The organism is Phyllobacterium sp. 01N428, assembly GCF_056399405.1.
Window position 1 is genome coordinate 53,979 of record NZ_JBFTRH010000011.1, and the last position, 114,004, is coordinate 167,982.

At 58.7% G+C, this 114,004-nt stretch carries 104 protein-coding genes, 2 tRNA genes and 1 pseudogene (2 of these 107 only partly in view); 45 read left to right on the forward strand and 62 right to left on the reverse strand.

Annotated elements, in window-relative coordinates:
• Positions 1-288: the 3' portion of a sensor histidine kinase gene (locus AC1DNI_RS21870; protein ID WP_477693406.1), read on the forward strand. The gene continues 1,122 nt to the left of window position 1, outside the view; only the last 288 of its 1,410 coding nucleotides appear in the window; the start codon falls outside the window, past its left edge; it ends in the stop codon at positions 286-288.
• Positions 289-306: 18 nt separating this feature from the next.
• Here AC1DNI_RS21870 and AC1DNI_RS21875 read toward each other — a convergent pair whose 3' ends face one another.
• The 4 genes from AC1DNI_RS21875 to AC1DNI_RS21890 all read right to left on the reverse strand — a co-directional run bounded on the left by AC1DNI_RS21875 (position 307) and on the right by AC1DNI_RS21890 (position 2,766).
• Entirely contained in the window at positions 307-567 is a 261-nt protein-coding gene (locus AC1DNI_RS21875) for a hypothetical protein (protein WP_477693407.1), read from the reverse strand.
• Between the two features lie 157 nt (positions 568-724).
• Positions 725-2,254, reverse strand: a complete 1,530-nt coding sequence (locus AC1DNI_RS21880) for a S10 family peptidase (RefSeq protein WP_477693408.1) — start codon at positions 2,252-2,254, stop codon at positions 725-727.
• A gap of 145 nt (positions 2,255-2,399) precedes the next feature.
• On the reverse strand, positions 2,400-2,639 hold the full coding sequence (locus AC1DNI_RS21885) for a hypothetical protein (RefSeq protein ID WP_477693409.1): 240 nt from the start codon (positions 2,637-2,639) through the stop codon (positions 2,400-2,402).
• 51 nt (positions 2,640-2,690) lie between these two features.
• Positions 2,691-2,766 (reverse strand) — tRNA-Lys (locus tag AC1DNI_RS21890).
• Between the two features lie 272 nt (positions 2,767-3,038).
• Here AC1DNI_RS21890 and AC1DNI_RS21895 point away from each other — a divergent pair.
• The 3 genes from AC1DNI_RS21895 to glmS all read left to right on the forward strand — a co-directional run bounded on the left by AC1DNI_RS21895 (position 3,039) and on the right by glmS (position 7,170).
• Entirely contained in the window at positions 3,039-3,785 is a 747-nt protein-coding gene (locus tag AC1DNI_RS21895; protein WP_477693410.1) for a cytochrome c biogenesis CcdA family protein, read from the forward strand.
• Positions 3,786-3,875: 90 nt separating this feature from the next.
• Positions 3,876-5,237, forward strand: a complete 1,362-nt coding sequence (gene glmU / locus AC1DNI_RS21900; RefSeq protein ID WP_477693411.1) for a bifunctional UDP-N-acetylglucosamine diphosphorylase/glucosamine-1-phosphate N-acetyltransferase GlmU — start codon at positions 3,876-3,878, stop codon at positions 5,235-5,237.
• A 109-nt stretch (positions 5,238-5,346) separates the two neighbouring features.
• A complete protein-coding gene (gene glmS / locus AC1DNI_RS21905; RefSeq protein ID WP_477693412.1) occupies positions 5,347-7,170 on the forward strand; it encodes a glutamine--fructose-6-phosphate transaminase (isomerizing) in 1,824 nt (607 codons plus the stop codon).
• On the opposite strand, the gene recG is transcribed toward glmS, so the two are convergent.
• Positions 7,171-9,270 carry an ATP-dependent DNA helicase RecG gene (gene recG, locus AC1DNI_RS21910; protein WP_477693413.1) on the reverse strand — a complete coding sequence of 700 codons (2,100 nt, stop codon included), beginning with the start codon at positions 9,268-9,270 and terminating at the stop codon, positions 7,171-7,173.
• A gap of 209 nt (positions 9,271-9,479) precedes the next feature.
• On the opposite strand from recG, the gene AC1DNI_RS21915 reads away from it, so the two are divergent.
• Together AC1DNI_RS21915 and mfd are read left to right on the forward strand one after the other, a co-directional pair.
• On the forward strand, positions 9,480-9,767 hold the full coding sequence (locus AC1DNI_RS21915) for an FAD assembly factor SdhE (protein WP_027233243.1): 288 nt from the start codon (positions 9,480-9,482) through the stop codon (positions 9,765-9,767).
• A 7-nt stretch (positions 9,768-9,774) separates the two neighbouring features.
• Entirely contained in the window at positions 9,775-13,275 is a 3,501-nt protein-coding gene (gene mfd, locus AC1DNI_RS21920) for a transcription-repair coupling factor (protein WP_477693414.1), read from the forward strand.
• Here mfd and AC1DNI_RS21925 read toward each other — a convergent pair.
• Complete coding sequence (locus AC1DNI_RS21925; RefSeq protein ID WP_477693415.1) at positions 13,272-13,943, reverse strand: DsbA family oxidoreductase; 672 nt, start codon at positions 13,941-13,943, stop codon at positions 13,272-13,274. The genes mfd and AC1DNI_RS21925 overlap by 4 nt on opposite strands.
• A gap of 9 nt (positions 13,944-13,952) precedes the next feature.
• The gene (locus tag AC1DNI_RS21930) at positions 13,953-15,677 is read right to left on the reverse strand and encodes an extracellular solute-binding protein (protein ID WP_477693416.1); all 1,725 of its coding nucleotides are present in this window, start codon (positions 15,675-15,677) and stop codon (positions 13,953-13,955) included.
• 369 nt (positions 15,678-16,046) lie between these two features.
• On the opposite strand from AC1DNI_RS21930, the gene AC1DNI_RS21935 reads away from it, so the two are divergent.
• Positions 16,047-16,667, forward strand: a complete 621-nt coding sequence (locus AC1DNI_RS21935) for an invasion associated locus B family protein (RefSeq protein WP_027233247.1) — start codon at positions 16,047-16,049, stop codon at positions 16,665-16,667.
• A gap of 72 nt (positions 16,668-16,739) precedes the next feature.
• On the opposite strand, the gene hspQ is transcribed toward AC1DNI_RS21935, so the two are convergent.
• Complete coding sequence (gene hspQ / locus AC1DNI_RS21940; RefSeq protein ID WP_027233248.1) at positions 16,740-17,075, reverse strand: heat shock protein HspQ; 336 nt, start codon at positions 17,073-17,075, stop codon at positions 16,740-16,742.
• A 94-nt stretch (positions 17,076-17,169) separates the two neighbouring features.
• Here hspQ and AC1DNI_RS21945 point away from each other — a divergent pair, with 94 nt between their 5' ends.
• Positions 17,170-18,114: an AEC family transporter gene (locus AC1DNI_RS21945; RefSeq protein WP_477693417.1), complete on the forward strand. Its 945-nt coding sequence runs from the start codon at positions 17,170-17,172 to the stop codon at positions 18,112-18,114.
• Positions 18,115-18,276: 162 nt separating this feature from the next.
• On the forward strand, positions 18,277-19,623 hold the full coding sequence (locus AC1DNI_RS21950) for an Nramp family divalent metal transporter (protein WP_091922869.1): 1,347 nt from the start codon (positions 18,277-18,279) through the stop codon (positions 19,621-19,623).
• Here the strand turns inward: AC1DNI_RS21950 and AC1DNI_RS21955 are convergent.
• A complete protein-coding gene (locus AC1DNI_RS21955) occupies positions 19,620-20,822 on the reverse strand; it encodes a UbiH/UbiF family hydroxylase (RefSeq protein WP_477693418.1) in 1,203 nt (400 codons plus the stop codon). The genes AC1DNI_RS21950 and AC1DNI_RS21955 overlap by 4 nt on opposite strands.
• A 179-nt stretch (positions 20,823-21,001) precedes the next feature.
• Between AC1DNI_RS21955 and pcsA the strand changes: the two genes are divergently transcribed.
• The 6 genes from pcsA (at position 21,002) to AC1DNI_RS21985 (ending at position 27,548) form a co-directional block, all read left to right on the forward strand.
• On the forward strand, positions 21,002-21,739 hold the full coding sequence (gene pcsA / locus AC1DNI_RS21960) for a phosphatidylcholine synthase (protein ID WP_036815269.1): 738 nt from the start codon (positions 21,002-21,004) through the stop codon (positions 21,737-21,739).
• Complete coding sequence (locus AC1DNI_RS21965; protein ID WP_477693419.1) at positions 21,739-22,716, forward strand: quinone oxidoreductase family protein; 978 nt, start codon at positions 21,739-21,741, stop codon at positions 22,714-22,716. Before pcsA ends, AC1DNI_RS21965 begins: the two co-directional genes overlap by 1 nt.
• Positions 22,717-22,832: 116 nt before the next feature.
• The gene (locus tag AC1DNI_RS21970) at positions 22,833-24,416 is read left to right on the forward strand and encodes an ABC transporter ATP-binding protein (protein ID WP_477693420.1); all 1,584 of its coding nucleotides are present in this window, start codon (positions 22,833-22,835) and stop codon (positions 24,414-24,416) included.
• Positions 24,416-25,507: an ABC transporter permease gene (locus AC1DNI_RS21975; RefSeq protein ID WP_477693482.1), complete on the forward strand. Its 1,092-nt coding sequence runs from the start codon at positions 24,416-24,418 to the stop codon at positions 25,505-25,507. Before AC1DNI_RS21970 ends, AC1DNI_RS21975 begins: the two co-directional genes overlap by 1 nt.
• Before the next feature lies 1 nt (position 25,508).
• Positions 25,509-26,429 carry an ABC transporter permease gene (locus AC1DNI_RS21980; RefSeq protein ID WP_175499025.1) on the forward strand — a complete coding sequence of 307 codons (921 nt, stop codon included), beginning with the start codon at positions 25,509-25,511 and terminating at the stop codon, positions 26,427-26,429.
• 51 nt (positions 26,430-26,480) lie between these two features.
• Positions 26,481-27,548 carry a BMP family ABC transporter substrate-binding protein gene (locus AC1DNI_RS21985; RefSeq protein WP_477693421.1) on the forward strand — a complete coding sequence of 356 codons (1,068 nt, stop codon included), beginning with the start codon at positions 26,481-26,483 and terminating at the stop codon, positions 27,546-27,548.
• Between the two features lie 63 nt (positions 27,549-27,611).
• On the opposite strand, the gene bfr is transcribed toward AC1DNI_RS21985, so the two are convergent.
• The 7 genes from bfr to AC1DNI_RS22020 all read right to left on the reverse strand — a co-directional run bounded on the left by bfr (position 27,612) and on the right by AC1DNI_RS22020 (position 31,115).
• Positions 27,612-28,097 carry a bacterioferritin gene (gene bfr / locus AC1DNI_RS21990; protein ID WP_027233257.1) on the reverse strand — a complete coding sequence of 162 codons (486 nt, stop codon included), beginning with the start codon at positions 28,095-28,097 and terminating at the stop codon, positions 27,612-27,614.
• On the reverse strand, positions 28,063-28,374 hold the full coding sequence (locus AC1DNI_RS21995) for a (2Fe-2S)-binding protein (protein WP_477693422.1): 312 nt from the start codon (positions 28,372-28,374) through the stop codon (positions 28,063-28,065). The genes bfr and AC1DNI_RS21995 overlap by 35 nt, the downstream gene beginning before the upstream one ends.
• Before the next feature lie 559 nt (positions 28,375-28,933).
• Positions 28,934-29,395 carry an iron-responsive transcriptional regulator RirA gene (rirA, locus tag AC1DNI_RS22000; RefSeq protein ID WP_027233259.1) on the reverse strand — a complete coding sequence of 154 codons (462 nt, stop codon included), beginning with the start codon at positions 29,393-29,395 and terminating at the stop codon, positions 28,934-28,936.
• Positions 29,396-29,583: 188 nt separating this feature from the next.
• Positions 29,584-29,829, reverse strand: coding sequence for a hypothetical protein (locus AC1DNI_RS22005; RefSeq protein ID WP_027233260.1), 246 nt, complete (start codon positions 29,827-29,829; stop codon positions 29,584-29,586).
• Between the two features lie 298 nt (positions 29,830-30,127).
• Positions 30,128-30,358: a hypothetical protein gene (locus tag AC1DNI_RS22010; RefSeq protein ID WP_036815271.1), complete on the reverse strand. Its 231-nt coding sequence runs from the start codon at positions 30,356-30,358 to the stop codon at positions 30,128-30,130.
• Between the two features lie 114 nt (positions 30,359-30,472).
• The gene (locus tag AC1DNI_RS22015) at positions 30,473-30,835 is read right to left on the reverse strand and encodes a putative quinol monooxygenase (RefSeq protein WP_477693423.1); all 363 of its coding nucleotides are present in this window, start codon (positions 30,833-30,835) and stop codon (positions 30,473-30,475) included.
• 100 nt (positions 30,836-30,935) lie between these two features.
• A complete protein-coding gene (locus tag AC1DNI_RS22020; RefSeq protein ID WP_477693424.1) occupies positions 30,936-31,115 on the reverse strand; it encodes a hypothetical protein in 180 nt (59 codons plus the stop codon).
• A 193-nt stretch (positions 31,116-31,308) separates the two neighbouring features.
• Here AC1DNI_RS22020 and AC1DNI_RS22025 point away from each other — a divergent pair, with 193 nt between their 5' ends.
• Positions 31,309-31,785: a host attachment family protein gene (locus tag AC1DNI_RS22025; protein ID WP_477693425.1), complete on the forward strand. Its 477-nt coding sequence runs from the start codon at positions 31,309-31,311 to the stop codon at positions 31,783-31,785.
• 261 nt (positions 31,786-32,046) lie between these two features.
• Here the strand turns inward: AC1DNI_RS22025 and AC1DNI_RS22030 are convergent, their stop codons facing one another.
• The 3 genes from AC1DNI_RS22030 to AC1DNI_RS22040 all read right to left on the reverse strand — a co-directional run bounded on the left by AC1DNI_RS22030 (position 32,047) and on the right by AC1DNI_RS22040 (position 33,657).
• Positions 32,047-32,205, reverse strand: coding sequence for a hypothetical protein (locus tag AC1DNI_RS22030; RefSeq protein ID WP_153667455.1), 159 nt, complete (start codon positions 32,203-32,205; stop codon positions 32,047-32,049).
• 169 nt (positions 32,206-32,374) lie between these two features.
• Positions 32,375-33,463, reverse strand: coding sequence for an alkene reductase (locus AC1DNI_RS22035; RefSeq protein ID WP_477693426.1), 1,089 nt, complete (start codon positions 33,461-33,463; stop codon positions 32,375-32,377).
• A 50-nt stretch (positions 33,464-33,513) separates the two neighbouring features.
• The gene (locus AC1DNI_RS22040) at positions 33,514-33,657 is read right to left on the reverse strand and encodes a hypothetical protein (RefSeq protein ID WP_477693427.1); all 144 of its coding nucleotides are present in this window, start codon (positions 33,655-33,657) and stop codon (positions 33,514-33,516) included.
• Positions 33,658-34,013: 356 nt separating this feature from the next.
• On the opposite strand from AC1DNI_RS22040, the gene AC1DNI_RS22045 reads away from it, so the two are divergent.
• Positions 34,014-34,556 carry a flavin reductase family protein gene (locus AC1DNI_RS22045; RefSeq protein WP_477693428.1) on the forward strand — a complete coding sequence of 181 codons (543 nt, stop codon included), beginning with the start codon at positions 34,014-34,016 and terminating at the stop codon, positions 34,554-34,556.
• Positions 34,557-34,562: 6 nt separating this feature from the next.
• Here the strand turns inward: AC1DNI_RS22045 and AC1DNI_RS22050 are convergent, their stop codons facing one another.
• Entirely contained in the window at positions 34,563-34,808 is a 246-nt protein-coding gene (locus tag AC1DNI_RS22050) for a hypothetical protein (RefSeq protein WP_027233266.1), read from the reverse strand.
• Positions 34,809-35,075: 267 nt separating this feature from the next.
• On the opposite strand from AC1DNI_RS22050, the gene AC1DNI_RS22055 reads away from it, so the two are divergent.
• From AC1DNI_RS22055 to AC1DNI_RS22070, 4 genes and pseudogenes are all read left to right on the forward strand, one after another.
• The gene (locus tag AC1DNI_RS22055) at positions 35,076-36,476 is read left to right on the forward strand and encodes a hypothetical protein (protein ID WP_477693429.1); all 1,401 of its coding nucleotides are present in this window, start codon (positions 35,076-35,078) and stop codon (positions 36,474-36,476) included.
• A gap of 42 nt (positions 36,477-36,518) precedes the next feature.
• Positions 36,519-37,646, forward strand: a pseudogene (locus AC1DNI_RS22060) (autotransporter family protein); the annotation flags it as partial.
• Between the two features lie 259 nt (positions 37,647-37,905).
• Complete coding sequence (locus AC1DNI_RS22065; protein WP_027233268.1) at positions 37,906-38,277, forward strand: COG4315 family predicted lipoprotein; 372 nt, start codon at positions 37,906-37,908, stop codon at positions 38,275-38,277.
• A gap of 133 nt (positions 38,278-38,410) precedes the next feature.
• Positions 38,411-39,256: an alpha/beta fold hydrolase gene (locus AC1DNI_RS22070; protein WP_477693430.1), complete on the forward strand. Its 846-nt coding sequence runs from the start codon at positions 38,411-38,413 to the stop codon at positions 39,254-39,256.
• Here the strand turns inward: AC1DNI_RS22070 and AC1DNI_RS22075 are convergent, their stop codons facing one another.
• The 4 genes from AC1DNI_RS22075 to AC1DNI_RS22090 all read right to left on the reverse strand — a co-directional run bounded on the left by AC1DNI_RS22075 (position 39,257) and on the right by AC1DNI_RS22090 (position 43,100).
• Entirely contained in the window at positions 39,257-40,969 is a 1,713-nt protein-coding gene (locus tag AC1DNI_RS22075; protein WP_477693431.1) for an AMP-binding protein, read from the reverse strand.
• Positions 40,970-41,045: 76 nt separating this feature from the next.
• The gene (locus tag AC1DNI_RS22080; protein ID WP_477693432.1) at positions 41,046-41,846 is read right to left on the reverse strand and encodes an anti-sigma factor family protein; all 801 of its coding nucleotides are present in this window, start codon (positions 41,844-41,846) and stop codon (positions 41,046-41,048) included.
• Positions 41,846-42,499 (reverse strand): RNA polymerase sigma factor, encoded by a 654-nt coding sequence (locus AC1DNI_RS22085; protein ID WP_477693483.1) that lies wholly within the window; start codon positions 42,497-42,499, stop codon positions 41,846-41,848. The genes AC1DNI_RS22080 and AC1DNI_RS22085 overlap by 1 nt, the downstream gene beginning before the upstream one ends.
• A gap of 40 nt (positions 42,500-42,539) precedes the next feature.
• Positions 42,540-43,100 (reverse strand): tetratricopeptide repeat protein, encoded by a 561-nt coding sequence (locus AC1DNI_RS22090; RefSeq protein ID WP_370645484.1) that lies wholly within the window; start codon positions 43,098-43,100, stop codon positions 42,540-42,542.
• Between the two features lie 322 nt (positions 43,101-43,422).
• Here AC1DNI_RS22090 and AC1DNI_RS22095 point away from each other — a divergent pair, with 322 nt between their 5' ends.
• Positions 43,423-43,692, forward strand: coding sequence for a hypothetical protein (locus AC1DNI_RS22095; protein WP_477693433.1), 270 nt, complete (start codon positions 43,423-43,425; stop codon positions 43,690-43,692).
• Between the two features lie 178 nt (positions 43,693-43,870).
• On the forward strand, positions 43,871-45,331 hold the full coding sequence (locus AC1DNI_RS22100; protein WP_477693434.1) for a DHA2 family efflux MFS transporter permease subunit: 1,461 nt from the start codon (positions 43,871-43,873) through the stop codon (positions 45,329-45,331).
• Here AC1DNI_RS22100 and AC1DNI_RS22105 read toward each other — a convergent pair whose 3' ends face one another.
• The 3 genes from AC1DNI_RS22105 to AC1DNI_RS22115 all read right to left on the reverse strand — a co-directional run bounded on the left by AC1DNI_RS22105 (position 45,332) and on the right by AC1DNI_RS22115 (position 47,492).
• Positions 45,332-45,601: a hypothetical protein gene (locus tag AC1DNI_RS22105; RefSeq protein WP_477693435.1), complete on the reverse strand. Its 270-nt coding sequence runs from the start codon at positions 45,599-45,601 to the stop codon at positions 45,332-45,334.
• Positions 45,602-45,728: 127 nt separating this feature from the next.
• Positions 45,729-45,959 (reverse strand): hypothetical protein, encoded by a 231-nt coding sequence (locus AC1DNI_RS22110; RefSeq protein WP_477693436.1) that lies wholly within the window; start codon positions 45,957-45,959, stop codon positions 45,729-45,731.
• A 399-nt stretch (positions 45,960-46,358) separates the two neighbouring features.
• A complete protein-coding gene (locus tag AC1DNI_RS22115) occupies positions 46,359-47,492 on the reverse strand; it encodes a glycosyltransferase (RefSeq protein WP_477693437.1) in 1,134 nt (377 codons plus the stop codon).
• 234 nt (positions 47,493-47,726) lie between these two features.
• Here AC1DNI_RS22115 and AC1DNI_RS22120 point away from each other — a divergent pair, with 234 nt between their 5' ends.
• On the forward strand, positions 47,727-48,401 hold the full coding sequence (locus AC1DNI_RS22120; protein WP_091946220.1) for a response regulator: 675 nt from the start codon (positions 47,727-47,729) through the stop codon (positions 48,399-48,401).
• A gap of 18 nt (positions 48,402-48,419) precedes the next feature.
• On the opposite strand, the gene AC1DNI_RS22125 is transcribed toward AC1DNI_RS22120, so the two are convergent.
• A complete protein-coding gene (locus AC1DNI_RS22125; RefSeq protein ID WP_477693438.1) occupies positions 48,420-49,838 on the reverse strand; it encodes a sensor histidine kinase in 1,419 nt (472 codons plus the stop codon).
• Positions 49,839-50,093: 255 nt separating this feature from the next.
• Here AC1DNI_RS22125 and AC1DNI_RS22130 point away from each other — a divergent pair, with 255 nt between their 5' ends.
• The 4 genes from AC1DNI_RS22130 (at position 50,094) to AC1DNI_RS22145 (ending at position 63,185) form a co-directional block, all read left to right on the forward strand.
• Positions 50,094-57,377, forward strand: coding sequence for a peroxidase family protein (locus AC1DNI_RS22130; protein WP_477693439.1), 7,284 nt, complete (start codon positions 50,094-50,096; stop codon positions 57,375-57,377).
• 72 nt (positions 57,378-57,449) lie between these two features.
• Positions 57,450-59,216, forward strand: coding sequence for a type I secretion system permease/ATPase (locus tag AC1DNI_RS22135; protein WP_477693440.1), 1,767 nt, complete (start codon positions 57,450-57,452; stop codon positions 59,214-59,216).
• On the forward strand, positions 59,213-61,804 hold the full coding sequence (locus AC1DNI_RS22140; protein ID WP_477693441.1) for a cadherin-like domain-containing protein: 2,592 nt from the start codon (positions 59,213-59,215) through the stop codon (positions 61,802-61,804). The genes AC1DNI_RS22135 and AC1DNI_RS22140 overlap by 4 nt, the downstream gene beginning before the upstream one ends.
• A 37-nt stretch (positions 61,805-61,841) precedes the next feature.
• The gene (locus AC1DNI_RS22145) at positions 61,842-63,185 is read left to right on the forward strand and encodes an HlyD family type I secretion periplasmic adaptor subunit (protein ID WP_477693442.1); all 1,344 of its coding nucleotides are present in this window, start codon (positions 61,842-61,844) and stop codon (positions 63,183-63,185) included.
• A gap of 405 nt (positions 63,186-63,590) precedes the next feature.
• Here AC1DNI_RS22145 and AC1DNI_RS22150 read toward each other — a convergent pair.
• A tRNA-Ser gene (locus AC1DNI_RS22150) sits at positions 63,591-63,680 on the reverse strand.
• Between the two features lie 175 nt (positions 63,681-63,855).
• Here AC1DNI_RS22150 and AC1DNI_RS22155 point away from each other — a divergent pair.
• On the forward strand, positions 63,856-64,281 hold the full coding sequence (locus tag AC1DNI_RS22155) for an OsmC family protein (protein ID WP_477693443.1): 426 nt from the start codon (positions 63,856-63,858) through the stop codon (positions 64,279-64,281).
• 3 nt (positions 64,282-64,284) lie between these two features.
• Here the strand turns inward: AC1DNI_RS22155 and AC1DNI_RS22160 are convergent, their stop codons facing one another.
• Entirely contained in the window at positions 64,285-64,827 is a 543-nt protein-coding gene (locus AC1DNI_RS22160) for a carboxymuconolactone decarboxylase family protein (RefSeq protein WP_477693444.1), read from the reverse strand.
• Between the two features lie 236 nt (positions 64,828-65,063).
• On the opposite strand from AC1DNI_RS22160, the gene AC1DNI_RS22165 reads away from it, so the two are divergent.
• The 10 genes from AC1DNI_RS22165 (at position 65,064) to mazG (ending at position 74,878) form a co-directional block, all read left to right on the forward strand.
• The gene (locus tag AC1DNI_RS22165) at positions 65,064-66,305 is read left to right on the forward strand and encodes a septal ring lytic transglycosylase RlpA family protein (protein ID WP_477693445.1); all 1,242 of its coding nucleotides are present in this window, start codon (positions 65,064-65,066) and stop codon (positions 66,303-66,305) included.
• A 67-nt stretch (positions 66,306-66,372) separates the two neighbouring features.
• Positions 66,373-67,503, forward strand: coding sequence for a D-alanyl-D-alanine carboxypeptidase family protein (locus AC1DNI_RS22170; protein WP_477693484.1), 1,131 nt, complete (start codon positions 66,373-66,375; stop codon positions 67,501-67,503).
• Between the two features lie 75 nt (positions 67,504-67,578).
• Positions 67,579-68,250 carry a dTMP kinase gene (gene tmk, locus AC1DNI_RS22175; RefSeq protein ID WP_477693446.1) on the forward strand — a complete coding sequence of 224 codons (672 nt, stop codon included), beginning with the start codon at positions 67,579-67,581 and terminating at the stop codon, positions 68,248-68,250.
• The gene (locus tag AC1DNI_RS22180) at positions 68,247-69,308 is read left to right on the forward strand and encodes a DNA polymerase III subunit delta' (RefSeq protein ID WP_477693447.1); all 1,062 of its coding nucleotides are present in this window, start codon (positions 68,247-68,249) and stop codon (positions 69,306-69,308) included. Before tmk ends, AC1DNI_RS22180 begins: the two co-directional genes overlap by 4 nt.
• A gap of 87 nt (positions 69,309-69,395) precedes the next feature.
• Positions 69,396-70,943 carry a methionine--tRNA ligase gene (gene metG / locus AC1DNI_RS22185; protein WP_477693448.1) on the forward strand — a complete coding sequence of 516 codons (1,548 nt, stop codon included), beginning with the start codon at positions 69,396-69,398 and terminating at the stop codon, positions 70,941-70,943.
• Positions 70,944-70,960: 17 nt separating this feature from the next.
• Positions 70,961-71,749, forward strand: coding sequence for a TatD family hydrolase (locus AC1DNI_RS22190; RefSeq protein ID WP_477693485.1), 789 nt, complete (start codon positions 70,961-70,963; stop codon positions 71,747-71,749).
• Complete coding sequence (locus AC1DNI_RS22195; RefSeq protein ID WP_477693449.1) at positions 71,742-72,551, forward strand: MBL fold metallo-hydrolase; 810 nt, start codon at positions 71,742-71,744, stop codon at positions 72,549-72,551. The genes AC1DNI_RS22190 and AC1DNI_RS22195 overlap by 8 nt, the downstream gene beginning before the upstream one ends.
• A complete protein-coding gene (locus AC1DNI_RS22200; protein WP_477693450.1) occupies positions 72,548-73,018 on the forward strand; it encodes a YbaK/EbsC family protein in 471 nt (156 codons plus the stop codon). Before AC1DNI_RS22195 ends, AC1DNI_RS22200 begins: the two co-directional genes overlap by 4 nt.
• A 48-nt stretch (positions 73,019-73,066) precedes the next feature.
• The gene (locus AC1DNI_RS22205; RefSeq protein ID WP_477693451.1) at positions 73,067-73,906 is read left to right on the forward strand and encodes a class I SAM-dependent methyltransferase; all 840 of its coding nucleotides are present in this window, start codon (positions 73,067-73,069) and stop codon (positions 73,904-73,906) included.
• 150 nt (positions 73,907-74,056) lie between these two features.
• Positions 74,057-74,878 carry a nucleoside triphosphate pyrophosphohydrolase gene (mazG, locus tag AC1DNI_RS22210; protein WP_027233291.1) on the forward strand — a complete coding sequence of 274 codons (822 nt, stop codon included), beginning with the start codon at positions 74,057-74,059 and terminating at the stop codon, positions 74,876-74,878.
• Positions 74,879-74,883: 5 nt separating this feature from the next.
• Here the strand turns inward: mazG and hflX are convergent, their stop codons facing one another.
• From hflX to AC1DNI_RS22260, 10 genes are all read right to left on the reverse strand, one after another.
• The gene (hflX, locus tag AC1DNI_RS22215; RefSeq protein ID WP_477693486.1) at positions 74,884-76,248 is read right to left on the reverse strand and encodes a GTPase HflX; all 1,365 of its coding nucleotides are present in this window, start codon (positions 76,246-76,248) and stop codon (positions 74,884-74,886) included.
• Positions 76,249-76,297: 49 nt separating this feature from the next.
• Positions 76,298-76,537, reverse strand: coding sequence for an RNA chaperone Hfq (hfq, locus tag AC1DNI_RS22220; protein ID WP_008129219.1), 240 nt, complete (start codon positions 76,535-76,537; stop codon positions 76,298-76,300).
• A gap of 121 nt (positions 76,538-76,658) precedes the next feature.
• On the reverse strand, positions 76,659-77,525 hold the full coding sequence (locus AC1DNI_RS22225) for a D-amino-acid transaminase (RefSeq protein ID WP_477693452.1): 867 nt from the start codon (positions 77,523-77,525) through the stop codon (positions 76,659-76,661).
• Between the two features lie 12 nt (positions 77,526-77,537).
• Positions 77,538-78,632 carry a lactonase family protein gene (locus AC1DNI_RS22230; RefSeq protein ID WP_477693453.1) on the reverse strand — a complete coding sequence of 365 codons (1,095 nt, stop codon included), beginning with the start codon at positions 78,630-78,632 and terminating at the stop codon, positions 77,538-77,540.
• Between the two features lie 8 nt (positions 78,633-78,640).
• Positions 78,641-79,405, reverse strand: coding sequence for an MBL fold metallo-hydrolase (locus AC1DNI_RS22235; RefSeq protein ID WP_477693454.1), 765 nt, complete (start codon positions 79,403-79,405; stop codon positions 78,641-78,643).
• A 20-nt stretch (positions 79,406-79,425) separates the two neighbouring features.
• Positions 79,426-80,802, reverse strand: a complete 1,377-nt coding sequence (gene trkA / locus AC1DNI_RS22240; protein ID WP_477693455.1) for a Trk system potassium transporter TrkA — start codon at positions 80,800-80,802, stop codon at positions 79,426-79,428.
• A gap of 7 nt (positions 80,803-80,809) precedes the next feature.
• Positions 80,810-82,171 carry a nitrogen assimilation response regulator NtrX gene (gene ntrX, locus AC1DNI_RS22245; RefSeq protein ID WP_027233296.1) on the reverse strand — a complete coding sequence of 454 codons (1,362 nt, stop codon included), beginning with the start codon at positions 82,169-82,171 and terminating at the stop codon, positions 80,810-80,812.
• Position 82,172: 1 nt separating this feature from the next.
• Positions 82,173-84,425, reverse strand: coding sequence for a sensor histidine kinase NtrY-like (locus AC1DNI_RS22250; RefSeq protein WP_477693456.1), 2,253 nt, complete (start codon positions 84,423-84,425; stop codon positions 82,173-82,175).
• A gap of 94 nt (positions 84,426-84,519) precedes the next feature.
• Complete coding sequence (gene treY / locus AC1DNI_RS22255; RefSeq protein ID WP_477693457.1) at positions 84,520-87,207, reverse strand: malto-oligosyltrehalose synthase; 2,688 nt, start codon at positions 87,205-87,207, stop codon at positions 84,520-84,522.
• Positions 87,208-87,232: 25 nt separating this feature from the next.
• Positions 87,233-88,690 (reverse strand): alpha,alpha-trehalose-phosphate synthase (UDP-forming), encoded by a 1,458-nt coding sequence (locus AC1DNI_RS22260; protein WP_477693458.1) that lies wholly within the window; start codon positions 88,688-88,690, stop codon positions 87,233-87,235.
• Positions 88,691-88,839: 149 nt separating this feature from the next.
• On the opposite strand from AC1DNI_RS22260, the gene otsB reads away from it, so the two are divergent.
• On the forward strand, positions 88,840-89,589 hold the full coding sequence (otsB, locus tag AC1DNI_RS22265) for a trehalose-phosphatase (RefSeq protein ID WP_477693459.1): 750 nt from the start codon (positions 88,840-88,842) through the stop codon (positions 89,587-89,589).
• Between the two features lie 101 nt (positions 89,590-89,690).
• Here the strand turns inward: otsB and AC1DNI_RS22270 are convergent, their stop codons facing one another.
• Positions 89,691-90,617: a Gfo/Idh/MocA family protein gene (locus tag AC1DNI_RS22270; RefSeq protein WP_477693460.1), complete on the reverse strand. Its 927-nt coding sequence runs from the start codon at positions 90,615-90,617 to the stop codon at positions 89,691-89,693.
• 231 nt (positions 90,618-90,848) lie between these two features.
• Between AC1DNI_RS22270 and AC1DNI_RS22275 the strand changes: the two genes are divergently transcribed.
• The 3 genes from AC1DNI_RS22275 (at position 90,849) to AC1DNI_RS22285 (ending at position 92,753) form a co-directional block, all read left to right on the forward strand.
• Positions 90,849-91,202 (forward strand): DUF1428 domain-containing protein, encoded by a 354-nt coding sequence (locus tag AC1DNI_RS22275; RefSeq protein ID WP_091946287.1) that lies wholly within the window; start codon positions 90,849-90,851, stop codon positions 91,200-91,202.
• A 151-nt stretch (positions 91,203-91,353) separates the two neighbouring features.
• Positions 91,354-92,142, forward strand: coding sequence for a GGDEF domain-containing protein (locus AC1DNI_RS22280; RefSeq protein WP_477693461.1), 789 nt, complete (start codon positions 91,354-91,356; stop codon positions 92,140-92,142).
• Between the two features lie 101 nt (positions 92,143-92,243).
• Positions 92,244-92,753, forward strand: coding sequence for a DUF1993 domain-containing protein (locus tag AC1DNI_RS22285; protein ID WP_091922747.1), 510 nt, complete (start codon positions 92,244-92,246; stop codon positions 92,751-92,753).
• 9 nt (positions 92,754-92,762) lie between these two features.
• Here AC1DNI_RS22285 and AC1DNI_RS22290 read toward each other — a convergent pair whose 3' ends face one another.
• From AC1DNI_RS22290 to dusB, 4 genes are all read right to left on the reverse strand, one after another.
• Entirely contained in the window at positions 92,763-93,236 is a 474-nt protein-coding gene (locus AC1DNI_RS22290) for a YfbU family protein (RefSeq protein ID WP_027233302.1), read from the reverse strand.
• A 139-nt stretch (positions 93,237-93,375) separates the two neighbouring features.
• Complete coding sequence (ntrC, locus tag AC1DNI_RS22295; RefSeq protein WP_027233303.1) at positions 93,376-94,836, reverse strand: nitrogen regulation protein NR(I); 1,461 nt, start codon at positions 94,834-94,836, stop codon at positions 93,376-93,378.
• Between the two features lie 2 nt (positions 94,837-94,838).
• Complete coding sequence (locus AC1DNI_RS22300) at positions 94,839-95,993, reverse strand: two-component system sensor histidine kinase NtrB (protein ID WP_228018403.1); 1,155 nt, start codon at positions 95,991-95,993, stop codon at positions 94,839-94,841.
• On the reverse strand, positions 95,993-97,015 hold the full coding sequence (gene dusB, locus AC1DNI_RS22305; RefSeq protein ID WP_477693462.1) for a tRNA dihydrouridine synthase DusB: 1,023 nt from the start codon (positions 97,013-97,015) through the stop codon (positions 95,993-95,995). Before dusB ends, AC1DNI_RS22300 begins: the two co-directional genes overlap by 1 nt.
• 144 nt (positions 97,016-97,159) lie before the next feature.
• Between dusB and AC1DNI_RS22310 the strand changes: the two genes are divergently transcribed.
• Entirely contained in the window at positions 97,160-98,380 is a 1,221-nt protein-coding gene (locus tag AC1DNI_RS22310) for a bifunctional 2-C-methyl-D-erythritol 4-phosphate cytidylyltransferase/2-C-methyl-D-erythritol 2,4-cyclodiphosphate synthase (protein ID WP_477693463.1), read from the forward strand.
• Complete coding sequence (locus tag AC1DNI_RS22315; protein WP_477693464.1) at positions 98,377-98,871, forward strand: CinA family protein; 495 nt, start codon at positions 98,377-98,379, stop codon at positions 98,869-98,871. The genes AC1DNI_RS22310 and AC1DNI_RS22315 overlap by 4 nt, the downstream gene beginning before the upstream one ends.
• Positions 98,872-98,897: 26 nt before the next feature.
• Here the strand turns inward: AC1DNI_RS22315 and AC1DNI_RS22320 are convergent, their stop codons facing one another.
• From AC1DNI_RS22320 to AC1DNI_RS22400, 17 genes are all read right to left on the reverse strand, one after another.
• The gene (locus AC1DNI_RS22320; protein WP_027233308.1) at positions 98,898-99,341 is read right to left on the reverse strand and encodes a GNAT family N-acetyltransferase; all 444 of its coding nucleotides are present in this window, start codon (positions 99,339-99,341) and stop codon (positions 98,898-98,900) included.
• A gap of 28 nt (positions 99,342-99,369) precedes the next feature.
• On the reverse strand, positions 99,370-99,828 hold the full coding sequence (locus tag AC1DNI_RS22325; RefSeq protein WP_027233309.1) for a type II toxin-antitoxin system RatA family toxin: 459 nt from the start codon (positions 99,826-99,828) through the stop codon (positions 99,370-99,372).
• On the reverse strand, positions 99,828-100,793 hold the full coding sequence (gene lipA / locus AC1DNI_RS22330; RefSeq protein WP_174208524.1) for a lipoyl synthase: 966 nt from the start codon (positions 100,791-100,793) through the stop codon (positions 99,828-99,830). Before lipA ends, AC1DNI_RS22325 begins: the two co-directional genes overlap by 1 nt.
• Positions 100,794-100,802: 9 nt before the next feature.
• Entirely contained in the window at positions 100,803-101,081 is a 279-nt protein-coding gene (locus tag AC1DNI_RS22335) for a GlsB/YeaQ/YmgE family stress response membrane protein (RefSeq protein ID WP_027233311.1), read from the reverse strand.
• 12 nt (positions 101,082-101,093) lie between these two features.
• Positions 101,094-101,354 (reverse strand): hypothetical protein, encoded by a 261-nt coding sequence (locus tag AC1DNI_RS22340; RefSeq protein WP_477693465.1) that lies wholly within the window; start codon positions 101,352-101,354, stop codon positions 101,094-101,096.
• 15 nt (positions 101,355-101,369) lie between these two features.
• The gene (gene lpdA, locus AC1DNI_RS22345; protein ID WP_477693466.1) at positions 101,370-102,815 is read right to left on the reverse strand and encodes a dihydrolipoyl dehydrogenase; all 1,446 of its coding nucleotides are present in this window, start codon (positions 102,813-102,815) and stop codon (positions 101,370-101,372) included.
• A gap of 18 nt (positions 102,816-102,833) precedes the next feature.
• On the reverse strand, positions 102,834-103,472 hold the full coding sequence (locus tag AC1DNI_RS22350; protein ID WP_477693467.1) for an SGNH/GDSL hydrolase family protein: 639 nt from the start codon (positions 103,470-103,472) through the stop codon (positions 102,834-102,836).
• 8 nt (positions 103,473-103,480) lie between these two features.
• Entirely contained in the window at positions 103,481-104,848 is a 1,368-nt protein-coding gene (locus AC1DNI_RS22355; RefSeq protein WP_477693468.1) for a pyruvate dehydrogenase complex dihydrolipoamide acetyltransferase, read from the reverse strand.
• A gap of 15 nt (positions 104,849-104,863) precedes the next feature.
• Positions 104,864-106,252 (reverse strand): pyruvate dehydrogenase complex E1 component subunit beta, encoded by a 1,389-nt coding sequence (locus tag AC1DNI_RS22360; protein ID WP_477693469.1) that lies wholly within the window; start codon positions 106,250-106,252, stop codon positions 104,864-104,866.
• Between the two features lie 15 nt (positions 106,253-106,267).
• Positions 106,268-107,299 carry a pyruvate dehydrogenase (acetyl-transferring) E1 component subunit alpha gene (gene pdhA / locus AC1DNI_RS22365; protein WP_477693470.1) on the reverse strand — a complete coding sequence of 344 codons (1,032 nt, stop codon included), beginning with the start codon at positions 107,297-107,299 and terminating at the stop codon, positions 106,268-106,270.
• Positions 107,300-107,427: 128 nt separating this feature from the next.
• A complete protein-coding gene (locus AC1DNI_RS22370; protein WP_027233318.1) occupies positions 107,428-107,760 on the reverse strand; it encodes an FtsB family cell division protein in 333 nt (110 codons plus the stop codon).
• 155 nt (positions 107,761-107,915) lie between these two features.
• The gene (gene eno / locus AC1DNI_RS22375; protein ID WP_027233319.1) at positions 107,916-109,193 is read right to left on the reverse strand and encodes a phosphopyruvate hydratase; all 1,278 of its coding nucleotides are present in this window, start codon (positions 109,191-109,193) and stop codon (positions 107,916-107,918) included.
• 152 nt (positions 109,194-109,345) lie between these two features.
• Complete coding sequence (locus tag AC1DNI_RS22380; protein WP_027233320.1) at positions 109,346-109,708, reverse strand: PRC-barrel domain-containing protein; 363 nt, start codon at positions 109,706-109,708, stop codon at positions 109,346-109,348.
• A gap of 103 nt (positions 109,709-109,811) precedes the next feature.
• Positions 109,812-110,645: a 3-deoxy-8-phosphooctulonate synthase gene (gene kdsA / locus AC1DNI_RS22385; protein WP_091922731.1), complete on the reverse strand. Its 834-nt coding sequence runs from the start codon at positions 110,643-110,645 to the stop codon at positions 109,812-109,814.
• Positions 110,642-111,538, reverse strand: a complete 897-nt coding sequence (locus AC1DNI_RS22390) for a VOC family protein (RefSeq protein WP_477693471.1) — start codon at positions 111,536-111,538, stop codon at positions 110,642-110,644. Before AC1DNI_RS22390 ends, kdsA begins: the two co-directional genes overlap by 4 nt.
• A gap of 48 nt (positions 111,539-111,586) precedes the next feature.
• Positions 111,587-113,215, reverse strand: coding sequence for a CTP synthase (locus AC1DNI_RS22395; protein WP_113280546.1), 1,629 nt, complete (start codon positions 113,213-113,215; stop codon positions 111,587-111,589).
• Between the two features lie 145 nt (positions 113,216-113,360).
• Positions 113,361-114,004: the 3' portion of a L,D-transpeptidase gene (locus AC1DNI_RS22400; protein ID WP_027233324.1), read on the reverse strand. It continues 52 nt past the right edge of the window; only the last 644 of its 696 coding nucleotides appear in the window; its start codon lies beyond the right edge, outside the window; the stop codon is at positions 113,361-113,363.

Genomic DNA, 114,004 nt, shown 5'->3' on the forward strand with positions numbered 1-114,004 from the left:
AATGCGGTGACCTACGGCAGCAAGGCGCACCTTGATCTAGCGCAGCGGGATGGCGACATCGTCCTCACGATCCGGGATGAGGGCCCTGGGATTCCCGCGGAGAAGCTCGACGAGGTGTTCCAGCCGTTTCGCAGGGTCGAGACGTCCCGCAACCGTCAGACAGGCGGTTTTGGCCTCGGGCTGACCATAGCGCGCAATATCGCGCGACGCAGCAGCGGTGACATTACGCTTGCAAATGATCCTGCCGGGGGTCTGCGCGCGGAATTGCGTATTCCTCGCTCTGCCTGAAGCGACGGGGCAAATCCGTCAATGCGATGTCATGATGGCCTTGCGGATCTCGAACAGCGCCTTGGCGATGGCGATGTCGGCTTCCGAGCCTGCATTCTCCGCCGTCGTCTCGACGAGTTGTTCTCCAAGTTCGGAGAGCGCGAGGGCGACGTCATACTGGTCCCAGCCGGCGCTCAGGGCCTGGCTTACAAGATCCTCGAATCCGGCACGGAGGGCCGCCTTGCATTCGGCAGCCTGGCTCAACGGATCGTCGGTTCTTTTGGGCGGCGAAATAGTCATGGCGCTGATAGTAAAGGCGAATCGGCGACAGGCAATCCGCCAGAAAGTGGTAGGTCTTGTTCGATTGGATTAAGTAGTGCCCGGCAACGCGTAGTGTGCGGCAATAAATACACCGCGTAGGAAAGCGGCCCTGGGAGGCGCGCGATTTAGATCGTCACTACTCCCCGTGCACCTTTTCGAGGCTTGATGAATAGAATGCCCGCGCATCGGCGCTCAGCGCCTGCCTTGAACCGGTGCGTGTATAGAACATATGGCCGCCGCGGTAGAGCTTGAGCTCCACCCTTCCTGCGCTCAGCGTCGCCGGCAGGTGATCTATGACGTATTTGTTGATCCCGTAAGGCGTGAGCGCATCGCTGTAGCCGTGGGCCACGAGCAGGCGAAACGAAGGGATGACCGACAGAAGCTCGCGTATGTCGCCTGCCGCGCTTGCCCGTGTGCGGCCGCCGCTGTTTTCGTTCTGGCTCCATTTCCACTTTTCGTTGACGTTGTTGGCGAGCAGATTGTAGGTGAGCTCGGTCTTGAAGCCGAGTTCGTTGCGGGCGTAGCTTGCGAAGGCTGCGCCATAGGCGCGGGTAAAACCATCGAGAACCGGGTCGCCGCCCTCTTCGGAGTCAGATTCAGGATAAGGGTCCGGCGCTGCGAGCGAGGCATCATAGCGGCTGACGACTTCGGACGAGGCGCTTTTCGAGTTCTTGACATAGACGTCGGTGAGAAAGCCGCGGGCGCGCGTTACCACAGCTTCAGGTATGCCGGTCATCTGCGCGATCCGGGCATAGAGGTTTTTTGCGGCATCGCCCGCGGGTTCCGGTCCGGAAAGGGCGACGAGATAGTCTGTCATCGCAAATTTTTCGGCCTCTGCGACAGCGGCCGGATCGAAGGCGTTCTTGCGCTCAAGCTCGCCGGCGGCAAGGGAGGGCAGTTGCAGCGCTGCCCATAGCGGATAGCGACGATCGCCGAAGAGAAGATTTCCCTCGATGAGCGGCGACAGCATGACAATGCCCGATACGAGTATGCCTTGACTGTCCTTCAGCCGCGTTGCGACCTTAGCGGCGCGAAAACCGCCATAGCTTTCGCCAAGCAGGAATTTCGGCGCGGTCATGCGATCGTTCTGCGCAACGTAAAGCGCGATCGCCTTGGCGATACTGTCAGCGTCTTCGCCGATCCCGTAGAAGTCCGCAGAGACTTTGTCGTTGCTGGCGCGGCTCCATCCCGTTCCCACCGGATCGATCAGGACGAGATCGGTGAAGGCGAGCCAACTGTCCGGATTGTCGGTAAGAGCCGGACTGGTGCCGCCTTCGCCATGCGGCCCGAACTCCAGAATGCGCGGTCCCACCAATCCAAGGTGAAGGTAGGCGGACGCTGCGCCCGGTCCGCCATTGAAGGCAAAGGTGATTGGCCGGCCGGGCGTGCGCTCGCGCGCGGCATAGGCGGTGTAGAACATCTTCGCCATCGGCTTGCCATCCTGCCCGTATAGGACGAGCGTACCGGCGGTCGCCGTATAGGGCAGGTCGCCGGCATCGGTTTTCAGCACGTGCTCGGTTACCGAATTTGCCGGAAGCAGGCCGAGGATGCCTGAACCGGCCGCGGCAGCGCCTGCCTCGGGGGAAGTATAGGCGGCGCTGGGATTATCAGCTTGGCTACCATGCGGCGCATGGTCCTGCGGGGTGGCGGGCGTTGCCAGAAACATCGACGCAAGTGCTAGGCACAAAAGAAAACGTTGGAGATACAACGGCTTCGTCCTTTGAAAACAGAAACACAGGGCGAGTGTATTGCTGTTGATCGGCAGGAGGAAACTCAAACTAAATTGATCCCGGCCAGATGGCGCCAGTTCGCTATAGCGAACTTTCGCTGCCGAACTCGCGGCTATATTGCTCCTGGGTGATCTCCTGCACGGTGCAGGCCTTGTATTCCGGCGTATCGAGCCCGAAGCCCCGGGCGAGGCATTTGCGCTCCACCGCGCCGGCAAGCTGCCCCAACTGCCCATAGGATATTTGCTCCAGCGGCGGCCGGCTCGCGCAACCCGTTAAGGCAGAGACGCCGAGCAGCGCAAGCATGATAGCGTTGGCTTTCATGCGGCGAGGGTGGCGAAAAGGGGTAAATGAAGGGTTAAGTTAATTCGATGTTGGTGAGCGCGCAGGGATTCGAACCCTGGACCTACTGATTAAAAGTCAGTTGCTCTACCGGCTGAGCTACGCGCTCCCAAAACGAGGCGCGTTCAATCGCCTCGGGAAGTGCGGCGGAACATAGGGGCGAGACGGCGATCGGTCAACAACTAACATGCAGATAATTTGGGGAAAAAAGCCTTGTTTTTGCGGGATTCGCTGCTTTTGCGGCGCCTTGTGATCTTTGAACCCGCGAGCGAAACCGCAAGGGTTTGCCAATCATGGCAAAACTGGCGAAAAGGTGATTGGCCTTCGCAGGGGATTCGGCATAATCCGCGCCCAACGAGATGCCATTTTCAAGGAGCGCGCATGGCGCTTGATGTTTCCTACCTGACGGCCGTTGGCGCCGGCGCCCTGTCATTCCTGTCGCCTTGCGTGCTGCCACTCGTCCCGCCCTATCTTTGCTACATGGCGGGCGTGACGGTTGAAGATTTCCGTTCGGGTTCGCCGCAGGCGCGCATTTCGCCGGTGCGGCAGGCGCTGCTTATGTCGTCGCTGGCCTTCGTCCTTGGCTTTACCACCGTGTTCGTTCTGCTCGGAGCCGGCGCTTCGACGATCGGCGGCTTTTTGCGCATGTGGCAGCAGGAGATCGCCATCGCCGCCGGCATCGTCATCATCCTGATGGGCCTGAATTTTCTCGGTGTCTTCAAGCTTGCTTTCCTTTCGCGCGAGGCGCGCTTCCAGACGCAGGGCAAGCCCGCCAACCCGCTTTCGGCCTATGTGATGGGCCTCGCTTTTGCCTTCGGCTGGACACCTTGCATCGGTCCGGTGCTGGGGCCGATCCTCGCCCTTGCCGGCGCGCGCGATACGGTCGCCGACGGCGCAATTCTGCTTGCCGTCTACTCGCTCGGCCTCGGCATTCCATTTATCGTCGCCGCGCTGTTTTCGGGCCTGTTCATGCGGTTTCTCGCCCGCTTTCGCATGCATCTCGGCAAGGTCGAAAAGGTGATGGGCGGGCTTCTCGTCGTCACGGGCATTCTGTTCCTGACCGGAGGACTGCAGACTTTCTCATTCTGGCTGCTTGAAACATTTCCCATCCTCGGCCAACTCGGCTAAAGGTGCTTCAAATGTTCATTCAAATGGCGATAGGGCCCGTGCCAGAGCAGGCATGAGAATGCCCGGCCAAAACTGATCTGGAAGTCCGACATGACATCACGCTCCTGCCTCACCGTCATTCTCGCTGCCGGCGAGGGCACCCGCATGAAATCAGAGCTGCCGAAGGTCCTGCACATGATAGCGGGGCTGCCGATCGTGGCACATGTGGCCAAGGCGGTTACGGGGGCCGGCGGCAGCGACATTGCGCTCGTCGTCGGCAAGGGCGCCGAAAAGGTGGAAGCTGCGGTGCGCGCGATAGCGCCGAATGTCACCGTGCACGAGCAGACCGAGCGGCTCGGCACCGCCCATGCTGTTCTGGCGGCGCGCGACGCGATCGCACGCGGCTACGATGATGTGCTGGTCGTCTTCGGCGATACGCCGCTCATCGAAACTGCGGCTTTGGCGCAGGCGCGGGCCAAGCTTGCCGACGGCCCCGATGTCGTCGTCATGGGCTTCCGCCCGGCTGTACCGAACGGCTATGGCCGGCTCATCGAGAAGGACGGCCGTCTCGTGGCGATTCGCGAGGAGAAGGACGCGAGCGCCGAGGAAAAGCAGATCGGCCTGTGCAATGGCGGGCTGATGGCGCTGCGCGGCAAGAGCGCGCTCAGCCTGCTTGACCGGATCACCAACAACAATGCCAATGGCGAATATTATCTGACCGATGTGGTCGAGATCGCCAATGCCGGCGGCCAGAGCGTCGTTGCCATCGAGATTTCGCCGGACAATGTCATCGGCATCAATACGCGTGCCGAACTCGCGGAGGCCGAAGCCATCTGGCAGAACCGCAAGCGCCGCGACATGATGATGGCCGGCGTGACGATGCATGCGCCGGAAACAGTGTTCTTCTCGCACGACACGCTGGTCGAGTCCGACGCCATCCTTGAACCCAACATCGTTTTCGGGCCTGGGGTAACGGTTGCGCGGGGCGCGGTTATCCATGCGTTCTGCTATTTCGAGGGCGCGAAAATCGGCGCGAATGCCAATGTCGGTCCATTCGCACGGCTGCGCCCCGGTGCCGATCTTGCGGAAAAATCCAAGGTCGGCAATTTCGTCGAGGTGAAGAATGCCATGGTCGGTATCGGCGCCAAGGTCAATCATCTGACTTACATCGGCGATGCGACGATCGGCGCAGCGGCCAATATCGGCGCGGGGGCGATTACCTGCAACTATGACGGCTACAATAAACATTTGACGGAGATAGGGGCCAACGTCTTCGTCGGGTCCAATACCTCATTGGTGGCACCGGTGAAGATCGGCGATAATGCTTATGTCGCATCAGGCAGCGTGATTACGGCAAATGTGCCGGCAGATGCCCTGGCTTTCGGGCGCGCGCGCCAGGAAATCAAGGAAGGACGCGCGATCGAACTGCGCGCCCGCTATGCCGCCGCGAAATTAGCCAAGAAGGCTGACTAGATCGCATTCCATTGTTCGTGCAAGATTGCGCAACGGAAATTGACTTCCGGCCAGGGCGATTCCGCCCTAAGGCAGGAACATAAAAAAGCTTGGGGCATCGGAGTTTTGCATGTGCGGGATCGTTGGAATTATCGGCCGGGAGCAGGTTGCGCCGCTGCTCGTGGACGCGCTGAAGCGGCTTGAATATCGCGGATATGATTCTGCCGGTGTCGCGACCCTCAATAATGGCGTCCTCGATCGCCGCCGCGCCGAGGGCAAGCTCGCCAATCTCGACAAGCTCCTGAAAGAGCAACCGCTCGCCGGCACGATCGGCCTCGGACACACCCGCTGGGCGACCCATGGTGCGCCGACCGTGCGCAATGCGCACCCGCATACGACGCCCCGCCTTGCAGTCATCCACAACGGCATCATCGAGAACTTTGCCGAATTGCGGACCATGCTCGAATCCGACGGCTATAAATTCGAGACCGAGACCGATACGGAAACCGTCGCGCATCTGGTGACGCGCGCGCTCGACCGCGGGCTTTCGCCCATCGACGCAGTACGCCAGACCTTGCCGCAGCTGCGCGGCGCCTTTGCCATTGCCATCATGTTCAAGGGCGAGGAGGATCTTCTGGTTGCCGCCCGCAATGGCCCACCGCTTGCGGTCGGGTATGGCGACGGCGAAATGTATCTGGGCTCGGACGCGATTGCGCTTGCCCCGTTTACCGACAATCTCTCCTACCTTGAGGACGGCGATTGGGCCGTCCTGACGCGCGAAGGCGTCGTGATCTACGATGAGACGGGCATGGAGGTCGAACGTCCGATTCAAAAGTCGGCGGGGACCGCCTTCCTCGTCAGCAAGGGCAATCACCGCCATTTCATGGAAAAGGAAATTCATGAGCAGCCGGAGGTGATTTCGCATACCCTTGCCAATTATCTCGATTTCGCCAAGGGAACCGTTCGCACCGATGCAACGCCCCTCGATTTCAGCAAGGTGGACCGCATCGCGGCATCTGCCTGCGGTACCGCATTTTATGCCGGCCTCATCGGCAAATACTGGTTCGAACGCATTGCGCGGCTCCCGGTCGACATCGATGTCGCTTCCGAGTTTCGCTATCGCGAGATGCCGTTGTCGAAGGACAGCCTTGCGCTCTTCGTCTCGCAATCGGGCGAAACCGCCGATACGCTCGCCTCGCTGCGCTACTGCAAGCAGCAGGGGCTGAAGATCGGCACGATCGTCAATGTGCGCGAATCGACGATGGCGCGCGAATCGAACACCGTGTTCCCGACGCTCGCCGGTCCTGAGGTCGGCGTCGCATCGACCAAGGCTTTCACCTGCCAATTGGCGGTTCTGGCATCGCTCGCAGTCGCCGCCGCCAAGATGCGAGGCACGATCGACGAGCAGGAAGAACGCCAGCTCGTGCGCGAGCTTTCGGAAATTCCGCGCTATGCCAATCACGCGCTGCGCCTCGAAGAACAGATGGAGACGATCAGCCGTGACCTCAGCCAGGTCAAGCACGTGCTTTACCTTGGCCGTGGCACCAGCTACCCGCTTGCGCTCGAAGGCGCGCTGAAGCTCAAGGAAATTTCCTACATCCATGCAGAAGGCTATGCGGCGGGTGAATTGAAGCACGGGCCTATCGCACTGATCGACGAATCGATGCCGGTCATCGTCATTGCGCCGTTTGACCATTGGTTCGAGAAGACGGTTTCGAACATGCAGGAGGTAGCGGCGCGCGGCGGCAAGATCATCCTGATCACCGACGAGAAGGGCGCGGCGGCGAGCACATTGAATACGATGCACACGATCGTGCTGCCGGACATGCCGGAAATCATCGCCCCGATCATCTATGCGCTGCCGATCCAGATGCTGGCATATCATACGGCGGTGTTCATGGGGACCGACGTCGACCAGCCGCGCAACCTTGCAAAATCCGTGACGGTCGAATAGTTAGCCGGCGCGCAAAAGCCTGACAGCCTCGTCGCGCTCGAAGAGATAAAGCAGTATGCGCAGCGCCTTGCCCCGCTCACTTTGCAATTCGGGATCGCGCGCAAGAATATAGCGCGCATCCTTGCGGGCAATCTCCAGGAACTCCTGATGGGCCTCGATGCTGGCGAGGCGGAAGCCGGGCGTACCGGATTGGCGCGTGCCGAGAAGCTCGCCTTCACCACGCAGCTTCAGATCTTCCTCGGCAATGCGAAATCCGTCTTCCGTTTCGCGCATGATCTTGAGCCGCGCCTGCGCCACTTCGCCGAGCGGCCCCTTGTAGAGCAGGAGGCAGGTCGAGGGCTTGTCGCCACGGCCGACCCGGCCGCGCAACTGGTGCAGCTGGGCAAGGCCGAAGCGTTCGGCATGCTCGATGACAATGATGGTGGCGTCCGGCACATCAACGCCAACCTCGATCACCGTTGTGGCGACGAGAAGCCGGGTATCGCCATTCTTGAACGCCAGCATGGCAGCGTCTTTTTCCGGACCGCTCATCCGGCCGTGCACCAGGCCGATCGTGCTGCCAAGCAGGGGCTTCAGCGATTCGAACCGCTCTTCGGCCGAGACAAGGTCGACGACCTCCGATTCTTCGACAAGCGGACAGATCCAATAGATCTTCTGGCCGTCGGCAATGGCGCTCCGCATGCGCTCGACAAGGTCGCTCAACCGGTCCATCGGCAGGATCGCAGTGGTGATCGGCCGCCGTCCCGCCGGCTTTTCCGTGAGTTTCGATACGTCCATATCGCCGAACGCGGTGAGGACGAGGGTGCGGGGTATGGGGGTTGCAGTCATCACCAGCATGTCCGGCGCGTCACCCTTGGAGGTGAGGAGCAGGCGTTGATGAACGCCAAACCGGTGCTGCTCGTCGACAATGACGAGGACAAGGTCGCGGTATGAGACTTTTTCCTGGAAGAGGGCATGCGTGCCGACGACGATATTGATCGCCCCGGAACGCAGTCCTTCGAGAACGTCCTCGCGTTCACGGCCCTTTTCGCGCCCCGTGAGAAGAGCAACGCGCAGCCCGGCCTTCTCGGCGAGGGGCGCTATCGTGGCGTAATGCTGGCGCGCCAGGACTTCGGTCGGCACCATCAGGGCCGACTGGCCTCCGGCTTCCGCCGCATGCGCCATCGCCAGCAAGCCTACGACCGTCTTGCCGGAACCGACATCGCCTTGCAACAGGCGCAACATGCGATCGGGCTGGCGCAGGTCCGCGATGATTTCCTTGATAGCGTCAGATTGGCTGTTGGTCAGCGAATAGGGCAATGCGGCAATGATCCGCGCCTTGATCTCGCCATTGCCCTCGAGCTTGCGGCCGGAAAGGCGCTTTGCTCTTAGCCGCACAAGTGCGAGCGCGAGCTGGCCCGCGAGAAACTCATCATAGGCGAGACGCTGGCGGGCAGGGCTGTCGAGCGCGATGTCTGCCGGATCGGCCGGCCCGTGCATGATCCGCAGCGCTTCGCGATGTAACGGAAGCTGGTGGGCGGCAAGAACGGGCGCGTCGATCCATTCCGGCAGCTCCGGCACTTTGGTCAAGGCATCCTCTACGCCGCGCGCCAGAACTTTGGGCGAGAGCCCGGCGGTCAAGGGATAGACAGGTTCAACGAGCGGCAGCGACACTGCGTCGTCGAGGCGGGCGATATGGTCGGGATGGACCATGGTCGGCCGTCCGTTAAACCACTCCATCTTGCCCGACACAATCACCGTTTCCCCAACAGGCATCGCTTTTTCGAGCCAGGCCTGCTTGGCGTGAAAGAATGTCAGCCCGATCTCCGCCGTATCGTCATGCGCATAAACCCGGTAAGGCGCGTTGCTGCGCCCGCCAGGCAGGTGGCGGTCGATACGCACTTCAAGAGTAACGATGGCCCCCTCGGGCGCATGGGCTATGCCAGGCCGATGGCGCCGGTCGATGACGCTGTGCGGAGGAAGATAGACAAGATTGGCGACGCGCGGGTCCTGACCCGGCGGCGTGCCGAGCAGGGTTGCGAGCAAGCCGGTTACCTTCGGGCCGATGCCGGAAAGTGTGCGAACCGAAGCAAAGAGGGGATCGAGCAGGGATGGGCGCATGGCAAAGGTCTAGAATGTTTCGGGTTTGGAGACCAGTCTCGTTGCTGCGTCTCCGTTGTCATGGGGGGCCTTATCCCGAGTATCCATTCGCGGAACGGGCGACCGTACCGGATTATTGGCAGCACATTGCACGAGCAAGGCTGACACGGCCGCCGGATGCGGCTATACCCTCGCCAAAACGCGCGCATTGTCTGAACACGGAGCCGATCATGACAGGAAGCAGTCGCACCACCGCCGACCTGCCGCCGCGACAGCGCAAGCTGTTGTTCCGGTCGTGGCACAGGGGCATGCGCGAAATGGACCTGATCCTCGGGCAATTCGCCGACGTCCATATCGAGACCTTGTCAGAACGCGAACTTGACCAATATGAAGCACTCATGGAAGCTTTGGACCGCGATCTTCTAAAATGGGTCACGGGCGAAGCCGATGTTCCTGCCGAATTCGATACGCACATCTTCCACAAGATCGTCGCGTCCCGCAAAGAGATGAAATTCTGAAAATTCAATGACTGCGTTTTCCAAGCTTGGATTGAAGCCCGGTACAGCGGGCCATGTCGTTGTCGACGGTGTCGTCGACGGCTATGAGGCATTTGCGCTGGCCAAGGTCGTTGCCGAGGCCGGGGCAGGCGGCCCGGTGCTCTTTATCGCCCGTGATGGCCAGCGCGTTGCCGATCTTGAACAGGTCCTGAGTTTTGTCGCGCCTGAGCTTCCGGTGCTGCAATTGCCGGCCTGGGACTGCTTGCCCTATGACCGCGTCTCTCCGGGCGCCGATACATCGGCACGCCGCCTTGCGGCCCTTGCAGGTCTTGCCGCCTTGCGCGAACACAAGCATCCCGGCGTCATCCTCGCCACAGCCAATGCGATGCTGCAAAAGCTTCCGCCGCGCAATGTGCTGGCCCAGCAGCTCTTCATGGCCAGGCCCGGCAATAGAATCGACATGAACGCGCTCGTGCAGCGCCTTGAAAACAATGGATTTGAGCGCGTGCCGACGGTTCGCGACGTCGGCGAATACGCGGTACGGGGCGGCATTCTCGATCTCTTCGCGCCCGGCGCCGAAGCACCTTTGAGACTCGATTTCTTTGGCGATACGCTGGAGACGATCCGTGCTTTCGATCCGGCAACACAGCGGACGCTGAGCCAGAAGACCGAGTTCACCATGCAGCCGATGAGCGAAATCACGCTCTCGCCCGAGGTGATCAGCCATTTCCGCTCGCAATATGTGCAGACGTTCGGTGCGCCTTCACGTGATGACGCACTCTACCAGTCCATATCCGAGGGTCGCCGTTTTGCCGGAATGGAACACTGGCTGCCGATGTTCTACGACAAACTGGAAACCGTGTTCGACCATACCGGTGACATGCCGGTCGTCTTCGACCATCTTGCGCACGAATCCATGGCCGAGCGCCACAAGATGGTCCTGGACCATTTTGAAGCGCGCAGGCGTCAATCGGACGGCAAGGAGCCCGGCGATGCGGTGCCCTACAAGCCTGTCGCGCCGGGCCTGCTCTATCTGACGCCGGAAGCCGTGGAGGTGGCGGCACAAACGTCGGGCATGCGCATCGATTTCACGCCCTTCGATGCGCCGTTTGCCAGCGGCCGGTCCATCGTCCACGCCGGCGCCCATCGCGGGCGGACGTTCGTCGAGGAGCGGACCGCCAAGGATACCAATGTCTTTGACAGCGTGGTGAAACATATCGCCGACGAGCGCGCGGCTGGCAAGAAGGTGCTGCTTGCGGCCTGGAGCGAAGGCACGCGCGATCGCCTCGTCCAGGTGCTTAATGAACATGGCCTCGAAAAGATCGAGCTTGTCGACGATCTGAGGACGGTCAAGGCTCTGTCGCGCGACAAGATCACCGCCGGCGTGCTGTCGCTGGAGACCGGTTTCGACGCCGGCGAACTCGTCGTAATTGCAGAACAGGACATTCTCGGCGACCGTCTCATTCGACATTCTAAGCGGCGCAAGCGCGACCGCGACTTCATCAGCGAAGTGTCCGCGCTGAATGCCGGCGATATAGTCGTGCACGTGGATCACGGCATCGGCCGGTTTATCGGCTTGCGCACCATCACTGCCGCGGGCGCACCGCACGACTGCCTGGAATTGCACTATGCCGGGGATGACCGGCTGTTTCTTCCGGTCGAAAATATCGAGCTGTTATCGAGGTTTGGCTCGGAATCCTCAACCGCCATCCTCGACAAGCTTGGCGGTGGTGCGTGGCAGGCGCGCAAGGCAAAGCTCAAGAAGCGGTTGCTCGCCATTGCCGGCCATCTCATCAAGATCGCCGCGGAACGGCAGATGCGGGGCGCACCTGTGCTCACGCCGCCGGATGGGCTCTACGGCGAATTTGCTGCCCGGTTTCCCTATGACGAGACTGAAGATCAGGATCGCGCCATCGATGCAGTCATCGATGATCTGGCCCTCGGCAAGCCGATGGATCGCCTCGTATGCGGTGATGTCGGCTTCGGCAAAACCGAAGTAGCGCTGCGCGCCGCCTTCGTAGCCGCGCTGAACGGCGTTCAAGTGGCTGTCGTAGTCCCGACCACTTTGCTTTCCCGCCAACATTTCAAGACGTTTTCCAACCGGTTTCAGGGGCTCCCCGTCAATGTGGCGCAGGCATCGCGGCTGGTCGGCTCCAAGGAGCTTGCGGAGAACAAGAAGGGCATCGCCGAGGGAAAGGTCGATATCGCGGTTGGTACCCACGCGCTGCTCGGACAAGGTATCACCTTCAAGAACCTTGGTTTGCTGATCATCGACGAGGAGCAGCATTTCGGCGTCAAGCACAAGGAACGTCTCAAGGAGCTGAAGTCGGACGTGCATGTGCTGACACTTTCGGCAACGCCCATCCCGCGCACGCTGCAGCTTGCGCTGACCGGCGTTCGCGAATTGTCGCTTATCACGACGCCGCCTGTCGACCGCATGGCGGTGCGCACCTTCGTTTCGCCCTTCGATCCGCTCGTCATCCGTGAAACGTTGCTGCGCGAACGCTATCGTGGCGGCCAAAGCTTCTATGTATGTCCGCGCATTTCGGATCTTGCCGAAATCAAGGAGTTCCTCGACGCGCAGGTGCCGGAACTGAAGGTCGCCGTCGCTCACGGCCAGATGGCGCCGGGCGAGCTCGACGACATCATGAACGCCTTCTACGACGGCCAATATGATGTGCTCCTGTCGACGACGATCGTCGAGTCCGGTCTCGATATCCCGACGGCCAACACGATGATCATCCACCGCGCCGACATGTTCGGCCTGTCGCAGCTCTATCAGCTGCGTGGCCGCGTCGGCCGCTCGAAGCAGCGGGCCTATGCGCTGTTCACGCTGCCCGCGCATAAATTGCTGACGCAGACGGCCGAGCGCCGCCTGAAGGTGCTGCAGTCGCTCGATACGCTCGGCGCGGGCTTCCAGCTTGCCAGCCACGACATGGATATCCGTGGCGCCGGGAATCTTCTGGGCGAAGAACAATCGGGCCATATCCGTGAGGTCGGGTTCGAGCTTTACCAGCAGATGCTCGAAGAAGCGGTCGCCGAGATCAAGGGAACGGGCGAAATAGAAGACAGCCATTGGTCGCCGCAGATATCCGTTGGCACGGCGGTGATGATTCCCGAAGCCTATGTGCCGGATCTGCAGTTGCGCCTCGGCCTTTATCGCCGTCTCGCAGATCTCGAGGAACTGCAGGATATTGACGGGTTTGGCGCCGAACTGATCGACCGGTTCGGCCCATTGCCCGAGGAAGTGCAGCACCTCCTGAAGATCGTCTATATCAAGGCGCTGTGCCGCCGCGCCAATGTCGACAAGCTCGATGCCGGCCCGAAGGGTGTGGTGATCCAGTTCCGCAACAAGACGTTCAACAATCCCGCAGCCCTGGTCAAGATGATCGGCGAGCAGGGCTCCATGGCGAAGATCAGGCCGGATCAGAGCATCGTGCTCGTGCGCGACTGGCCGACGGCGGAAAAGCGCCTGAACGGCGCTGCGGTGGTCATGACACAACTTGCGAAACTGGCGGACGCCGCCTAGGCGGCTCCGCTTCCAGGCTCGAAACCGTCCGCCGTCTGGCGGATCGCGTCGGCCAACGTCTCGGCCGATTGCGCGCCCATCACGGCATATTTCTGGTCGAGGATGAAGCAGGGAACACCACGCACGCCAATCTGGTTCGCCGTATCGATCTCCTGCCGCACACCAACCGCATCGGCATCCGTTGGCAGGAGGCTCGCGACGATGGCGACGTCCATGCCAGCCTCTTCAGCGGCTTCAAGCAGAACCTCGGCGTCGCCAATATCCTTGCCTTGCTCGAAATAGTAGGAAAACAGGATGCCGACGAGCGTGTCCTGGACATTCGGCTGAGCTTGCGATGCCCAGCGGATCAGGCGGTGCGCGTCGAGCGTATTGGGGCTAATCTCGATCGAATCGAAGTCGAACTCAATGCCGACCTCCTTGCCGAGTTCAGTAAGCTGTTGATGGATCTCGAAGATCCGGTCCGAGCTGCCGAACTTTTCCTGCATGTAACGCTTGCGGTCCTTGCCTTGCGGCGGGATCGTCGGATCAAGCTGGAACGGCCGCCAGTTCACCGATACATCGATGTCGGGGTTGAGCTCGAGCGCCTGTTCGAGCCGCTTTCGCCCGACGAAGCACCAAGGGCAAACGACATCCGACACCACGTCGATGGTGAATTTCTTTTCGGGCATAACTTCAACCTATCGTTTATCAGACCACCACGTGTTCAGCTGGTTTCCCACGAGGGAGGTCTTTTCGGGATGATGCAGGTGCGACCACCGCGCAACCCATTGCTCCGGCTGATAATAGATCGGAATCATATAATGGCCGGAGATCAAAAGCCTGTCGAGTGCGCGGACCGTGCTGGTAAACTCTTCCTGTCCGCGCACCGCCAGCATCTTGTCGAGGAGGGCGTCGATGGCCGGATTGGCAACGCCGGCATAATTGAAACTGCCCTCGACATCCTTCGACTGGCTGCCCCAACGATAATATTGCTCATAGCCGGGTGACAGCGAACTCGCATAGGCACCGAGTATCATGTCATAATCGAAGGTCTGCAGCCGTTTCTGGTACTGGGCGTCATCGACGGTCCTGATGGTGACGCCGATACCGAGCCGCTCAAGGGTGCGCTTGTAGGCAAGGCCCAGGCGTTCCTCGCCAACGGATCGCGTCATGATTTCGAAGGTGAGGGGAGTTCCGTGTGGATCGAGCATCCGTTCGTTCTCGATCCTGTAGCCCTGCTCGGTCAGGATGTCGAACGCACGCTTCATTTCCTTGCGGTCGCGCCCCGTGCCGTCCGTTTGCGGCGGCACGAACGAACCGTCCATCACGTCCGGCTGGAGAGAATCGGCAAAGGGCGCAAGCCACTCGCGCTCCATGGCATCGGCAGGACGTCCCAGCGCCGAAAGTTCCGATCCTTGCCAATAACTGCCGAGCCGCCGGTAACGTCCGGCATAGAGATTGCGGTTCGCCCATTCGAAGTCGAACATCAGGGCCAGCGCCTGGCGAACCGCTCGATCCTGAAATTTTGGGCGGCGCGTATTGAACAGGAACCCGAACATGTTGGCAGGCGAGTGTTTTTCGAATGTATCCTTGATAACCCGGCCATCGCGCATGGCCGGGAAGTCATATGAAGTTGCCCATTTGTTGGGATCGCCCTCAAGGAAGACATCGAAAACACCTTTCTTGAAGGCTTCGAACTGCGCCTGGTCGTTGCGGAAATATTCAACGGTCACCGTGTCGAAATTATTGAAGCCGATGCGGCTCGGCACATCTTTCCCCCAATAATCCGGATTGCGCTTGTAGACGATGCGCTGACCCGGCTGTACCTGTGAGACCGTATAGGGTCCGCTGCCCACTGGGATCGAGAGAGGCGAACTATCGAAGGTGTCGATGTTGATGGCATGTTTGGGAAGAACTGGCATTAACGAGAGGATCAGCGGAAGTTCGCGGTTGGCCTGGTCGTTGAACGTAAAGCGAATGCCGCGCTCGCCAATCTTCTCGATCTTCGAAATGAGCTTCATCCGGCCGCTGAAGGGTGGGCGGCCCTTTTTTGTCAGGAGGTCGAAGGTGAATATCACGTCATCGGGCGTAACCGGCTCGCCATCAGACCATTTTGCTTTGGGATTCAAGGTAAATTCGACCCAGGTCCGCGCATCGTCGGTTTCGACTTTTTCAGCGAGCAGGCCATACATGGTGAACGGCTCATCGGCGTTGCGCTGCATCAGCGATTCATAGACGAGATCGCCGAACTCGCTGTCGCTGAACAGTCCACGCGCGTATGTGCGCATGCTCTTGACCAGGAACGGGTTGAGGCTGTCAAACGTGCCGACGACACCATAGGTGATCGAGCCTTCCTTGGGGGCATCCGGATTGACATAGGGGAAATGCTTGTAGTCCGCGGGCAGGGCAGGTTCGCCGTGCATGGCGATTCCATGCCTCGGTTCGGCAAATGCGCCGCTTATTGTACAACAAATCGTGGCAAGTATAGTCAGCGCCTGGGTAGTTTTCTTCAACATCGTCTCGACCTAGCATTCCCGAAAGCCGGGAATTCATTCTGATTCGTGACAGAGACTACCACTTGACGACGATTCTGCGGCGTGCGCCGTAAATCCTCGAGGGGAATCCCCAACTAGTCCAAAAGGTGGCTGGATTTGAGAGAACATGCAGTGTAACACGGCCTTCGATATTCAAAGGGTCACTCTCTTGCCGCATTTGGCAACCAAAGCCAGACAAGCAAATAAAGATGATCGAGATACACTTAGGATAAGTGCGCTGAAAGGAACCAGTTGACCATGTCCAACCCGAAGTCCATCGCGGCAACCGCATCATTCGCTGGTGCCATCGCATTGCTCGCCGCCGCGGCAGTACCAGCAGCAGCCCAGCAGCAGAGAGCGCCGCAAGGTTGGTTCAAGGTCTGCTCCAAGCAGGAAGAAAACGATATCTGCAACACCCAGAATATCGTGACTGCCGATAGCGGCCAGCTCCTGACCGCGGTCAACCTCATCGAGATCAAGGGCAAGATCAACCGCAAGATCTTCCAGGTATCGGTTCCGACCGGCCGTCTCATTCCTCCGGGCGTCGGCCTCCAGATTAATGGCGGCAAGACCCAGAAGATCGAGTACGCTATCTGCTTCCCGGATCGTTGTATTTCGGAAGTCGCCCTGTCGGACGATCTGCTCAACTCCTTCAAGAAGGGCAACCAGCTGACGCTGACTTCGGTCAACTTCCAGAACAAGCCTAATCCGATCAATGTCGCTCTGACCGGCTTCAGCCAGGCCTATGACGGCCCCGGCCTGCAGCAGAACGAGCTCGAACAGCGCCAGAAGACGCTGCAGAGCGAAGTTCAGAAGCGCCAGAAGGAATTCGAAGACAAGATGAAGGCCGAACAGGAAAAGGCGAAAGCCGGCAACTGATCAGCCAGTGCACACAAAAAAGGGACGCGGTGACGCGTCCCTTTTTTTATTGTCAGGCTTCGGTGCAAAGCCTTAGTTGAGATGCGGCCGCTTGACCCGATAGACGCCATCCTCGATCTTTTCGAACACATTCTTGATCTGCGGGTGGCGCAAAGGTGTTCCGGTCGTATCGGCAACGAGGTTTTGTTCCGAAACATAGGCCACGTATTCTGTCTCCGAGTTCTCGGCGAAGAGATGGTAGAAGGGCTGGTCGCGATGCGGCCTGATCTCTTCGGGAATGGATTGATACCATTCTTCGGTGTTGCTGAACTCGGGATCAACGTCGAAAATCACGCCACGAAACGCAAAAATGCGGTGGCTGACTACCTGACCGATCTGAAATTTGGCATGCCGTATCTGTTTTATCATCGTCATTCAGGATAGATATCCGTTTCTGTCCAATCCCGCGAGCCTAAAGCGTCCTTGCTCTTGTTTCCGGCGCGGCAAACCTCAAAGCCTGCTTATGCTTGATGTATTCAACCTGGTCTTACCGTTCTTTGGGCTGATTTTTCTTGGCTTTTTCGTGGCCAAGGTAAAACATCAGCCGCTCGAGGCGCTCGGGTGGATGAATACGTTCATCGTCTATGTGGCGCTTCCGGCGCTGTTTTTCCAGATTTTGTCGAAGACGCCGGTGGCCGAATTGACGCAGTGGGGCTTTATCATAGGCTGCACCGCATCGACCTTCCTGATCTTCATGGCAATGTTTGTGGTCGCGTTCGTGCGCACACGCCGCATTGACGAGAGCACCATTCAGGGGCTAGCGGCGGCCTACGGCAATATTGGCTACATGGGCCCGGCGCTGGCGATCCTTGCTTTCGGCGCGCCGGCAGCCGTGCCGGTCGCACTCATCTTCTGCTTTGACAACACGCTGCATTTCGTGATGGCGCCGTTGATGATGGCGCTTTCCGGCAACGACAGGCGTTCGCCGCGCGATCTCGCCGCCGGGGTGCTCAAGAAGATATTTGGCCACCCTTTCATCATCGCCACCATTTTCGGAGTAGGCGCGGCCATCACCGGACTGGAGCCGCCTGTGGCGGTCGACCGGATGATCGATTTTCTTGCCCGTGCGGCGGCGCCTTGCGCGCTCTTCGCCATGGGCGCGACGCTGGCGCTGCGCCCCTTGCGACGTGTGCCGAAGGAACTCTATCTGATTGTTCCGCTCAAGCTCGTCGTCCAGCCCGTACTGATTTACTGCGTCTTGCGCCTGGCCGGCGATTTCCCACCGGTATGGGTCTATACGGCAATGCTCATGGCGGCCTTGCCAACCGCGACGAATGTCTTCGTCATAGCCCAGCAATACGGGGTCTGGGTCGAGCGCGCATCAAGTTCGGTGCTCGCGACCACCCTGTTTTCGATCGTGACATTGACGCTTTGGCTCTACGCCATGACACATGGGCTGGTTCGGTGAGCCCTCATACGCCGCACCTTTAGTCCCCGACGCGTGCCGCTGCACGCCATCGGCTAGCTAGTTTGTATCAATTCTAAAGTTTTGTGGGCCACCCCCTTGCGGCTCTGGCGTCCATCTGTTTATATAGTTGCGAATGATTTGCAATTGCGTTTCGGAGAATTTATGGATCAGCTAGCGCAGCACACCCCGGCGGCCGATGGATGGCGGCATGCCCGGGGCGAGGCATCTTTGTCCGACGTTCATCGTTCGGTCGCCGTGCGCTCGACCGGACCGGGCTGGCGGCGTGCTGCTGCATTTGTCGGGCCAGGCTATCTGGTGGCGGTCGGCTACATGGACCCCGGCAATTGGGCGACATCGCTCGCCGGTGGTTCAAAGTTTGGCTATTCGCTGCTTGTTGTCGCGCTGATCTCCAACATCATGGCGATCGTTCTACAGGCTCTCTGCGCGCGTCTCGCGATTGGATCGGGCAGGGACCTTGCGCAGGCTTGCCGGGATGCTTTTCCAAAGCCCGTCGCCTATACGCTGTGGTTCCTTGCGGAAATCGCCATCATCGCAACCGATATTGCGGAAGTCATTGGCACGGCGATCGGCCTCAATCTTATTTTTGGCATTCCACTCGAGATTGGCGTCCTTATCACTGCGCTCGATGTTTTTCTTATCCTGTACCTGCAGAAGTTAGGCTTCCGCTGGGTGGAGGCGTTGATCATAACGCTGCTTGGCGTGATTGCTGTCTGCTTCGGCATCCAGATTTTCCTTGCCGATCCTGAATGGGGCGCGGTGATCAAGGGCTTTGCCCCGACGACTGAAATCGTGACCAATCCGGAAATGCTGTATCTGGCGCTGGGCATCCTCGGCGCCACGGTGATGCCGCACAATCTCTACCTGCATTCGGGTATCGTGCAGACGCGCGCCTATGGCGATACGCTGCCTGAGAAACGGCAGGCGCTGAAATACGCGACGATCGATTCAACCGCGGCGCTGATGTTTGCACTTCTTATCAACGCTTCGATCCTGATCCTCGCCGCCGCGACCTTCCATACGACCGGCCGCACGGAGGTTGCGGAACTTGGCGAAGCACATTCCCTGCTTGCACCCTTGCTCGGTCTTGCGATCGCTCCCACCCTGTTCGGCATTGCGCTTCTGTGCTGCGGCATCAACTCGACGGTCACAGCGACGCTTGCAGGTCAGATCGTCATGGAGGGCTTTCTCCACATCAAGCTCGCACCATGGCTACGCAGGCTGATCACCCGCGCGATTGCGATTATCCCGGCTGCGATCGTGACGATCTGGTATGGCGAAAGCGGAACGGCGAAGCTTCTCGTACTCACCCAGGTGGTGCTCAGCCTGCAACTGTCGTTTGCGGTGTTCCCGCTCGTCATGTTCACGGCAAGCAAGGCCAAGATGGGCGCTTTGGTCTCACCGCGCTGGCTGACCACGTTTGCCGTCATCATTGCGATCGTGATCGCCGTACTCAATGTGAAGCTGCTTTACGACTTCGTTCTTGCCTAATGTTCCGGGGCAGTGTGCTTGCGCGTAAAGCGGAAGCCGCTGCCCGGACGAAGCCCTTCACGCATGACGAACCCGCGCAGGGGCGAAAACACCCGCAACAACTCCAGGCCCCCACTGCGGACCATCTGCACCGGAAGGAACTCAGACAAAAGCGATCTGTTCAGTGCATCGACCGCACCCGTCCGCGCCAAGATGTCAGGGCTGCGCTTGCGGTTATAGGTCGAGATGACCCGTGACGAGCCGAGATCGGCCCCGTCCGTCGGGAAGGTCTCGAGCAGGGTCTCGACGTCCCTTACGCCGAGGTTGAGACCTTGCGCGCCAATGGGCGGAAAAACATGAGCGGACTCGCCGGCAAGAAACACGCGATTTCGAGCGAACGATGTCGGAACGAGGCCGGAGAGCGGCCAGCTTTGCGGATCGACATCTACGGTCACTGCGCCGAGCATGGACTGCATGCGCTCTTCCACCCGCATTGCGAGCTGGTCGCGAGTGAGTTCAAGCAGTTCAACCGCGTGCGCCGGCGTCGTCACCCATACGAGGCTCGAACGCTTCCCCTGGAGCGGGACCTGTGTGAACGGTCCGTGCTCAGTGTGGAACTCCGTCGAAATGTCGTGGTGGTCGCGCGTGTGGCTGAAGCTCAGCACGATGGCCGTCTGGTTGTATGACCATGTCCGGGCGGAAATGCCTGCCGCTTCGCGAGCAAGCGAGGACCGGCCATCCGCCGCAATCACAATGTTCGTAGTAATGCTCGAGCCATCATTGGCTTCCACCGTAATTGCGTCGTCGCTCGGGTGGTAGTGGGTGGCCGAGGCGGCAATGTGCCTCGCGCCTGAATGCTGGAGTGCGTCAGCAAGGACAGACGTCAGTGTCGTATTGGGAATATTGTAACCAAATGCCGGTTCATCAATCTCGCTGGCCTCGAACGTGACGGCAGGGCTGCGGATCAGACGCTGCGTGCCATCGAGGATGCGCATCGTGGTAATCGGGGCTGCGTGCGGTTCGATCGCTTCCCACAGACTGATCTTTTCCAGGAACTTGATGGCTGGCATCATCAGCGCAGTGGTGCGCTTGTCGGAGGCTTCAGGCACGACGCCGAGGCTGACGACATTGTCGAACGAGCGGGCCGTGGCGATCGCCGCAATCAGCCCGACGTGCCCAGCTCCCGCAATGACGATCGGATCGGTTCTGGTGCTGGTCATATCTGTTCTCCGTTTGCGGGCCCGTGCGGGCTTTCAACAGTTTATATGAGTTTCATTGCTTGCGCTTTCAGCCAATTTCAAGAAAAGCTGATCGCAAATCGTTCGTCGTTGCCAAGATATAACGGCAGGCGTTTAATTGTGATGCAGCAGATTGGCGCGGACCCTTGAAAAAACCTACCATGCCCAAGGGCGTCAAGCCCAAGAAAGTGACGGCGCCGCAAGCAAAGGCTTTCTCGGTCCATCTGTTGACGGCGTCCGGTTCGTTTCTGGCGTTTCTCTCCGTCGTCGCCGCCAGCGAGGAAAGCTGGACCGCCATGTTCTGGTGGCTCGGACTTGCCTTGTTCGTTGACGGCATCGATGGTCCGATCGCCCGCAAGCTGGAAGTCAAGTACGTCTTGCCCAATTGGTCGGGGGAACTCCTCGACAATATCATCGACTACATGACCTATGTGCTCATCCCCGCCTTCGCGCTCTACCAGCGCGGCTTCATGGGCGAGGGCCTGTCGTTTCTAGCAGCGGCCATCATCGTCGTATCGAGCGCTATCTACTACGCTGACACAGGCATGAAGACGAAGGAGAACTTCTTCAAAGGGTTCCCAGTTGTCTGGAACATGATTGTTTTCACTTTGTTCATCGTCCGGCCCGGCGAATGGGTGGCTTTTGCAATCGTTCTCGTTGCCGCCATCGTTTCCTTCCTGCCGATCTATTTCCTGCATCCGGTGCGCGTGCAGCGTTTGCGCAACCTCAATCTGACGATATTTTTCCTCTGGTGCGGCTTTGGGGCGTTTTCGCTGTTTCAAGAACTTGATTCGCCGCTTTGGGTGCGCATTGGCATTTCCGTTACCGGGATCTATCTTTTCTTTATCGGCGCCGTAATGCAGTTGTTCCCCAATTTGGGGCGGACGGAGAAAGCGTAATGGTCAAGGCTGTTCGTATTCATCAAACCGGCGGGCCGGAAGCATTGACTTACGAAGATGTTCCGGTCGGGGCGCCCGGACCGGGCGAGGTGCGCATCCGAAATGAAGCGCTCGGCCTCAACTTTCTCGATGTCTACTATCGAACCGGTCTCTACCCGTCGCCGACCCCGCTGCCGTTGATTCCTGGCCACGAGGGCGCTGGCGTTGTGCTTGCCGTCGGCGAGGGTGCCGGATGGCTGAAGCCCGGCGACCGCGTCGCCTACACCGGTCCGATCGGTGCTTATGCGCAAGAGCGGCTCATTCCGGCCGATCGCCTTGTCAAAGTCCCTAATGAAATTCCGCTGCAACAAGCGGCAGCGATGATGCTGAAAGGCCTTACGGCCCAGTATCTTTTGCGCCAGACTTTCCCGGTGAAGAAAGGTGACACAATCCTCTTTCACGCGGCTGCCGGCGGCGTCGGTCTCATCGCCGGACAATGGGCAAGACATCTTGGCGCGACGGTCATCGGCACCGCCGGTTCAGAAGACAAGGTGAAGCTAGCCCTCGATCATGGCTACGACCATGTCATCAATTACCGCAGTGAGAATTTTGTGGAGCGGGTGAAAGAGCTGACCGGCGGCAAAGGCGTCGATGTCGTCTACGACTCCGTCGGCAAGGACACGTTCGACGGCTCGCTTGATTGCCTGCGTCCGCGCGGAATGATCGTGTGTTTCGGTCAGTCATCCGGACCGGTTCCGCCATTCGATCTGGGCATTCTCTCGCGCAAGGGATCGCTCTACCTTACGCGTCCGACGCTCTTCGTCTACGTCGCCGCGCGCGAGGCGCTCGAGAGCGGTGCCAACGAACTTTTCGATCTCGTTGCAAAGGGCATCATTCGTATTGAAGTCGGCCAGACGTACGCGCTGAAGGATGTTGCCAATGCGCATCGCGACCTCGAAGCCCGCAAGACGACCGGCACGACCGTGCTCATTCCTTAAGCCTCGGATGCTCGTGCACGATTAATGTGCGCAAATGGCCGCAACCACTCGTTTTGTACTTTCCAAGTTTGGCCGGGGTAGCATAGGATCAGGAACGGTCTTGGCCGCGGGGAACAATGACACAAAAAAGAATAGACGGCTCTGAAACACCGCTACTGGAAGCTGACAAGCTCACCAAAATTTTCGGCACACTCAAAGCCTGCGACGAAATCGACCTGAGAATTAGCGCCGGCGAAATTCATTCGCTGCTCGGCGAGAACGGCGCTGGAAAATCGACGCTGGTGAAGATGCTGTTTGGCGCATTGCAGCCAAGTTCCGGCAGCATTTCCTGGAAGGGAAATGCTGTCACCGTGACCAATCCAGCCATGGGAAGATCGCTCGGTATCGGCATGGTTTTCCAGCACTTTTCGCTCTTTGATGCGCTGACGGCGGCAGAGAACATCGCCCTTTCACTCGACGAAAAGACGCCGCTCGATACGATCGCCGCGCGCGCTCGCGAAATCGGCGATGCCTATGGTTTGCCGGTCGATCCTGAAGCGCTTGTCGGCGATCTTTCCGTCGGCGAGCGGCAGCGAATCGAGATCATTCGCTGCCTGTTGCAAAACCCTGACCTTATCATTCTGGACGAGCCGACATCCGTGCTGACACCACAGGAAGCAGACCTGCTTTTCGTGACGCTGGAACGACTTCGCTCTGAAGGTAAATCCATTCTCTATATCAGCCACCGGTTGGAGGAAGTTCGGCGCCTGTGCGATCGGGCAACCGTTCTTCGGCACGGCAAAGTTGTGGGCCAGTGTGACCCCCGGGCCGAGACTGCCGCTTCCCTGGCGCGGATGATGGTGGGCAGCGACATCCACGTCATCGAGCGTAGTCCGGTGCAAAAATCTGCTGAACAGAGCCTGCCGCTTGTCGAGGTCAACGGATTGTCGCAGCGGCCGCGCGGCCCCTTTTCGGTTTCGCTGCACGATATCCGCCTTGCCGTCCAGGCTGGCGAAATCCTCGGCATCGCAGGTGTCGCCGGAAACGGGCAGGGCGAATTGTTCGAGGCAATTTCCGGGGAGGTTTTGCAGGAGCGACCGGACATAATCCGCCTTCGCGGCAAGGATGCTGGCAGGATCGGTATTTCGGCCCGGCGCAAGCTTGGTGCCGCTTTCGTGCCGGAAGAGCGCCTTGGCCACGGCGCTGTGCCGGATATGTCGCTGACCAACAATCTCCTTCTTTCGCGCCATGCGACGGATCGCAAGGTGTTTCTTGCCGGCGGCGCGCTCAAGCTCGTCGCAGAGTCCAGTCTTGCCTCGGCGGCTAAGCGCATCGTCGGCCGCATGGACGTCCGCAAAAGCGCAGAAAACCCCGATGCTTCAGCGCTTTCTGGCGGAAACCTGCAGAAGTTCCTGATCGGGCGCGAGCTTGATCGCAACCCTTCGGTGATGATCGTCAACCAGCCGACATGGGGCGTGGACGCTGGCGCGGCTGCGCATATCCGCCAGGCGCTCGTCGACCTTGCCAGGAGCGGCTCGGCCGTGATTGTTATCAGCCAGGACCTCGATGAGCTTTTCGAAATCTCGGACCGCATCGCCGCGATGGTGCATGGCCGCCTGTCTGAATCCGTGCCTATCGAAGCCATGAACCGCGAACGCGTCGGCTTGATGATGGGCGGTGCCGAGCACGCCGCACCCCTGGCGAGTGCAGGGGCAGCATGATGCGGATAGAAATCGTCAGACGCCCGCAGCACTCGGCGCTTTTCAGTGCGCTGTCGCCCTTCATCGCCCTGTTTCTCACGGTCATTGCCGGAGCAATTCTCTTCTCGTTGCTCGGCAAGAATCCATTTGCAGCACTCTATTCCTATTTCGTCGAGCCGCTCACCGAGGTCTGGTCGATCCATGAACTTTTGGTGAAAGCCGCGCCGCTTATCCTGATTGCAGTCGGCTTGTCGGTCTGCTTCCTTTCGAACAACTGGAACATCGGCGCTGAAGGTCAGCTGATCGCAGGCGGGATCGCGGGGTCGATTCTTCCGGTAATGTTCCCGGACTTTCAAGGCTGGTACGTGCTGCCGTTGATGCTGCTATTCAGCATGGCGGGGGGAATGGCATATGCGACGATCCCGGCCTATCTCAAGGTACGTTTCAATACCAACGAGATCCTGACGAGCCTCATGCTCGTCTATGTCGCGCAGCTTTTCCTCGATTGGCTGGTACGCGGTCCATGGCGCAACCCGCAAGGCTACAACTTTCCCGAGACGGTGCAGTTTAACGACAGCGCTATCCTGCCGGCCATTTGGGCCGATTCCGGCCGAGCGCATTGGGGCTTCATTATTGCGCTGATCGCTGCTGTCCTCGTCTGGTTCATGCTGTCGCGCACGCTCAACGGCTTCGAGATCAAGGTACTCGGCCGCAGTTCGCGGGCAGGGCGCTTTGCCGGTTTCAGCGCCGGTCGGCTTACCTTCTTTGCCTTCCTTGTATCCGGCGCGCTTGCCGGCCTCGCCGGCATTGCTGAAGTCTCCGGCGCCGTCGGCCAGTTGCGGACGACAATTACGCCCGGATATGGCTTCACCGCGATTATCGTTGCCTTCCTTGGACGGCTCAATCCGCTCGGCATCGTTGCCGCGGGACTGGTTCTGGCTCTTTCCTATCTCGGGGGCGAGGCGGCGCAGATCTCGCTCGGCATATCGGAAAAGTCTGCCCGCATTTTCCAGGGCATCATCCTTTTCTTCGTGTTGGCCAGCGACACGCTGATCTACTACCGCATAAGGTTCGTAAAGCGTCTCGGCGACGCCGTGGCAAAGGGCGCCTGAGATGTCCATGTTCGAAGCCATTCTTCTAACGGTTGCGACTGCGGCGACGCCGCTCCTCATTGCCGCCCTTGGCGAACTCGTCGTCGAACGCTCAGGCGTACTTAACCTCGGCGTCGAGGGCATGATGATCATGGGCGCGGTCTGCGGCTTTGCGGTTGCGCAGACGACCGGATCCGCCTGGCTCGGCATGGGCGCGGCCATTTTGGCCGGCGCCGCCTTTTCGCTGCTCTTCGGGTTTCTTACGCTGACCCTTGTGACCAACCAGGTCGCAACCGGTCTCGCACTGACCCTGCTCGGCCTGGGCGCATCGGCGATGATCGGCGAAAGTTTTGTCGGCCTGCCCGGGGTCAAGATGGAATCGCTCTATATTCCCGGGCTGACCGATATTCCCTATGTCGGCAAGTTTCTCTTCGGCCAGGATCCGATCTTCTATATCTCAATCCTTCTGACGATCGCCGTTGTCTGGTTCCTGTTCAGGACCCGCGCAGGCCTCACATTGCGTGCTGTCGGCGACAACCACACCTCGGCGCATGCGCTTGGCGTTCCCGTTGTCCGCATCCGTTATCTGGCGGTGCTCTTCGGCGGCGCCTGTGCGGGGCTCGCCGGCGGCCAGCTGTCGCTGGTTTATGTGCCGCAATGGGTGGAGAACATGACGGCGGGGCGGGGCTGGATCGCGCTTGCGCTCGTTGTGTTTGCGTCGTGGCGGCCATGGCGGATTCTGGCGGGCGCCTATCTTTTTGGCGCGGTGAGCATCGGCCAATTGCATGCGCAGGCGCTGGGTATCGGCATACCCTCCCAGTTCATGTCGTCGCTGCCCTACCTTGCGACAATCGTCGTGCTCGTGCTGATCTCCAGAAACAAGCGGCTGACGCTGATGAATACCCCGACTTCGCTCGGCAAACCCTTCGTGCCGGACCGCTAGGGCGGCCCTGCAACGAAACTCGATATCGCATTAACAGAGAGGTGAACCTAAATGAAAAAATTGATGATGGCGCTGACTGTCGCCGCCAGCTTTGCCTTGGCGGGTGCGGCGCACGCCGAGGACAAACTGAAAGTCGGATTCATCTATATCGGACCCCCCGGTGATTTCGGATGGACCTACCAGCACGACCAGGGCCGCAAGCAACTCGAAAAGGAACTCGGCGACAAGGTCGAGACGACCTTCCTCGAAAACGTACCGGAAGGTGCGGATGCCGAGCGTGCCATCGAGCGCCTCGCACGCGCCGGCAATCAGCTGATCTTCACGACATCGTTCGGCTACATGGATGCGACGAACAAGGTCGCGCAGAAATTCCCCAAGGTGAAATTCGAGCACGCAACCGGCTACAAGACCGCCGAGAATGTCGCTGTTTACAATTCTCGCTTCTATGAGGGGCGATATGTGCAAGGCGTGATCGCCGCGAAAATGTCGAAGACGGGCGTTGCCGGCTATATCGGCTCGTTCCCAATTCCTGAAGTCGTGCAGGGCATCAATTCCTTCATGCTTGGCGCACAGTCGGTCAATCCGAACTTCAAGATCAAGGTGATCTGGGCCAATTCCTGGTTCGATCCGGCCAAGGAGGCTGATGCCGCCAAGGCGCTGGTCGATCAGGGCGTCGACATTATCACCCAGCACACCGACTCGACGGCACCAATGCAGGTTGCGTCGGAGCGCAAGATCAAGGCGTTTGGCCAGGCATCGGACATGATAAAGTTCGGACCGGAAACACAGCTCACGTCGATCGTCGATAATTGGGGGCCATACTACATCGAGCGCGCCAAGGCAGTCCTCGACGGCACCTGGAAGTCGCACAACGTTTTCGAAGGCATGCATGAGGGCCTCGTCGTCATGGCGCCCTACACAAATATGCCTGACGACGTGAAGAAGCTGGCAGAGGAAACTCAGGCCAAGATCGCATCCGGTGAACTGAAGCCGTTCACTGGCCCGATCAAGAAGCAGGACGGCAGCGAATGGCTGAAGGCAGGTGAAACCGCCGACGACAAGACCATTCTCAGCATGAATTTCTACGTTGCCGGCGTTGATGACCAGCTTCCGAAATGAGCTGTTTACGAAAAAGGAAAAGGGCGCCGCTGGCGCCCTTTTTTGTGTCCGGCAAATTCTGGCTCAATCGACGTCGTTGGCCGAAGCAGCATTGAGCTGGCCGTAACGCTCGACGCCGATTGCGTTCAACAGATCGATCTGCGTCTCGAGGAAGTCGACATGCCCTTCCTCATCCTTCAGGAGTTCGTCAAAAAGCTCCTTGGAGACATAGTCCCCGAGCTGATCGCAGATTTCGCGCGATTTCTTGTAGGATTTGACCGCATCATATTCGCCGGCAAGGTCGGCTTCGAGCACTTCCTTGATGTTCTGGCCAATGCGCAGGGCGCCGATAGACTGCAGGTTGGGATGGCCTTCGAGGAAAATGATGCGCTGGATGATCTTGTCAGCGTGGTGCATTTCCTCAATGGATTCTTCACGCTCTTTCTTGGCGAGCTTGGTGTAACCCCAATCGTCAAGCAGGCGATAGTGAAGCCAATATTGATTCACGGCCCCCAGTTCGAGGAACAAAGCTTCGTTAAGCCGCTCGATGACCTTTATGTCGCCCTTCATGTCGTGAACTCCCGTATTGGTGACGCAATTCCCGAACACGGTCGATGAATGAAACGGCAACAGAATCATTCGAACCATGGCGGAGGTGATATTCTTCCGTCACCTTTATGATGGTTTCAACGACATTTGGGAAGCAGCCACAGCAGCGTCCCCGCTTCTTCATGGCATGGTAAACCTTTGCAGGAACAACGAGTTGCCACGGGTCGGCGTCGAGAAGTTCAATGATAGTATTCTCGACTTCCTTCTGGGTAATGATATTGCAATGGCAAACTAGCATTTCGGGTCGACGCCGTATTCTTGAGAAGAAAGGGCCCCGGCCTTCGACACCAAATTGGCATCAAAGCTTAAATAAGCTATTGAAATAAAAGCGTTTTGTACGCAGAGACCTGAAAATACTGCCCCGAAAACGGGAGATACTATCGAACCAGACAATGGTTCCTCCAATCGCAAGGGTTCAAGGCCCAAACATCAAAGGTCATGCGTCACCGTAACGCTTGGTACATAAAACCGGCTATCGCGATAACTGTCAAATCTATGTGGTGAGATTATGTCATGTTTTCAAGTAGTTAGAATAGTTCTAAACTAGACAAATAACCTAACCAATTCAATCAGGTTAAACCACCAGTGGTCATTTGCACCGCAAATTCCCGGCGAAATCCGGTTATGTGTCAAAACGTCTCATGCGCCTTAATGATGGCTTCTTCTCTGTCGAAGGTCTGTCACAGCATACCCGGCAAAACCCAATACCGGGTCGCGCTCACGCAGAATCGGTCGCTCGGGCGCACGACCGGTGCGCTCCCGCGTAAAGACGCAATGCTGGATGGAAAACCGTGCGGCTAGCTTGCCGCAGCCAGTCGCTTCTCGATGATGTCGATACCGAGGAGTGCGCGCACGTCGCGCTTGTCCACGATATCTTCGATCGTATATTGAGCAAGGACTTCGAAGAACGCGTTGAGCGCCTTGCGCAGCGCGGAATTCAGGCCACAGCTGTCGATCAATGGGCAGTCGGCGCCATCATTGTCAAAGCATTCCGCCATCGAGAAATTCTCTTCAGTCACCCGAACCACGTCGAAGAGGGTGATATCCTTCGCGGGTTTGCCGAGCTTCACGCCGCCATTGCGGCCGCGTACGGTTTCGATAAAACCGTTCTCGACCAGCGGCTGGAGGATCTTGAAAAGAAAGAGTTCTGAGACTGTGTATGCTTGTGCGATCTCGCCGATCCGGCTCAGATTGCCCTCGTTGGCGGCACAATACATGAGAATGCGGATTGCATAATTCGTCTGTCTTGTCAGGCGCATCGGATTACTTCTCTTTCAACCTGAGCCAGGGACCGGTGCTGAACTATCGCATAAAACCGACAGTTGGCAGCGCCACGGATTCAGGCATGCACTTTGAATCTGAGCCGCAGTTTAGAATTATTCTTGATAAAGTAAACGATAATATGAAGCCCGGTTTCATATTATGCGCGAACCGAGAATCGGGCGCGTTACCGAACGAGTACGACGACCGAGGCCGTGATCAGTGCGGTCGTGACGAGCAGCAACAATCCGTAAAGACGGGGCTTGTCGAACAGGACCGCAAAACCGGCGGACCATGCCACCACCGCAGCGCCCAAGGCATAAAGAAAACCTGCCTTGTGGGCCCAGGCAATATGAACAGCCATGAGGCCACCGATAATCAGGGCGCCAAACACAACCATGATGGCCAGAGCGTACTTCTCAAAATTGTCCATTCAAGGAACCCACTCTCAATACAAGCTCGAGACGGCCCGCTGGCGTCGAAACTGGACGGCCAGGCCGATAGCCAGACCTTCATAGACCGTTCGCACCCTCGAAGGCAATCGGATACGCTGACGGACGCGGATTGCAGTGAACATGTGTGCGATAGGCAACAAAAAAGGCCGGGAATTCCCGACCTTTCCGAATTCGCCTCGATACCAGTGCCAGTACATCCGTGGTCAAAAGCAGAAGCGAATTTCTGGGACTTAAATAGGTAGGTGGATGCCGATATACAAGAGCAGGCCAGTCTGCTTATTTCCAGCAGCCATTGTTCTGGCCGTTTAGATTGTGAGAATCGATATCGATCCCGGCGGCAAAGTCGTTCTTGGCAAGATAGACCGCGGTTTCAGGCTTGAGGCGGATCTTGTTCCAACCGGCGCAACTCGAATTGTGCGCGGGAGGCTGGCTCATCCAGCGCATGGCGCCGCAATTGGTTACCGCGAACGCGCAGGGCAAAAGGAGGGCCAGGCTCAGTTTCTTCATGTTTCGTACTTTCGACGCGTTGTCAGAGCGCGTGCAATCGAGAATGTCCGCGCCCTGATCGCATAATTCGGACGCGGCTGAAATTGGACCTTCGGGTAATGATCGCGCTTCCACTCAATCATCATTGCTGGCGTTGAGTTCTTGCGGCCTCAACCCCTCGGCAGCCCGCGCAGTGAGCGATTGTGCCAGTATCAAACGGCGCGACTTGAGAAGCGGTGCGTTCATTTTCTGCAGCTTGGGCATGCGCGGATTGTTCTCGTGCGCCGTAACCGCCGCCTCGTTTGCGTAAAGTTCGTTGACGATCACCTTGTTCGGGATCGGCGTTCCGTCGCGTTCGATCGGCTTGATCACTTCAAATCGCAAGCAACCCGCTTCCTCTTCGAGGGTCCTGCGGGCATGTTCACGAATAATCGCAGTAAATTCCTCTTCGCAGCCGTCATTGGTTTCGAATTCGACGATAATAGTAAGTGCAGTCATAAAATTGATCTCTCCCATGCATTTCGAGGCTAACAGCCGTTATTCAACAAATCCAGACGCAAGGCCAATGGAGCTGCATTAACCAACGGCTTTTCTGACGTCAGCGCCTTCTCGTGACGAAAAACAGGACGCCTCCGAAGATCATGGTCAACAGACCGATATAGAGCCAGCGCGTCTGCCCTACCATGAAGCTCCCGCCGAGGATGCTCAGTCCCTGGAGCGCCCAGATACCTCCCATGAGCACAAGGAGAACGGAAATGATCGAAAGGGCGATCTTCATTGCGTTACATTCCTTTTCAGATGCTTAGGGGTGCCAAGCGGAACGACTTTCGGAAAAAAAGCAGGAACTTTCCGCTGGCGCAACCCGTTGACCAACGTCCTCGCCGCACCACCACCAGGCATCAGCTAAAGAACTCGCTTGGTCATTGTGCACATTTCCAACCACACGAAACTCCAGTAAAAAGGAATTCCAGATGACAACATATCAGTCGGAGTCCGCGATGGTGAAGGTCATTTTGAACCGCCAGACCTGGGTTCTGGTTGCCGACGGAGAAAAGGCACTTTTTCTGCGCAACAAGAACGATATGAACAATGTCCAGCTTGGCATTATTCACCAGTTGAGCCAGCCCAATCCGGCTACACGCGAGCAGGGCACCGACAAGCCCGGGCGATTTTCCAGCGGACCCGGCCTTGGCCGTGCGGCGGTCGATGACACCGATTGGCATGAAATGGCGAAGAAACGTTTTGCCAAGGAAATCGCTGACACGCTCTATGCCCACGCTCACAAGGGTGAATTTGAGAAACTCGTCATCGTCGCGCCTCCGCTTATGCTGGGAGAGATGCGTCAGGAGTTCCACAAGGAAGTCTCGGACCGGGTGGTGGCCGAAATCCCCAAGACCCTGACAAACCATTCGACGACAGATATTCAGGCCATCGTAGAAGAGAATTAAGTATCTTGCCGTGGGGGGAGAGCGGCGGTGGACGGCAGGGTTAATGCGCCTTCGATCAAGTTCTTCCTACACAAGCAAAACCCCTGCCTTGACGGTAGGGGTTTCGCGGGTTGAGGCTTGATTTGGCTCTAGCAAACTGGATTCTGGATAAAAATATCGCGCATCGTTTCAGTGCGGCTCAGGCTCAAGGCACCGCTACACTCAACTTGCGTAGATGCTACCACAAGTATCGCGAATTTCAAGAAATAGATGCCGATAACGTTATTTTGACGAACGTTTCAGGCGCTCTACTTCTTCTTCCAGATGTTTAATTCGTTCTTCTAAGGCATTGATTGCCTTAAAGACAGCAACGCCCATGCCTTTGAAATCACCGCTATGGATCGCGGCTTCGATCGCATGTCTGGCATTTTCAATCGACATCTCTACCTCCACTCGTGCCGGGGACGGTACATGCAGAAAGCCCAATCCTCAAGGGGCATGAGGATTGGGCCATGTTGGCTTGTGGGTTAGCCAAGGGCTGGTTTGGGGGAACCAGTACATTAAAAACGCGAGATCGGAAATTTGGTTCCGGAATTTTCTAAAAAATCTGCTAATCGGTCACCGCGCTCAAGGGCGGGTAATCGGTGTAGCCTCGTTCGCCGGGCGTATAGAAGGTGGATTTGTCTGCTGCAGTAAGATCCGCGCTCAATCGCCACCGCTCCGGAAGATCGGGGTTGGCAATGAAGGCCTCGCCCACGGCAACGAGATCAGCCGCGCCCGATGCCAGTACGTTTTCGGCGTCAGTGCGCCCATAGCCACCGGCAACAATGAGCGTTCCGCCGAATGCATCGCGAATGGCTGGCAATGTCCGCGGTTGGCCAGACGATTGCACCATGGGCTCGACGATGTGAAGGTAGGCCAGTCCGAGCGGATCGAGCAACGCGGCAATCCCGGCAAAATGACCTGCTGGGTCGCTGTCGCTCATTCCCTGGTAGGTATTTGTCGGGGATAGACGGACGCCAACGCGGGCGGCCGGCCAATGCATCTGGGTTGCGGCGATGATCTCGATGAGGAGGCGAGTCCGGTTACTGACCGAGCCGCCGTAACGATCGGTGCGGATATTGCTGCCGTCGCGCAAGAACTGATCGATCAGATAGCCATTGGCGCCATGGATCTCGATACCATCGAAACCCGCTGATCGCGCCCGTCTTGCGGCGGCCGCAAACTCGGCGACGATCGTGCCTATTTCCGGGATTTCGAGCGCGCGCGGTGTGGCGTAAGGCTCGGGACCTGTCGACGTGTAGATAGTCCCGGATGCGGCGAGTGCCGATGGTCCCACCGGTTGCCTGCCGTCAAGCAATTGCGAAAGATGGGCCGTGCGTCCCATATGCGACAATTGGGCGAAGATCTTTCCGCCGGCGCCGTGAAGGGCATCAGTCACCAGGCGCCAGCCGGATTCCTGGGCAGAATTGGTGAGGCCCGGCCTCGTCGGAACATCGATTGTGCTGAACGGATCGACTTCGATCGATTCCGAAATGATCAGTCCGGCGCCGGCACGCTGGCGATAATAAAGGGCGTTGAGTTCGCTGGGGATCTTGCCGTGCAGGGCGCGGCGGCGCGTCATCGGAGCCATGACGATGCGGTTGGAGAGGGAAAGGTCGCCGAACGTCATCGGCGCAAACAGGCATGGAACAGACATTATCACATCAAGAATGAATTAAAGAGGCGAAGGACAATTCGAGCGAACGCTCAGGCTGGCAGCAGGTTGAACAGGATCGCCAGGTGGAAAGCGATTGCCGTTGCGAAAAGCAGGATACCGGGCGCTCTTTCCCGGATAAATCGGCGAGCGGGCCGGGCCAGGGTTGTGCGCTGGGCGAAGTCGATGGAGGCCATGAGGAACCGATTTTCCGTTTGGTCGTATGCCTATCTTGACGCATTGGTTACACGATTAACACGATAGAGATTACGATTTTCGGCTGCCCTCCGGTAGGGTTTTGCGCCCCGGCCGAGTTCGGTAGGATTAAATTTCGTCTGAACCCTCCAAGCCAAAAGCGGATATCTCTACCACGGCAGTCGTCTAAAGCGTCTGACTAGATTGGATTTCTCCAAACTGTCGGGATAGGCAAAACAAAATCGCCAAATGGTTGTATCGGGCGCAAAGCAAAAGCTGGCTGCCCGGGTGCTTGTTGTGGTGCAATTACCGCACGACCTTCATTCGCGATCCGCGAGCAACCTATGATGAGGAAAGTATGTCCGTATTTTATTCGGGAGCGGGCGCGGCCCACCGCGAGCTTTCCGTTGAACCAGACCTGTTCAAGGATTCCATGCGGCATCTCGCCGGTGCCGTGAGCGTCGTTACCGTCGGTCGCGGCAACGACCGAACCGGATTTACCGCAACATCGGTTTCATCACTGGCGGTCGATCCCGCTTCGGTGATCGTCAGTCTCAATCGCGATTCGTCCTCCTGGCCGGTGCTGCAGCGCCACGGCACATTTTGCGTGAACGTTCTCGCGCACGATCAACGCCACGTGGCCGAGAGTTTCTCCGGGCGCGGCGGGCGAAAGGGGATCGACCGCTACAAGGATGCCGAGTGGCTGGAACTTTCGACGGGCACCTTGGCGCTCGCTCATGCCCTGACGGTGCTCGATTGCGAACTCGATGACGCGATCGAACGGCATTCGCATGGCATTCTGATCGGCAGGGTAAGAGCAGTCACACTACGCGCAAATGCCGAGCCGCTGCTCTACTGGCATGGCGCCTATCGTCAGATCGCGCCGCAGTCCCGGAAATGAGAGGCGTCAAGTAACGATTGCGGTTATCGAACAGCCGATGAGCGCGACCGAGACAAAAAGAATAAGCCCGTAAAGGCGCGGCTGGTCGAAGATTACAGCAAAGCCAAGGAAGAAGGCGGAGCATCCAGAAGCCAGTGCGAACAGGAAGGCCGGCTTATCGCCGGTCGCAATCGCGAACGCCATCAGGCCGGCTACGATCAACGCCCCGAAGACGATAAAGATCCAGGTTGCGAAGGTTTCGTAGCGGTCCATCTTCGGTACTCCAGCATTCAACGGCATTCTGATCATTCCAATTACAACGAAACATGCTGTGTCAGTCAAATCAATCGATGGAGGCCAAAACGTGACCCAAAGGCTGTGGCATCGCACAATTGCGCCATATTTGTCACAGCGCGGCGCGAACTGAAACCTGCGGTTGTAGAGTGTGGCGGTGAAATATAGGTTGGGTCTGGAGCGTTCTTCCAAAGAGCCAGCATAGCAATCGAGTTGTGCCAGCTACTGTGTCAGGTGAGGGGAAGCATGAAGTTTCATGGTGTACGCACACGACTTCTCTGGCCCTCCATCATTTCACTTTCCCCAATTCTATTAGCGGGCCAATCGGCACAAGCTGCGTGTGTCCTCGTCCCGAATCCCGGCAACAATACTTACACGTGCGACAGCGGTGTCGGCGGACCGCTGATCGATACGGGCGGCAACAACACCCTCATCATGCCGGCTCGCGGAACGGGGTTTATCAACGGTCCGGTCGTATTCGGCGCGGGCGCGGATTCGGTCTTCATCGAATCCGGCACCATACAGGGCAACCTCGACACCGGTGCAGGCAATGACACCGTCGAATTGAGGGGAGGCTTCGTCAACGGAACGATAACCCAGGGCGCCGGCGTCGACACGTTCAAGATGACCGGGGGCACAGTCCAGCGCGTCGAGCAAGGCAGCGATCTCGACACGGCTGTCGTCTCTGGCGGACGAATCATCGGGCAGTTTTTTGCGGGTGACTTTTTCACGATGACCGGAGGCCAGATCGGCGAGGTCAATCTCGAACAGGCCAACAATGAAATGCGCATGTCGGGGGGCACGATCGACCGGTTCGTGATCGCCGCGCAAGGGCGCGACCTTTTGATATTATCAGGCGGTTCTATCGGTACCTTCGTAGATCTTGGCATTGGTGATAATCGCGTCTTCGTTTCGGGTGGATCGATCGGCAGCACGTTGACGACCGGGACAGGAAATGACCAGTTCACCTGGACCGCTGCGGGCACGATCGGCGGTGCCATAAGTCTCGGCGGCGGCAATGACACGGGAACGCTGCAAAACCTGACTGACGCTGTGCTTTCCTCAACGCCGTTGCTTGACGGCAGTGCGGGCACCGACACCCTCACATTCGCCAACACGACCGCGACCACATCCGCACGCTATGTAAACTGGGAAAACGTGGCTCTAACTGCGGGCTCGGTATTCACGCTCGACAGCACGTTCATTCTTGGCGATAGCGGCACGGGCACCGGCAGTTTCTCGATAGATGACAGCAGCACGCTCCTTGCCGGTAACGGCGTCAATGCAGCGATCGCGCCTTTCGATGGTATCCGGCCTGTTTCGCTCACCAATGCCGGCGTCATCGATCTTACCAATGGCACCAGCGGAGCAACGGATACCTTCACTGTCATCGGCAATTATACCGGCAGCGGCGGCGCCATTCGGCTGCAGACGGTCCTCGGGGACGACGCTTCACCTGCGGACAAACTTGTTATTTCGGGCGGCGCAGCAAGCGGGACGACAGGGCTCGCGGTCACGAACCTAAACGGGACGGGTGCGGCAACCCGGCAGGACGGTATCCTCGTCGTGCAGGCGATCAACGGGGCGACCACGGCCGGCACGGCGTTCGGCCTAAGCAATGCGGTGGCTGCCGGCGCCTTTGAGTAAGCGCTCTTTAGAGGTGCCGTTTCGGCAGGTTCGGATGAAAACTGGTACCTGCGCTCGGCGCTCATTCCCGGATCGGAACCACCGGTGCCGCCGATTGATTCTGATCCCGCCGTCGAAGAACCGGGAGAGGAAATCATCCTGCCGCCGGCACCGGGAGTTGAACCGCCCACGCCTGGCGCAACGCCCATCGTTGCCGATGATCCAACCGAGGCCATCCCGCTCTATCGTATCGAGGTTCCGACCTATTCGGTCGTCCCGCCGGCAGTGCGGGAAACCGCGCTCGCCACGCTCGGAACTTTCCACGAACGGCGCGGCGAACAGAGTATCGCTACGTCGAATTCGAATTTTTCCGCAGGTTGGGGCAGGGCTTTTGGCCAATCGACCGATCAAAGCTGGAACGGTACTGTCAATCCATCTGTCGACGGACATCTTTACGGTATTCAAGCCGGCCTCGATATCCTTGGCCATGAAAGCAATGGCGGACATTATGACATGGCCGGACTGTTCTTCGGCTATTCCAACTTCGACGCCGACGTAAAGGGCGAAGCCGTCGGCTGGAAAAATCTCCAGGTCGGTTCGATGAATGTCGATACCACCAGCATTGGCGGCTATTGGACCCATATTGGCCCGTCCGGCTGGTATGTCGACGCCGTGCTGATGGGCTCGTGGTTCAACGGAGATTCTAAATCTTCGCGCGATATTGGCGTTGATATCGACGGAACGGGCATAACAGCTTCGCTTGAGGGCGGCTATCCATTCGCGCTCACGCAGAGCTGGAATATCGAGCCGGAAGCGCAACTGATCTGGCAGCATTTGTCGCTCGACGACCAGTCCGATGCCTTTTCCGATGTATCGTTCGACACCGACGATGGGTATATCGGCCGCGTCGGGTTCCGCCTCCAGGGCAAATACGAGACCGCCTCCGGCCTGTTCCAGCCCTATCTGAAGGCCAATCTCTGGCACAACTTCAGCGGGACGGATTCTGTTCTGTTCGGCACGGACGCGATCAATACCGAGCTCGAATCAACGTCTCTTGAACTTGGCGCTGGCGTAACCCACGATTTCACCAAGAATGTCAGCGCCTTCGCCGTGGCCGATTACACTTTCGACGTCGATGGCCCCCATCAAGAGATTGTCGAGGGCAATATCGGCCTGCGGGTAAAGTGGTAAGCCATTTCCGGCTCGTCGAGGGTAATGCTATTTCGCAAGGCCCTTTGAATAATAGCGCCGGCTCGCGTGTTCAAAGACATGTGGGAGGAACGGCCGACCGTCGCAAGGCGTTATAGCAGGTGACCCATCCCGCGCGTCAACTGCCTCAATTCCGATCAGAATTTGGCGCATTGTTTGAACAGAGGCGAGCGGCTTGGTTCGCCAAGAAAACGGGCTCTGCCGACATTCTGCCGGTAACCCTGAAGAGGGAGTACATAAAATGCGGACTATACTCGTAGCAATGGGAATACTTGCAGCCACGAGCCTGTCTGTCTTCGCTGCAGAACCGGTGAAGATGATGGATACCAAGATGGGGAAGGTTATGACAACCCCCAAGGGCATGACGCTTTATACGTTCGACAAGGATGCAAAGGGCAAATCCAACTGTGATGCGAAATGCCTGAAGAACTGGCCGGCTTTCCATGCCGATAGCGGCGCAAAGGCGGAAGGCGAGTGGTCGCTCGTCAAGGACGCCGACGGCAAGGAAATGTGGGCCTATGATGGCAAGCCGCTCTACATGTTTGCCAAGGACAAGAAAGCCGGCGATATGAGCGGCGAAGGCGTCGGTGGCGTTTGGCACGTCGCCAAATAAGATCAAATTCTTTGCAAATGAGAAAGGCGGCTCTGACGGGCCGCCTTTTGCTTTTCACGCTGTGATTGCAAGCGCATGATAAACATGCTGATCTTCAACCTGGAGTATTGTTGCGACAATCAGGAGGACAATCATGCACTTCAAGTCGTTGATCTACTCTCTTGCAGTTCTTTTCGCTCTTGCCACCAGTGTTTTCGCCGCGGAACGGTGGGAACAGCTTCCCGAACCGCAACCGATGCCGAAGGCAGACAAAAGCGGCACTGCGCCCGTAAACGGTATCGAGATGTATTATGCCGTTTACGGCAAGGGACCGCCCGTCCTGCTTATCCATGGTGGCCTCGGCTATGCCGATATCTGGGGTGCGCAAGTTGCCGATCTTTCCAAGGACCATATGGTTATCGTTGCTGAAAGCCGCGGACACGGGCGCTCGACGCGCACCGCCGATCCCTATAGCTACGACCTCATGGCTTCCGACTACGTCGCCCTCCTGGATTATCTCAAGGTCGACAAGGTGGCGATCGTCGGCTGGAGCGACGGCGGTATCATCGGTATCGATATCGCCATGAAGCATCCCGAGAAGCTGACGAAGGTCTTTGCCCAGGCGGCAAATACGAAGGTCGACGGTGTGAAGCCGGACGTCATGCAGAACAAAACGTTTGCCGGCTACATAGATCACGCGGGGCAGGTCTATAAGAAGATTTCGCCGACTCCGGACCAGTACGACGCCTTTGTCGAGCAGATCAGCGGAATGTGGGCGAGCCAGCCGAACTGGACCGACGACGATCTGAAAAAGATCAATACGCCCGTTGCCATCGTGCTTGGCGATCATGACGAGGCGATCACCCGCGAGCATACCGATTACATGGCCAAGACCATACCTGGCGCGAAGCTGATCATTCTCGACAATGCCAGCCACTTCGCCATGGTCCAGGATCCGGAAGGCTACAACAAGGCCGTCCGTGATTTCATCGACAATTGATCAAGCGGTCTTCTGTTCTTCGACCCCAAGCTCATCCGCCATTTGTTGGCGGATGAGGAATTTCTTGATCTTGCCGGTCACCGTTAGCGGAAACGCTTCGACGAAACGGACATAGCGCGGCACCTTGTAGTGCGCGATCTGTCCTTGGCAGAACATGCGGATTTCCTCCTCGGTTCCCGTCTCGCCGGCCTTCAGGATAATCCAGGCGCATAGTTCCTCGCCGTATTTCAGGTCGGGAACACCGACGACGGTCACGTCCTTCACTTTTACGTGGCGGAAGAGGAATTCCTCGACCTCGCGCGGATAGATATTCTCGCCGCCACGAACCACCATGTCCTTCTGACGACCGACTATGTTGCCATAGCCTTCTTCATCGATGGTCGCGAGATCGCCGGTGTGCATCCAGCCATCCGCATCAATGGCTTCAGCGGTTTTCTCCGCATCGTCCCAATAACCGATCATCACCGAATAGCCCCGGGTGCAGAGCTCGCCAGGGGTGCCGCGCGGCACGGTGTTGCCGTCCGTGTCGATTACCTTGCATTCGAGATGCGGCTGAACACGCCCGATGGTCGAAACGCGGCGCGACACCGGGTCTTCGGCCGAACTCTGAAAGCTGACCGGGCTCGTTTCGGTCATGCCGTAGGCGATCGTGACGTCGCGCATGTGCATGCGCTCGATTACCTGCTTCATGATCTCGATCGGGCAGGGCGAACCTGCCATGCAACCGGTGCGCAAGGAGGAGAGGTCGAATTTGTCGAATTCCGGGAGGCCGAGTTCGGCGATGAACATCGTCGGCACGCCGTAAAGCGCGGTACAGCGCTCCGTCTCGACCGCCTGCAGCACGGCGAGCGCATCGAACCCCTCGGAAGGGTAGACCATGGTTGCGCCATGCGCGACGCAGCCGAGATTGGCCATGACCATGCCGAAGCAGTGATAAAGCGGCACCGGTATGCAGAGGCGGTCGCCGGGGCGAAGACCGACGCTGCGGCCGACAAAGAACCCGTTGTTGAGAATATTGCGGTGGGAAAGCGTCGCGCCCTTTGGCAGACCTGTGGTTCCGCTGGTGAATTGGATATTGACGGCGTCCTTCGGACTGATGACCCTGTGCCGACGTTCCAGTTCTTCGTGGTGTTCTCTTTCTGCAAATGCGGGCACGGCGTCGAAGGCAAGCCAACCCGGACGCTTTCCTTCACCAATACTGATCACGTGCCGCAGATGCGGCAATTTCGTTGAAACGATCGCATGTCCCGTACGAATTTCAGGTGCAAGCGTTTCCACCATTTCCGCATATTCGCTGGTCTTGAAGCGCTCGGGGGCGACAAGCGCCTTGACGCCGACCTTGTTCAGCGTGAATTCGAGTTCCGACAGGCGGTAGGCGGGATTGATGTTGACGAGGATCAAGCCGACTCGGGCGGCGGCAAACTGCGTCACGGTCCATTCGGCGCGGTTGGGAGACCAGATGCCAATTCGTTCGCTAGGCTCCATGCCAAGGGCGATCAGCCCAGCCGCAAATGCGTCCGCCCTTGCCTTGAGCTCACCATATGTCAGCCGAATACCCTGATGCACGGCGACGAGGGCATCGATATTCCCCCAGCGCTCTGCCGCATCATCGAGCGCCTGCGATATGGTCTTGTCGAGAAGCGGCGGCTCGTTTGGGCCGCGCACGTGGCTCAAACGTGAATCGTCGCCCGTGAAGGCTGCAGCCGGGCTCATGACGTTCCTCCCAAGGTCGACGGCACAGACCCGCTAGACTAGCCGAAAGCCGAGCAAATACCACGCTGATTTTCGCTCAGGCGCTGATGGCGGTGCGTAGCTTTTCGGCAAGCCCGCTCAACTGATCGACAGGGTTGCGACCGACGAGCATGTAGCCATGGGCGGCATCAGCCCAGTAGACCACATTCATGCCATAGCGCTTTTCGACCTGCGGCGCGAAGGCTCCGCGTGCAGACTTGACGATGCACAGTGCAAGCGGTCCGTGCTCGGGATCGAGAAAAGCAAGCTGGCCAAGCGGCCTGCCGTCATATTGCAGAAGCTGCGCGCGCTTGAGCGGTATATCGGGAAGCGCCAAAGCGGAGGCAGGCAATTGAAGGCCGAGCCTGTCGCTGATCAACTGCAATTGCGCTGTCTGTACGCCCGGATCGTTTGCCAGATCCGCCAGCGTATCGGCGGTATAGAGACTGAGGTATTCGGCGACGACCGAGCGCCATTCCGAACCGTCTGCTTCCTCGTGATCGTCCTTGATGCGCAGATAGGCGCGGTCGATCGCGACGCCGACAAAAACAGATGCAACTGCTGCAGCGAGCAAACCGCGGCGTGTCCAGTTTTGGCCCCTTGGCTCGGCGGCGTTGGGTGAGGGCAGGCGCGCAAGTATCGTTTCTAAATCGGAAGCAGGCGCGTTTTCCAACAGCGGAACGAACGCGTCGTAGAATGGCATCTCGCTGCGCGAAAGGAATTCATAGCGCGCAGCCACCTCAGGATCGCTCTCGACCAGGGCTCCGATACGCCGCCGTTCCTCGCCAGTGAGTTCGCCATCGAGGAAAGCAACCAATAGTTCGTCGGAGGGCATTTCAGGGTGCTTGTGTTCGCTCATCAACTGCCCCCTTTCGTCCGTCTGGCAACCGCGTCCTCGTCCATGTTCTCGGCAAGTTTCGCCCGAGCAGCAGCAAGGCGGCTCATGACCGTGCCAATCGGAACATCCAGCACATCTGCGACTTCGCGGTAGGAGAGGCCCTCGACATAGGCAAGAAACACGGCCGTTCTTTGCGCTTCGGGCAGGGCGTTGACCTTGCGCAAAACCTGATTGGCCATGACATGCGTTTCGGTATCCTGTTCACCGTCGAATGTCAGCGTCAGGTCCGCATCAACGAAGCCGTTGCCCATGCGAATGCGGCGCGAGCGCACTTCGTTCAGCCAGATTGAATGTAGGATAGAAAACAACCAGCGGTCGAGGCGCGTGCCGCTGGTAAACTGGTTTGCCCGCTCAAGGGCACGCACGCACGTTGCTTGCACAAGGTCGTCGGCCACGTCGCGCTGACGTGACAGCACGATTCCGTAGCGCCAGAGCCGAGCGAGGTGCTGGCTCAAACTCGCCCTGATTTCGTGTTCGCTCGCGATGATTGCCTCCGCGCCAACTCGTTCTTTGCGAACGTCGGGCAGCGATAATGCGCCCTTGTCCGGGCGACTATAAGCATAAAGTTGAAGGTGAGCGACAGGCACTTTGTGCTCCTTTGGTGAACCCGGCATGCCGCTCATGCTGTTTTCCTAAAGCCGTGCGTGATCGGGGTCAGATTTTAGAGGGCTTTTCGATTGCCTCGTGCAGGTCGCGATATTCTTCGCAACTCGTCCCGCATATCGATTTGATCGTCGTCAACTGTTCCTTGGCGAGGTCGATCTGGCCCTTGATGACATAGGCTTCGCCGAGATATTCGCGAACTTTCGCGTATTTCGGATCGAGCGCGACCGACTTCTTGTACCAGGAGATGCCCTCATCGGTACGGCCGAGCTTGCGTGTCGCATAGCCGCGATAGTTGAGCGCCTCCTTGGTGTTCGGATCCTTCAATGTATCGAGCATGTCGAGCGCTTCCTGGTAGCGGCCGGCCTTGGCCAGCGTATAGGCATATTCGGTGCGGTCTTCGTCCGGAACATTGCTGGTGGTCTTGTCGACGCATTTCTTCGACTTCTTTTCGTAAACCTTGCCCTTGGGACAGGTCGGCGTCGTTGCTGCATCGTCGCTGCCTCCGCCTCCCGCGGCGAGGCTCGCGCCAGGAAGCATCGCGATCGCAAGTCCGGCGCCAAGCAGGGCGGCAGGCACCTGCCGGTAGAGTGTGTTGAAGATGTTGCTCATGAGATCAGTCTCCGCTGGAAGGGAACGTGCGATCTAAAGAACACTTGGAGAGGTGGTTTATTCGAAGCGCCCACGCCGTATTCGGCGAAACGCCCCTTTGCAATTCAATTTCCAGAACCGCTCCGCTCGCGGGAATCGCTTGCTCCATTCGCGGCGAATTTTGATCGGATATACGTTCCGGGCGTTGTCGCGACCTTGTAGATTAGGGAAGATCACAAGCTCCTCAACCTCACGAAAACACATGAACTGCAGAACGGCTGAACCCATGACCTCCGATATTGCCAGCGCCCCGCTCGTGCAATTATTGCTCGCAGGACTCGACATGCGTTCAAACAAAGCGCGTGAGCAGGAGCGCGCACCGCGAAAAGGCGTATCTGCCGTCGAGCGTGCGAGCAAACATGTCGAAGCGGCAAGACGCGCTGCCGACGCGAGCCTGGCGCGGGCCAAGGCGGCACCCCGGCCGCACGAGATCACCAATCCCGTCTTTGTCGCCTTGTTCGACGCGCATCAACAGGACAGGGAAGCGCTTTTTGCGGCGATGCGCGCGCTCGACGCGGCACGGACAGCAGAGTCCGCCGACGATCTGGTTTGAGCGGCGGTGCTCTGCGCACGATTTTGTTACCGGAGCCTGGAGCGGATTTCAAAAAACACTATGGCCTTCGCAGCCGCGCCCTAATATATCAATTCCGTTCCTGCGAGCCTCAGCGCGTCTTCCCAGCCGTTGTGCCGTCGCGGCGCAATCGGTCCCAATCGAAAGAGCTGTCTTAAAAATGTCGGATCAGACTTGTCATGTTGCCGCGACCTCCCAAGGCGCGCTTCAGAGACCGGCGCCGAATTTCCGTATCATTGCGATGATCATTGCCAGTGCCATGTTCATGGAGCAACTCGATGCTACGGTGCTTGCGACGGCGCTGCCGACAATGGCGCGTGATTTCGGCGTCAGCGCGCCCGCGATGAGCATCGCGCTCACTTCTTATCTTTTGAGCCTTGCCATCTTCATACCGGCGAGCGGCCGGGTTGCCGACCGGTTCGGATCCCGCACCGTTTTCCGCACGGCTATCGGCGTATTCGTCCTGGGTTCTGTCCTTTGCGCCTTCGCGCCGAATCTCACTTTTCTCGTCTTTGCGCGACTGGTGCAGGGCCTTGGCGGCGCCATGATGATGCCGGTGGGCCGTCTGGTGCTGATGCGCAGCGTCGAGCGCAAGAATCTCGTCCAGGCCATGTCGTGGTTGCTGGTACCGGCCCTGATCGGCCCGATCCTCGGTCCGCCTGTTGGCGGCTTGATCGTGACCTACCTCGACTGGCGCTGGATTTTCTACATCAATGTCCCGATTGGCATATTGGGCTTCATCCTCGTCAGCCTGTTCATAGAGGACTTCAAGGGCGAAGCGCGGGGGCCCTTTGACTGGACCGGCCTATTTCTTTCCGGCATATCGCTCGGCTCTCTGCTTTTCGGCTTCGAAATGGCTAGCCGCAGTGGCGAGGCCGGCCTTGCGGCGTCGCTGGTCGCAGTCGGCGCAATGGCCGGCATTGCCTATCTGCGTCATGCGCGGCGGCACCCGTCGCCTATTCTCGATTTTTCGCTGATGCGCATTCCGAGCTTCAGCGCCTCGGTGGTCGCTGGATCGTTGACCCGTATTACGCAGGGCGCACAGCCGTTCCTGCTGCCGCTCATGTTGCAGCTTGGCTTCAACCTCTCCGCCGCATCGGCTGGCGCGATCGTCATCGCGACGGCACTCGGGTCGATGACGATGAAGGCGGTTGCACCAAAGATCCTGAGGCAGTTCGGCTTCCGTAACAGCCTCATCGTCAATGGCATAATCTCGACATTCGGCTATGCGCTGTGCGCGGCGTTCCGGCCGGATTGGCCGCTGCCGCTGATCTTCGTCATTCTCTATTTCTGCGGCTTCTTCATGTCGTTTCAGTTCACCGCCTATAATACGGTCGCCTATGATGAGATCGGACGCGATCAGATGAGTTCGGCGACCAGTTTCTATACGACGTTCCAGCAGCTGATGCTGTCGCTGGGCATTTGTGTCGGCGCGCTGGCGCTGCACGGATCGATGCTCGCGCGCGACCACGATGTGCCGGAACTCGGCGACTTCTCGGTCGCTTTCATCATCGTTACGGCGATTTCCATCACCGCAACGGTCTGGAACATGCGGTTCTCAAATTCCGCGGGCGCCGATATCAGTGGGCATCAGGTAAAGACAACGCCGCGAAAGGCGTGATCATCCATCGATGGTGAGAGAAATGACGCTGTTGTGATGAGTCTTACAGACGAAAGGTGTGTTGCCGTTGGCCTTGCCCTGGATTGTCATCCACATGCCCTTGCCGAAATTGGTGGTGACCGCGGAAGCAGCGGGCGGTGTGAGCCCCTTCTTCTGAAGCGCTGCGCTGCAGGCGGCGATCGATCGCGGCTTGTTGGCTGATTCACCCGGCATCGGTGCGCTGACGATGAAGGCGCAAACCGGGACGATAACGATGAGATAGCTTTTCACGATTCCCTCCCCAAAGAATGTGATCAGTAGGGGAGCTTACGCTTATTGCGGGTAGACAACCATCCAGCCAAAATCTCTAGCTCGAATGAATGGGTCTTCTGGACGGGAGTGCAGATACCTCAGCTGCTCAGGCCGCTTCAGCCATCTGCACCAGACGGTACAGATCGCGCTCAAGCGTCGCAATATCGGCAGCGTGTAGCGTGCACCCGTTATGGTGGAGCAGGAAGACCGCGCCGCTTTTTTCAATGCAGCAAAGACCGTCGGCATAGACATAGCCTTCACCATCGCAATGGCCTACAGCGAAAAGATCGTCGCAGTAGTCACGCGATTCTACGAACTCTTCGAAGCTCAGTTTCATTCCGGTCATCCTTCAAGACGCCAATGTCAGCGATCGGATTTTGAGCCGATTCGCCTGAAATGCCTAGAAGGTGACGCGTTTGACCCCAATATTGCGCTTGCAGGGCCGAAGTCCGCTAGATGTGGAGCAATCCCAGCGTTACGCCGAGGCTGAGGCCGATTGTGAATACGGTGAAGCAATTGAAAGCTGTCAGGCGCATGAGGTTTTTCCCCCGTCATTATTATTCGATCGCCAATCATCCAACAGATCGGCCATGCTGACAATCGCCCTAAAAGGATGAAGTGCGCCGCGTCCGGCTTCACGCCCCGTCGGTTCGCCTATAGTGGGCTGATCTGCGACCAAGACAGGGATGGGTATGGGGAAGCCCTGGCAACCCATCGAGATCATTGGGCCATTCTCTCAGGACGACAAGATCCGCCTGGGCTCGGGTACCGAAAGCTCCGCTATTTGTCCTTGCAGGATTTTTTCGACCTCGATTGCGATACGCGCGGGATCGCTCAAGGTCACGGCCCGGAAGCGTCCGTTCTCGACGTTGCCGTCATCCGGCTGATCGATGGTCTCGACGATCGCGGAACCCAACCGCTCAGTATCGTGCTCGGCGATCAGGAACCCGTAGCGGCTGTCGGTAATCACTTCGCCGAGACCGCCGTGCATCACGGAAGCTACCACCGGTATGCCGTAGGTCATCGCCTCGACCGGCGTATTGCCGAAGGCATCCCAATCGGAATTGAACAGCAGGACATCCAGGCTGAGATAGAAGTCGCGCATATCCGCAATCCAGCCGAGCCAATGGATACGGTCAGCGATACCGAGTTCCTGCGCCAAATTCTGCAGCTTCTCCTTTTCGGGACCAGAACCCGCGATAGCGAAACGCACGTCGGGCTGTTTTGCGGCAACGACGGCGGCTGTTCGCAAGAACACGTCAAACCGCTTGCGATCGATGAGCCAGCCGGCATTGCCGACTATTTTGGCTTGTGGCGGCAACCCGTACCGTCGCCGTGCGGCCGCCTTATCCTCCGCAGATGCCTTTTCCGGCACCGCCAGCGGATTGCGGATCGTGCGGGTTATGGATTTGACAGAAGGGACAATGGTTTCGGCCTCGAGCCTTACAAAATCCGACGGGTAGCTGATTGCATCGAATCGGCGCTTTGCCAAACCATAGAAAAGCTTCCACTGCCAGTCGGGACGCACCGAATGGTGGAAATGCATGGCGAGGAGGCGGCGACCGCGCGCAATGCCGCCCAGCGCCAGCATTGCCAGGAGATTGCTTCCCGTCATCATCAGGGCATCTGCCCGTTCGCCCCGCAGGATCCGGTAAAGCGTGGGCAGGCTGCGCCAACCCAGGGCGCCCCGATACTCCATCCCGACCGCTTCGATGCCGGACTTGTCCAAATGCTCCTTGAGGGCACCAAGCGGATTGAGCGATATGACTTTTATCTCGTGGCCGCGATCCTGAAGGCATTGCATCAGCCGCAGCGAGGCCTGCTCCATGCCACCGAGTTCAGTGCACTGAATGATATTGAGAATGCGCATATCCTTGCCCCGATCGGACAGCGCCCACATTGCGAGCACTATTTGTTAGAGGCGATGATCTTATTCCTCGGCAACAAATGAAAGTTATCCATCCGGATGAACTCCGCGAACCATTCACTGGTTGTATAAAATAAGCAATCCGATGCGTAATCCTAATTGGGTACGGGACAGAATCGAAGAACAAGTGCCTAATATCGCCCAAAGCCGCAAAGGCAAAAGGGGGGCGAAGTCACTATGGTGCCAATTTCTGTTGCGCTGGTCGATGACCATCCGCTCATGCTTGCAGGCGTCGTCAATCTCTTCGAAACAAACTCAGAATTTTCAGTTGTGGCCAAGGGCGCATCGGCCGATGACGCGCTCCAGATCAGCCGGCAATTGCGTCCCGATGTCATGGTTCTCGACCTTTACATGCCGGGCAATGTCTTTGAAGTCATCAGCGAGATCGGCGCAAATCCGGGAGGCACGAAGGTTGTTGCGTTTACTGCGATGACGGGCAGCGACTATGCTGTGCGGGCGCTCCATGCCGGGGCCAAGGGCTACGTTCTCAAGGGCAGCAGCGCCGATGAACTCATTCAGGGCGTGCGTGCCGCCCACTCGGGCGAAACATACATTACGCCGGCTTTCGCAATCAAAGTCATCGAAGCATTGCGCATCGCCTCCTTGCGCAAGAGAGCTGCGGGACCGATCAAGCTCAGCATCCGTGAAGAACAGATCGTCAGCCTCCTGCTCAGGGGCCGTACCAATCGTGAGATCGCGATCGGGCTCGGCATAGGCGAAAAGACGGTCAAGAACTATATGACGATCCTCATGCAGAAGCTGCATGCGCGAAACCGTCTTGAAGTGCTGATCGCCGCGCAGAAACTTGAAGTTGCCAGCCGCGACGAGCGCGAATCCGTTTCGCGTCATTAGTCGAAGCGATTCCAATGCCTAGGCGCTGTTGCTTTCGAGGGGAACGGCGACAATAAGGCTGGTGCCTGCACCCGGTTCATGCACGATCCGCACCGTGCCGCCAAATGCCTCCACCCGGTTGCGAATTCCCTGAAGTCCGAGTGGGTGCCGTCGCCCGGCCGAAGCAATTGGCTGGTCGGGGCTGGGGCCCTTGTCGCTGACAGTGACGGTGATGACGCTGCCATCGGCGCTCACTTCCACCCGCTGTCCGCGGGCTCCAGCATGGCGATAGGCATTGTTGAGACCTTCCTGCACGACCCGGTAAAGACATATCTTCAGCGGATGCGCGACCTTTTCCGGCAGATTCTCGTAATGTGCCGCGACAATTGACCCTGTCGCGTATTCGTGGCGTTGCGCTGCGAGCTTGAGCGCTGCTTCGATGGACAGGTTTTCAAGTTCCGGCAGCACGAGACCCGTCGAGAGCTCGCGCAGTTCACTGAGTACCTGGCTCGCAAGCCGCGACGGGTCGAGCTCATCCCGCTGGTTGCCTGCGCCCGACGTTTGCCCGAGGCGCAGGATCAGCAGGCTCAAGACCTGGACGGGACCATCATGCAGATCCGAGCCGATACGATTGAGCAGTGTTTCGTTGGACTTTGATGCATCCATGCGCGCCTTGTCGGCGGTTCTGCGCAGTGCACGGTTCTGATCGGCAAGCGCTTGCGCGTTCTCCAACTGCGATTTCAAGGTTTCACGCTGCGTATTGATAATGCCGCTGGCGCGCCGCACGATCAGGTAAAGCAGGCCCATGATCGTCAAGGTCGTCGCGCCGACCAGCGCCCAGGTGCTGCGCTGGACGCGCGATCGCTGCGCGATGAAATCCTCCGCTTCCTCGTATAGCTCTCCAACCGCGATCACATCATGGTTCCCGGGTCGGTAGATGGGTGCGTAGATTTCGATCAGTGGACGCGCCGTTTGCTCGTTGGCGATACCCTGATCGTCATGGTGCTCTTCGAGTTGAGCGACGACTGTTCCGGCGAACGCCCGTTCAATATCCTCGGATGGCAGCCGTTTTCCCATAAGTGACTTGTCTGTGCTGTAGACAACAGTTCCGTCCTTGTCCCAGATTCTGAAGCCTTCCACTCGCTTCGCAAGATCCGTGCCGATTAGAAGGTCATCAAGTTCCTTCTGCCTTTCCGGAACGACAAGCGGCCTGCCATTTTCCTCGTCGACGTGGCGGGCAAGGAATCCCTCCATGTAAAGGGCGCCCGACTCTGCCCGGCTCCGCAACTGGTTGGCCGCAATCTGTGAACTCAGCCATTCTCCAAGGATCGCCATGGATCCCAGGAGGATGAGCGCGGCTACGACGAGGAATTGCGATTTTAGATCAAGGCGTTGCCAGTACCGTACGAGCTTGCCGATACCGAACCGCCCACCCTCGTGGTTGAGGTCATAGGTCATGTTGGCGATAAGGCCAAAAGTCCCGAAACTCTCTTGACCAAGGTCTTTGTAATTGACCGGACCTTCCGAACTACCAAGTTCGCTCCCCCCACCACATCATCCGACTATCGAAACTCGTGTCGACGTTTTTGGTGAGTTTGTCCCGGAGATCCGGGTCTGGTCAAGAAAAACACGCCGCGGGAGGGGGATGGCGCCTGCCTAAGTGCAGTCGCGGCAACAAAACACCGCGCAAGAAAGCGGTCCAGGAGGGCAATTATGGTAACCTACATTCGTTCGGATCTCGATTTCATCCTCAAGCAGATCAAGATTGCTGAGGCGGACGCCGCATTCCGGCAAGGCATAACCACGGGCGATCCGAACAATGTTGCCAAGCCGCTCTTCGGGGAGGGAGGGTCCATACCGACCTACAACCTCGCTTGGGGCCTTCGCACCGTCGACGGAACCTACAACAACCCGCTGCACCCGGAATGGGGCGCTGCCGACAATGAGTTCCCTGAGCCGCTCGGCACGCAGTTCAAGACGATCATGGTGCCCGCAGGTCCAGGCGGAGCGCTGGTTCCGGTCTCATACAATCCCACGGTGGATAATGACGGACCCGGGACCGCTGTCGCCGGCGATGTCTTTGATCCCTATGTGCGCACGATTTCAAATTTGATCGTCGACCAGACGCTCGGCAATCCGTCGGCGATCCTGACGGCATTGCAGCGCGCCGGTATTGTTCCGGCAGCCCAGCAAATGACCGTTACGGCCCAGATCACCGCGGCTTATGAGCCGCTCAAGCCCCTGTTCAATGCTGTCGGCACGGCCGAACGTCTGAACGCTGAGGCGCAGGCTGCCGCATCTGCGAGCCCAGGCAACCAGGCCCTGCAGGACGCTGCCGCAGAAACCGCCGCCGACCTTGCAGCCGCGCAAGTTGCACTTGAGGCAGCGGACGATGCGCTCATGACGCTCCTCGACGCCAATGGCGTCGAACTCGACGGCGTCAACATCGTCATCACCAACGCTGCGCCCGATGAGGGACTGTCCGCGCCGTTCAATTCCTGGTTCACGCTCTTCGGCCAGTTCTTCGATCATGGCCTCGACCTTGTCGCAAAGGGCGGCAACGGGACCGTGTTCATTCCCCTGATGGAAGACGATCCGCTTTTCGTCCAGCCGACGCCCGAGAATCCGAACCCGCCGAACTTCATGGTGCTGACCCGCGCAACGCTCGCCGGTCCTGGCAATGACGGCGTTATGGGTACTGCCGACGATACCGATCGCCCGGTGAACACCACCACCTCTTTCGTCGACCAGAATCAGACCTACACTTCCCATCCATCGCATCAGGTCTTCCTCAGAGCTTATGAGTTCAACGCGGCCGGCGACCCGGTCTCGACGGGCAAACTCATCGAAGGCGGCAATGGCGGCATGGCCACATGGGCCGATCTGAAGGCTCAGGCGGCTTCGATGCTTGGCATTCAACTTCTTGATGTCAACGTCGGCAACGTTCCCTTGCTGGCCACAGATCCCTATGGCGAGTTCATCCGCGGGCCGAATGGCTTTCCGCAGATAGTGACATCGGCTGGTCTGATCGAGGGCAATCCTGCCGCCAATGGCGGGCTCGGCGTCCTTGTCGACGATCCAAACCATGTGCCCCCCTATACAGCGATCCGGACCGGTCATGCTTTCCTTGCCGACATTGCCCACAATGCGGTGCCTGACGGGCTCGCTGATGGCGACATCGAGATCGGGCTGAACAATCCCGGCTTTGATCCCGGCGACTACGACAACGAACTTTTGGACGCGCACTACGTCGCCGGCGACGGCCGCGCCAATGAAAATATCGGCTTGACCGCCGTTCACCACGTTTTCCATTCCGAGCACAACCGCCTCGTCGAGCACACCAAGGAAGTCGTTCTTGCTGATGCCAATGCGATGCTGGACGATGGCGCGTCACAGGCCGAGGCCGTTGCATTCCTCAATGAATGGCTTGTCAACGACGTCGCTTCGGTTCCCGCAACAGCGACGGGCCTGATCTGGGATGGCGAACGGCTGTTCCAGGCCGCCAAATTCGGCACCGAGATGCAGTATCAGCACCTCGTTTTTGAAGAATTCGCCCGCAAGATCCAGCCGAACATCAATGTGTTCCTGGTTCCGGATGGCTATGACGTCACGATCGATCCGTCCATCGTCGCCGAGTTTGCGCATGTGGTTTATCGCTTCGGCCACTCGATGCTGACGGAATCCATCGATCGCTTCGATCCCAACTTCAATCCGGATCATATCGGCCTTATCGAGGGCTTCCTTAACCCGCTGCAGTTCGAAAACAACGGCGGCGACACCACGGTCGATGCCAATGTCTCGGCAGGCGCGATCGTTCGCGGAATGACGCGGCAGGCCGGCAACGAGATCGACGAGTTCGTCACGAGTGCATTGCGCAACAACCTGCTCGGCCTCCCGCTCGATCTGGCAACGATCAACCTGGCACGCGGCCGTGATACGGGTGTTCCTTCGCTTAACGCCGCCCGCGCCCAGTTTTATGCGGCAACCAACCAGGATGTGTTGCTAAAGCCTTATGCAAGCTGGGTGGATTTCGCCGGGCATCTGAAGCATGAAGCTTCCATCATCAACTTCATCGCTGCCTACGGCACCCATTCGCTGATCACCTCACAGGCGACGCTGGAAGGCAAGCGGGACGCCGCACTGACGATCATCTCGGGCGTATCCGTCGATGGATTGGTCGTACCCGCAGACCGCCTAGCATTCCTGAATGCCACCGGAGCTTACGCAGCAAATCAACCGGGAAGCACGCTCGGCGGTCTCAACAACGTCGATCTGTGGATCGGCGGCCTTGCCGAAGCGATCATGCCCTTCGGCGGCATGCTTGGCTCCACATTCAACTTCGTCTTCGAGATGCAGATGGAAAAACTGCAGAACGGCGACCGGTTCTACTATCTGCAACGCCTCGACGGCCTGCATTTGTTCGGCGAGATGGAGAACAATTCGTTCGCGGCAATGATCATGCGCAACACCGATGCAACGCATCTTCCATCGGACGTGTTCTCGACGCCCGGCCTTATCCTGGAGGTCGACCAAACCCGGCAGTTCAACGATCTGAATGGTGATGGCACTCTCGTATCCGACGATCCGCTGGGTGATGGGATCCTCACACAGCTCGTTATCCGGGATGATCCGGGAACAGCGGCCGTGGAGACGAACTACCTGCGCTATACTGGCGGCGACCACGTGGTCATGGGTGGTACTGATGGCGCCGACACGATAATTGCCGGTATCGGCGACGATACGCTCTTCGGTGACGGCGGCAACGACCGGCTCGAAGGTGGTTTCGGCAACGATATCATCAATGGCGGCGATGGCGACGACATCATCCTCGACAGCGGCGGCGACGACAATATCAAGGCGGGCAAGGGTAACGACGTGGTGCACGCCGGGCCTGGCCTCGACCTTGTCATGGGCAATGACGGGCAGGACTTCATCTTCCTCGGCACCGACATGGGCTCGGAGGTCTTTGCCGGCACCGGCGACGACTTCATCTACGGCAACAAAAACGCCGAACGCATCCTTGGCAATGAGGGCAACGACTGGATCGAGACAGGGACCTTCGACGGTGCCCCCGGCGACAACTTCGACGAAATCTTCTCGCACGATGAGATCAACGGACACGACGTGTTCCTCGGCGATGGTGGCTTTGACGAGTTCATCGGCGAAGGCGGCAACGAAATCTTCGTCGGAAGCGCCGGTCGCGGCAAGATGGTCGGCATGTCCGGCTTCGATTGGGCGACGTACAAGGATAATCCGAATTTCGTGAACGCGGATTTGTCGATCCCGATCGTATTCGACGAAGCGCCTACGCTACCTCAGAATGCCGCGCTCGATGAATACGAGTCGGTCGAAGGCCTCTCCGGTACACGGTTCAACGACGTCCTGACCGGCACGAACATACTCGCCGCGGAACGGCTTCCCGCTCTCCAGGGGGGTACTGAAGGCTATCAGGGCAGCGCGCTCGACGCCGAAGGCATCGCGTTGATCAGGGGCCTGCAAGAACTGCTGGGTGCTGGCGTGACCGAATACAGCGCCGGCGACATTATCCTCGGCGGCGATGGCAGCGACCGCCTGACCGGCCAGGCCGGGGATGACATCATCGACGGCGATAGCTGGCTCGACGTGCAGATCGGCGTCTTCGCGGTTGGCGATACGGAGCACACAGGTACGCCGATCGCCCTGCACAACAGTATGACGACGCTCGCTGCGAGCATGTTCAACGGGACGATCAACCCGGGTCAGCTCAGCATCGTGCGGACGATCAGGAACAGCACGACACAGGAAGCGCTCGGCGAGACCACCGACAGCGACGGCGTTGCCGATATCGACCGCGCGGTGTTCTCCGGTGCACGGGCCGAGTACGACATTACCTTTAATCCCAATGGCACCGTAACGGTCGCCCATACCGGCGGTCTGGCGACCGACGGCACGGACACGATCCGCAATGTCGAGGTCCTGGACTTCACCGATCAGGATATCTCGCTGCTGGCGCCAACGCTCGATCTCAACGGCGATGTCACTACCACGACGACCGCAATTGCTGCGCAGGCCTATCGTGATGAGTTCGAAACTCCTGCTCATAACAACAGCAATGGCAGCGTGGCCTGGGGGGCGACACCCTGGGTGGAGACCAACGATATAACTACCGGCAATGTGGTCACTGGCGGCCAGATTCAGCTCGACAACGGCACCAACGAGTTGCGCTTCACTGCCGGCGACGGTGCGCAGATCACCCGTACCGTCAACCTCGGCGGCGTGACCACGGCGACACTGTCTTTCAGCTACGATCGAAATAATGGCACCAGCACCATCGATGCAGGCGAATCCGTACAGGTCCAATACTCGGCTAGCGGGTCCTTTGCCCCTGGAAGCTTTACTATCCTGACGACGATTGATCAAAACTCTGGAGGAGCTGACGGCGCTGACACGTTCAGTACCAACTTGAATCTCACGGGGGCTGGCCCGAACTCGGCGATCCGATTCGTCACCACTGCGATCAGCGCTGGCGAGTACGTTCTGATCAACAACTTCAACATCGCCACATCGACGACCACCACCACCGTCACTCCCGGTAGCCCCGGCAACAACTACGTCACCAGCTATGCCGAGAATGGGGCTGCCGTTGCGATCGCAGTTGGCGCTCGGATCACCGACGACGGCACGACGATGGCTTCGGCCCGTGTTGTTCTGACCAATGCGAGCGCAGGCGACGTCCTGTCGGTGCTGGGCGGATTGCCGGCTGGAATCACCTCGGCGGTTGATAACAGCGTTCCCGGGCAGATCACTTTGAACCTGACCGGAAACGCCTCGCTCGCCGCCTATCAGGCAGCCATCCAGCAGGTTCGGTACTCCAACAATTCGGAAAACCCGGCAGTTGGCGCACGCACCCTGCAGGTCACCGTCAATGACGGCCTGCTCAACAGCGCGGTGGCCACGACGACGGTAAATGTTACGGCCACCAACGATGCTCCCGTCGCCAATAACGACACGGTCATCACCAATGTGGCGGCAAACACCTTGTTCTCCGTCTCCCAGGCCGCTCTGCTCGCCAACGATAGCGATCCGGAAGGTTCCCCTGTCACCATCACGGCAGCGGGCGGCGCCACCGGCCTTGCAACCGGCCCCACATTGGGAGCGGGCATCATCAGCCTCTCGGACAATGCCACCGCCGGCGGCACCTTCACCTATACCGGCAGCGACGGTGCACTGACCGACGGCGCCACGGTGACGATCACCCGCGTTACCACGGCCGGCATCACTGGCAGTGCAGGAAATGACATCATCGTCGGCAACAACACTGCCAACACAATCACCGGCGGTGCGGGCTTTGATCACATCAATGCCGGGGACGGCGGCGACACGGTCAGCGGCGGTACCGGAAATGACATCATTCTCGCTGGCACCGGTAACGATACGATTATCTGGAACGCCAATGCCGCGGGCGATACCGATGGCTTCGACATGGTCAATGGCGAAGAGGGTGCAACCGACACCTTCGTGATTAACGGGCGGGCTACCGCTGCCGAAACCTTCATCATCTACGCCCGGGCAGCGGCCATAGCGGCCGGTATCCAAGTGAACGGTGTCGATAGTGAGATCATTATTACCCGGACGGTCGGGGGTGTAACGACGATCATTGCCGAGCTCGACAATATCGAAGAGATCACTGTCAACACGCTCAATACGACAACAAACAACGGCAACAATCCGAACGCGCCGGATGGAGGGGTGAGCGCAGGCGACACGATCCAGGTCATCGGCAATTTCAATTCGCCGTTCACCAGCCTGAACTTCAGCACGATCACCATCGATGGCAATGCCGGTGACGATACGGTCGACATCTCGGCCCTCTCGTCGGCACATCGCATCGTTTTCCGCTCCAACGGCGGCAACGATACGATCATCGGCAATCTGCGGCCGCAGGACGTGATCGAGCTTCCCGACGGAAAGACCGTCGCCGACTATGCGACGACGATCGAAAATGGCGTCACTACCCTGACGAGCAGTGAACAGACGATTACGTTCACCGCCCCCGATGGCATGCCGCAGATCGGCGCCCCGATCGACGATGAAGAAGAAGTACCGACACCACCTGCAGCTCCGGCAACGGGCGCACCGATCATCGGCACTGCCGACGGCGACGTCCTGAACGGAACGGCAAACGGCGAAACGATCCTTGCCAGGGCCGGCAACGACGTGGCCATGGGGGGGGCCGGTGCCGATATCATCCGCGGCGATGAGGGCGACGACTTCGTCATGGGCGAGGGCGGCAACGATATGATCTTTGCCGGCTCCGGCAACGACGATGCCCTTGGCGGCGAAGGCAACGACATGCTCTACGGCGATGCCGGAAACGATCGTCTATTCGGCGATGCCGGCAATGACCTGATCGACGCCGGGGCCGGCAACGACGCGGCATATGGCGGTGAAGGCAACGACATGTTCGTGGCAGCAGCGGGTGACGGCGACGACACCTTCTACGGCGATACCGGTGTCGATACCCTCGACATGGCGGCTATCACCGCGAACCTGACCGTGGAGCTGGGCTCAGGCTTCATGGGACGCGGCAGCGCGTCAAGCAGCCAATCCGGTTCGGATACGCTGTGGAACGTCGAAAACATCGTGACCGGCTCGGGCGCGGACAAGATCACCGCGAGCAGTGCCGTCAACATCATCGACGGCGGTGCGGGCAACGATACGTTCCGCTTCCTCTCCGAGGCGGATGCGGATGGCGACACGATCGTCGGGTTCCAGACCGGCGACAAGATCGATGTCAGCGGTATCGACGCCAACAATGGAACGAGTGGAAACCAGGCATTCACGCTTGTTTCCGCGGCGACGCTCAGCGGCCCGGCGCAACTGATTGTCACGCATGAGACACGTGCGGATGGTGACTACACCGTGGTCCAGGGCAGCGTCGACGGTGACGCCAGCGCAGAACTGCGGCTCAGCATCAAGGGCAATCACAACCTCACCAGCTCGGATTTCAATCTATAGTCCGGGCGGGCGACGGGCCGGAGGCATAGCGGGCCCGTCGCCTCATTCAAATAAGAAAAGTGGGGAAAAACAATGCGTTCCAAGCCAGCTTTAACGGGGATGAAGCGAAAGAATGCCGAGAAGCTCACAGAGGGTTTTCGCGGCATCTTCGCGTTTCTGTTCACGACCTCGGGGATCATCAACATCCTTGCCCTGACCGGCTCGTTCTACATGTTGCAGATCTACGACCGGGCCTTGACCAGCGGCAGCGTCCCGACGCTGCTCGCACTGTCGGCACTGGCGATCGGCCTTTACCTCTTCCAGGGTCTTTTCGACATTATCCGCTCGCAGGTGCTGGTGCGGGTCGGAGCGCGTCTCGATGCTAAGATCGCGCCGCTCGCGCATCAGGTCGCCATCGACATGCCGCGTTTCGGCTTTTCAACGGCGGAGGCGCTCGAACGCGGCCGCGACGTCGACACGGTGCGCAGTTTTCTTGGCAGCCAGGGCCCGGTGGCGCTGTTCGACCTGCCATGGATGCCGCTTTATCTCATCTTCGTCTATATGCTGCATCCCTATCTCGGGGCGCTGACCTTCGGTGGCGCCTTCATCCTGTCGGTGCTGACGGTGATCACCGAATTGATGACGCGGCGGCTGGCAAGTTCGACGCACCAATCGGCGATTGCCCGGAATGCCATTGCCGATTCCAACGCGCGCAATGCCGAGATCCTGAAAGCGATGGGCTTTGCCGGGCGGGCGGTCAGCCGCTTTAACGCGGCGAACCAGGAGCATCTGCAATTGCAGACGCGCACCAACGACATCAGCGGCACCTTTGGCGCGGTCTCGCGCGTTTTGCGCATGGTCCTGCAGTCGGCCGTCCTCGGCCTTGGCGCCTGGCTGACCATTCAGGGCGAACTTTCTGCCGGCGCAATCATCGCCGCCTCTGTGGCTTCGGCCAGAGCGCTTGCCCCCGTCGATCTTGCCATCGGCAACTGGAAGGGTCTTGTTGCGGCCCGCAATGCCTTCAACCGCCTGAAGGAAACCGTCGTTGCGCTCGCGGGCAACGAGGCGCCGATGCAATTGCCGGCGCCGACGGCATCGCTGAAGGTCGAGAAGATCACCATTGCGGCGCCCGGTTCCGGCCGCGTGCTTCTGAGCGAGGTGAGCTTCGAGATCATGGCCGGGCAAGCACTCGGAATAATCGGCCCAAGCGGCGGCGGCAAGACGACGCTGGCGCGGGCGCTCACCGGCATCTGGCCGGCGCTGCGCGGCAGCGTGCGGCTCGATGATGCCGACCTGACACAGTGGTCGGATGACAATCTCGGCCAGTATATCGGCTACCTGCCGCAGGATGTGGCGCTGCTCGATGCAACGGTTGAGGAAAACATTGCCCGGCTCGAAGAGGATGCCGATGCCCGCGCCATCGTCGAGGCGGCGCAGATCACCGGGATCCATGAAATGATCGTGCGCATGCCGGACGGCTATCGCACGGCGCTCGGGCCGCAAGGCGCCTCGCTTTCCGGCGGACAGCGCCAGCGCATTGGCCTCGCTCGAGCGCTCTACAAGAACCCATTCCTGGTCGTTATGGACGAGCCCAATTCCAACCTCGACGGTGAGGGCGAAATGGCCCTGACCGAAACGATCAAGGCGATCAGGGCGCGCGGCGGCATTGCCGTCGTCATCGCCCACCGGCCGAGCGCGCTCGCCGCCGTCGATCTGGTTGCCGTCATCCAGAATGGCAAGATGGTGGCGTTCGGCCCGAAGGAGGAGATTCTCAAATCAGCCGCCCCGGCGGACCCGGGCAACCGTCAGGCACCGGCAGCGCAGAATGCGCCGCGCGTCACATCGAGGGTACTGGCATGATCATCGAGGCAAAAGGCACCAAGACCAACCCATCCGAGAATGAAAACCCGCATGAGCGCTATGTTCTGAAGAATGCGGACAGGCGCTCCCATGCGCCCCTGTTCTTTACCGTATTCCTGACCGGGCTTGCGGTATATTTGAAGAGCGCTTTTCCGCGGCTCGGCGACTATGCCGACAATAGCGAGGAAAGACCGCCGGCGCCGGCCGGTGCGGCCGGAACGTCCGCCCCGGAGCAGGTTGTGGCGCGCGGGCCCGAACTTGTGATCGATAACGAATATCCGGAGGAGAGGAAGCACAGCGGCTCAGGCGAGGCGCTGGTATCGGCGCGGCGAGGGAGCGCTTTTGAACTTGCCGATACACCGCCCATCAGCCTCCAGGACTTGAACCTGCCGAGTTCGGCGCTGCTGCGCCAGTTCGGCGGAATTTCGGTATCATTCCAGGCCGCCAACGACAACGCCTGGATGGCACAGCCGGCGCGCGGGATCGCCTCCAGCAGCGGCGGTGGATATGGCTGGGCACCCGAAGCCTTTCGGCATGCGTTTCCAGACTTGGACGACGACAACGAAGAGCCGGCGAGCGACGATGCTGACGATGAAAACGGCAAGCCGGTAAACCGGGCGCCGCGCACCAGCGGTCCCGTCACGCTCTACGACGTCTACGGCTGTGCGGGGGCGCTGATCGGCCTTGCCGATCTCCTGCGCGGCGCCGCCGATCCCGATGGGGATCCGCTTTCGATCCGCAATTTGACTATCTCCTCAGGGACGTTGACGCAAGCCGGCAATGGCTGGACCTTTGCCGCAAGCGGACTTGGTCCGGTCACGCTCACTTACGAGATTACCGACGGCAATCTTTCGGTGTGGCAAACCGCGCAGTTCTCGGTGCTGCGCAATCTGCCCATCTTCGGCACCCCCGGCGACGATATTCTTGTCGGCGGCGACTGTGCCGACGACATTGACGCGCGCGCGGGCAACGACCTCATCGATGCACGGGGTGGCAACGACACCGTCAATGGCGGCGATGGCGACGACCACATCGTTGCCGGCAGCGGCAACGACATCGTCATGGCGGGTGCGGGCGCCGATATCGTGCTTGGCGGCCTCGGCGACGACACGATCTGGGGTGGTGCCGGCAATGACCGACTCTATGGCGAGGATGGTCGCGATACAATTTTTGGCGAAGACGGCGACGACACGATCAGTGGCGGCGATGGCGACGACCTCATGTTCGGCGGCTTGGGCAATGACAACATTACGGGGGATTTGGGAAATGACCGCATCAATGGTGATGATGGCAATGACATTCTTGACGGCGGCCTCGGCAATGACGTTGTCCTGGGCAATGCGGGGCTCGACATCGTCCGCGGCGGTGAGGGCAACGATCTCCTCGGCGGCGGCGCCGATGCCGACAGCGTGCGCGGCGAGGCGGGCAACGACACGATCCTAGGCGATGCCGACGGCGCGAACGACAGCTATGACGGCGGTGACGGCGAGGACACGCTCGACTATTCGGCAGTGACGGGCGCTATCGAGGTCGATCTTGCAGAAGGCGCAGCCTCGGGCGGCGAGATCGGCAATGATGCAATCAGCAATATCGAGGCGGTCAAGGGCGGTGGCGGCGACGATACGATGGGCGGCAGTGCCAATGATGACACGCTTTCCGGCGGCGGCGGAGATGACCGGCTTGCTGGTTCCTCCGGCGCAGACGAGGTCGGCGGCGATGCCGGCAATGATGTCGTCATCGGCGACAGCGATGCAGCGGATGATCGTTATGATGGTGGCAGCGGTATCGATACGCTCGACTATTCTGTGGCAATCATGGCGGTCGCCATCGATCTTGCAGCAGGGAACGCCACCGGCGCCGAGATCGGCACCGACACGATCAGCAACTTCGAAACAATCAGTGCCGGGGCGGGCGACGATACCATTGCCGGCAGCAATGGCGAGGAGACGCTTCTGGGCAATGGCGGCAACGATACGCTTGCCGACGGCGGCGGCACAGACTGGGTTGACGGTGGACATGGGGATGATCGCGTCGTCGCAGCGGCCGATGGCGCCGACGATACCTATGCCGGAGGCGAGGGCACCGATACGCTGGACTACTCGGCATCGGCACAGGCTGTGCTCGTCAACCTCGAAACCGGCGAGGCGACCGGGTTTGACATCGGTCATGACGCGATCAGCGGCTTCGAGACGGTGCACGGCGGTAGTGGCGATGACCGAATGATCATCGGGCCCGAGGCGATGATCCTGCGCGGCGGCGATGGCAACGACACCTTCCAGTTTCACATACCCGAGGGTAGCTCGAGCGCCGAGGTAATTCATAACATTATCGATTTCATGGTCGGCGACCGTATCGAGACCTCGAACTACGAGATCTTCGAAGACGTGATCGACGGGCTGGAGGACCGCTTTGAAGATATCTATGGCGAGACGGCCGGGGACGAGCCCTTGCCGATCAAGATCAGGCACGAGGGCACGGGCGAACTCGCGCAGACATTGATCGAGGTCGATATGAACCGCGACGAGCACTTCGAGATGACAATCAACCTGAGCGGCCATCACGTGCTGATGATCGTCGAAAATCCATAAAAAAGCACGGCAACACAAAAGAACCGGGGGCAGGCACATGCTTGGAAGAAAGAACAAAAAGACCAATCGCAACGGTGCACTATCGGCTGCAGCGCCAGACCAGACGTTCCCGATAGGATCGCGGGTTTTTGCCGGCACACTGTTTGGCCTGCTGCTGTTTGCAGGAGCTGGCGGCTGGGCGGCAACGGCACAGCTGACCGGCGCCATCATTGCGCCGGGGCAGGTGAAGGTCGATCGCAACATGAAATCGGTGCAGCACCGCGATGGCGGCATCATCAGCGAGATCGCCGTCAAGGAGGGCGATTTCGTCACCAAGGGCCAGGTGATGCTACGCCTCGACGATGCCGAGACGCGGGCGGAATTGTCGATCGTGCGCACACAGCTCATCGAGCTCACGGCTCGTCAGGTCCGGCTTATGGCAGAACGCGACAATCTCGATGCCATCATTCTTTCCCCTGAACTATCGAGCCGGCTCGAAGAACACCACCATATCTTCTTCGGGGAGAACCGCCTGTTCGAAGGCAACCGCCAAAATCGCAAAAGCCAGAAGGAACAGCTGGAACTCGGGATCGATCAGCTTGGCCAGGAGGTGACCGGCCTTGAAGCGCAACGGGATTCCAAGACCGATGAAATCGCCCTCGTCAAGATCGAGCACGACAAGATCAAGGGCCTCACAGACAAGCGGCTGATCGAAACTTCGCGCAAATATGTCATCGACCGCGAGATGGCCAAGCTCGTCGGCGAAAAGGGTGAGGTCGAAGCCAGCATTGCCCGCGCCAAGGCCAAGATGAGCGAAATCCAGATCCAGATCATCGCCATCGACGAGACCGCGCGTACCGAAGCGCAGCGCGAACTTTCCTCGATCGAGCCAAAGCTTTCCGAATTGCGCGAGCGCCGCATTGCCATCGAGGACAGGCTGGCGCGCACAGACATTCGCGCGCCCCTATCCGGCACCGTCAATGAGCTTGCCGTCCACACAATTGGCGGGGTCATTACCCCGGCGGAAAAGTTGGTGACGTTGGTGCCCGCCGACGCCGCATTGAAGATCGAGGCAAAGCTGGCGCCGACCGATATCGACCAGGTCTTTGTCGGCCAACCGGCGAAATTGCGCTTTTCTGCCTTCAATCAGCGCACGACTCCCGAACTCTTCGGCAGCATCGCCTATGTCTCGGCGGCGACAAGCACCGATCCGGCAACGGGCCAGGTCTATTATCTTGCCGACGTCATCGTTCCGGCGGATGAACTGGAAAAGCTCGGGGACGGGAAACTGCTGCCCGGCATGCCGGTCGAGGTCTTCGTTTCGACAGAAGAGCGCACGGCGCTGTCATTTCTTGCCAAGCCGCTCGCCGATCAGTTCAGCCGCGCGTTCAAAGAGCAGTGAGGGTTTCGCATTTTCAAGCAAGGTATTAACGCCATGTATTGATGTTTAAGCTTCGCTTGTAGCGATCAATTCTGTCCTGCCCATGACGCATGCCGGGGTATTCCGCCGCCGTCCTGTGGATTGCTCGTGACACACCCGCTCAACGCCAATGCGAGGAACGCAACAATATAAAGTCGCATCGCCGCCTCCTGAAGTTTTGGATGATACGAGAATAAGCTCAAAAATCAGGAATGGTATGTGATCGCCTTCACCTTTGCTTGAGCGGAGGGTGATCTGGTTGAGGCCGCTACCCAAAGCTTGAGAGCGACGGAGTGGGATAGGCGATCGGCTCCAGCATTGCTCCGTGCGAGCCGACACGCGTATCGGTGGATTATATCGTAAATAAATGACTTAGATCGGATGCGATGGCGGAAGAGGTGAGATTCGAACTCACGGTACGGTTCCCCGCACGACGGTTTTCAAGACCGTTGCCTTAAACCACTCGGCCACTCTTCCAGCCTCAGCAGGCGAGGGAAATCAAGCAAAACTCGCCTCGAAGCATCGCCGCGGCTTTTATAGCTCTTCGCATTGCCGCGTCAACGGTTGCGCCGCATCTTTTGCCGTAGACTTGTCCCACAGCGTGCCTGCAAAGTAGAGGAAGCGCAACGGTAGCATAGTGGGAAGCCGCAAGATGTCAGAACTCAAGATCCGCACCAGGGCCGTCGGAGCCACGGCAGTGCTCAAGGGCAAGGAACTGCCGGTGGTAACGTCCGAGACAGGCGGCGAGATCAACATCGTCACCTCCGTCTCGCAGCCGGGGTTCAATCCGCTTGATCTGCTTTATGCGTCACTCTCAGCTTGCATTGCGCTCAGCGCTCGGATTGCGGCAAACAAGCTCGGTGTCTCGGAAAAGCTTGCGGGAGTGCGTGTCCACGTCACCGGCGAAAAGGCGCATGACGAGCCATCCCGCGTTGCGTCGTTTAACATCGACATCGAGATCGATGGCGATCTCGACCCCGGCACGCGTCGCCAGATCGTCCGAAAAGCCGAGGAAATCTGCACCGTTTCCAATACGCTGCGTGGCGACGCGCAATTCGTAACGACCCTTCGCGACTGATCTTCAGGAGGCCACGATATCGCCGGCTGCGGCGTAGCGCGCAAGCTCGGGATCGAGATCCACATTGACGACATTGGTGAAAATGGTCGTCGCAATCATGATCCCCGCAAAGGCGACGAGGTTGACGAGCGTGGCTTCATCATAGCTGGCAGCGAGCTTGTTCCACAATTCGTCCGCTACGGCATTGGAGTTTACGACAATGGCCCTTCCGAAATCGATCAGCGCTGCTTCTCGGGCCGTCGGCACCACGGCTTCCAGCTCCAATCCGGACTCGATCAAGGCCCGGCGAAAAAAAGTGGCGGGAACGCGCGCTTTGCTCGCTTCGGAAATCGCCAGCGACAGGAGCCAGATTTCCCGGTCGCTCAAGGCCGGCCGCAGCAAATCGCGCAACGTGAACCACTCGGCATAGATGCGATGGGCAACCGGAGAATGTAGCATGATGCGTTTCATGTTGGTCATCCGCCCGCGCAATTGCAGCTCACGGTCGTGTTCGGCGCGTGCTTCGGGCGAAGCGGCGGCATAGTCGATTGCAGATATGCGACTCATGGAAATATCCATATTTTTGATAGGCTTGCCGCACTATAGGGCCTGTTAATGGCCTATCAACCTATCGGTGGCAATTTCATATTGGTGCATCCCGGATGGGCGTCGGGGTTTGCGTCAACGTTCTGATCTGCTATCGATACATTACCATTCCTGGGGACGGTCCGCGCGGCCGGTGGTCAACATTGTCAAAAGCCAAAGCTTTTCAAGTTGTGGGGGTTGTTGCCGTGGGCGCTCTGATGACCGCCTGTGCTTCCCCTAAAGTGACAGTTGCACGCAAGCAGCACCCCAAGGAATATTTTGCCGAATCCGCCTATGGCGTAAAGGCGAGCCCGCGGGTCGTCACCGATCTGCGCCACATTCCGCGTGGAGGCGGCCGTAATCTTGTCGGCCAGCCCTACAAGGTTGCCGGCAAGTGGTACTATCCCAAGGAAGAGCCGGGTTATCGGCGCCAGGGCAAGGCGTCCTGGTATGGCTCTGCGTTTCATGGCCGCCTGACCGCCAATGGTGAAATTTACGACACGACCCGGCTGACGGCGGCGCACCCGACGATGCCGCTGCCCAGCTATGCGCGCGTCACCAACCTTTCCAACGGCAGTTCTGTCATCGTCCGCGTCAACGATCGCGGACCCTATCATTCCGACCGCCTCATCGATCTTTCGCAGAAGGCCGCGATGGTGCTGGACTACCACGACACAGGTACCGCTAGCGTCAAGGTCGAGTATGTCGGCCGTGCACCGCTCGAAGGCAATGATGACAGCTTTCTCATGGCCTCATATCACGCGCCTGGCGTCGATCCTTACGGCCAGCCGGCATCCGGGGTGATGATTGCCATGAACGGCGGCACGCCGACGCGGCGCGCGCCCATGCCGATACCCGGCATGCAGCCGCAACATCCCGCCGGCATCCAAGTGGCCAGCCTTGGCAATCAGGCATTTTCGCTTGAGCAACAGGCGGCGCGGATCGACGGGGGCCAGCCGCAGCCTGTGCCGATGGCGGCAGCCATGAACTTCAGCACCGATATCGACCCGGTCTTGCCCCTGGTCGGGCCCTATATCGACGACAAGCCGACGATCCTTATCGGCTCGCTGAAGGGCGGCAAGGCGGGATCGCCATTCGTCAGTTCCTATGCCAGTGAGCGTATTGAAAGCGCCAATGCGCCGATCGAGGCGACTACAGGCATTCTCTCCTCGTCAGCGATTTCTTCGTCATGGAAGAGCATGAACGGGGCGACCGCCAGCCCATCATCCGGCGAATATATCGAGATCGGCCTGTTTGCCAGCAAGAGCGAGGCCGGACGGATAGTCGCGGCCCTTTCGGCGTTCGGCAAAGTCGAGATGGCCGAAGTCGCCAGCCCCGAAGGGCGCAGGATAGAGCTTATTGCCCGTGCCGATACCGGGAAGAATACCGACCGGTTGCTCAAGGCCGCCTGGGCGGCGGGGGCAGGCGATGCATTTGTCGTTCGCGATGACGGGAATTGATTGCCGACGCCTGGTCGTCGCGTTGAAAGCACCCATCCGTTCTCTCGTTCTTGGCATTGCAGTGGTAATGCTCGCAGGCTTCGCTGCCGATGCGCAGGACCAGCTTTTTGACACCAAAGCCAAGCAGGCGTTGATGGTCGAAGACCAGACCGGTACGGTGCTCTATTCCAAAATGCCCGAAACTCTTATCGAGCCTGCAGCCCTCGTCAAATTGATGACGATGGAAGTCGTGTTCCACGAGTTGCAGGCGGGAAGGATCAACCTTTCGACCCAGTATACGGTGAGCGAACACGCCTGGCGCACCGGTGGTGCACCATCGGGTGGGTCGACCATGTTCGCCAAGCTCAAATCGGCGGTCAGCGTTGGCGATCTCATACAGGGCGTTATCGTTCAGTCGGCCAATGATGGCTGCATTATCCTTGCCGAAGGCATTGCCGGGTCGGAGGAAAAATTCGCCGAAATGATGAATGCACGGGCGAAGGAACTGGGGCTCAACAGTTCCACCTTCGTCAACTCCACGGGGTTGCCGGATCCGAAGCAGCGCGTTTCCTTAACTGACCTTGTCGCGCTTGCCCGCCACATAAAGCGCAGCTATCCGGAATTCTATCACACCTATGCGCAGGACAATTTCACCTGGAACAATATCTTCCAGCGCAATCGCAACCCGCTTCTCCGCCTTGATATCGGTGCGGACGGCATGGGCACCGGCTACACCGAACAGTCGGGATACGGCATTGTCGGCGCCACGGAGCACGGCGGCCAGCGTTATGTCGTTGCCTTGAGCGGGCTTGCCAGCGACAAGGAGCGGGCCGAAGAGGCAAAGCGCATCTTCGAGTGGGCCTATCAGGCGTTCGAGGAAATCGATATCTTTGCTGCGGGCGAAACGATCGGGGAAGCGAGTGTCTTTGGCGGCACGAAGTCCAGCGTACCGCTGAAAGCAACCGAAAAAATCAGCCTGCTGGTTCCTGTTGCCAATCGCGACCGGCTGAAAGCGCATGTTATCTACAAGGGACCGCTTGTCGCGCCCATAAAGGCGGGGGAAGAGGCGGGCGTGTTACGCATCTGGATTGGTGACGAGCTTGTCCAGGAAACGCCCGTGTTCACGGCCGAGGCCGTGGAGACCGGCGATCTGAAGAAGCGCAGCATCGATGCGATGCTGGAGTTGACCACGGGCTGGACGAGGCAACTCAAGTTCTGAACACGCCTCGACCTTTTAATTTGCGGGCGCTAGAACCATCTTTAAAATGAGTCTGCATCGAAAGACGGCGGCGGCGTGCAAGGACTATTCATTACATTCGAAGGCGGCGAGGGCGCTGGCAAATCAACGCAGATTGCGCGGCTGGCCGAACATCTGCGCGCAAGCGGCGATGACGTGCTGGCGACGCGCGAGCCCGGCGGCTCACCCGGCGCCGAAGCACTGCGTCACGTCATCTTGAGCGGCGCTGCCGAACTATTCGGGCCCGCGATGGAAGCGCTGCTTTTCGCTGCGGCCCGCAATGATCATGTGGAGCAGGTCATGCGTCCGGCGCTCCGCTCGGGCCGGATGGTGCTCTGCGACCGCTATATCGACTCGAGCCGGGTCTATCAGGGTGTGACGGGCGACCTCGACCCTGATCTCATGCACGCCATCGAGAAGGTGGCAATCAACGGGCTGGTGCCGGATCTTACGATCATTCTCGACCTGCCGGCGGAGATCGGTCTCCAGCGTGCCAACGCGCGACGCGGCGAGGGCACCGCCGACCGCTTCGAGAAGGAAACGGTCGAAATGCATGCCCAGCGGCGCGATGCCTATCTCGCAATTGCCCAGGCTGAACCCGAGCGCTGCAAGGTGATCGCCGGCGACCGGCCGGCAGGCGAGATCGCTCGCCAGATCGCCGAGCTTGTCGACGACCTCAAGGCAAGCCGTGGCATGAAAGCTGTCCGTGCTGCCGAGGTGGCACGATGACCGACGCGATCCTCGACGTTCCGGCTACCCATGACGCAATCGACGGTGTCCCGTCACCCTCTGCCAATTCTGCCCTGTTCGGACACGAGGTGATTAGATCGTTTCTGGCGCAGGCCTATCAATCCGGCCATATGCACCATGCTCTTCTCCTGGAGGGGCCGCAGGGCGTCGGCAAAGCGACTCTTGCATTCCATCTTGCCGGGCACATGCTCAGCAATCCGCAAGCTCACGCTGCGCCGCCGGCACTTGCCGAGCCGGATTTCACAGTTGCGCCCTACCGGCAGATTGCGAGCGGCACGCACCTTGCGCTCTTGCACATCACGCGGCCGGTCGATGCCAAGACGGGCAAGTTCAAGACCGGCATCACCATCGACGAGATCAGAAGGGTCACGCATTTCCTCAACCGGACATCGCATGACGGTTCCTGGCGCATTGTCATTGTCGATCCCGCAGACGACATGAACCGCAATGCCGCCAATGCCTTGTTGAAAACGCTTGAAGAGCCGCCGCAGCGAACGCTCTTCGTTCTGATATCGCATTCATCCGGCCGTCTCCTGCCGACGATCCGATCCCGCTGCCAGTCGCTGCGATTTGAGCCGCTGGAGCGGAACGATCTGATATCGGCTCTAAGCGCAATCAAGCTCGATTCCGCGCAAGCCGGCGATGTCGAGGCGCTCGTTGAGCAAGCCGATGGCAGCGTGCGCAAGGCGGCGTTGCTTCTGGCGTTCGGCGGCCTTGAAATTGCCGAGGCCGTGGAAGGCGTTCTCGCCAAGGCAGTATTCGATGTGCCAAAGGCGCATGCGCTGGCCTCGGCGCTATCGGCCCGCGAAGCTGAAATCCAGTACGATCTCTTTCTGGAAGGTCTCTTCGACCGGATCGCGCTCAAGGCACGTCTGGCGGCAGAGCAGGGCGATACCGCAATGGCAAGCAGGTGGTCCAACCTCTGGAACGAGATGCAGAACGAGGCGAGGGATGCCGCCGCCTACAATCTCGACCGCAAGCAGACCGTGCTGATCTTCCTCGAACGAATTCATCGCGCTCTTGCAGACGCCAGATAGGGCTTTGGTGGTCTGGCAATCGCGCCGGACATGAGTTATGTCAAAGCCTCCCAAGCTTCCGAGACAAAGACGAAAAATTAGGTCAGCATGAGCCGCGAAAAATTCTATATAACCACTGCCATTTCCTACCCGAACGGGAGCCCGCATATCGGCCATGCCTATGAGCTGATTGCGACGGACGCGATTGCCCGTTTCAATCGCCACGATGGCAAGGATGTTCTCTTCCTCAGCGGCACCGACGAACATGGCATCAAGATGCTGCAGACGGCACGCAAGGAGGGGATTTCCCCGCGTGAATTGGCCGATAGAAATGCAAAGCTTTTCCGTGACATGGGAACGCTTCTCAATGCTTCCTATGATGATTTTATTCGCACCACCGAGGAGCGGCACTACGCTTCATCGCAGGCTATCTGGAAGAAGATGGTAGAGGCGGGGGACATCTACAAGGATTCCTATGCCGGCTGGTATTCCGTGCGCGACGAAGCCTATTATCAAGAAGAAGAGACGGAAGTGCGTGCGGATAATGTGCGCTACGGCCCGCAGGGAACGCCTGTCGAGTGGCTGGAGGAGGAGAGTTATTTCTTCCGCCTGTCCGCGTATCAGGAACGCCTGCTTCAGCTTTATGCCGACAATCCTGGCTTTATCGGACCGGAGGAACGCCGCAACGAGGTGATTTCCTTCGTCAAGTCCGGATTGAAGGACCTGTCGGTCTCGCGCACCACCTTCGATTGGGGAATCCCCGTTCCCGGCGATGAAAAGCACGTCATGTATGTGTGGGTCGATGCACTCACCAACTACATTACTGCCGCCGGCTACCCGGACACGAATGCCGAGCGCTGGCGCTATTGGCCGGCAGACGTTCACGTCATCGGCAAGGACATCATTCGTTTCCACGCCGTCTACTGGCCGGCGTTTCTGCTTTCTGCCGGGATCGAGCTGCCGAAACGGGTCTATGGACACGGCTTCGTCTTCAACCGCGGCGAGAAGATGTCGAAATCGGTCGGTAATGTCATCGATCCGATCTCGCTCGTCGAGCATTATGGGCTCGACCAGCTGCGCTATTTCCTCCTGCGCGAGATCCCGTTCGGGCAGGACGGCAATTACAGCCATGAGGCCATCGTCAACCGGACCAATGCCGACCTTGCCAACGATCTCGGCAATCTCGCGCAGCGTTCGCTGTCGATGATCGCGAAGAATTGCGGCGCCAAGGTGCCGCAGCCCGGGGCGTTCAACGATGCGGATCAGGCGATCCTCAACCAGGCGTTGACAGCCCTCGACACGGCGCGAAAGGCAGTGTCTACGCAGGCGCTGCATCTCGCGCTTGGCGCAATCTTCGCTGTCGTGGCTGAGGCAAACCGCTACTTCGCCGGGCAGGAGCCATGGGCGCTCAAGAAGACCGATCCGGCGCGCATGGAAACAGTTCTCTATGTGACAGCCGAAGTCATCCGCCGCGTCGGCATTCTCTGTCTGCCGTTTATTCCAGGGTCCGCAGCCAAGTTGCTCGACATCCTGGCGATCCCGTCCGACAAGCGCAACTTCGCCGATCTGACTGGCGGCGAGCTCGTTGCGGGAGCTGACTTGCCGGCACCGCAGCCGATCTTTCCGCGCTACGTCGAAGCCGATAAAGAAGCCTGAGCGGACAGCGAATGACGATGCTTGTCGACAGTCACTGCCATCTCGACTTTGCCGATTTCGAGGAAGAACGGGATGCCATCGTCCAGCGGGCGCTTGATCACGATATCAAGCGCCTCGTGACGATCGGCACGCGTGTCCGGCGCTTCGACACGATCCTTGCCATCGCCGAACGCTATGAAAGCGTCTACGCTTCGGTTGGCACGCATCCGAACAATGCGCATGAGGAACTCGACGTAACAGCCGACGAGCTGATCCGTCTGGCAGAGCATCCGAAGGTGGTGGCGATCGGCGAAGCGGGGCTCGACTACCATTATGACTACGCGCCACCGCAAGCGCAGGCGCAGGGACTGCGCACGCACATTCAAGCGGCGCGCGTCACGCAGCTTCCACTGGTCATCCACGCGCGCAACGCCGATGACGATATGATTTCGATCCTCAAGGAAGAATCGGGGAAGGGGACCTTCCCTTTCATCCTGCACTGCTTTTCCTCTGGCGCAGAACTCGCCAGGGTTGGTGTGGATCTTGGCGGTTACGTTTCCTTCTCAGGCATACTTACCTTCAAGAATTCGCCCGAGATACGTGACATAGCCCGTAATGTCCCGCGTGATCGGGTGCTGGTTGAGACCGACGCGCCCTATCTTGCGCCAGTGCCGCATCGCGGCAAGCGCAACGAGCCGAGTTTCGTCCGCCACACGGCTGCTGTCCTTGCCGATACCATCGGCGTCAGCGAGGAAGAGATCGCCCGCCTGACGACTGATAACGTGTTCCGGCTTTTCACCAAGATGCCAAGGCCCGCCGATGCCTGACCGCTTGCGCTTCACGATTCTCGGCTGTGGCTCTTCGCCGGGCGTGCCGCGCATCAATGGCGACTGGGGCAAATGCGATCCGGGCAATCCGAAGAACCGTCGCCGCCGCGCCTCGATGCTGGTCGAGCGCATTGCCGAAAATGGCGGTGTCACCACCGTTATCATCGACACCGGCCCGGATTTCCGCTCGCAGATGATCGATTTTGGTTCGGGCAAGCTCGACGCTGTTGTCTATACGCATCCTCACGCCGACCATATTCACGGGCTTGACGACCTGCGCACCTTTGTCATCGATCGCCGCGATCTCTTCGATATCTATGCGGACGCGCCAACCCTGAAGAGGCTCTATGACGCCTTCGGATATTGCTTCAAGACACCCGAAGGATCGAGTTATCCGCCGATATTGCGGCCGCACGAGATTATCCATGACGAGAGTTTCGCGATCGAAGGCGCGGGCGGAGCGATACGCTTCCTGCCATTGCCGCAGATCCATGGAGACATCGTTTCGCTCGGCTTTCGCATTGCCGATATTGCCTATTGCTCCGACGTGAGCGCATTTCCTGCGGCGACGGCCTCTGCCTTGGCTGGCCTCGATACGCTGGTGATCGACGCGCTGCAGTACCGGACGCATCCAAGCCATTTTTCTTTAAAAGAATCAATTGAATGGATCGATAAGCTCAAGCCGCGTCGAGCAATCCTGACCCACATGCATGTGCCGCTCGACTACGAGACGGTCATGCGCGAAACGCCCGATCATGTCGAACCCGCGTTCGATGGACTGACATTCGAGGTCAACCTATGAGCAAGAGCGTCGAACGTGTTCGCCAGGCAGCCCACGCCGCCGGCTTTGAGATCGAGATTCGCGAGATGCCGGATTCGACCCATACGGCCGAAGACGCGGCTGTGCAATGCGGCGTGACCGTCGGCCAGATCGTCAAGTCGCTGATCTTTCAAGGCGCTGAGACCGCGAAGCTGTATCTGTTTCTGGTGTCCGGTCCGCGGCAACTCGATCTCGGCAAGGCCGCACGTTTGACTGGCGAAGCATTGCACCGTGCTGATCCAAAGCACGTGCGCAAGGAAACCGGCTTCGCCATTGGCGGCGTTGCGCCCATCGGCCATCTCATCGACATTGCGGCTTATGCCGACGAGCATTTGATGCGGTACGATGTTGTCTGGGCGGCCGCAGGCGGCACCAATTTTGTGTTTCCGAGCGATCCCAAGGCCTTGGTCAGGGCTGCAAAGGCCCAAATTGCGGATATTGCTGGCTGATTATATCTATATGTTAGTTCCATAATCTATCTTATGTGACTTTTGTATTTGGGATGGGCACATTCTATTTTCAATTGCGACACGCACCGAACCCTCCCTTGGTTTCAGGAGGCGCAGTGCCGCGCGGTCGAGGCATTTGAAGTCCGGAGAAAAATACTGAAGATGAAAAGCGACGATCGTGAACTCCAGTCTGCCCAAAAGTTCGATAGCTCGCGAGCGGATGAATATGAAACCCAGAGCCGGATAGCCCTGGCTGGCTATGAGGCATGCCATGAACTTGCCGCCTGCATGTTGGCTGCAGCACTCGGACCTGGAGGCAAGCGACGCATTCTCATCGTGGGCGTCGGTGGCACTGCACAGGAAATAACCGCAGTTTCCAAAATCGAACCCACGTGGCGGTTCGTTGGCATTGACCCTTCCGAACCGATGCTTGCGCGTGCTGCACAGCGCCTTCAGGAGCAAGGCCTAAGCGACAGAGCCGAACTGCATCTGGGCACATTGGACGTTCTATCGACAGATGCAACGTTTGATGCCGCCATGATGCTCGGGGTGCTGCATCACCTGCCCGGTGATGACGCAAAGAACGCCATACTGAAGGATATCGCAAATCGGATCGCGCCCGGTGCGCCTCTCATCCTTGCGTGCAACCGCTATGTTTATGCCAAGAAACCGCACTTGCTTGCCGCGTGGGGAGAACGCTGGCGGATGCATGGTGCGACCAGCGAGGACGTCAAGGTAAAGCTTGGCAAGATCCTGCAAGGCGCCGACCCACCTGCATCTGAAGATGAGGTGTTCAGCCTGCTTGATGTCGCGGGTTTTGAACGGCCGGAAGGATTCTTTTCAAGCTTGTTTTGGGGTGCGTGGATCGCCTGGCGTAAAGCGCTTTAGAGTGGTCGTCACCTACGAAATCACCTGTTGCGGCCCCGCTCCCATTACGACGTGGCCCACAAGGTGTCCTTATCCAGATGTTGTGGACAAATTTCGCTTGCGATCCAATCCGTCATGTTCGGCAGCACTGACGTGGCCTATGCTCTATCCATGAAACCATCACGCGATATCTCCCGCCTCCTCGATATCATGCAAGCCCTGCGCACGCCTGTCACCGGCTGCCCGTGGGATCTTGAACAGGATTTCAAATCCATTGCGCCCTATACGCTGGAAGAAGCCTTCGAGGTGATCGATGCCATCGAACGCGACGATATCGACGATCTGCGCGAGGAACTCGGCGATCTTCTGCTTCAGGTTGTCTTTCATGCCCGCATGGCCGAGGAAATGCAGGCATTCGATTTCGGCGACGTGGTTCAGGCGATCACGCACAAGATGATCCGGCGGCATCCGCATGTGTTCGGCGAGGAAGCGGCGCGTGGCGCCGGCATGGCCAAGGGCATGTGGGACAAGATAAAGGCCGAGGAAAAGGCGGAGCGGCGCGAGCGCCGCGCGGCGCTCAATCTCAGCCTTGCCGAAAAAGAGGGCTTTCTCGATGATATTCCGCACGGCTTCCCCGCGCTGATGCGTGCGCTGAAGCTGCAGCAGCGCGCCGCCAAGGTCGGTTTTGACTGGTCGGAAGCGGCGCCCATCCTTGACAAGATCGAAGAGGAAATCGGCGAGCTGAAGCAAGCGATCGCCAGCGGCGAGCATAAGGATACCGAGGAGGAATACGGCGATCTTCTCTTTGCCATCGTCAATCTCGGCCGCCATCTCAAACTCGAGCCGGAGAGCGCGTTGCGCGGGACGAACGAGAAGTTTCGCAAGCGCTTTCACTACATCGAGCGCAAGCTCGCCGAACAGGATCAATCGCTTGGCGCGGCTACGCTTGAAGAGATGGAAGCGCTATGGCAGCAGGCGAAGAGCGAAAAGTAAGCGCCCTACCGCGCATTGCGGCCAAGCTTTTCCTCGAGCATCTCGTTTGAGGCCACCGTCATGTCCATTGTCAGCGCGATCGATCCGTCGTCGAGGTCTTTGCGCTTTACATTGCTCGAATGCTGGTAAATCCAGTCCATCAAGCGCATCTGGTCATGCTTGAGCGTGACCTTGACCCGGGAAAGTGTGCCGGAAATTCGGCCCTCGATCTCCTGTAGCAGGGCGTCCACGCCCTCGCCTGTGATCGCCGAAATCGGGATCGGATGCTCGCTTCCGGAAACCGCGGCGCTCTGGCGCAATGCTGTCTCGCGGCCAGCCTCATCAAGCAGATCGATCTTGTTCCAAACCTCGATGATGCGCTTGGAGTCGCCGCGTTCAATGCCAAGACTTTCCATGATCGCATGAACGTCTTCAGCCTGAGCGGCCGTATCGGGGTCGGAGATGTCGCGCACATGCAGGATAAGGTCCGCCTCCACCACCTCTTCGAGCGTGGCACGGAACGCGGCTACCAGATGTGTCGGCAGGTTCGAGATGAAACCTACCGTATCGGAAAGGATGATCGTCTCGCCGTGTTCGAGGCGGATGCGGCGCAGCGTTGGATCGAGCGTGGCGAAGAGCATGTCCTCGGCGACGACCCGTGCTCCCGTGAGCCGGTTGAACAAGGTCGATTTGCCGGCATTGGTATAGCCGACGAGCGCCACGACCGGATGCGGCACCTTCTTGCGCTTGGCACGGTGCAACGTGCGCGTGCGGACAACGGTTTCAAGTTCACGCTTGATGCGCAGGATCTTTTCCTGCAAGGCACGCCTGTCGGCCTCGATCTGGGTTTCACCGGGACCGCCGAGAAAGCCGCCGCCACCGCGCTGGCGTTCAAGGTGGGTCCAGCTGCGCACGAGCCGGCCCTTCTGGTAGGTCAGATGCGCAAGTTCGACCTGGAGCGCGCCCTCCTTCGTCTGCGCCCGGCGCCCGAAGATTTCGAGGATGAGCCCGGTCCGGTCGAGGACCTTGGCATTCCATGCCTTTTCGAGATTGCGTTGTTGTACAGGCGTCAAAGGATGATCGACGATCACGAGTTCCGCATGGGATGCTTCCACGAGTTCGCCGATCGATTCCACCCTGCCCGTTCCGAGCAAGGTCGCCGGTCGCGGGTTGGGAACCTGGACGATATCGGAATGGACGATGTCGAGATCGATGGCGCGCGCTAGTCCCTCAGCCTCTTCGAGACGGGCTTCGTCGCTGCGCTGGAATTCATGCTGGAAACTGCTGTGATTGCCCGCATCCTTGCCGCCATCGGCAAAGCGCTGCGGAAGGATCGGCACGATCACGATAGCGCGCGTCAGTTCCCTGGCCGTTTCACCGTTGTTGGTAATCGGGCTGGACTTCTTTGCGTTACGCCGGGTTTCTTTGGTCAAATTGGTTTCAGTCGCTCTCTTCAACTTCGAACATTTGCACGGGCTGGCTCGGCATTATGGTCGAGATCGCATGTTTGTAGACGAGCTGCGAATGGCCGTCGCGGCGTAAAAGCACGCAGAAGTTGTCAAAAGAAGTGACAATACCGGTCAGTTTCACGCCATTGATGAGGAAAATTGTCAGAGAAATCTTTTGTTTTCTGACTGAATTCAGAAAAAGATCCTGAAGATTCTGCGATCGTTCAGCCATTGTTCTTGTCCTTTTATGCGATCAGCAAAGCGTCTCATACAACATTCGGCAGCAGGAGTGGAAATGAATCGACTCCTACGGGAGGTGAAAAAGTGCGTCTGTTAGTCCCCTCACTCTCCGGTTAACAGGCTGGCGTTCTTTCCGCAACGTCAAAAAACGCTTCCCGTAAGGAAAGTGTAGTCTCTCCAGGATGGCCATTTGCCACCGATTCGCCGTCAATCGCAACGATCGGCATGATAACAGTGGTCGCAGCCGTCATGAAAACCTCCTTGGCTTTCTTGGCTTCGTCCACTGAAAACCCCCGCTCCTCGATCTTCAGCCCCAGCTTTTTCGCCACATCAAAGATGGTCGTGCGGGTAATGCCGCGCAAGATGCCATTTTCGGCCGGCCGGGTCACGAGCGTACCGTCCTTGGTCACGATCCAGGCATTGGTCGCCGCGCCCTCCTTGACCGTGCCGTCGGGATCGATGAACCAGGCTTCCTGAGCACCCTCCTCCTTCGCCTGTTGGCGCGCAAGCACGTTGGGCAATAGACCGATCGACTTGATGTCCACGCGCTCCCAGCGATTTTCCGGCACGGTTATCACCTTGATTCCCTTGGCCGCGCGCGCCGCCGAGGCTTTCGGATCCGTGCGCTTCGCCGTAACGACGATAGATGAAGGCGTGCCGGCAGCGGGAAACACATGATCGCGCCTGGCGACACCGCGCGTGACCTGGAGGTAGACGAGCCCGTTATGAACGCGGTTGCGCCTTACCACTTCCTTGATCACGACGACGAGTGCCTTGCGATCCATCGGCCAGGCGATGCGCAGTTCCGAGAGCGAACGATTGAGGCGATCGAGATGGCGGGTCATGTCCATGATATTGCCGCGCGCGATTTCGCAGACTTCATAGACGCCGTCGGCAAACTGATAACCGCGGTCCTCGATATGAATTCCCGCTTCTGAGTGCTGGACATACTGGCCGTTGACATAGGCAATGCGTGACATCTGCTTGCAACCTCAACCGAACGTGCCGAAGACGACGCGCATAGGGTTGGGCAGGTCGACACGCTTGCCGGTATCGGAAAGCGCACCCGTCGAAACATCGCGCTTGAAGATGGCGATACCTCCGCCTTTCTGGTTGGCGACAAGCATGAAAGCTCCACTCGGATCGATCGTAAAGTTGCGCGGGCCGATACCCTGCGACGGCGTCCAGCCGATCAGCGACAGTTCGCCGGAAGGTGCAACGGCATAACTGACGATGCTGTTGTGGCCGCGATTGGACCCGTACAGGAACTTGCCATCGCTGCTGATCGCAATTTCCGCACAGGTGTTCGTATCGGTGAAATCGTCCGGGAGGCTAGGCAGCGTCTGGAGGATCGAAAGTTCGCCATCGGTTGGATCGTAGTCCAGTGCGCTGATGGTGCAGTTCAGCTCGTTGATCACGTATGCGACCTTGCCGTTTGGATGAAACGTTAGATGGCGCGGGCCCGCACCGTCCGGGAACTGGACGTACGGCGCCGACGCGAGTGTCATCGCCTCGCCTTTCTTCGGCAGATTATACGCGACGATCCGATCGAGGCCGAGATCGCAGACGAAGAGGTAGCGGTTGTCGGGGCTCGCCACCGCACAATGGCCATGCTGGCGCTTGTCGGTGGCAATGATGGCGTGCTTGCCCTCGTGTGCCGCGGCGGCAAAGGCCGGCTCCAGCCCACCGTCTTCCCGCAGGGCGAAGGCCGCGACCGCATTGCCGGGTTGCTCGCCAAGATCGGCCACGGTGTAGTTGGAGGCAAAGATGGTCTCCCCCTGCTGGTCAAAGCCAAGATGGCACGTCGTGTTGCCGAGTGTCGGCTGCATGTTGATGTAGGAAAGTGCTCCCGTCTCAGGGTCGATATCGAAGGCGACGGCCAGATTCTCGTTCCAGGCGGGGATCTCAACGGCGGCGTAGAGACGCTTGCGCTTCTCGTCGATGGCCAGATAGCCCGGATTGTCGATGGCGAGATATTCGCTCGCAGGGGTCAGTTCTCCAGTCGCGCTGTCAAAGCGATAGACGCTGATCCCGGTGCCCTGGCCGTTGCGATTTTGCGTTCCGACGAATGCGAATGTGTTTGGCATGGATGGTCTCACGAAGTGGGGGCTGTCAGATGGAGGATTTCTCCATCGTCGGGGATGATGAGTCTATGCTTATCAACCGACCGGCTGTTCGCATAGGCCCGAAGCTCTTCCCGCGATGTTGTCGCGTGGTCGAGCGCTTCCATGTGAACGGCAATGACCCTGGTATGGGGAGCCGCGATCTCGCACACGTCGCTGGTCTGTTCAGCGTCCATGACGATGAATACGTCATCCCATTTGGCGCCGCAGGAATGGGTGATGATGATATCTGGCTCAGCCGTCTCGATGGTCTCGCGCACGGGAGGGTAGAGAATCGTATCGCCCGCCCAATAGATTGACGGCTCGCCCTCGCCCTCGATGGTAAAGCCCATCACCTTTCCCATCTTCTCGAGAACCGGACCCGACCCGTGGTTCCCCTCGCGGCGTTTCACGTAAATGCCGTTGATGGTCAGGTCATCGTAGAGCGGTGTGACGTCGAGAAATCCGAACGACCTGATCGTGTCCTCATCGCCCGGCTGGCAAATAAGCGGCAGGTGCTTCGGTACGCAGTCCTGTGCGACCTTGTCGAAATGGTCGGCATGAAGATGCGACACGAGGACAAAATCGACACCTTCCAAAATCTCGTCCGTCGATGCCGGCAGTTCGACCATCGGATTTGGAGAGCGCCCGGTGAATGACGGCCTGCTGTGCTTTGGTCCAAAGTCCGGGTCGATCAGGATGACCGAGCCGGCATAGTCGAGCTTGAGCGTAGCGTTGCGAAAGAGCTGTAGCTTCATGAGATCTGCCTTTCTGGGGGTCAGAAGAATTCGAGGCTGACGCGGAACATCTGTTCGACCTGTTTGACCGTCTCCGCCGTGGCGAAGAGAACGACGCGGTCACGCGGCTTGATCCGGGTACTGCCCTGCGGCTTGATAAGTTCGCCGTTACGATAGATCGCGCCGATGCGCAGTCCGTCAGGCAGATCAAGTTCGCTGAGCGTCGCGCCAACCAGCGGCGACGTTTCTAGCGCTTCAGCTTCGATGATCTCGGCTTTGCCGTTTTCGATGCTGTGCACTGCACGTATGCGGCCGCGCCGCACATGCTGGAGTACGCGCGAGATGGTGACGCTGCGCGGGCTGATTTGCGCGTCGATGCCAAGCGATTTCGCAATATCGAGATAGTCGGGATTGTTGATGAGGACGAGGTTGGATTTGCACCCGAGACGCTTGGCCATGACACTGGCCAGCATGTTGACCTGGTCGTCATTCGTCAGCGCAACGATCAGATCCGCATCCTCAATCTCAGCCTCCCGCAACAGCTTCTGATCGAGGGCACTGCCGTGGAGGACGAGGGAGCGATGCAGATCATCTGCGATCGAATTGGCCCGGCGGAGGCTGGCTTCGATAACCTTGACCTTCGTCCGTGGCTGGCGTTCCTCAATGGTCTGGGCCACGTAAAGGCCGATATTGCCGCCGCCCGCGATGACGATCCGCGTCGCTTCAGGCTCCTCATGGCCGAACAGGGCCAGCGTGCGCGTAATCTGCGCTGAAGGTGTCGCGACATAGGCGACATCGCCCGGCATCAATTGGTCGCTTGAATGCGCTACCGCCAGCTTGCCATCGTGGACCACTGCCATCACCGTGGCATTGAGATCGGGAAACATGCTGGTCAATTGCGCCAGTTGGGTATGGACGACCGGGCAATCCTCCAGGCATTCGATGGCCAGCACCGCGACCTTGTCATCGCAGAGGCGGACGACGTCGGTGACGCCCGGCAGCGCGATACGGCGCAGGACCATTTCCCCGACTTCGAGTTCAGGCGAAATGATGACGTCGATCGGCATGTGTTCGCGTGAGAAAAGGTCCTGGTAGTGCGACTGCAGATAGGATTGAGCGCGGATACGCGCGATCTTGGTGGGGACGTTGAAGAGCGCATGGGCGACTTCGCAGGCGACGATGTTGACTTCATCAAACAGCGTTACCGCGATGATCATGTCGGCCTGATCCGCCCCGGCCTTTTCAAGCATGTCGGGATGTGCGCCATGCCCAACGAACCCGCGAACGTCGAGCGTGTCACCGACAATCTCGATGAGATCGGATGACATATCAATGACGGATACGTCATTGCCCTCGGCCGCGAGCCTCTCGGCAATGCCGTAGCCTACCTGTCCAGCGCCGCAGATGATGACGCGCATTTTGCGATTAGACCCCGAGGGATTTCAGCTTCCGGTGCAGTGCTGAGCGTTCCATACCAACGAACTCGGCGGTGCGCGAGATGTTTCCGCCGAAACGGTTGATCTGGGCGACGAGGTATTCCTTCTCGAAGCGTTCCCGCGCTTCGCGTAGCGGCAACGCCATGATGTGCTGATCGGACTCGGTCGGCGCCTTGGGCAAGGTATCGCCAATCTCTGCCGGCAGGAGGTCCGCAGTGATCACCGCTTCTGGATCGTCACCTCGGGCCAGGATGATCAGGCGCTCGATGTTGTTGCGCAACTGGCGAATATTGCCGGGCCAGGAGTGCGACTGCAGCACGGCCATGGCGTCGGGGCCGATCTTGCGAGGCTTGATGCCAGCCTGGTCGGCGATCTGGGTCATGAAAAACTCGACGAGAGCCGGGATGTCGTCGCGCCTGTCTGCAAGCGGCGGCACGATGACGGGAACAACCGCGAGCCGATGGAACAGATCTTCGCGGAAACGCCCTTCGGCAATCATCGCCTCGAGGTTCTGGGCGGTGGACGAGATGATGCGGACATCGACCTTGATCCGCTTCGTACCCCCTACCCGTTCAAACTGCTGATCGACAAGGACGCGCAGGATTTTGTTCTGCGTTTCGCGCGGCATGTCGGCGATCTCATTGAGGTAGAGGATGCCGCCGTGGGCCTCTTCCAGCGCGCCGACCTTGCGCTCGCCGCCGTCGGATTCCGTCCCGAACAGCTCGATCTCCATTCGCTCCGGTGTGATCGTCGCAGCATTGAGATTGACGAATGGTCCCTTGGATCGGATGGACAGCGCGTGTATCGCGCGTGCCGTCAATTCCTTGCCCGCGCCCGATGGACCCGTAATCATGATGCGACTGTTTGTCGGCGCGACACGCTCGATGGTCTGCCGCAAATGATTCATCGGCAGCGACGAGCCGAGCAGTTCGAAGCTCTCACTGGACCGCTTGCGCAGATCCGAAACTTCACGCCGCAGCTTTGAGGTTTCGAGCGCCCGCTCGGCGACGAGGATCAACCGGTCCGCCTTGAACGGCTTCTCGATGAAGTCATAGGCGCCGCGACGGATCGCAGATACGGCTGTCTCGATATTGCCATGCCCCGAAATCATCACCACCGGAATCTCCGGGTGGCGCTGCTTGATCTCGTCAAGCAGCGCAAGGCCGTCGAGACGGCTTCCCTGCATCCAGATGTCCAGGAAGATCAGGCGGGGAATTCGGTCGTCGATGGCAGTCAAGGCACTATCTGCGTCGGAGGCAACGCGGGTTTCGTAGCCCTCGTCGCCAAGTATCCCTGCAACTAGTTCGCGGATGTCGATCTCATCATCGACGACAAGGATGTCAGATGCCATCTCAATTCACCTGCTTATTATTTGCGGCCTCGGTCGAAGCCTTTGCGGTAGGAAAAATCATGCGGATCATGGCGCCTCGCCCGGCGTAGAAATCGTCCGGCGCGTCATGCAGTTCGATCTGGCCACCGTGGTCCTCGACAATCTTCTTGACGATCGCAAGACCAAGCCCGGTCCCCTTCTGCCGAGTGGTCATATAGGGCTCGAGCAGGCGCTGGCGGTGCTCGCGCGGGAGGCCTTTGCCATTGTCGAGGATCTCGACGATCAGTTGCTGGTCCTGACGTTTGGCACGTATCAGAATATGACCATCAGTTACGCCATCTTTTATTGCAGAATCAATGGATTCGGCAGCGTTCTTGATAACATTCCCGAAGGCTTGCCCAAGCAGCCGCCCGTCGAACTGACCGGACAGCGGCTCATCGCCGAAATGACGTTCGAAGCGAACATCGCTGCGGCTGACCTCAACGAGAAAGGAGGCTTCACGCAAGGCTTCGCGCAGATCCATCGTTTTGATTTCCGGCTTCGGCATGCGGGCGAATGACGAGAACTCATCGACCATGCGGCCGATATCGCCGACCTGACGGATGATCGTTTCCGTGCATTGATCGAAGACTTCACGGTCCTCGGTGATGACCTTGCCGAACCGGCGGCGCAGGCGTTCGGCCGATAGCTGAATGGGCGTCAGCGGGTTCTTGATTTCATGGGCGATGCGCCGGGCGACATCAGCCCAGGCCGAAGAACGCTGTGCCTCGACGAGATCGGTGATGTCATCGACGGTGACGACATAGGAGTGCTCGAGCGCTTCCGCGTCTTCCAGTGTAATCTGCACGTTGAACGTGCGGGCACTGCCGCGCCGCGACATGCTGACCTGTTCCCTATAGACCGAGCGGCCGGTGGCGTGCGCCACCTCGAAGATAAGGCCGATTTCGGGGACGAGAGCGGTAAGGTTCTTCCCAACGGTGTCGACGGCGTCGAGTTCGAACATCGCCTCGGCGGATCTGTTGACAATGCCGATGACGCCATCGCCGTTGACGCTGATCACGCCCGCCGTCACGCCTGAAAGCACAGCCTCGGAAAAACGCCGGCGTTCGTCAATCTGATCCTTGGCGGTGACGAGTTCGCTGCGCTGGGTATTCAACTGCTCGACCATTGTATTGAAGGTTTGGGACAAGGAACCCACGTCGCCATCGGAGCGGCGCACCGGCACCGAAACATCGAGATTGCCTGTCGCGACGTTATCCGCCGCGCCAATCAGCAAACGGATCGGCCGTACAAGGCGATCGGCAACCGCGATACCCGTCCAGATCGCGGACAGGAGCAGCGTCAGCGTCAGGCCGAAATAGAGAAGCGCAAACAAAATCTGCGTGGTGATGCCTTTGCCGTCGTTCTTCTGCGCATCCTCGGCCCGCTGCTCCATGAGGCGGCTGGAACTCAAAATATCGGCATCGACGGGCCTTACCGCATAAAGGAAAAGGCCCGGAATGTCCCGCAGCTTGATGACCGCGCTCAGGAGATTGGTCTGTTCCGGCGGAATGAGAACGGGTTTGCCGTCGGCGGCGGTGTCGAGCACCGATCTGGCCACCGCAGGAATAGTCACCTCAGTCTTGATATCTGCACGGACCGCGATATCACCATTCGGCCGAATGAGCGCGGCGCCGATCAAGCCGCGTCCGAGCGCCTGCTGCGTCATCAGGCGGGTAAACCCGGTGCGGTCGAGGTTATAGAGCGTACGCATCCCGTCGAGGTCGTTCACCATTTCGAGCGTCGTACCCTGCAGATTGCGAGCACTTTCCTGGATATACGAGTTGGCGAGGCTTATGGATGAATTGACAATCGTCGTGGTTCGCATTTCAAACCAGCGGTCGAGGCCAAGATCTAGGGTGACGGACGCAACGATGGCAACGATCATGGCCGGCACGGCAGCTACCAGCGAAAAGAGCACGACCAGCCGCACATGTAGTCGGGAAGCCGCCTTTCCGCGGCTGCGCGCCTGGGCAATGCGGTAGATTTCACGGCCGATCAGGATCATCAATGCCAGAATTAAAACGGCATTGATGCTGGTGAGCAGCAGCGTGACCTCACTGTTCGGATGAATCGGCGTCATATCGGTCAGGATCAGGAAGGTAACGCCGGTGGTCAGCAGGGCCAAAATGACGGTTGCAATACCCGCACGCGAGTAAAACCGCTGGTTGCTGCCACTACGTGCAGCGCCAGTCCCTGACGTCTGAAACAGATTGACCGAATTCGATAAGAGCATTGTTATGTGATTCCAACCACGTGGCAGTCATGCAACACATTGTGGCGGAAATGCAACGCTCTCCCGCGACATCGTGGAAAGTTTCGGATTGAAATCAGGTTTCCACAGACTCGAATATGTCGTCATCAGACACCAAAGTCAGGATTGGGAACTCGCGAAATCCCTCGGCCAAGGAGTAGTTGGCGCTGAAGTTCGTCTGATTCCCGGTCATCAAGTGCCGGAAGGTAACGCCACGCAATTGCGCTGGAAGCGCCAGCGACGTCTGTTCCCAGTCCGATAGCGGTAGGAATGGACTGCTGAACTGTTTCAGCATGGCAAAACACAGTCGCGGAACCGCAACGATTAGATATTGCCCTTCAAATTCCCGATAGAACGCGACGACGTGGTCCGCCAGATCACCATTTACATGCAGCGGGATATATTGGCCGCGCAAAAACAGGCCGGGTCGTTGCAGGCGCAGCTTCAAATAGGTCTGCACCAAACGCAGCTTCACCGCGCCGGAATGCCAGTCTTCTAGCAAGACATTCAGTTGCGTCTGGCTGGCGCTGGCCAATGCCTTTTTCAGTTCATCGAAGTCGACAAAGTGCGAGCCGAATTGACCGGTGGGCGAAATGTCCCAGGTTTCGGAGCCAGCGCGTATCACCGGAACACCCGGTACGGTAAGTTTCAAGACGGTTTGCGAAAGGCTGTTCAGCGCACCTGCAAGCCAGAATGGCCTTGCCGTTTCGACAAAATCTCCCAGGAATTCCTCGTCGGCGAAAAGACGGTCGATATAGTGTGTTACAGCCTCGCCATAGGGCTTGTCAGTGCCCGTCCAGAGGGACAACGAATCGGATTCGCGAATAGCGCTCGCCATGAATGCCACGAGCTCATCGCGAACCAAGGCGAGACCAGCCTTGTCGTGCGCGAGCAAGGAGGCAGGCCAGATGGCGGCAAGCGTTTGATAGAGCAGCCACTCAGCCTTGGGGTCCGGGACAACGGCATTCTCAATCGTGACGAGATTGCCGGCCTGGCCCTGTCGCCAGCGCTCGACGGCGGACGCCCACCGTTCAGGTGCTTCGGAGAGCGCGAGAAACCTCATTCGTGCATCCTCACCGAACTTGGTGGCATAGCTGTAAGAGGTCGCCAGCATGCCGGAAGGCTCGGTTCTCGCTTTTTCATGCATGGAGTGATGAAAGGACCCGACGGGATCGGGTTTGACGTTGGATTTCAGGATAAGCTCATCCAGGGCGATGGGCCCCCGCGTATATTGGTAGGACTTCTCCAATGAACTCGCCGCCACCGCTGCCGCCATCTGCTGAAAGCGTCCGGAAAACGTCTCGGCAATCGCGGCGTTCACGGTTTTTTTCGGCGATTGCATGACCCCCAGCACAAAGCTCAAAACGTCGTTCTCTTCAGGGGTCTGGCCCTCTCTTTTCGAGACTTGGGCAGCAGTGGAACGCAGCGCCCGCGCATAGAACGGCGATATCCTTCCGTCCTTGGAATAGGCGCGAAAGACCGGGAGCGAAGTTGCAAGGTCGACAACGGCGCGGCTAAGCATCGTCGGCTCATCGCTTGGCGGCTGCAATTCCGTCAAAAGTTGCACCAGCTGGGCGAGATCATCGGCAAAGGCCGCGTGCAGAATGTTTGCTTTGACGTGGTTATGGTCGCCAGCAAATTCAGTCGTTGGATCAAGCTTCGACCAATGGCGTTGCAAGGTCGACAGGCCTTGCGGGTCGATCAACAGATCGGTGACCGTCCCAATAAATTCATAGCCTGCCGTACCGTTTACCTGCCATTCCGAGATGGCGCTTTCGCCCTTGAGAACTATCTTGTCGGCAATAAGGAACGCATCTTCACCAGCCCGTTGACGCAAAAGCCTCGTATAGGTCTCCGGGTCAGCCAACATATCGATGTCGTTCACCCTGAAACCCCTCACCTGCGTCCTTTGCAGCAATGAAAGCGGTTCACGGTGAAAATCTTCGAACACATCAGGTTGCTCGTGGCGCAATCCGACCGTCAGGCCCAAATTACCTGCGTTTCGCGCCGCCGGTGCTTCGTTTTCCACCAACCGCCAATTTTGCAAATCCAAGATCGCATCGCGCCACCCCGCGTCACCGGCAACATTGTTAAGATGCGCAGCCAGATCGATAAGCGCGGTTGTGTCAGCCTCCTTGAGAATACCGCCGATGTCTCTGTGAAACTCAATGGATGCTTCTGGGGTGGCTTGGTCCGCCACCCCAATCAGCTCGGCCGCCAGTGCATTTTCATTGCGATCGAGCACGGCGGCGTAAGAAGACGGTTCGAAGGGGTAAAAGACGCCTCCATAGGCAATGCCGATACTTGCGAGGCGCCGATTGAAGCAAATTGTGAGAAGGCGGGCCTCAATCTCCTCACCCATCGGCCGTTCAAGGACTGGCAACAGGACCGGCCCAGCCCAGTCTATGTCAAAGTGGCCGGCATAGGTCGCCCTGCTTCCCCATTCGAGGACATCGAACCACCATGAGTTTTCGGACGACGCCGGCATCCGGCTGGGGTTGAGATCGATGATCAGAGCCAAGCCGGCTCCGGCGAGGCGGGTATTCAGTTCGGCAAACCCGCTCTCTGCACCCAATTCCACGTCCAGAACCTCAGGGCTGACGGTGGCTAGACCATGCTCACCCACTTGCACGCTTTGGAATGGCGAGGACATGCTGAGGGCATCCACTCCCAACTCGCTCATATAGCCGGCCGCATCCGCAGCGTGCTTGAAGGTCGTCCCGTGGCGCAGTTGGATTCGATATGCTGATTTGGGTGTGTACATGCTTTCGCTCGACAGCTCTCGCAGATCAATGCCGGCTGCTGCTCATGGTCCCCATGCCGGGCTCTTTGCGCCACTTCGCGTGTGACGAAAGTTGCGCGCGTTGAACATTGGGCTCGACCGACCGCAGCGCCGCAACGTAGCGGCGCTGCCAAAGATCGGCATTGTTGGTCGAAATCTGACTGAAGAGGTTTCGGTGACGGGCCTTGCGCTCATCCATAGGCATCGTCGCCGCCTTCTTAATGGCTTGCGCAACCTCGTTAACATCGTAGGGGTTGACGATGAGTGCGTCACCGAGCTCTTCCGCCGCGCCCGCAAACCGCGACAGAATGAGGATTCCGGGATCCTCATCGTCCTGGGCTGCGATATATTCCTTGGCGACGAGGTTCATGCCGTCGCGAAGCGGCGTGATAAGCCCGATCAGGCTACAGCGGAACAGGAGCGCCAGCCGCTCCCGTGATATGCTCTGATTGATATATTGGATTGGAGCCCAATTAATATCGGCGTGCTTGCCGTTCACCGCTCCGGAAAGCTGTTCGAGTTCCCCGCGAATGTCGGAATAGGCAGTGACGTCTTCGCGAGAGGGTGAGGCCACCTGCAAATATTCGGCATGTCCGCGATATTCCGGGGATGTATCGAGAAACTTTCGAAACGCCTTCATGCGCTGCGGCAGTCCTTTGGAATAATCGAGGCGATCGGCCGAAATGACCTGGAAGCGCTTGAGCAGACTACGCCGCTTCCGCTCGAGCTGGATCTCCTCGTCGGTCTCCTGCGCCATGGCAGCAAACTGATCGACGTCTATGCCGATCGGAAAGTGACCGATCTTGATTGTCCGGTCGTGCCACCTGATCCTGTCGGGGCTAAGGAATTTGACGTCTGAATTGCCTTTCAGATAGCGGCAGAAATTGTCTGCATCGTTCTGTGTCTGAAACCCGATCAAGTCGAACCGCAGCAGGCATTCACGCAGCCATTGGTGCCGCGGGATCGCTGAAAAAATATCCGAGGGTGGAAAGGGTATGTGCAAGAAGAAGCCAATCTTGTGATTGCAACCCTTGGCGCGAAGTTCGGAAGCCAGGGGAATTAGATGGTAGTCATGCACCCAAACGAGATCGTCGTCGCGCAGATGGGGATGAAGAACGTCGGCAAACTTGCCGTTCACCCGGGCATAGGATCGCGCAAACTCGGTTCGGTAATCCATGAGGTCGAGCCGATAGTGGAATGTTGGCCACAATACCTTGTTGGCAAAGCCCAGATAATAGTTGTTATGTTCCTCTTTGGTCAGAGGCATGGTTAGGGAGGCGACATTATCGTAGGTTTCGACCCGCGCATCCATTGAGCGGGACTTATCGACGATATCGCCGTTCCAACCCATCCACATCCCGCCGCTGCTTTTCAGCGCATCGACAATTCCGACTGCAAGCCCCCCGCTCAGTGTTTTGCCTCCCAGATCGGCTGTCCGATTTGAGACAACAACAAGGCGTTCCATATCAATACCCCAGTTTCATGAGAGTAGGGCTAACTTCTCGCCCCACGATTGGTTCCCGAAATATTTCGCGATGGAACGATCCGGGAACTAATCGGTTTGGTGAGAACAGCCAAAAATTCGAATGAGATGCTTCAGCGAAGGAATGAGTGATGAACGATGTCAGCGAGGTGCTCCCGGCAAAAATCGGCTCGTGGGCACTCTTCCTTGATGTCGATGGAACGTTGATCGACATTGCTGCGACGCCCGATAGTGTCGAGGTTCCTCCTGCTCTCCCGCATGAAATCAGCCAGTTGGCGGCCCGGCTGGGCGGAGCATTGGCACTGGTCAGCGGCCGCTCAATCGCTTCAATCGACGCGCTGTTTACACCTTGCAGGTTTGCAGCGGCAGGATTGCACGGCGCAGAACTCAGAAGCACGCTCGATGGGTCCGTAGAGCGCACTCCCGTCAATGATGCCGATCTGGACGATGCGCGCCGGGAACTCGACGACCTCGTGCGGACGTGGCCAGGTATCATTATCGAAGATAAGGGGATCAGCCTCGCTGTCCATTACAGGCAGGCGGAAGCGGCGCATGGCGAGGTTGACCAGCGGGTTTCCGATCTTCTGACCGAGCTTGGCCGGAACTGGGTCCGGCAGGACGGAAAGATGGTTGTCGAAATTCGCCCGAGCGGCACGAGCAAGGGCGAAGCACTCATACGGCTGATGGCACACCCACCGTTTCAGGGTCGACTCCCCATTGCGATTGGCGATGACATCACCGATGAGGCGATGTTTGGCTATGTCAATGAGGTCGGCGGACGTTCGGTCAAGGTGGGAACGGGGGATAGCAAGGCCCAGTTCACCGTCGATACACCCGACACCGTACGCAAATGGATTGCCAAAGTTTCAGCTTCAGTTTGAGGGCTTGATTTGAAATTCCCGGCGGATCGATGTGCGCCGGGAATTGGATGTCGCAGGCCTATTGCGGCGGTTGCTTTTAGAGGCGCAGTTGGTTGCCAGCCTCAGTCGTAAAAAGCCTCAACAATCTTCCTTTTGCCGAGCAGGAACGCGTCGGCCACGTGCCGCAGCGGCGATAGATCGACATCCGATTGCCCAGCTTTGATGATTTCGGCAAAGCGTCGGTAGAGCTGCGCATATTCCTGTTCAGGTTCGGCGAATGTGAGCTCGCCATTGATGAAAAGCTTCGCGCCGCCGTCCGAGAGCACCATTGTGCCAGCCTCGGTCTCGGCGATGATGTCCCATGTCTGTTTTCCGGTCTGCCGCCAATCGAAAACCGCATGAACCGGCAGATTGTCGGCGTCCTGGAACTGCAGGTCGGCAGCGATGGGTGCGTCGCAATTCTCAGGAAATTCAAGCGTGGCGCTGGTCAGAAATGCCGCGCGTGGGAGAATATGGGTCACGATCGACAGCGCATTGATTCCGGGGTCGAAAACGCCAAGTCCGCCCGCCTGCCAGATCCATGCCTGGTTGGGGTGCCAATGGCGCACGTCCTCTTTCCAGTTCACTTGAACGCTCGTGATCCTGGTTGCAGCAAGAAATGCCTTGGCCGCTTCTACGGCCGGAGCATAGCGCGAATGCCAGCTTGCAAATAAAGACAGGCGCTTCGCCGCAGCCGTGGCTTCAAGGTCGGCAACTTCCGAGAGAGTGGCGCCAGGCGGCTTTTCAAGGAACACATGCTTTCCTGCCGCGAGTGCCTTGTGCGCAGCCTCGTAGCGAAATTGCGGTGGCATGCACAGCGATACGGCGTCGATCGTCGGCACCGCCTCAAGCATGGCGTCGATCGTCTTATAGGCGTCGATACCCTCAACGGTGCCGTTGCGGCTTGCCGTGGCAACGAGCTTGAAATCGGGATTCCTGGCGATTGATGGAAGATGTTGGTCGTTGACGATCTTGCCGACGCCTACGATGGCGAGATTGATGGCGGACATGGTTTTCACTCGCGTTGGGGCATTCTGTTCTTCTAGGAAATCGAAGCTTCTCACTGCTTCGGTTTCCACCGTCATGGACCTTTTTTCATGTAGGCTTGTCAATCCAAAACACGAATGCGCAGGCAAGCCTCGGCATGTCCGATTTGAAAAATTTCCACGCGTGTTTCGCAAACGCCAACTCAACGTGTAGTGTCGTATCGCTAGCAATGTTCAAACTCACCGGAGGAAGACATGCCTTATGTTGACGGTTTCCTGGTCGCAGTGCCCAAGGACAGAATCGAAGAATACAAGGAACTGGCCCGTAAAGCGGGCGATGTCTGGATGGAATATGGCGCGCTTTCCTATGTTGAATGCCTGGCCGACGATGTGCCTTACGGGGAACTCACCTCCTTCCCGCGCGCCGTTCAGGCCAAAGATGATGAAACGGTCGTATTTTCTTGGATTACCTATGAATCCCGTGAAAAGCGGGATGAAATCAATGCCAAAGTCATGGCGGACCCGCGCCTCAAGGGCGACATGGACAACATGCCTTTCGACGGCAAGCGCATGATCTACGGCGGCTTCAAATCCTTCATGGAGCTTTGATCTTCGCCTTGAACGAGATGTGGCGCGTGGGGCCCTCGCCCCACGTTTCGAGGAAATGCCAGGGCAATTAAAATTTGCAGCATTAGCAAAGAATATTTTTCATAGCTTTGCGCTGTACTGTCCTTTGGTCCTAAGCGTGCGGCGAATTGCTATGACTACCTACGATCTCTGGATGACCAAATTTGGCGACTATTCTCCGATCAAGCAGATCGCGATTATGGTTGGTATGGCCATTATATCGGCGGATATTCTTGCCGCAGTCTTTTTCCTCGCGATCGGGCTCGACCGCCTTTCGACGGTGCTTGTCGTAACCACGTTCATTGTCGTGATTGTCAGCGTTCCGCTTGGAGCGTTTCTCATCGGCCTGAATTTTCGGTTGAAGCAGATAGCGATCGAACGCGATCTTGCTGCCCGCATGGATGACCTTACCGGCCTTGCGAACCGCAACGAATTCTACCTGCAAGTCGAGCGTCTGATCGATGGTTCCGCCCGGAACCTGAGTGCAGGCGCCCTGCTATACATTGATGCCGACTACTTCAAAACCATCAACGATCGCCATGGACACGCGGTCGGCGACCGGGTCCTGCGCGAAATCGGGCATTTGATGCAGACGGTCATCAGCAAGGGTGACTTTGCAGCCCGCTTCGGCGGCGAGGAGTTCGCGGTATTCCTGAAGGATGCGGATTTCGGTCGCGCAGACTGGCTGTCACAGAAAATACTGACCGGCGTCCGCAACATATCTCAGCTACTGCAGATCAAGGATCTGGAGGTAACGGTCAGTGTTGGCATCGCCATACACGAGCCCGGTCAATCGCTGGAGACGGCTCTCATTGCGGCCGATACATGCCTTTACGCAGCCAAGAACCAGGGCCGGAACCGTATCGTCCACGCGACCAGCGACACCAAGGTTCGCCACGATAACTATATGCGGACGTTTTAGGGCATTGCTGTAAAGTGCTCTTGAAATCGAAATCCATCGGCGTATTTGCGTTTGGCAGCAAGCAATGTCGCCACGTCTGCCAATGCCTCAAGGAGCGCCCTATGGCACTTAATATGTACACGATATCGGTCCCGGCCTATCTACGCGGTTTCGCCGTTCTCGCCAGTCTGATCGAAAAAGCCGAAGCATATGCCGAGGAGAAGAAGATCAATCCCACCGTGCTCGTCAATGCGCGTCTCGCCCCGGACATGCTCTCGCTTGCCGGACAGATCCAGCGGGCAAGCGACACGGCCAAGGCGACGATCGGCCGGTTGACGACACTTGAGATTCCGAAATTCGCCGATGAAGAGGCGAGCCTTGCAGACTTGCGCGAGCGTATTGCCAAGACCGTGGCTTTTCTTGAAAGCGTGGATGCCGGTGCGCTCGATGGCGCGGAGACCAAGGACGTGGTTCTCAGCGCCGGCCAGCTCAAGGTGACCTTGAGCGGCGAGGAGTATGTGCAGAAGTTCGCGCTGCCGAACTTCTATTTTCACGTGACGACCGCCTATGACATCCTGCGCCACAACGGTCTTCAGGTCGGTAAGCTCAACTATATCGGCGCGTTGAGCTGAACCTGAACATCAGGCGACGAGATGCTCGATCTGGTCGGCGGTTAGTTCGCGCTTTCTGCCGATTTCATCCCAGCGCCTTAGCATCTTCCGGTACTGGTCGAGTTGCGCCTCAGGCTGATTGTCGGCGCTTCGCGAGATTTCCTGCGGGAAATTGAGAATCTTGGCAAGGAAGTCCGCATAGGCAAACTGTTCGTGCGGCTGGGCTGCGCCAAATCCGACAAACTTGCTCTTGTCCGGATTGGTGTTGCCGGCTGCGACGCTCGACCCGCGGATCGCGCGGAAAAGCCCGAGTATGTCGTTCATCTCCTGCGCCGCTGCGGCGCTGACGGTTTCCTCGGTTATGCCGAGTTCCTGATAAAGATCCTCGAAACCGCGTTCGACCACTTCCTGGTGCCGGCCATAAAGGCTCGACTTGTCAGGGTCGAGTTTCTTCAGGATCTCGTACTGATTGAACAGAATCAAACGTTCCGCAAAGCTGAACACGATAGACCTCCATACTCCGCCCGCTGCCTTCTTGCGGCAGCAATAATTACGGGATTTTCGATGGTCACTATGCGCATAGTCCTGTTAAGAACGGTCTATTCCACTCTCTACAATTTTAGCTTTCCGGGTATTTCTGTTCTCAGCGGTCGCTCTTGCTGCTCTTGTAGATATTGACGCCGAGTTCGCGAATCTTCTTGCGCAGCGTGTTGCGATTGAGACCCAGCAGTTCCGCCGCCTTTATCTGGTTGCCATGCGTCGCCGTCAGGCAGGAAAGGATCAGCGGATATTCCATTTCCTCCAGCACGCGCTGGTAGAGGCCGGCAGGCGGAAGCTTGTCGCCGTAGGACATAAAATAGCGCTGCATGTTCAGTTCGACCGCCTGGCTGATGGTCAATTCTTCATTCGCAATCGCTGTTGGAGCCGATTCTGCCGGCCGAAGGTCGGCCTTCAGCTCGGATTCGATCACATCCGCATTGATTTCGTCCTGCGGATAGAGCGCGGCGAGACGGCGCACGAGGTTTTCGAGTTCGCGTACGTTCCCGGCCCAGGGATAGCGACGCATCAGGTCGAGACCATCGGCGGTGATCCGCTTTTCGGGCAGACCGTCCTTCGCCGCCAGCTTGAAGAAGTGGCGGACGAGATCGGGAATGTCCTCCCCACGCTCGCGCAGTGGCGGCAGGCGCAGCGGCACGACGTTGAGCCGATAGTAGAGATCTTCCCGGAATAGTCCCTGATTGATCAGAGTCCTGAGATCCTTGTTGGTTGCAGCAACGATGCGCACATCGGTCTTGATCGGCGTGCGGCCGCCCACCGTCATGTATTCACCCTGTTGCAGAACACGCAAGAGCCGGGTCTGCGCCTCCATGGGCATGTCGCCGATCTCGTCGAGGAACAGCGTGCCGCCATCGGCCTGCTCAAAGCGACCGCTGGACCGATTCTGTGCACCGGTAAAGGCGCCGCGCTCATGACCGAACAGTTCGGATTCGATCAGGTCGCGCGGAATAGCTGCCATGTTGATCGCAACGAAGGGCCCCTTGCGGCGCCGGCCATACTCATGCAGAGCGCGCGCGACGAGTTCCTTGCCCGTACCGGACTCGCCTGAGATCATGACCGTCAGGTCGGTCTGCATCATGCGGGCAAGGACGCGGTAGATATCCTGCATTGCGGGCGAGCGACCGACGAGCGGCATCGTATCGGGCTGCTCTTCGCCATGCCATTTTTCGGGCTTCTTTTTCGGTTCAGCCAGCGCGCGGCCGACAATGCTGACGAGTTCGGTGAGATCGAACGGCTTCGGCAGATATTCGTAAGCACCCGCCTCCGAGGCCCGGATAGCCGTCATGAACGTGTTCTGCGCACTCATGACGATGACGGGAAGATCCGGCCGCGATTTCTTGATGCGCGGCAGGAGATCGAAGGCGTTTTCATCCGGCATCACCACATCGGTGATGACCAGGTCGCCATCGCCAGCCGATATCCAGCGCCATAGCGTCGCCGCGTTGGAGGTGATGCGAACATCGTAACCTGCCCGCGAAAGCGCCTGATTGAGGACCGTCCTGATCGCCGCGTCGTCGTCTGCAACGAGAATGCTGCCCAAACTCATGATCAGGATCCTGCTTTATTGGAATAAGGATTTTCGTCTGCATGCGTTCCGTCGGCTGAGCCGCTGTCCCATGCAGGCATAAGAATGCGAAACGTCGTCTTGCGCGGCACCGAATCGCATTCGATAACGCCGCCATGGTCGCCGACGATCTTGGCGACAAGCGCCAGGCCAAGGCCGGAGCCATTGGGCTTGGTCGTCACGAACGGGTCAAAGAGATGCGGCATGATATCGGGCGAAACGCCGGGGCCCGTGTCCTGCACCGTGAATTCGAGCGGCAGCGAGACGCGGTTGCGCATACCCGGGACCGAAAGACGAATACCGGGGCGGAACGCGGTCGAGAGGGTGATCTCGCCCGGCTCGTTGGGGCCGATCGACTCCGCGGCATTCTTGACGAGGTTGAGGAAAATCTGAACGAGTTGGTCCCGATTGGCAAAGACATAAGGCAGCGAGGGATCATAGTCCTCGTGGAACTTTATGTGGCTGGCGAACCCGTTCTTGGCAATCGCCTTCACGTGATCGAGGACAACGTGAATATTGACAGCCTCGCGCTCGATGGGGCGCTCGTCTGAGAACACTTCCATCCGGTCGACGAGCGAGACGATCCGATCGGTTTCATCAGTAATGAGGCGCGTCAGCGCGCGGTCATCATCGTTCAGCCCCGTTTCCAGCAACTGAGCCGCACCGCGAATACCGGACAATGGGTTCTTGATCTCATGCGCCAGCATCGACGCGAGCCCGGTGACGGATCGCGCAGCGCCGCGGTGGGTCATCTGCCGGTCGAGCTTCTCCGCCATGGAGCGTTCCTTGAACAGGATCACGATCGACCCGGGCGCTTCGCTGACCGGCGTCACGTAGAGATCGACAATGCGGTCCTGTCCGAGGCGCGGCGAGGAAACGTCGACGCGGTATTCATTGACCGGCGATGGATTTTCGCGGACCTGCTTGACCAGCGCGAGAAGCGGGCTGCCGAAGGGCAGCAGCATGTCCAGCGTATTGCGGCTGAGAATGCTTGCGCTGGAACGAAAGAAAGCCTCGGCGTCGGCATTGGCATAGGAAATGTACCCGGCTTCATCGAGCATGATCACCGGATGGCGGATCGAATTGAGCACGATGCCGGCCAGCTTGTCTTCGAGCACCGACTTGTCTGCTGAGGTCATCAGGCAACTTTCTTCATATCTGTAGAGCCACCGCGCGAGAGCGCAGCATATAAAAGGCGCGAAACGTGAATAGGATTGGTCTCCGTCATGATCGAACCGCGTTCATTCGCGGTGACGTCAAGGCCTTGGCGGTCGAGATACCAGCCAAGATGCTTGCGCGCATGCCGGCTGCCGGTGGTCTCGCCGTAATGGGCGAGCATCGCCTCATAATGCGCAACTGCATAGTCGGCGATCATATCGCTCTCCGCACCCTTTCCGTTGACGATACTGCCGGGGAGCCATGGTTGACCGTAGGATCCGCGCCCTACCATGACGGCATCCGCTCCGGATGCTGCGAGAATCGCCTCCGCATCGTCACGATTCAGGACATCGCCATTGGCCACAAGCGGTATCGATATAGCTTCCTTGACCGCGCGAATGGCATGCCAATCCGCCCTGCCCTCATAAAATTGGCAGCGCGTCCGTCCATGGACGGTCACCATCTTGACGCCGGCCTGCTCGGCCCTTGCCGCGAGTTCCGGCGCGTTGATCGTTGCATCGTCCCAGCCAAGGCGCATTTTCAGCGTCACAGGAACGCGGACGGCGCCGATCGTCGCCTCGATCAATGTCATGGCGTGGTCGAGATCGCGCATCAGCGCGGATCCTGAAAGACCGCCTGTTACCTTTCTTGCCGGACAGCCCATATTGATGTCGACGATATGCGCACCCTCGCCTTCAGCGATCCGCGCTGCCTCTGCCATCCACCTCGGCTCACGGCCGGCGATCTGCACGACATGAGTCCCGAGCCCGTCGCCCTTTAGACGCAGCAAATTGCCGCGCTCGCGGGTGCAGAGCTCGGCGCTTGCGACCATCTCGGAAACAACCATGCCGGCCCCCGCCTGCCAAGCGAGTTGGCGAAAAGGCAGATCCGACACACCGGACATCGGAGCAAGGAACACGCGATTGCGCAGAATGACCCCGCCAACGTGCAGTGAGTCTGCCAATTCAACCCGCGATTTTGCCTGTTTCGTATGCAGTTTCATAATAGCCTATGCTTTAGACAGGATCGTGCCTCTTCGCAAGGCAAAGTGCGGCGTTTGTTGCTCCTATTTTGACATTGTGGCGATTCAATTCTCTGGCCTTTCGCCGTTGCAAAGGGTAACGGAGTTGGCATTACGGAGAGACATGTGGCGGGAAAGACTGAAAACAAGCAGGTGCGGGTCGCAGCCGTCATCGTCGCGGCCGGGCGCGGAGAACGTGCCGGCCAAAGCGTTGAAGGACCGAAGCAGTATCGCAAGATCGGCGGCGAGGCTGTTCTTGCGCATACATTGCATGCGTTTCTCGAATGCCCGCTGATCGATGACGTCATCGTCGTCATTCACAAGGAAGACGACGTGCTGTTCACGCAGGCGCTCGGCGATCGGGCCGGACGTGTCGTTGCCGTCACCGGCGGCCCGACGCGCCAGGAGTCGACACGCCTTGGACTTTTGGCTCTCAAAGATATTTCCCCGGATCATGTCCTCATTCACGACGGCGTTCGTCCGTTCATTTCGGCTGATCTGCTGGAACGGGTTGTCTTCAATCTGACACCGCATATCGGGGTTCTCCCGGTGCTTGCCGTTTCGGACACACTCAAGGCTGCGGGCAATGATGCGATGGTTAGTGCCACCGTGCCGCGCGCCGGTCTTTACGCCGCGCAGACGCCGCAGGCCTTCCCGTTTCTTCCGATCCTTGCCGCCCACGACGCCGCCTTTGCCGTCGGACGGTCGGATTTTACCGATGATTCCGCGATTGCCGAATGGCATGGCCTGCCCGTCCGGATCGTGGAAGGATCGGCCGACAACACAAAGTTGACCTGGGCGAAGGATATCGAAATGGCCGACGAACGCTTGACCAAGCAGCATTCCGCCTTTCCGGACGTACGCACCGGCAACGGCTACGACGTGCACGCATTCGAGCCAGGAAACGGCGTCACGCTCGCAGGCGTATTTATCGCCCATGACCGCAAGCTTTCGGGTCATTCGGATGCCGACGTCGCCCTGCACGCGCTGACCGACGCTCTGCTGGCCACACGGGGCGCCGGCGACATTGGAACGCACTTTCCACCGTCGGATCCACAATGGAAGGGCGCGGCCTCGCACATCTTCGTCGAACATGCGGTCAAGATCGTCAGGGAAGCAGGCGGCAGGATCGCCAATGCCGATATCACCCTCATCTGCGAGGCACCGAAAGTGGGCCCTCATCGCGAGGCGATGACGGCGGCACTCTCGTCTATGCTCGGCATTTCGCCGGATCGCATTTCGATCAAGGCAACAACAAACGAAAAACTTGGCTTCATCGGCAGGCAGGAGGGCATCGCCGCCATAGCAACGGCTTCTGTCATATATCCGGGAGGGTTGCCGGAATGAGCGGACTGATCGCCGAAGCAAAGGCAATTGCAGTGCTCGAAGTCTGCCGCCGCAAGGGCATTCTGCTAGCCACGGCAGAATCCTGCACGGGCGGCATGATCGCTGCCGCGCTGACCGACATTGCCGGCTCTTCGGACGTTGTCGACCGCGGTTTCGTGACTTATTCGAACGAGGCCAAGCAGGACATGGTCGGCGTGCCTGCAGGTGTAATCGCGGCGCACGGCGCCGTGTCGCAAGAAGTGGCGCTCGCCATGGCGGAAGGCGCCCTCGCCCATTCCAGCGCCTGCATCGCGGTTGCCGTAACGGGAGTCGCGGGTCCGGGTGGAGGATCAGCGGCAAAGCCGGTCGGGCTGGTCTGGTTCGGCCTTGCACTCAAGGGAAAGCCGCCAATAGTGGAGCGGCACGTTTTTGCCGATGGCGGGCGCGCTTCGATCCGGCTCGCAGCCGTAAACACCGCGCTGGACATGGTCCTTAAGGCTCTAGGCGACTGAGCGTTTCTTGCTGGGACAAAAACGTTCTACATTTCGTATTCGGACGGGCGCCTGATCTCGATGGCCATGCCGATCGACTCGGGCATTACCGGCCTGAACCCGAACTTCGCGTAAAGATATTTTGCGGGGCCATCAGCGATAAGGCTGACATAGGCACCGTCCGGGGCTTCCGCCTGCAGGTAATCAACAAGCCGCGAAACAATGATCTTGCCAAGGCCCTTGCCCTGATGCGCGGGATCGACGGCAATGTCCACCACCTGAAAGAAACATCCGCCATCGCCGATTATTCGACCCATGGCGACCGCGTTCGACTGATATTGAACGGTTGCCGCATAAACGGTGTTCGGAAGGCCGCGCTCCGCCGCCTCCTGGCTCTTCGAGCTTAGGCCGGCAATGTCGCGCAGCCTGCGATAATCCTCTACCGAGGGTGTGCCGATTTGAACTTGATATTCCGGATCTTCGTGCTGCATAGCAGATTACCTTCATGCACTCAGGCGACTATACATTCCTGCCATAGATCGCATCGGCACGCTTTTCAAATGCTTCCGTGAATTTTCGGAAGGCGATATCGAACATGGATCCCATGACGAAACCGAGCGTGCGGCTCTTGAATTCATAATCGATGTAGAATTTGACGACGGAATGTTCCGGGTTTTCCGCCGGAATGAACTGCCAGCGGTTGTCGAGATAGCGGAACGGTCCGTCAATATATTTGGTGAGGATCACCTTTTCCTGCGGTTTGAGCAGAACCTGGCTGGTGAAGGTCTCACGGATGAGCTTGTAGCCCACCGTCATGTCGGCAATGAGCAGGGTCTTGCCGTGGCTTTCCTTGCGTGAGCGCACCTTGAGGCTCTCGCACATGGGCAGAAACTGCGGATACGTCTCCACGTCCGCGACGAGATCGAACATCTCCTCGGCGCGATGGACGACAGGACGGCTCGTCTCGAATTTCGGCATCAGCTGCGATTTGCGTGCATCGCCTCGCGTGCAGCCCTCAATCGTGCAAAATCTTCGCCGGCGTGGTGCGACGAGCGAGTCAACGGGCTCGACGCAACAACGAGAAAACCCTTGGTCTTGGCGATCGTCGCATAGGACTTGAATTCGTCCGGCGTCACATAATTCAGCACTGGATGGTGCTTGCGCGTCGGCTGGAGATACTGGCCGATCGTCATGAAATCGACGTCGGCGCTCCGCAGGTCGTCCATAAGCTGCAGGACCTCGTTACGCTCCTCGCCAAGCCCGACCATGATGCCCGACTTGGTGAAGATGGTCGGGTCAAGTTCCTTGACCCGCTGCAACAGCCGGATGGAATGGAAATAACGGGCACCCGGCCGGACTTTCAAATAATTGGACGGCACGGTTTCGAGGTTGTGGTTGAACACGTCGGGACGGGCAGTGACAACGATCTCGAGCGCTCCCTCCTTGCGCAGGAAATCGGGCGTGAGGATTTCGATGGTCGTTCCGGGCGAAATGCGGCGGATCGCATGGATCACGTCGGCAAAATGCTGGGCGCCGCCGTCCGGCAGATCGTCACGATCCACCGACGTGATGACGACGTGAGAAAGGCCCATCTTCTTGACTGCCTTGCCCACATTCTCCGGTTCGTGCACATCGAGAGCCGTCGGCAGGCCCGTGGCGACATTGCAGAACGCGCAGGCGCGGGTGCAGATTTCGCCCATGATCATGAACGTCGCGTGTTTCTTGTCCCAGCATTCGCCGATGTTCGGGCAGCCGGCTTCTTCGCAAACCGTAACCAGGTTGTGCGAGCGAACAATATCGCGCGTCTCCGAATATCCCTTCGACACGGGCGCCTTGACCCTGATCCAGTCGGGTTTTTTCAGGACCTCCGAATCCGGGCGATGCGCTTTCTCCGGGTGGCGAAGGCGCCGCTTCTGGTCGATCGTGTCGAGTACCGTTACCATTATGTCTTCCTAGTTCGCGGTCCTGGCCTTGCCAAAAATCCACAGAATGAGAATTGCCCCGACGGTGGCGACGATCAGATTTCCCAGAAATCCGTAGAACTGGAAATTCAGAAGGCTGGCCAGCGTGCCGCCGACGAAAGAACCGGCAATACCGACGAGAATGTTGGTGAGCAATCCGTGATCGCGGTTCATCGCCTTTTCGGCGATATAACCGGCAATGAAGCCGATGACCAGCATTCCAAAGAAACCCACACCGGGCATGCCCATGATACCGACTGGCTGATCCATATCCTTCTCCCGCTAGCGCCCGGATGCGATGGCAACGGCGCGCAGCACCAGAGCCCATATAGCACCGAAAAGAAACCCGCCCAAGCCGCACGCAAGCGTGACAACCCAGACACCAGTCCACCCGCCGATTGCCGTTCCACTCACCGATATGGTGTTACCCGACAAAAGACTCAAGGCAGACGGCAAGAAGCCGACCAGCAGGCCGATAATGGTCGACCATTTGAGGACCGCCCATGCAAGACTGGTCCAGGGCCTGCTGTCGCTAATGTTCAATCGCTCATCGTTCCTTTAGGCGTTCAGCACGCGACCATAGGCGTCGAGTACACTTTCCTTCATCATCTCGGACAGAGTCGGATGCGGGAATATGGTGTGCATCAGCTCTTCTTCCGTGGTCTCGAGGTTCATGGCGATGACGAAGCCCTGAATGAGTTCCGTCACCTCCGCGCCGACCATGTGGGCGCCGATCAGCTGGCCGGTCTTCTTGTCAAAGATCGTCTTTACCAATCCCTGGTCTTCGCCGAGCGCGATCGCCTTGCCGTTCGCAGCGAACTGGAACCGCCCGACGCGGATTTCGCGCCCGCCTTCCTTGGCTTTCGCTTCCGTCAGCCCCACCGACGCCACTTGCGGCTGGCAGTAAGTGCAGCCCGGGATCTTGTCCTTCTCGAGCGCATGGACGCCCGGAACATTGGCGATCTTCTCGACGCAGATAACGCCCTCGTGCTCGGCCTTGTGCGCGAGCATGGGCGGGCCGGCGACGTCGCCGATCGCATAAACGCCGGGTACATTGGTCTTGCCGTAGCCGTCGGTTACGATGCAGCCGCGATCCGTCTTGATGCCAAGCGCCTCCAGGCCGAGATTCTCGATGTTACCCTGGACACCAACGGCGGAAATCAGCCGTTCAGCCGTGATCTTCTCGACCTTGCCGTCCTTGGTTTCGACATGGGCGGTGATGGAATTGGCTGCCTTTTCGACCTTGGTCACCTTGGCATCGGTGATGATCTTCATACCCTGCTTTTCGAACTGCTTGCGGGCGAAGGCGGAGATCTCGGCATCCTCGACCGGCATGACGGTCGGCAGAAGCTCGACCACAGTCACATCCGCTCCCATGGTCCGGTAGAACGAGGCGAACTCGATGCCGATAGCTCCAGACCCCATAACGACCAGGGATTTCGGCATTTCCGGCGGGACCATAGCTTCAAAATAGGTCCAGATGAGCTTGCCGTCCGGCTCGATGCCGGGCAATGCCCGCGGGCGTGCACCGGTGGCAATGATGATGTGCTTAGCCGAATAAGTACCTTCGCCAAGCGTGTTCTTGGGCACCGGATTCTGCGGCTCCATAGGCTTCTTCGAAGACTTTGAGACCACGATTTCGCCGGGCTTTGAGAGTTTCGCTTCGCCCCAGATCACGTCTACCTTGTTCTTCTTCATCAGGAAGCCGACGCCGCCGTTAAGACGCGCCGAGACGCCGCGCGAACGCTGGACGACAGCCTTGATGTCGGCCGAAATCTTGCCTTCTATTGTCAGGCCATAATCCTTGGGATGTTGGCCGTAGTGGAAGATCTCCGCCGAGCGCAGTAGAGCCTTCGTCGGTATGCATCCCCAATTCAGGCAGATGCCACCAAGATGCTCGCGCTCGACGATGGCGGTTTTGAATCCGAGCTGCGCGGAGCGGATCGCGGTGACATAGCCGCCGGGGCCAGAACCAATGATGATCACGTCGTAATTATTGGCCAAGACCTTGGTCCTCCTGGATTAGAGATCGAGTATGTCTCGAACGATGGGAGCGACGGCTTTTCCGATCGCCCTGGTGTTTTCGGCATCAAGATGAATGCCATCAATGCTTGACGTTGCGGCGACCGAGCCGGCATCAAAGAACGCGCAACGGGCAAGCTCCGCCGCGTCACGGTAGAATTCTGCAAGCAGGTGCGATTGTTCAGCACCGCCCTCGAAGATCAGCCTGAATTCGCTCCATTCGTTGGCGCCGAATGGTGGCGGCGACATGATCAGAACAGCCGGCGCCTTGGTGTCGAACTGATAGGGCGCCGTGCGAACGATCTCGATCAGCCGCTGCATCCCCCGCTTGGCGCCGTAGGCGTTGCCGCAGAGTATATGCTTCATGTCGTTGGTGCCGAGCATGATGATGACCAGATCGAGCGGAAAATGCGTGCCAAGCGCCGTCGTCAGCGTCTTGGCAGCGTTGCGCTCAAAGCCCGAAAGGTGATCGTCGAACGCCGTCGTTCGCCCGTTCAGGCCATCGCTCATCACGTGCACGGCTTCACCAAGTTCAGCCTGCAAGACTTCCGGCCACCGGTCCTTGCGTGCATGGCGACCCGAGCCGTCGGGGCGATAGCCCCAGGTCAACGAATCGCCATAGCAGAGGACGGTTTTCATCGCGTTGCTCAGACCAGCATGCCCATCGGATTTTCGATGTGCCGCTTGAAGGCTTGTGCGAGTTCGGCTCCAAGCGCACCGTCAACCGCGCGATGGTCGGTAGACAAGGTCACCGACATGATTGTCGCGATCTTGATTTCGCCCTTGCGAACGACCGCCCGCTCCTCGCCCGCTCCAACTGCAAGAATGGTTGCGTGCGGCGGGTTGATGATCGCGGCGAAATCCTTGACGCCGAACATGCCGAGATTGGACACGGCCGTGGTGCCGCCCTGATATTCTTCGGGCTTCAGCTTGCGGTCGCGGGCGCGCTTGGCGAGATCCTTCATTTCGTTGGAAATCGTCGAGAGCGTCTTCTGCTCGGCCTTGCGAATGATCGGGGTGATCAGGCCGCCTGGTATGGAAACGGCAACGCCAACGTCGGAATGCTTGTGCTTGACCATATTCGCGTCTGTCCAAGAAACATTCGCTTCGGGAACGTCGCGCAACGCCAACGCCATGGCCTTGATGATCATGTCATTGACCGAAAGCTTGTAGGCGGGAACGTCGCCCTTTTCGGTCTTGATCATCGGCGAGGCCGTGTTGATCTGCGCACGAAGCGCAAGCAGCGCGTCGAGTTCGCAGTCGATGGTCAGGTAGAAATGCGGGACCGTCGTCTTTGCCTCGAGCAGGCGTTTGGCAATGGTCTTGCGCATGCCGTCATGCGGCACGAGTTCGTAAGAGCCTTGCTCGAAGAGCTTGAGCACGGCATCGTCGGACATTGGCTTGGCCGCTGCCGTCGCCGGGGCTGCAGCGGAAGCTGGAGCCGCCGCCGCGGGCTTTGCGCCGCCGCCCGAGATGGCAGCTTCGACGTCCTTTTTGACCACGCGCCCATGCGGACCGGAGCCGGTGACGCCGGACAGATCGATGCCTGCTTCCTTGGCGATGCGCCGTGCAAGCGGCGACGAGAAGGGCCGGTCACCCGACTTGGCAGGTGTACCAGATGCGGCAGGCGCGGCTGATGCGGCTGGCGCTGCCGCCGGTGCAGGAGCGGCGTCCACCTTTGGAGCAGGCGCGGCCTCCGTCTTCTTCTCTTCCTTTGGCGCTTCCGCTTTGGGCGCTGCACCATCGGCCTTTGCGGCTGCGGCGGCGTCCTCGCCCTCACCCGCAAGGATGGCGATGAGCGCATTGACCTTTACGCCTTCGGTACCGGCGGGAACGACGATCTTGGCGACTGTGCCCTCATCGACGGCCTCGACTTCCATCGTCGCCTTGTCAGTCTCGATCTCGGCGATGACATCGCCGGGACCAACCTTGTCGCCTTCCTTGACGAGCCATTTGGCGAGGTTGCCCTCTTCCATCGTAGGAGAGAGCGCCGGCATGGTGATATTGATCGGCATATCGGTTTCCTCCCCTTAAGCCGTGTAGGTCACAGCTTTGACGGCATCGATGATTTCCTTGACGCTTGGCAGCGCCAGCTTTTCAAGGTTTGCCGCATAGGGCATGGGCACGTCCTTGCCGGCGATGGTAAGAACCGGCGCATCGAGATAGTCGAAGGCCTGCTGCATGACGCGGGTGGCAATTTCCGTGCCGACGGAGGATTGTGGATAGCCTTCCTCGATCGTGACGCAACGCCCGGTCTTCTTGACCGATTCGATGACCGTCGGCATATCCATCGGGCGGATCGTGCGCAGATCGATGATCTCGGCGTCGATGCCAAGCTTGGCAAGCTCCTCGGCGGCCTTGACCGTGTAGTTCATGCCGATGCCGAACGAGACGAGCGTAACGTCATTGCCCTTCTTGTGAATGCGGGCCTTGCCGATCGGCAGGACGAAATCGTCAAGCTTGGGCACGTCGAACGAATGGCCGTAGAGGATCTCGTTTTCCAGGAAAATCACCGGATTGGGATCGCGGATCGCCGCCTTGAGCAGGCCCTTGGCGTCGGCGGCCGTATAGGGCATCACGACCTTGAGGCCCGGAATGTGGCTGTACCACGCGGCGTAGCACTGCGAGTGCTGGGCGGCGACACGGGCGGCGGCGCCGCTCGGTCCGCGGAAGACCATCGGCGCACCCATCTGGCCGCCCGACATATAGAGCGTCTTTGCCGCCGAATTGATGATCTGGTCGATCGCCTGCATGGCGAAGTTGAAGGTCATGAATTCGACGATCGGACGCAGCCCGGTCATTGCAGCACCGACGCCGACGCCGGCAAACCCATGCTCGGTGATCGGCGTGTCAACAACGCGGCGCGGGCCGAACTCGTCGAGCAGGCCCTGGGTGATCTTGTAGGCGCCCTGGTATTCGGCAACTTCCTCACCCATGATGAAGACATTCGGGTCGCGGCGCATTTCTTCAGCCATCGCATCGCGCAATGCTTCGCGCACCGTGGTCGAAACCATTTCGGTGCCGGCCGGAATGTCGGGGTCAGCCGCGACTTCGGACTTGGGAGCAGCAGGAACCGAGGCGGGAGCCAGTTCGGCCGCTGGCTCTGCCTTTGGAGCTTCGGCTGCTTGCGGCGCCTCGGGCGCGGCCTTCGGCGCACTGGCGGCATCGGCGCTCTCGCCATCGCCCAGCAACACGGCGATGACAGAGTTTACCTTTACGTTGTCGGTGCCTTCCGGAACGACGATCTTGCCGATCGTGCCTTCATCGACGGCCTCGACTTCCATCGTCGCCTTGTCGGTCTCGATTTCGGCAAGCACATCACCGGAAGTGACCTTATCGCCTTCCTTTTTCAACCACTTGGATAGTTTGCCCTCTTCCATTGTCGGCGAGAGCGCGGGCATAAGAATATCTACAGGCATTGGTCGCGCCTCCCCTTAGAGCAGAATATCGGTGTAAAGCTCGGACGGATCCGGCTCTGGATCGGACTGGGCGAAATCGGCAGCGTCGGCCACGATGTCGCGAACGTCCTTGTCGATCTTCTTCAGATCGTCCTCGCTGGACCAGTTATTGCCGATCAACCGGCTCTTCACCTGCTCGATTGGATCGTGCTCGGAGCGCATCTTCTGCACTTCGTCCTTCGACCGGTACTTTGCCGGATCCGACATGGAGTGGCCGCGATACCGGTAGGTCTGCATCTCGAGAATGATCGGGCCCTTGCCTGAACGCGCGAAGGCCGCTGCTTCCTCGGCAGCCGCGTTGACGGCGCGCACGTCCATGCCATCCACCTGGATGCCTGGAATATTGAACGAAACACCGCGCTTGGAGAAATCCGTTTCAGCCGAGGCGCGCGATACGGCGGTGCCCATGGCGTAGCGATTGTTCTCGATGATATAGATGACAGGCAGCTTCCACAGCGAGGCCATGTTGAAGCTTTCGTAGACCTGGCCCTGGTTGGCCGCACCGTCGCCGAAGTAGGCGAGTGAGACATTGCCATTGTCGCGGTAGCGATTGGCGAAGGCGAGACCCGTACCCAGCGAAACCTGCGCGCCGACGATGCCGTGGCCGCCGTAGAAATGCTTCTCCTTGGAGAACATATGCATCGAGCCGCCCTTGCCCTTGGAAAGGCCGCCGCGCCGTCCGGTCAATTCTGCCATGACACCGCGGGCACTCATGCCGCAAGCAAGCATATGGCCGTGATCGCGGTAACCGGTGATGACCTGGTCACCTTCCTTCAGGGCCATCTGCATGCCCGTGACAACGGCTTCCTGGCCGATGTACAGGTGACAGAAACCACCGATGAAGCCCATGCCATAAAGCTGACCGGCCTTTTCCTCGAAACGGCGGATCAGCAGCATCTGGCGATAGGCTTCGAGTTCTTGCTCCTTGGTGAACTGGATGGGTTTTGGTGCTTTAACAGCAGAGGTCTGCGCAGAACGCGCAGGGCTTTTTTTCGCCCTCGTAGCCATATCTCACTCCCTGTGACTTGGTCGCAAGAGAATAGCAGCAGGGGCAGAAGTTACAATATGCAGAATTGAATAAGTGCTATGCAAATAAGCTGTTAAAAATACAGCATAAAACGGCCATTAACTAGAAATCAGTTAATAGCCAAATCGCCGGAGCCACGCATTATGGTGACTTCGTCCGGGCGGGACATGTTCAATGCCTTGCGAGCCTGTTCGTCCAACATATCCTTCTCAATCGTGCCATCATGCATAAGTTGGACCTGTCGTTCAAGCTCCGTGCGCGAAGCGGTCACGGCCTCGAGTTGAGCTTGCAGGAGCTTGGTCTGCTCCTGCAGCTTGATGGTCGAATAGAGACCGTATTCACCGTGGTAGGCATGAAATCCGAAATAGCTGAAGAATAGCGCTGACAGGAACGGAACGATCAACCGTCCCCGTCGCGTTTTTCGTCTTTGTTTTGTCCACATGGAAGCCGGTCCGAATGCTGCGGAATCAGGCGACAATGCCCGATCTCTGGCAATCAATAAGACGATGTTTTGCTTAACAGGGTCTTACCGGCGATCTTGAAAAGCAAATGGCGGACACATGGTCCGCCATTTTCTTTTGTCTTGCCAGTTTGCTGTCAGGCATTGCGGAAGATGCCGCGGCCGGCATAGCGCGCCTGCGGTCCGAGTTCTTCCTCGATGCGGATGAGCTGGTTGTATTTCGCGACCCGGTCGGAGCGTGCCAGCGAACCGGTCTTGATCTGTCCGCAGTTGGTGGCGACAGCAAGATCGGCAATTGTCGAGTCTTCGGTTTCGCCGGAACGATGCGACATGACGGAGGTGTAGCCGGCGCGGTGCGCCGTATCGACAGCGTCGAATGTCTCGGACAGAGTTCCGATCTGGTTGACCTTGACGAGGATTGAGTTGGCGACACCCATCTTGATGCCATCGCGCAGACGCGCCGAGTTGGTCACGAACAGGTCGTCGCCGACGAGCTGGCACTTGTTGCCGACGAGGTCGGTCAGATACTTCCAGCCCTCCCAGTCATCCTCGGCCATGCCGTCTTCGATCGTGATGATGGGATAGTCGCCGACGAGCTTGGCGAGATACTTCGCCTGCGTTTTCGGATCGCGCGACTTCTTCTCGCCTTCGTAGACATAGTTGCCGTCCTTGAAGAATTCGGTCGAAGCGCAATCCAGACCAATGGCGATTTCCTCGCCCGGCTTGTAGCCGGCCTTCTCGATCGATTCGACGATGAAGTCGAGTGCAGCCTGGGCCGTCTTGAGATTGGGCGCAAAGCCGCCTTCATCACCGACATTGGTGTTGTGGCCGGCATCCTTCAGGCGCTTCTTCAGCGTGTGGAACACTTCCGAACCGTAGCGCACTGCTTCGGCGAGCGATGATGCGCCGACGGGAAGGATCATGAACTCCTGGAAGTCGATCGGATTGTCGGCATGAGCACCGCCGTTGATGATGTTCATCATTGGCACGGGAAGCACATGAGCCGACGGGCCGCCGAGATATCGGTAGAGCGGCAGGCCGGATGCTTCTGCCGCAGCCTTGGCGACAGCAAGCGAGACGCCGAGGATGGCATTGGCGCCAAGACGGCTCTTGTTCGGCGTGCCGTCCAGATCGATCATGGTCTGGTCGATGTGGATCTGGTTCTCTGCCTCGAGACCGCCGATAGCGTCGAAGAGTTCGCCATTGACCGCATCCACGGCCTTCTGAACGCCCTTGCCGAGATAGCGACTCCCACCATCGCGCAGTTCGACTGCTTCGTGCGCACCGGTGGAAGCGCCGGAGGGAACGGCTGCACGACCCTTGGACCCGTCTTCGAGAATGACATCGACTTCAACAGTCGGATTTCCGCGACTATCCAGAATTTCGCGGCCAATAATATCTACAATTGCAGTCATGGAATTCCCTTTCAATGAGCTCAGAGCAGCGTGGGGCTGGGCCACTGATAGCGAATGAAGATGACAAGGAAAATCCCCAGCGGGACGAAATGTCGCCTAAAAAGACAAAAGGGCCGCCGGTGGCGACCCTTTTGCGCTGGCCTCAGGGCGAATTAAGCTGCCCTGTCGACCTTGTAATAGGAAAATGCGTTGTCGCGCACGCGGCGACCGTCGTTTTCGGAGAGTTCCGAAATGGTGTGCGCCGGAGCCTGCGTCAGCTGTTCCTTGGTGAACGGGACAACATAGCCGCCGGTGCTTTCGTCGTAGTTCAGGAGTTTCCAAGGAACGGCATGGTATTTTTCACCCATTCCCAGGAACCCTCCAAAGCCGATAACTGCAAACATGATGCTATCGGAGGTCTTGTCCAGCATCACATCTTCGATCTCGCCGATCTTGTCGTTGGCTTCGTTATAGACGTTCGTACCAATCACACGGGTGGCGCGAATTGCTGTAGTATGTCCGGATTTGGTCGGCATATTTCTTCCTCCTTGTTTGAAGCTGCCATGGAGGAATAATGAGCAACTCCGCGTGAGGGTTGCATAAAAAGTTAATTTCTCGTGACGGAACTTCCGCTTCTACCTACGCCCTTTTGGCAATCCGATCGAATTCAAGCAGTGTTTCGAGAAGTCTCGGCATCTGGTCGATCGGCACCATATTGGGGCCGTCCGAGGGCGCGTTATCCGGATCCTGATGGGTCTCGATGAAGACACCGGCAACGCCGACAGCCACGGCTGCGCGCGCCAGCGTCTCTACAAATTCGCGCTGGCCACCTGTAGATCCGCCTTGGCCGCCCGGCTGCTGCACCGAGTGCGTGGCATCGAATATGACGGGCGAGCCGAGACCGGCCATGATCGGCAACGAGCGCATGTCGGAGACAAGCGTGTTGTAGCCAAAGGAAACGCCACGTTCGGTCAGCATGACGTTGGGATTGCCGCTCTCGGTAACCTTTGCCGCGACATTCTTCATGTCCCATGGCGCCAGAAACTGACCCTTCTTGATGTTGACGACCTTGCCGGTCTTTGCGGCCGCGATCAAAAGATCGGTCTGACGGCAAAGAAAGGCCGGTATCTGCAGAACGTCCACCACTTCACCGAGGATCGCGCATTGCTCTTCGGTGTGCACGTCGGTCAAGGTCGGCAGGCCGAACTCCTTACGGATGTCGGCAAAGACCGGCAGGGAGTTCTCGAGCCCAAAACCACGCTTGCCGGTGAGCGACGTGCGGTTGGCCTTGTCGAAGCTCGACTTGTAAACAAGGCCGATACCGAGCTTGCCTGTGATCTCCTTGAGGGTGCCCGCCATGTCGAAAGCATGCTGGCGGCTCTCCATCTGGCAAGGGCCGGCAATGAGTGAAAACTGCGACGCGTTCGAAAACGCCACATTGCCAGCTTTAACGGTCGAGTTCGGGGTCATCAGACTGCCTCAAATGCGATGGCGGCGCCCTGCCCTGGTGCCTTGTGCACGATCAGGCGGGAACCGCGCGGTTCGAAGGGTATATCGTTGCTGCGAAGGAGCGATTCAACGGCGAGGAGATCGCGAACGCCAACGACGAAGGCCTGAAGGCGCAAGCCACGCTCGGCGCCCGGTGCTTCAAGGCCGAAGAACGAATGCAATCCTTGCGGCGAAAGCACGCTGACGTTGGCATTTGCAGCGCGCAAATCCATACCGAACGAGTGCGCATTGACGTCGCGCTGGTTGACGACTTCCTGCAGGAGATACTGGAAATCGGTCGGATTTACCTCAGAAAGGACTACCTCGCGCAAGCTGACGGCACCGTTCGCATGGGCCTGCAACTGGCTGCGGTCGGCATTTGGCGTATTTACGCGCTCGCAGGTGAAGAAAAACGCATCCGGCGCACGCAGGTCGGCGGCAAATGCCAGCCTGAAGCTTGCCGTGTCCTCCTTGCCGTCCGGGGTAACGAACGGGCGCGAGAAGTTCAGGATCGCGCCTGCGGACATGCCAGCCTCTACGAAGGCCAAGTGATCACGCTCTGCGTTCCTCGTTCCCATGACGAGGGCCGAAAAGCCTTCATTGCCACAACGGAATCGATAGGCTTGATCGCGCGCAACAAAGACGTTGCCTGACCTGGCCTCGGCCTCACAGACTTCGCGCTGGCCGATGGCAAGGAATTCGAGAAACGTATCGTCGCCCAGGAAAACGCAGACATTCTCCGTCCCGAACGGGTGTTTGCCGACCGGAGCCACGGTAAAGCCGAGCTTGCCCAAGCGAGCGCGCGCTACATCGAGATCCGGAGTCGGCAGCACGAGGTGGTCGACCGGATGGGGCGTGCGCGGCGACTGCGTTGTCATGGTGATGGGTATGCCTCAAAGCAATGCAACGTCATACCCCTCCACCGGTCAAACCAGCCGGCTTTGAGCCATGGCAGCGTTGATGAACGACGCAAACAGCGGGTGCGGCTCGAACGGGCGCGACTTCAATTCCGGATGGTACTGGACGCCGATAAACCAGGGATGATCGGCATATTCGATCGTCTCCGGCAGGACACCATCCGGCGACATGCCGGAGAACACCAGACCGCAATCCTCAAGCTTCTGCTTGTAGTCGATATTGACCTCGTAGCGATGGCGATGGCGCTCGAAAATGTCGGTCGAACCGTAAATGTCGGCGATGCGCGTGCCGGATTTCAGCAGCGCTTCATAGGCGCCGAGCCGCATCGTACCGCCAAGATCGCCGGCCTTCGTGCGTTTCTCGAGCATATTGCCCTTCAGCCACTCGGTCATCAAACCGACAACCGGCTCCTTGGTCGGGCCGAATTCGGTGGACGACGCATGTTCGACGCCAGCCAATGACCGCGCAGCTTCCAGCACAGCCATCTGCATTCCGAAGCAGATGCCGAAATAAGGCACCTTCCGTTCGCGTGCGAATTTTGCCGCGAGGATCTTGCCTTCCGAGCCGCGCTCGCCGAAACCGCCGGGAACGAGAATGCCGTGAACCTTCTGCAGATAGGGCGCCGGATCTTCCTGTTCGAAAATCTCGGATTCGATCCAGTCGAGATTTACCTTCACCTTGTTGGCCATGCCGCCATGGTGCAGTGCCTCGATCAGCGATTTGTAAGCGTCCTTGAGGCCCGTATACTTGCCGACGATGGCAATGGTGACTTCGCCTTCCGGATTGTGAATGCGCTGGCTGACTTCGTCCCAGCGCTCCATCCGCGGTTTCGGGGCAGGATCGATGCCAAAGGCCGCGAGCACCTCGGAATCGAGGCCTTCCTTGTGATAGGCCATCGGCACGTCATAAATCGTCTCGACATCGAGCGCCTGAATGACCGCCGACGCGCGCACATTACAGAACAACGACAGCTTGCGACGCTCGGATTCGGGAATTTCCCGGTCAGCGCGGATAAGCAGGATGTCAGGCGCAATGCCGATCGAGCGCAACTCCTTGACCGAATGCTGCGTAGGCTTGGTCTTGAGTTCACCGGCAGCCGGAATATAGGGCATCAGCGTCAAGTGGATATAGACGGCCGACCCGCGGGGCAGATCGTTGCCAAGCTGGCGGATCGCTTCGAGGAACGGCATGGCTTCAATATCGCCTACCGTACCGCCGATCTCGCACAGCACGAAATCATAGTCTTCATTGCCTTCGACAACGAAATTCTTGATCTCGTCGGTGACATGCGGAATTACCTGAACCGTCGCGCCGAGATAATCGCCGCGGCGTTCCTTTTCGATGATGTTGCGATAGATCCGTCCGGTGGTGATGTTGTCCTGTTTGTTGGCAGGACGCCCCGTAAAGCGCTCATAATGACCAAGATCAAGGTCGGTTTCCGCGCCATCGTCGGTTACGAACACTTCGCCGTGCTGATAGGGCGACATCGTACCGGGGTCGACGTTGAGATAAGGGTCGAGCTTGCGGATCCGCACACGGTATCCACGAGCCTGCAGAAGCGCCGCCAAAGCGGCAGCAGCGATGCCTTTTCCGAGGGAAGAAACCACGCCGCCAGTGATGAAAACATATCGGGCCATGGGCTTATCTCGTTAGTCCTTTGCGAGTGATTTGGCCACAAAAAAATTGGCGGGCCTGCCAATTTTCCCGTTCCAAAGATTGTTTATTCCAAACAAAACGGCCAGACGCGAGGTCTGGCCGTTCCAGTGAATTAGATAATAGTCTTTACAGCACGATCACTTGAGTGCCGACGCTAACGCGGTTGTAGAGGTCGATGACATGATCGTTGACCATGCGGAAACAGCCGTTCGAAGCCGAACTTCCGATGGTCCAGGGCTGGATCGTGCCATGGATTCGCACATGCGTATCGCGGCCGCCCTGCGACAGGTAAAGGGCGCGTGCACCAAGCGGATTGCCGGGGCCGCCATCCATGCCATTCTCATACTTGGCATAATGGGCCGGCTCGCGTTCGATCATTTCCTTGGTTGGAATCCAGCGCGGCCACTCGCGCTTGGTCTGGATCTGGGCGGTGCCCTTGAACTCCAGACCTTCCTTGCCGACAGCGATACCATAGCGGCGCGCCGTAAACGGCGATTCGATCAGGTAAAGGAACTTGTCCTTGGGATCGATGACGATCGTGCCGGTCTTGTAGCCGGTAAAGGGCACATCCTGCGGCATGTACTTGGGATCGATGCCGTATTTGTTCTTTGCCTTGCCCGTGGCGGGCTTGCGCACTTCAGCGACTTCAATCGGCGCTGCAGCAGCAGCGGCATCCGGATTTACGACAGCTTCCGGCGCGACCGGTTGCGGCGCATCGCCGGTAAACGGATTGAGGATCCGCTTCAGAAATGGTTCGGCTGATGCCGGGC

What these genes read in the sequence shown, in the direction of transcription:
- AC1DNI_RS21875 (WP_477693407.1), bottom strand. Translation starts at nt 567, where the DNA reads ATGACTATTTCGCCGCCCAAAAGAACCGACGATCCGTTGAGCCAGGCT.
- AC1DNI_RS21880 (WP_477693408.1), bottom strand. Translation starts at nt 2,254, where the DNA reads ATGTTTCTGGCAACGCCCGCCACCCCGCAGGACCATGCGCCGCATGGT.
- AC1DNI_RS21885 (WP_477693409.1), bottom strand. Translation starts at nt 2,639, where the DNA reads ATGAAAGCCAACGCTATCATGCTTGCGCTGCTCGGCGTCTCTGCCTTA.
- AC1DNI_RS21895 (WP_477693410.1), top strand. Translation starts at nt 3,039, where the DNA reads ATGGCGCTTGATGTTTCCTACCTGACGGCCGTTGGCGCCGGCGCCCTG.
- glmU (WP_477693411.1), top strand. Translation starts at nt 3,876, where the DNA reads ATGACATCACGCTCCTGCCTCACCGTCATTCTCGCTGCCGGCGAGGGC.
- glmS (WP_477693412.1), top strand. Translation starts at nt 5,347, where the DNA reads ATGTGCGGGATCGTTGGAATTATCGGCCGGGAGCAGGTTGCGCCGCTG.
- recG (WP_477693413.1), bottom strand. Translation starts at nt 9,270, where the DNA reads ATGCGCCCATCCCTGCTCGATCCCCTCTTTGCTTCGGTTCGCACACTT.
- AC1DNI_RS21915 (WP_027233243.1), top strand. Translation starts at nt 9,480, where the DNA reads ATGACAGGAAGCAGTCGCACCACCGCCGACCTGCCGCCGCGACAGCGC.
- mfd (WP_477693414.1), top strand. Translation starts at nt 9,775, where the DNA reads ATGACTGCGTTTTCCAAGCTTGGATTGAAGCCCGGTACAGCGGGCCAT.
- AC1DNI_RS21925 (WP_477693415.1), bottom strand. Translation starts at nt 13,943, where the DNA reads ATGCCCGAAAAGAAATTCACCATCGACGTGGTGTCGGATGTCGTTTGC.
- AC1DNI_RS21930 (WP_477693416.1), bottom strand. Translation starts at nt 15,677, where the DNA reads ATGCACGGCGAACCTGCCCTGCCCGCGGACTACAAGCATTTCCCCTAT.
- AC1DNI_RS21935 (WP_027233247.1), top strand. Translation starts at nt 16,047, where the DNA reads ATGTCCAACCCGAAGTCCATCGCGGCAACCGCATCATTCGCTGGTGCC.
- hspQ (WP_027233248.1), bottom strand. Translation starts at nt 17,075, where the DNA reads ATGATAAAACAGATACGGCATGCCAAATTTCAGATCGGTCAGGTAGTC.
- AC1DNI_RS21945 (WP_477693417.1), top strand. Translation starts at nt 17,170, where the DNA reads ATGCTTGATGTATTCAACCTGGTCTTACCGTTCTTTGGGCTGATTTTT.
- AC1DNI_RS21950 (WP_091922869.1), top strand. Translation starts at nt 18,277, where the DNA reads ATGGATCAGCTAGCGCAGCACACCCCGGCGGCCGATGGATGGCGGCAT.
- AC1DNI_RS21955 (WP_477693418.1), bottom strand. Translation starts at nt 20,822, where the DNA reads ATGACCAGCACCAGAACCGATCCGATCGTCATTGCGGGAGCTGGGCAC.
- pcsA (WP_036815269.1), top strand. Translation starts at nt 21,002, where the DNA reads ATGCCCAAGGGCGTCAAGCCCAAGAAAGTGACGGCGCCGCAAGCAAAG.
- AC1DNI_RS21965 (WP_477693419.1), top strand. Translation starts at nt 21,739, where the DNA reads ATGGTCAAGGCTGTTCGTATTCATCAAACCGGCGGGCCGGAAGCATTG.
- AC1DNI_RS21970 (WP_477693420.1), top strand. Translation starts at nt 22,833, where the DNA reads ATGACACAAAAAAGAATAGACGGCTCTGAAACACCGCTACTGGAAGCT.
- AC1DNI_RS21975 (WP_477693482.1), top strand. Translation starts at nt 24,416, where the DNA reads ATGCGGATAGAAATCGTCAGACGCCCGCAGCACTCGGCGCTTTTCAGT.
- AC1DNI_RS21980 (WP_175499025.1), top strand. Translation starts at nt 25,509, where the DNA reads ATGTCCATGTTCGAAGCCATTCTTCTAACGGTTGCGACTGCGGCGACG.
- AC1DNI_RS21985 (WP_477693421.1), top strand. Translation starts at nt 26,481, where the DNA reads ATGAAAAAATTGATGATGGCGCTGACTGTCGCCGCCAGCTTTGCCTTG.
- bfr (WP_027233257.1), bottom strand. Translation starts at nt 28,097, where the DNA reads ATGAAGGGCGACATAAAGGTCATCGAGCGGCTTAACGAAGCTTTGTTC.
- AC1DNI_RS21995 (WP_477693422.1), bottom strand. Translation starts at nt 28,374, where the DNA reads ATGCTAGTTTGCCATTGCAATATCATTACCCAGAAGGAAGTCGAGAAT.
- rirA (WP_027233259.1), bottom strand. Translation starts at nt 29,395, where the DNA reads ATGCGCCTGACAAGACAGACGAATTATGCAATCCGCATTCTCATGTAT.
- AC1DNI_RS22005 (WP_027233260.1), bottom strand. Translation starts at nt 29,829, where the DNA reads ATGGACAATTTTGAGAAGTACGCTCTGGCCATCATGGTTGTGTTTGGC.
- AC1DNI_RS22010 (WP_036815271.1), bottom strand. Translation starts at nt 30,358, where the DNA reads ATGAAGAAACTGAGCCTGGCCCTCCTTTTGCCCTGCGCGTTCGCGGTA.
- AC1DNI_RS22015 (WP_477693423.1), bottom strand. Translation starts at nt 30,835, where the DNA reads ATGACTGCACTTACTATTATCGTCGAATTCGAAACCAATGACGGCTGC.
- AC1DNI_RS22020 (WP_477693424.1), bottom strand. Translation starts at nt 31,115, where the DNA reads ATGAAGATCGCCCTTTCGATCATTTCCGTTCTCCTTGTGCTCATGGGA.
- AC1DNI_RS22025 (WP_477693425.1), top strand. Translation starts at nt 31,309, where the DNA reads ATGACAACATATCAGTCGGAGTCCGCGATGGTGAAGGTCATTTTGAAC.
- AC1DNI_RS22030 (WP_153667455.1), bottom strand. Translation starts at nt 32,205, where the DNA reads ATGTCGATTGAAAATGCCAGACATGCGATCGAAGCCGCGATCCATAGC.
- AC1DNI_RS22035 (WP_477693426.1), bottom strand. Translation starts at nt 33,463, where the DNA reads ATGTCTGTTCCATGCCTGTTTGCGCCGATGACGTTCGGCGACCTTTCC.
- AC1DNI_RS22040 (WP_477693427.1), bottom strand. Translation starts at nt 33,657, where the DNA reads ATGGCCTCCATCGACTTCGCCCAGCGCACAACCCTGGCCCGGCCCGCT.
- AC1DNI_RS22045 (WP_477693428.1), top strand. Translation starts at nt 34,014, where the DNA reads ATGTCCGTATTTTATTCGGGAGCGGGCGCGGCCCACCGCGAGCTTTCC.
- AC1DNI_RS22050 (WP_027233266.1), bottom strand. Translation starts at nt 34,808, where the DNA reads ATGGACCGCTACGAAACCTTCGCAACCTGGATCTTTATCGTCTTCGGG.
- AC1DNI_RS22055 (WP_477693429.1), top strand. Translation starts at nt 35,076, where the DNA reads ATGAAGTTTCATGGTGTACGCACACGACTTCTCTGGCCCTCCATCATT.
- AC1DNI_RS22065 (WP_027233268.1), top strand. Translation starts at nt 37,906, where the DNA reads ATGCGGACTATACTCGTAGCAATGGGAATACTTGCAGCCACGAGCCTG.
- AC1DNI_RS22070 (WP_477693430.1), top strand. Translation starts at nt 38,411, where the DNA reads ATGCACTTCAAGTCGTTGATCTACTCTCTTGCAGTTCTTTTCGCTCTT.
- AC1DNI_RS22075 (WP_477693431.1), bottom strand. Translation starts at nt 40,969, where the DNA reads ATGAGCCCGGCTGCAGCCTTCACGGGCGACGATTCACGTTTGAGCCAC.
- AC1DNI_RS22080 (WP_477693432.1), bottom strand. Translation starts at nt 41,846, where the DNA reads ATGAGCGAACACAAGCACCCTGAAATGCCCTCCGACGAACTATTGGTT.
- AC1DNI_RS22085 (WP_477693483.1), bottom strand. Translation starts at nt 42,499, where the DNA reads ATGCCGGGTTCACCAAAGGAGCACAAAGTGCCTGTCGCTCACCTTCAA.
- AC1DNI_RS22090 (WP_370645484.1), bottom strand. Translation starts at nt 43,100, where the DNA reads ATGAGCAACATCTTCAACACACTCTACCGGCAGGTGCCTGCCGCCCTG.
- AC1DNI_RS22095 (WP_477693433.1), top strand. Translation starts at nt 43,423, where the DNA reads ATGCGTTCAAACAAAGCGCGTGAGCAGGAGCGCGCACCGCGAAAAGGC.
- AC1DNI_RS22100 (WP_477693434.1), top strand. Translation starts at nt 43,871, where the DNA reads ATGTCGGATCAGACTTGTCATGTTGCCGCGACCTCCCAAGGCGCGCTT.
- AC1DNI_RS22110 (WP_477693436.1), bottom strand. Translation starts at nt 45,959, where the DNA reads ATGAAACTGAGCTTCGAAGAGTTCGTAGAATCGCGTGACTACTGCGAC.
- AC1DNI_RS22115 (WP_477693437.1), bottom strand. Translation starts at nt 47,492, where the DNA reads ATGCGCATTCTCAATATCATTCAGTGCACTGAACTCGGTGGCATGGAG.
- AC1DNI_RS22120 (WP_091946220.1), top strand. Translation starts at nt 47,727, where the DNA reads ATGGTGCCAATTTCTGTTGCGCTGGTCGATGACCATCCGCTCATGCTT.
- AC1DNI_RS22125 (WP_477693438.1), bottom strand. Translation starts at nt 49,838, where the DNA reads ATGACCTATGACCTCAACCACGAGGGTGGGCGGTTCGGTATCGGCAAG.
- AC1DNI_RS22130 (WP_477693439.1), top strand. Translation starts at nt 50,094, where the DNA reads ATGGTAACCTACATTCGTTCGGATCTCGATTTCATCCTCAAGCAGATC.
- AC1DNI_RS22135 (WP_477693440.1), top strand. Translation starts at nt 57,450, where the DNA reads ATGCGTTCCAAGCCAGCTTTAACGGGGATGAAGCGAAAGAATGCCGAG.
- AC1DNI_RS22140 (WP_477693441.1), top strand. Translation starts at nt 59,213, where the DNA reads ATGATCATCGAGGCAAAAGGCACCAAGACCAACCCATCCGAGAATGAA.
- AC1DNI_RS22145 (WP_477693442.1), top strand. Translation starts at nt 61,842, where the DNA reads ATGCTTGGAAGAAAGAACAAAAAGACCAATCGCAACGGTGCACTATCG.
- AC1DNI_RS22155 (WP_477693443.1), top strand. Translation starts at nt 63,856, where the DNA reads ATGTCAGAACTCAAGATCCGCACCAGGGCCGTCGGAGCCACGGCAGTG.
- AC1DNI_RS22160 (WP_477693444.1), bottom strand. Translation starts at nt 64,827, where the DNA reads ATGAGTCGCATATCTGCAATCGACTATGCCGCCGCTTCGCCCGAAGCA.
- AC1DNI_RS22165 (WP_477693445.1), top strand. Translation starts at nt 65,064, where the DNA reads ATGACCGCCTGTGCTTCCCCTAAAGTGACAGTTGCACGCAAGCAGCAC.
- AC1DNI_RS22170 (WP_477693484.1), top strand. Translation starts at nt 66,373, where the DNA reads ATGCTCGCAGGCTTCGCTGCCGATGCGCAGGACCAGCTTTTTGACACC.
- AC1DNI_RS22180 (WP_477693447.1), top strand. Translation starts at nt 68,247, where the DNA reads ATGACCGACGCGATCCTCGACGTTCCGGCTACCCATGACGCAATCGAC.
- metG (WP_477693448.1), top strand. Translation starts at nt 69,396, where the DNA reads ATGAGCCGCGAAAAATTCTATATAACCACTGCCATTTCCTACCCGAAC.
- AC1DNI_RS22190 (WP_477693485.1), top strand. Translation starts at nt 70,961, where the DNA reads ATGCTTGTCGACAGTCACTGCCATCTCGACTTTGCCGATTTCGAGGAA.
- AC1DNI_RS22195 (WP_477693449.1), top strand. Translation starts at nt 71,742, where the DNA reads ATGCCTGACCGCTTGCGCTTCACGATTCTCGGCTGTGGCTCTTCGCCG.
- AC1DNI_RS22200 (WP_477693450.1), top strand. Translation starts at nt 72,548, where the DNA reads ATGAGCAAGAGCGTCGAACGTGTTCGCCAGGCAGCCCACGCCGCCGGC.
- mazG (WP_027233291.1), top strand. Translation starts at nt 74,057, where the DNA reads ATGAAACCATCACGCGATATCTCCCGCCTCCTCGATATCATGCAAGCC.
- hfq (WP_008129219.1), bottom strand. Translation starts at nt 76,537, where the DNA reads ATGGCTGAACGATCGCAGAATCTTCAGGATCTTTTTCTGAATTCAGTC.
- AC1DNI_RS22225 (WP_477693452.1), bottom strand. Translation starts at nt 77,525, where the DNA reads ATGTCACGCATTGCCTATGTCAACGGCCAGTATGTCCAGCACTCAGAA.
- AC1DNI_RS22230 (WP_477693453.1), bottom strand. Translation starts at nt 78,632, where the DNA reads ATGCCAAACACATTCGCATTCGTCGGAACGCAAAATCGCAACGGCCAG.
- AC1DNI_RS22235 (WP_477693454.1), bottom strand. Translation starts at nt 79,405, where the DNA reads ATGAAGCTACAGCTCTTTCGCAACGCTACGCTCAAGCTCGACTATGCC.
- trkA (WP_477693455.1), bottom strand. Translation starts at nt 80,802, where the DNA reads ATGCGCGTCATCATCTGCGGCGCTGGACAGGTAGGCTACGGCATTGCC.
- ntrX (WP_027233296.1), bottom strand. Translation starts at nt 82,171, where the DNA reads ATGGCATCTGACATCCTTGTCGTCGATGATGAGATCGACATCCGCGAA.
- AC1DNI_RS22250 (WP_477693456.1), bottom strand. Translation starts at nt 84,425, where the DNA reads ATGCTCTTATCGAATTCGGTCAATCTGTTTCAGACGTCAGGGACTGGC.
- treY (WP_477693457.1), bottom strand. Translation starts at nt 87,207, where the DNA reads ATGTACACACCCAAATCAGCATATCGAATCCAACTGCGCCACGGGACG.
- AC1DNI_RS22260 (WP_477693458.1), bottom strand. Translation starts at nt 88,690, where the DNA reads ATGGAACGCCTTGTTGTTGTCTCAAATCGGACAGCCGATCTGGGAGGC.
- otsB (WP_477693459.1), top strand. Translation starts at nt 88,840, where the DNA reads ATGAACGATGTCAGCGAGGTGCTCCCGGCAAAAATCGGCTCGTGGGCA.
- AC1DNI_RS22270 (WP_477693460.1), bottom strand. Translation starts at nt 90,617, where the DNA reads ATGTCCGCCATCAATCTCGCCATCGTAGGCGTCGGCAAGATCGTCAAC.
- AC1DNI_RS22275 (WP_091946287.1), top strand. Translation starts at nt 90,849, where the DNA reads ATGCCTTATGTTGACGGTTTCCTGGTCGCAGTGCCCAAGGACAGAATC.
- AC1DNI_RS22280 (WP_477693461.1), top strand. Translation starts at nt 91,354, where the DNA reads ATGACTACCTACGATCTCTGGATGACCAAATTTGGCGACTATTCTCCG.
- AC1DNI_RS22285 (WP_091922747.1), top strand. Translation starts at nt 92,244, where the DNA reads ATGGCACTTAATATGTACACGATATCGGTCCCGGCCTATCTACGCGGT.
- ntrC (WP_027233303.1), bottom strand. Translation starts at nt 94,836, where the DNA reads ATGAGTTTGGGCAGCATTCTCGTTGCAGACGACGACGCGGCGATCAGG.
- AC1DNI_RS22300 (WP_228018403.1), bottom strand. Translation starts at nt 95,993, where the DNA reads ATGACCTCAGCAGACAAGTCGGTGCTCGAAGACAAGCTGGCCGGCATC.
- dusB (WP_477693462.1), bottom strand. Translation starts at nt 97,015, where the DNA reads ATGAAACTGCATACGAAACAGGCAAAATCGCGGGTTGAATTGGCAGAC.
- AC1DNI_RS22315 (WP_477693464.1), top strand. Translation starts at nt 98,377, where the DNA reads ATGAGCGGACTGATCGCCGAAGCAAAGGCAATTGCAGTGCTCGAAGTC.
- AC1DNI_RS22320 (WP_027233308.1), bottom strand. Translation starts at nt 99,341, where the DNA reads ATGCAGCACGAAGATCCGGAATATCAAGTTCAAATCGGCACACCCTCG.
- AC1DNI_RS22325 (WP_027233309.1), bottom strand. Translation starts at nt 99,828, where the DNA reads ATGCCGAAATTCGAGACGAGCCGTCCTGTCGTCCATCGCGCCGAGGAG.
- lipA (WP_174208524.1), bottom strand. Translation starts at nt 100,793, where the DNA reads ATGGTAACGGTACTCGACACGATCGACCAGAAGCGGCGCCTTCGCCAC.
- AC1DNI_RS22335 (WP_027233311.1), bottom strand. Translation starts at nt 101,081, where the DNA reads ATGGATCAGCCAGTCGGTATCATGGGCATGCCCGGTGTGGGTTTCTTT.
- AC1DNI_RS22350 (WP_477693467.1), bottom strand. Translation starts at nt 103,472, where the DNA reads ATGAAAACCGTCCTCTGCTATGGCGATTCGTTGACCTGGGGCTATCGC.
- AC1DNI_RS22355 (WP_477693468.1), bottom strand. Translation starts at nt 104,848, where the DNA reads ATGCCGATCAATATCACCATGCCGGCGCTCTCTCCTACGATGGAAGAG.
- AC1DNI_RS22360 (WP_477693469.1), bottom strand. Translation starts at nt 106,252, where the DNA reads ATGCCTGTAGATATTCTTATGCCCGCGCTCTCGCCGACAATGGAAGAG.
- pdhA (WP_477693470.1), bottom strand. Translation starts at nt 107,299, where the DNA reads ATGGCTACGAGGGCGAAAAAAAGCCCTGCGCGTTCTGCGCAGACCTCT.
- AC1DNI_RS22370 (WP_027233318.1), bottom strand. Translation starts at nt 107,760, where the DNA reads ATGTGGACAAAACAAAGACGAAAAACGCGACGGGGACGGTTGATCGTT.
- eno (WP_027233319.1), bottom strand. Translation starts at nt 109,193, where the DNA reads ATGACTGCAATTGTAGATATTATTGGCCGCGAAATTCTGGATAGTCGC.
- AC1DNI_RS22380 (WP_027233320.1), bottom strand. Translation starts at nt 109,708, where the DNA reads ATGCCGACCAAATCCGGACATACTACAGCAATTCGCGCCACCCGTGTG.
- AC1DNI_RS22390 (WP_477693471.1), bottom strand. Translation starts at nt 111,538, where the DNA reads ATGACAACGCAGTCGCCGCGCACGCCCCATCCGGTCGACCACCTCGTG.
- AC1DNI_RS22395 (WP_113280546.1), bottom strand. Translation starts at nt 113,215, where the DNA reads ATGGCCCGATATGTTTTCATCACTGGCGGCGTGGTTTCTTCCCTCGGA.